Below are 115,343 nucleotides of genomic sequence, written 5' to 3' on the forward strand. Positions count from 1 at the left end.
TCCGTAACAGACCTCGGAGCTCCTTCTAAAATTATGATGGATGCAGCAGGAAATGTTTATCCAGAGTGGAAAGAGGCGCTAGATAATGAATACAACCACTTATTAAGCCGTCTGACTCGAGAAGTAAATGTAGCCGATTTTGGTGCAATCGGAGATGGGCGAACGGATAGCACCGCTGCCTTTAAAAAAGCGATTGGGACTGGCCGGGTTAAGGTTCGTGTGCCAGAAGGTATTTTTATAACAAAAGGAATCCTTTTGCCCTCCTGGACCTGCATAGTTGGAGCAGGAAAAGGGAAAACAATCATCAAACTCCACCGTGACGCCCCAAAAGGAACAAGGCTTGTGACAAACACCAATCATTGGCGCGGTAATCACCATCTCTTTGTGCAAGGCATGACGTTAGACTGGAATGTCGAAAGACTTGGTCATGTTCCAAAAACGGCCACTTGGGGTAATCATTCCAGCTGTTTAACGTATGCGAATGTTACCTATGGCTGGGTTCGAGATGTCGAAGCGATTAATCCTGGTCTCCATTGCTTTGATATTTCCTCTACCCTGTACAATTATGCCGGGGATGGCTATCGTGCCAAGGGCGGAAGCAGCTATATATGGCTGGATAACCTGAATGGCTACGGGTTTGGCGACGATGGAATTACCACCCATCACAGCGAAAAGGTCTTTATTTCGAATTCCCATATGTGCGACCCAAGCGGGCGTGCTCATAAAAAAGGCTTTTCAAATTCTAATGGTATTGAAATTGATGACGGCTCTAGAGACGTTATGCTCGTCAATAATTCCACAGCTAGATGCTTTGGCGGAGTTGAATGTAAGGCACATGAAAATTCCTCTGCAGCTGCAAATGTGCAAATCATCGGCCATCTTTCCGTGAACGATAACCGTTCTTTTAATTTTCGCCATATCGGCCATCACAAAAACACTGATAATAAGTCAAAAACGGCCTATAATCTAATGGCAACGAATCTAGCTTCCATTGCGCCGATTTACTCGGATTTATACGCTGACTCGACACCAAGGGGGTTGGTTGTTTCTGCTTATGAGAATGTTGTCATCAACCATTTTACTCTTGTGGGTGATCCTGACTATGAATACAAAGGAAACCCCGTAATCGCGATTCAATACCGTGCAAGAAAGGTCATTTTAAACCACATAAGCCTTTGCGATTTTAAAAAAGCAGGAGCCGGTATAAAGGTTTACGGCGGTGCCAATCAGGCTGATTCCGTTCGAATTGAAAATGTGGTTTCTAAAAATTCTTCGTCTAAAGCGGTTGAGATTGGGCAAGGGATACAAGATGTGTTGGTCACAAATGTGAAGGAGTATACAGATCTAGCTATAAAACAATAAGCGCCATTTAGATTAATCATCTATGGCGCTTTCCTTCTTTTTCAACCGTAATCCCATCCACGAGCTTCTCAGCCACTCGTCGATAAAGATTACTCATATGGACTAATGAAGAAATCATTAAAACTTCCTCTATATACTGAGACTTTTCCTCCTGCAATCCCTTTACCTCTTCTTTTACTGCTTTAATCCGCTCCTCAATATCCGCATCAAAATCCTCTACATTTTGGGTAGAAAGATTCAAATAGCTTGAATAAAAAGAGTCTAAGTCAGTGTCATCCATAGTAATTTTTTTATTCATCTCATCGAGCGTGACCTTAATATCATTGATGGAGAGGCCTCCTTTAAGTTGATAAATCAAACTGATTAAAATGAGATGTTCTTTCGAATATTTTTTATTTTGTATTGGAAAAATAAGTTTTCCTTTTGCATAGTTATTAATCATGGTTTTCGTCAAAACCTTATCGTCAACTTTCCGTTTTGACTCGCCAAATTTATTTTCAAATAATTGAATAACCTGATCCATATACAAATCAATCTTCGGAATTTCCTCTAAAGTCAGGCTTGTATTTAATTCAAGCTGATCCATAATATCTTTAATTTTTTCCATCCCAAAACCCCGTTCTCAACAATTTCTAATTTGATTATACCTAAACGAATAAACATTGACTAGCTAATGTTTTATCGATATGATTATATGTAGTTATCAATACTACGTGTTACGTTAGGAGGATTTAATATGTATCAGTATGTTCGTGAACCCATCAATGGATTTACCCATTTGGCCGGAGCCCTTTTATCGTTTATCGGCCTGCTTGCAATGGTCATCAAAGTATCGATGAACACTCCATCACCACTTTCAATTACCGCCGTTATTATTTTTGGAGTCAGCATGATTTTGCTGTATTCGGCATCAGCCACCTATCACATGGTCATCGCACGTGATAAAGTGATTGCTTTCTTAAGACGACTCGATCATTCGATGATTTTTGTGTTAATCGCAGGGACGTACACTCCTTTTTGCTTTATTAGTTTAAATGGAAAAATTGGCTGGATTCTCTTTTCGATTATTGGTGCTGTTGCGATTTGCGGGGTTGTTTTTAAAATGGTTTGGTTTCAATGTCCGCGGTGGATTTCGACCTCACTCTATATCGCGATGGGCTGGATGATTATTTTTGTGTTCTCTCCCCTTGCAGGTAGTTTGAACCCGTTCGGTTTGTTTTTATTAATTTTAGGCGGTGTTTTTTATACCATTGGCGGTGTAATTTACGGAGCAAAACCTAAATTTTTGGAATTTAAAAATATGGGATTCCACGAGATTTTTCATATTTTTATCTTACTAGGAAGCTTAGCTCATTTTCTCTGTGTTTATCTTTATGTAATATAAAAAATCGGCTTCCAAAGCCGATTTTTTTATAGCCTTCGTTTTAATTCTTCTAGTAAAACAATGGCATGATTAAAGATTGGATCCTTTGCACCATAAAGAAGTGTTACTCGGCCATTGGAGGTTAAATCGAAGATATGGTTAATCCCTTGTACCTTTTCTTCATCGTTCCGAAGTTCTTCCACATATCTCAACTTGAACTCCTCAAAAAGCTCCGGTTTATGGCAAAACCATTTCCTGAGTTCGCTGCTAGGAGCCACATCTTTCAGCCACTCATCTAGTTTTGCAGATTCCTTTGAGATTCCGCGAGGCCAAAGGCGATCAATTAAAATTCGATAACCATCCATTTCATCATAAGGGTCATAGATTCTTTTTAAAAATATATCAGCCATAGTTTTTACCCCTTTTAAATATTCTGATCCGTCCATTTAATTATATAATTTACATACGCTAGAAGGGAAATTCTCCTATGAATCTCTTCTATTGCTTCCAGAAATACATAAAAAGCTTATTAACTAAAAGCAAGCTCCCCAGGATCCAGGCCATTTCTGGCTTCCCGACTGTAACGAGTAATAGGACTGGCAAACCAAACACAATGATTTCTAAAATTAAATGAACTGGTTCTGATAATTGAATAGCTGCCTTTGGAGCACCCATTAGTCCCCAAATAACCGCGACCACCAAAGGAGTACCAATCGCTAGTAACCATTGAAGTAACGGACTATTTCCCGTTTTATAACCCCAATATCCCCACACATAAAGTGAAGTCAGTTCCAATAAAAATCTCAGTAGCAGATTTAAAGACTGTAATCCGGCAAGCAAACTCATTTAGTTGTCTCCTCCTTATGAATTATTTATAAGCATCTTCATTACAACCTCACACTAATTATATTAATAATATAACTAATAATATTAGTTAAAACAAGCAATAAAACCATTTTTTTCTAAAAGGTTTTTATAAGTAAACTAAAATTAAAATAAAAAGGTACCAGCAATTTATTTTGCTGGTACCTTTTTTATTACGATCATAGAAAAATATAAATCAGTAAGATTCACTTAAAGGTTATGGTTTGTTTATTTGTCAGCTTGGGCAGCCAATTTTGAATTTTTTGTTTCCTTTCGAACGACTGGAGCTACCTTCGTTGCCAACAACTCAATGTTTTCAGCTACTTTTTTAAACGGCATTCCACCTATATCCATTTGTGCAATAAAGCGTTGATGTCCAAAAAGTTCATATTGGGTTAGAATTTTTTCAATGATTTGTTGAGGACTTCCGACAAATAATGCTGTATCCGGTCCGGCGAGCTGTTCGAATTCTTCTCGGCTCATGTGATTTCTTCCTTGCTCTTTACTGAAAAAATCCCGGTAATGTGCATAATAAGGATAATATTCGTCTTTCGCCTGCTGGGTCGTTTCCCCAATAAACGCGTGTCCCGTTACAGCCACCTTCAAATCTTCCGGCGCATGACCGGACTCCCTCGATGTCAGGCGGTATACATCCACAAGCGGTTTAAATCGTTTCGGATCTCCGCCAAGAATGGCCATGGTTAAACCCGTACCGAATTTACCCGCACGTTCTGCGCTTTCAAGAGAACCTCCCGCCCCTACCCAAAAGGGAATGCCTTTTTGCACAGGACGAGGTGCAATTTCTGCATCAAACAACGGCGTCCGAAAATGGCCGTTCCAGGTCACTTTTTCATTAGAATTTAATTTTAAAAATAAATCAATATTCTCTTCAAATAAACCGTCATAATTGTCCAAATCATATCCGAACAATGAAAAGGATTCTACAAAAGCACCCCGCCCTGCTATAACTTCAGCACGACCGTTGGATAAAAGATCCAGTGTAGCAAAATCTTCAAATAACCGGACAGGGTCCACAGTTCCCAATACAGTTGTGGTACTTGCCAGTTTAATCCGCTTTGTAACCTGCGATATGGCAGACAATACAACTGGCGGCGATGAAATCGCATAGTCTAAACGATGATGTTCACCAACACCAAAAACATCCAGACCAGCTTCATCAGCCATTCTTGCTGCTTCAATAATTTCTTTCAATCTCTCACTTGCATGAATCGTTTTCCCTGATTGGGGATCTGGTACTAAATCCCCTAATGTATAAATTCCAATCTCCATACCATAATGTTCATCTGCCAAAATTATCTTCATTCCCCTCCATAATTCAGAAAAGAAAATTTGTTATTAGTATGCATTCCATGATAGCTTTCATTCATTGCTAGCCTGAAAGCTAATCCTCATCCTTCACATCAAGATCTTCCGGAATTGGCTCATTTAAGATTTCCTCGACTAGTTGTTTGTATTTTTCCATCTGCCTCAAATGCGTACTAAATTGGTCCTTATAAATTAAATATTCAGTTCCGTCATAGAGGGCACGAATTTTTCGCTTCTGCACGAGCTTTTCTACAGTTGAAACCGGGACAGATAAATACTCTGCTGTTTCTTTTATAGTTAAATACACTTTAAAGTTCATTCCTTTTTAAAATAAAGTTGGTTAACAACACGGCCATTACGCCCCTTTGTGGTCTCAGCCTGTGACAAGGAGTTAAGAATCGCCTCCTCGGCGGCCTCAGCAGCTCCCATAAAAAGCTGATTCATGATCGAATGGTCTTCGCGAAGTTGTGTGTGCATCTCCAAAGGGCCCTCAGAAAAATGAAGAATTTTATGTGCCGTTGAAAAAGCAATCACAATATCTCCGCTCCCATGGCTGAAATGGCTGCCTGTCCTTCCTAAGCCAATTCCGCAGCGCTTAGCCACACGCTTAAGCTGCCGGTCGCTTAACGGCGCATCTGTCGCAAGAACAATGATTATCGAGCCATCAGCCGGTTCCGAAAGAGCTTCTCCTTCACCAAAATAACGTGCCCATTGAAACTCTTCTTTTTTTCCAAAATTGCTTAGAACAAGGCAGCCAATCGTATACTCTTCAAATTTACGTGAAGACGTTCCAATCCCGCCTTTATAGCCAAAACACACCATCCCCTTTCCGGCACCAACAGCCCCTTCCCTAGCAGGCTCAGCGGTTGCTTTTCGAATGGCTTCCACAGCATGCTCTGGCTTTACCGGAAAAAGCCGAATTGAATTAAGATAGCTGTCATTGCATTCACCGACAACCACATTGATCGTTCCTGTTGTCTCTCCAATTTCGGGATTGTCCTCAAGCATATATTGAAGTGTCCCCTGCGTAACCGCCGGAACAGCAAAGGTATTCGTTAACAGAATGGGTGATTCAAGCACTCCTAGTTCATTGATTTGCACTAGACCCGTGGTTTTCCCAAATCCATTAAGGACGTGGCAGGAGGCCGTGACTTTTTCCCGAAACAAATTTCCGTTATGCGGCAATATGGCAGTAACTCCTGTACAGGCATACTCATTCCCCGATGCATCCAGAGGGTAATCCAACGTTACATGTCCTACCCTAACCCCTGCTACATCGGTAATACAGTTCTTTTCACCTGTTGGCAGTTTCCCGATTCTTAAACCAGCCCCCCTTATCTTCATCTTCCAATTCCCGGTCTCTTATCTAGGAAGTTTTGGCCGGCAAAGCCTCTAACCTCTGATTCGGAATAATGCTTTAATAATTCATTAATGAGGTTTTGGCTCTTCGATGCATCTTCCAAATCTATAATAAATTCAGAAATCCCATCAAAATCCGAACCCAATCCAATCTGTTTTACACCGCCAAGTGAACAAAAATGGTCAATATGTTTAATAAGATCTGCGATGGTTGCTTCTCCCTCTTCTTTTACAAAGGGAGGATTATAGACAACATGAATTAACCCGTCCTTTTTAAACATTTCCACAGCCATTTCATCCGTTAGATTCCGTCGATGGTTGCAAAGCGTTCTTGAGTTGGAATGACTGGCAATTGGATATTTTGCAATCTCCATTACATCCCAAAATGCCCGGTCGCAAAGATGGGAAACGTCTGTTAGGATTTTATGATTATTATGGAACTTGACGATTTTTTTCCCAAAATGGGTAAGTCCAGCACCGCGTGGTTCCCCCGCTCCATCTGCTGCAAGGTTGGCATTATTCCAAGTCAGGCCGACCGAACGAACTCCAAGCTGATAAAGAATATTCAGCTTCGCTAAATCATTGCCAATTGCATCAACACCTTCAAGCGTTAACATCGCGCCAATCTGACCAAGCTTAAGATTGTCAAAATCTGACCACTCCCGTATCTGAACCATATCTGGGTTCTTCCCAAGAACCTCCTTGTAAAAATAATCAATTTGCTGAAGGGCTTCTTGGAATTTTTGATCAGAAGGAATATCCGGTTCGATAAAAATCGCAAAGCACTGAACTTTCACTTTTCCTTTATGTAAACGTGCTTTATTCGTCTCTAATTCAGGGGCATCGGCAAAACGCAGTCTTCCCTTCCCCTCTGATAGCTTAAGTAATGCATCACAATGCAGGTCGATGATATTCATATTGAAAGCTCCTTTTAAAAAGAAATAAAAGATACACCCATTATACTTCTCTTCCACGTAAAAAACAGGTACTTGATTTAAGAGTAAAAATATTTGCTTTTATCCATACTAACTGTCAAGCTAAGAAGAAAAGAACTTTAAACAGGAGATTAATATGATTGAGATTAAGACTTCAACGATCAGTGCAGGAGAGTTTAATCGGGGCGTATTTGCCACTTGTGATATTGCGGAAGGGGAATTGATTCATGAAGCCCCGGTCATTTCTTATCCGAATGAAGAACATGAACACATCGAAAAGACACTTCTTGCGGATTATGCCTTTGAGTATGGGAAAAACCATACAGCCATTTTATTAGGATATGGGATGCTGTTTAACCATTCATACACACCCAATGCCAGGTATGAGATTAACTTTGATAATCACACCTTTGATTTCTATGCCTACAAAGATATTAAAGCAGGAGAAGAAATCTTCATTAATTATAATGGTGATGTCGATATCGATGATCCTCTCTGGTTTGATAAAGAATAACAAAATCCTCTCGGCGAAGAACGCGAGAGGATTTCGTTTTGTAATTTAGTTCAAATATATAGCAGGATTTTTTTTCTCCCGAAATACCACATGTTCTAATAGTAAACATAAAATTAGACCAACAAGTAGGCCATTGGCCATGATATTACGCAGCCATGGAGCAATCGTTTCAAACGCAGCGGTCGGGACAAACATCATTCCAATCCCAGCCATTAACGAAAGACCAATTACTAGTAAATTTCTCGACGATGGTTCCTGCCCCATGAGATCACGGATGCCAAAGCCCATCATTTGAGAAAATAGAATAAATAGGGATGTATAGGCAACCTCCATTGGCAAGTGAGAAAAAAACTCACCAATGTATGGAAAAAAGCTAGAAATCACAATTAAAACCGCCCCAACCACAATGGGACTTTTTTCTTTAATTCCTGTGGTTCCAATGAATCCTGCAGAAATGGATAATGGCACAACTCCTACTACAGAAAAGAGTCCTGAGAGAAATAAATTGACCCCATTGCCGAAAATCCCTTTTGAATACTCGCGTGGCTTTATCTCCTTATCTATAGCAGTCCCAACCACTAGTATACTTGCAATTACATTAGAAATTAAGATAATGGCAGTGATGACAGAAGTTAGGACAATCCCGAAATCAAACTGTGGTTCACCCCAGGTAAATACTTTCGGAGTAGCAAACCATCCTGCGGGCTCATACGTTTTTCCTGGTTGAATTAATCCTAAGAAATGAAATAATAACCAGCCGATCACAATTCCAATTAAAGGTCCCATGCTCCTCAGAATTCCTTTTGCCTTTAAGGAAAAAAATAAAATTACAACGATTTCTATTAAACATATACCAATAATTTTCCCATTTAGATGATTCGTTTCGGTAATTCCCAGCATGCTTTTTATAAAGGAACCGCTCATTTGGCTGACGAGCAAAATTAAATAGACTCCAGTTACAATAGGGGTAAACAAATTTGTAACTTTTTCGATTATTGGTGAAAAACCCAATATCACTAAAATAATTCCTGCAATGACTAGACCCAATTCTAATTGCTGCAATAAATGCTCTTTTTCAGACCCCATGGAACCAAGAACAATGAACAAAGCCCACCACATACCGGCAGCACCTTCTACCACTTGAAGACGGTGTCCAAAGAACAACTGGACTAAGGTAGCTGCCCCCGTTACAAATAGCATGCGTTGCATAAAAGTTGAGATTTCGGCGGGAGACATATGAAAAGCTGCCCCGACGACTATAGGGACGGCAATAATATTGGTGAGCATAAAGACTGACCACTGAATGCCTTGAATTCCAGTCAAAAATCCACTTCCCGTTTTTGTGAAATTACTCATTCATCTTTACTCCTTTTTAACAACTATACAGCAACAGATTTAGATTCTCGGTGTCCAATCTTTCTATCATAATATTTATTTAAAAAATGTCCATTTAATGATGCTAAAATTTGTTGGAATAGCATGCCGACCACGACAGGAACGGCTACTGCAGCAGGGAAATAAGAAACGGCAATAACAGCTCCTGCACTAATATTCCGCATTCCTCCGGTAAAAGTTAATGTAATCACAGTATCACGGTCACTTTTAATTAACCGTCCTAGGAAAAAGGAAAATAAATAACCAGTAAGGGCAATGAAAAATACCACCAAGGTAATAAGGACTAATTTTAGATGGGCATGCCGCAAATAGGGGGCAACAACAGAGCCGTTTAACATTACAACGACCCCCATGCAAATTTTTGAAAAAGGAGCAAGCTTTGAACCTAGTTGCTCCTTAATCCTTCCCTTCGTTAGCTGATTAAAGAACATACCGATTAACGAAGGAATGACCACCATTCCAAATAACCCCTTCATAATACTTATGAAATCCATGTCGATTTTTTGGCCCATGAAAAGAGAAATGGAGTAAGGAACAATGAGTGGGGAAAGTAATGTATCCACTAAAATAATCGATAAGGTCAACGGAATATTTCCTTTGTAAATTGATACCCAAATAAAACTTGTGACACCTGTTGGAATGACCATAGCTAGGATTAACCCTGTGATTGTAAAGTCATCACCGTAAAAGGCAACATGCCCCACCCCCCAGGCCCAAAGCGGCATGAACACATGTAAAATGCACATAGCTAAGAATACAGGGAATGGATGGGTAATTACCTCTGTTAGCGATTTAAAATTGGAACTTAGGCTCCCGGAAAAGGTCATAAATGAAAATAACCAAGGGATTAAATAGGAAAAGTCCTTTAGATAAACACTTAATATAACTCCTAGGATGACGCTGATGGGTGTTATCAAAGGCATAATTTTTTCTAGTTGCTTATTTAATCTTTGCAGCATGAAGATCTCTCCCCACTATTTTTCCAGCGATTTTTGATATTCCTTCCATGCCGAAAGGCCACCCTCTAAAACTTTGACTTTATAATCAAGGCTGCTTAGGATATTAGCACATTTCGCTGCAGAATTTCCTGTCGTACAGGTAACGATGATTTCCTCTTCCCTTGGAAGGGATAATTTCGCTTCCTCTTTTGTTTCCTCTACTCCAAAAATAATCGTTTTAGGAATATTGAGGTTTTCAATTTGAGGGGCTGCTATGTGTTCAGCCTGATATTTATCTTCAGCTCGGACATCAAGAAGCAAAACCTTTTCATTTCTTTCTAAACGTTCATGTAATTCTTTTGGCGTAATTTTTTCTGTTGTCAACTTAAACACCTCCAATACAAAGAATAGCACAAATTCCAGTAAATTAAAGTATTTCGTCTACCAAAATATATCCATTTTTACTTTGTGTGAAAGGTCCCCCGGCTCCATACGTCTTAAGTCTTAAAAAGAATTAAATCTCCAGTACATTGTGAGAAATACCTTTCCCCTATAAGATGTATTTAGAGATAAAAACTGGAAATAAGGTGGGGGAAAAGATGAAAAGAATTGTGATTATTTTATTAATCATTACGGGTTTATACTTTGTTTTTCAACAATCGCTGCGTTTTGATTGGTTTTCTGCCGGAAGTCGTGAAGGCAGTGCTGTGATTTCAGGGGATGTCCATGTCATTAAGGTTGATGTTTCCGCTGTTAATGCTAATATAATTCCAGCGGATCGCATGAATTTAAAAGCTGTGCTTCAGGGAAACGGGAAACTGACTGTGAACGAGAACGGGGATACGGTTGAAGTCACGGTGAAAAAGAAATGGTTTGACTGGTTTGATTGGACCCCATTTAAAAAGAAAACATTAAAAATCTATATTCCGGAAACTTATAAACAAGATATGGAAATTGATATGGGCTCTGGGAATCTTGAATTTTCGGGGAAGTCTATGAAATTAGATGAACTATCCCTCGATATTGGATCTGGAAATATGAAGCTCGACAACCTCACTGTGAATCATTTTAATCACGATGGTTCTTCAGGTAATGTTCAAATTGATTCATTAACGACCAAGACAGGATCGTTTGACCTCAGTTCAGGGAATCTTGATATTCAACATTATAAAGGCAAAATAAACGGGGAAGTTTCATCAGGAAGAGCAAAAATTCAGGTAGACAAATTAACCGATTCGATTAATCTTGATTTAAGTTCCGGGATTGTTAATCTTGACCTGCCGGATGATGCAGACTTTGATTTAGATGGAGAAGTAAGCAGCGGTAATATTTCCTGTGATTTCCCTTTAAAATCTAAGGAATTTAACCGTAAAAGCATAAGGGGAACATATGGCACCGGAGAGCATAAAATTAATCTTTCGGTTTCGAGCGGGAATATTGATATTCATTGAGAAATGCGCTTGGATTTCTAAAAATCCAAGCACTTTTTAATTTATCAGCGTATTTTTCACTGTTATCAGCGAATTGGAGCAGTTTATCAGCGAATCCTTATCAAAAACTACTTCGCCGCCCATGCTCTCCAACTTTTTGCGGATATTTAGGACCTGCTTTAACTGCCAAATTCCCCGCATAAACCCTTGCTTCCGTAACAAAAGCGAACAAAGCAGTAGCGATGGCCAGGTGGAAAACAGCCCATGGGAGATCAAGCTTTGTGACAATAACCATTACGCCAATCACAAGCTGCATAAGTACCGTAAAGGTACACAATAACATGCGTCTCCTTAAAACCTTGCCCCAACTTTTTGAAAAAGCATAATATGTTACGACTAGAAGATAAAGTGCCGTGACAACTGCTAACCCTCTATGAAAAGATTGCAGCACCTCTGGTGTTGTCCCTCTGAAAAATGATTGCCTGCAGCCCAACCAGCCACAGGCCAGTCCGTAAGTTTCATGCTTAATATAGGCCCCAAATCCCAAGGTTAATAGAATAAGGCCCAGTAAGATGTTTAAATGAAAGATAATTGATTTTTGACTTCGGTGTCGAACCTGATAGGACTGTTGCGCACCATCTAAATAAGGGTAACTCCATATCCATATTAAACAGCCCATAAAAAGCATCGCAATTAATAAATGGATGGTAATGATAATGGAAGGCAGGTCGCGTACCACGACTACTGCACCAAGAAGAACCTGAAACGTGAGGAGCCCGAGCATCGTAAAGGATACCATACGAGCAGTAAAACCCAGCTTTGAGCGAAGAATATGGAAAAATAACAGTAAAGACAGGATTCCAAGTAAAGCCCCAATCATCCGGTGCAGATACTCAATCAGAGTAGCTCCTTTTAAAGATGGAATAATTTCACCATTACACATCGGCCATTCAGGTCCGCACCCCATACCGGAATTAGAGGAAGCCACGTACCCTCCGAACACAATCAAAAAATAGGTAAGAAAAATAGTCAGCAATGCTAAATTTCGTTTGTTCAACCTTCATCCCCCTGTATTTAAATATTTTGACTCTAGGGACAATTTACCAGATAGAGACAAGTTATTCGGTGATATGTATCACGTTATCAAGGAATTCACCGATAAACCTTCCGACAAGGTTTTACATTCCTCTCCCGCCAAGGAATGAATTTTTACAAAGTAACCAAAGTATCCCATTCTTCATAAGGTATAATGCCTTATGTCTCTACAATGGAAGGAGAGTTACAAATGAACTATAACCCTTTTCATTACCCAAATTATCTTCCCTTAACCACCTACCCTGGTTATTATATAACCCCCCCCATACCAAGAACGTACCCGCCCGTTGATATAAAAATATTTTCAAATTCGGTGAAGTCCTTTCGCCTCCTAATGGAACAAGGAAGTATTTTATTAGACCGTTTAGGAGATCCTGGATTTGCTAGGAAAATGATGACAGTCGCCCAACAGGGAAAAAAGGCTGAGGTTGATCAATTAATACACTCTATTGGCTTAAAAGTCCCAGTGATTACAAAATTTACTCCTTCTGGCGTAATCTTTGAGCTGAGCACACAAGCTACTCAGCAAGCACCGATGAGCTGCTGCACCTTATCCGTTTCCATGAAATGGGGAACATAGATTTTAAATATGAATGACCTATCTAAAAAAACTCACCTATAACCGAAGAGCATAATAGGTTATAAAAAAAGCGATCTTCTCTTTGTCCAAGAGAAAATCGCTTTTTTTAGATTCTAACCCAGTCAACAGTTTGTCAAAACATTTCGAACAAACGGTGAACATAATCCTATCAATATGTTAAAAAGATGACCGGTGAATACATTGTAGTATAAAGAATCAATAAAAACATGAAAGGTGGAATGAGTTATGTTTAATCAATTTTTACGGGAAAATAAAAGCGCTGCCGTCCTTTTAACGATATTACGTTTATACTTGGGTTACTCTTGGTTCACAGCAGGGCTGCACAAATTAATGGGAGGATTCGATGCATCTGGTTATTTAAAAGGAGCGATTGCCAACCCGGTAAAAGGACCTGAAGGGGATGTTGTTTTCAGCTGGTTTGTAGGGTTTCTTAAAGGCTTTGCACTTCCAAATGTAGATTTATTCAATTTCCTTGTACCATGGGGAGAAACACTAGTCGGACTTGGTCTTATTCTAGGCTGCTTCACTACTGCTGCCATGTTCTTTGGCTTATTGATGAACTTTACCTTCTTCTTAGCAGGAACCGTATCTCATAACCCACGAGACATCTTCCTTGGCTTTATTATTTTAACTGCCGGATATAACGCGGGTAAAATTGGGTTAGACCGCTGGGTTATTCCTTTCCTTCGAAAAGCAAGGAAAAATCATATTGAAAAAGAAAAACCTAAAGCAATATCTTAATTGAAATTTAAAAAGCGGAGGTCAATATTCCCTCCGCTTTTTTCTATACCCGATAGACTCTTGTTTCATATGGCTTTAACGTAATTCGTTCAGATGGTTCATGTTTCTCGATCTCATAGTTCTTTAAAAGTAGATTTTTATAATCAAATACAATGCCAATTCCCTCGCCTATGCTAGCAGGCCGTTCAGATAGATTGGCCAATACTATCACCCGGTCCTGTGATAATGTTCTTGTATAGGCATAAATCTGCGGGTCTTCGGCTAATAACAAATTATACATCCCATAAGTAAAAACTTCATTCGCCTTTTTTAACCGAATCATTTTTTTATAAAAACTCAAGACGGAATCTGGATTCTTCTCTTGGTCCGCAACATTGATTTCCGAATAATTTGGATTGACCTTCATCCATGGCGCTCCGGTCGAAAAACCTGCGTTTTGTTCCGCTGACCATTGCATTGGTGTTCGCGAATTATCACGGCTTGATGCCCAAATGATTCTCATAACCTCTTCATGTGGAACCCCAGCTGCCGTTTTCAAGTGATAAAGATTTTTCGTAGCAACATCGTCGTAATCATCAATGGACTCAAATTTTACATTGGTCATCCCTATTTCTTGTCCCTGGTAAACAAATGGAGTTCCCTGCATCAAAAAGTACATAGCCGCAAATGCCTTTGCACTTTCTTGCCAATATTCCTGGTCATTTCCCCACGTGGAAACTACCCGAGCCTTATCATGATTTTCGATGAATAAGGCATTCCAGCCCATACATTCAAGTCCCTTTTGCCAGCGGGATAAAACATTTTTTAGTTCAATAATATTCAGGACTTTTTTCAGCTCCGCATCCCAAAGGTTGAGATGCTCGAATTGAAAGACCATATTGAATTTCCCCTGCTTCTCATCGACCCAAAGATCAATATCGTCCACTGAAACACCATTCGCTTCCCCAACAGTCATAATGTCATATTTTGCAAAGGTTTCTTCTTTTAACTCTTTTAAAAAAGTATGAATCCCTTTTACATTCATATGTTTATCAAAGGAAGGGACATATTTTAGACCATCCGGATTTGGCATATCCTTGAGTCCTGGTTCCTTTTTAATATGGCTGATGGCATCCACGCGGAAACCGTCAATTCCTTTATCAAGCCACCAATTGATCATTTCATAGAGAGAATTCCGCACCTCCGGATTCTCCCAATTCAAATCAGGCTGCTTACGCGAGAAAATATGAAGAAAATACTGGTTCGTTTTCTCGTCATACTCCCATGCCGAGCCGCCAAAAATACTTTCCCAATTATTCGGCTCTTCCCCATTCTTACCATCCCGCCAAATATACCAATCCCGTTTAGGATGATCCTTAGAAACACGAGATTCAATAAACCATGGATGTTCATCGCTCGTATGATTGATCACTAAATCAAGGATTAATTTCATACCACGGTCATGGACTTCTTGTAAAAGCTGATCAAAATCAGCCATCGTTCCAAATTCATCCATGATTTTTTGATAATCGCTAATATCATAGCCGTTGTCATCGTTAGGGGATTTGAACATGGGGCAGACCCAAATTACATCAATCCCTAACTCTTTTAAATAGTCCAGCTTTGCAATAATCCCCTGGATATCCCCAATCCCATCCCCATTTGAGTCCATAAAACTTCGGGGATATATCTGATAGGCAACCGCTTCTTTCCACCATAATTTATTCATATTAATTCCTTCCCAAATCGTACTTTTACCCCTGTTACTTGATCGGCTCTGCACATGAAAGACGTTCAACCAATTTGTGAGCGATAATAATCCGTTTTGTCGGTTCTTTGCTATTTTCAATCATTTGGATCAAGCTCTTTGATGCTTGATAGCCAAGGTCGAAGATATTGATATCAACAGAGGTTAACGGCGGCTTTGACATCTCCGCCAAAAGAACATTATTAAAGCTGACAATGGAGATGTCTTCGGGAACCTTAATCCCTAATTCATCAAGCATGTTCAAAACACCAAGTGCCATGAAATCATCCGCGACAACCAGTGCCGTCGGCCGTTCTTCAAGCGACATTAACTCCCTAACAGCCTCTTGCCCGCCTTCTCGCAGAAATTCCTCGTGAATAATATATTCATTTTTCAAAGGAATTTTAGCATTCCTAAGCGCCCGCTCAAAACCTAAAAGCCGCTCAACGGTTACAGTAAGTTCAAGACTCCCGCCGATAAAGGCAATTTGACTGTGCCCGTGCTGAATTAAATATTCAGTCGCCTCTTTCATCGCCCGGAAATTATCATTATCTACGTGGGTAATTTCCTCTACATCCTTATATGGCTTTCCAATCAGGACAAAGGGAAACTCTCTTCCTTTTAAATAGGAAATCACCTGGTCTTCTACCTTCGAATTAAGAAGAATGACACCATCTACGCTTTTCCCCTGAACCATCCGAGTCACTGCATCAAGGATTTCTTTATCTGTCTTCCCTGTTGTTATATGCATCGCATATTGTTTTTCATGAGCCCCTTCGCTGATTCCTTGTAAAACAGTAGGGAAAAACGGGTTTTGGAAAACCACATCCCCTGAACTCGGCATAACTAGCCCGATGGTTTGAGTGGACTGGCTGGCTAAATTTCGTGCATTTAAGTTCGGATGATACCCTAATTGCTCCATCGCCTTTTTTACTTTTTGCGCTGTTGCTTTACTAATCCGAGGATTATTGGCAATAACCCTCGATACAGTAGACGGGGCCACATTCGCAAGCTTTGCCACATCTTTTATCGTTATAGTCATTTATTTCACCCCACTTTATATTGAAATGCTCAAGCGCCTTGGTCAGCCCCGACCAGCACTCGACAGGCCGGCCGAAAGGTTGTTCTTTAACCTTTTGGACGGATTGGCTTGTGACCTCGAGGGGCTAGGCGCTGGAGCTAGACAATTCTCAAAGATTAAAATGAGTTTAACCTTTTGTACCTCCGGCCGTTAAACCAGAAACAAAGTAACGCTGGAAGGATAAGAAAAGAATCGCTATCGGTACGGCGATCAATACAGCACCAGCTGCAAAAGTTGTAAATTCAGCACCAAATTGTTTTGCAACAAGATCATATAATCCTACTGCTAATGTATAATTTTTTTCCGTTCTTAGCAAAATGCTGGCAATGATAAAATCGGCAAATGGTGCAATAAAAGCGAATAAGGCTACAACTGCAATCATTGGCCTTGCGAGCGGCATCACGATTTGGAAAAAGATTCGAAAATGACCTGCACCATCAATTTTAGCTGATTCATCCAGCTCTTTTGGAATCGTATCTAAGTAACCTTTCATCAGCCAAGTATTCATTGGAATTTGACCACCGACATACACACAGATAAGTCCTATATGCGTATCAATTAAACCGGTCAAGGTCGCTAAAATATAAATAGCGATAAGTGCCGCAAAGTTTGGAATCATTTGCAGGATCAGAAATGTCATTAAGCCGTTCTTTCTCCCCACAAATCGGTAGCGGGAAAAAGAATAAGCAGTCAAGCTGACAATCATAACGGTAAAAACCATTGTTAAAATACTTACCTTTAACGAATTGATATACCAGAATACATAGTTGCTTTTATCCAGGTCAAACAACTGCTTGTAATGGCTGAGTGTCGCATGCTTCGGAATAATGCTCGAGCCTGATAAACTTTGACCCGGATTAAAAGAGGAACCGATAATCCAAGCGAGTGGGTACAAAATCAGGACAAACATAATTAAGATCACCAAATAAGTTAACGTAAGCCGAATGAAATTTTGTCTTTTTGTATTCATATTACATCATATCCTCTTCTTGGAATGACTTAGTTCGCTTAAACTGCCAAAGTGCGACAGTAATGACAATCACGGATAACAGCAAGGTTAACGTGGCAGCCTTCGAGTATTGCGCCGACGTCATTGTCAAACGATAGATCCATGAAATGAGAATGTCAGTCCCGCCGGCGTTTTGACCGGTAACTGCCGGTCCGCCGCCATTAAATAAATAGATGATATTGAAGTTATTAAAGTTAAAAGTATATTGTGTAATGATGACGGGCGCAGTGGCAAATAACACTAACGGCAGGGTAATGTTTTTAAACTTTTGAAAGTTATTTGCTCCGTCAACTGTTGCCGCTTCATAAAGATCAGCAGGGATTGATTGAAGTACACCTGTTGTCATCGCAAAGATGAACGGAAAGCCGAGCCAAGTTTGAATGAAAATAAGGGCAATTCTGGTATAAACCTTTTCTGTCATCCATGGGAGACCGTCTATTCCGAAAAATCCGAGGATATCCCGGTTAATGGCACCGAAGGATTCGTTAAACATCCCGGCAAAAACTAGAATGGATACAAATGCCGGTACAGCCCAAGGCAAGATAAAGACAGTACGAATGATGGCTTTTCCCTTTACATCCTTTTGGTTTACGATGACCGCTAGGAAAATTCCTAAACCAACCTGAAGCGTAGTGGCAGCAAATGTCCACACCAATGTCCAAGCCAAAACAGAGAAGAAGGTTTGCCGCCAAATATCGATTTCAAAGATTTCCGCAAAGTTTCTGAACCCAACCCAGTCCACCAGTTTCGCAGGAGGTGTATGGTATAAGTCATAGTTAGTGAACGCTAGTAACACAACGAAAATAATCGGAAAAATAACCACGAAGACTAATAGCAAAAAACCAGGTGACATGATTAAGTATGGAAATCCATGATCAACAACATTACGATATTGTTCCTTGATGGTGCTAATTGGTTCTTCACTGTCACGTTTTTCCCCTACCTTATAGGCATCACGCAAATTAAATACGTAGAATCCAAGACCAAAAATAATGACGATGACAGATAAAATACCGTATACAAGCAAGAAAATAGAATGGTCTTCTGGTACAATTTCTCCTAGTGTCACTAATCCCCATAATCCAATATTAATTAGGTCTTTAAAAACATATACAAATGCTGCACTTAAGATAAGTAAGAAAAATCCTTTTAAAAATTGCTTGTTGTAAAGTTGACCGACCCCTGGAATTATGGAAAGAATTAGTGCCTTTTTTCGGTGACTGGTTGGATAGGATTCAGAAACAGCTTTTGGCATCCCCCGCACCCCTTTCTTCAAGTACTATTTTTTAAGCTCAGAGGCTTTGTCAGTAGAAAAGCGGAAGCGCCTTCGGAACAAGCACAGCTTGTTCCTGCGGTGATTATTCTAAGGAGTTTTCCTTAGTGGTCAGCCCCGATATAGGGAGACTTTGTCTTCTGGCGTAGCCAGAGACTTAGTCTTCCTTAATGCGTACAGAAAGCGTTAGCTTTCTGTAGCCAAGTGCTGGAGGAACTGGCGGTGAAGTCGTTCTTTGACTTCATCGGCAGGGCCGAAGCAACCTCGAGGGGCTTGGCGCTGTAGCTGGACATTCTCAAAGTCGTTTCTGCTCACAGAGCATCTGATGAGTTTCTCCTATTATTTAGTAGACAGCAGTACCTCAAGGGGGATGAGGTACTGCTGAGAAATCATTACTTAGAAGTTTCGATATTTGCTTTGATTTGTTTTACCGCATCGTCTAGTGCATTTTTAGGAGTTGCTTTACCGGTTACAACCGTTTGAAGCGAGTCGGCCATTGGCTTCCAAACTTGACCCATTTCAGGGATATTTGGCATTGGCACAGCGTATTGAGATTGCTCAGCAACCGCTTTAGCACCTTCGTTACCCTTAATAGCGGGATCGTCAAGTAATGCTTTATTTGTTGGAACTTCAGCTGTTTGTTCGAAACGGTATTTTGCATTTTCATCATTTGTGATGAATTCTAAGAATTTCGTAGCCCACTCTTGATTTTTAGAATAGGCTGAAACATGCCAACCTTTTACTCCCATGAACGTTTTAATATGTTCACCATTTGGCATAGTTGGAAGTGCACTCATACCAATTTTGATACCTGCATCCTGGTATGGTTTATACGCCCATGGTCCGTTCATAACAGATGCTACTTTTCCTTCAGTAAATAGACCGTCTAAAGCGGATCCGCCATTTTCACCGATGATTCCTTTTGGGAACAATCCTTCTTTATACCATTTTTGAATATACTCCGTACCTTTAACAGCGCCTTCATTGTTCAAACCAATATCATTTGGATCAAGGGTTCCATTGTTATTTTTGAATACATATCCACCCATTCCGCCGATAATTCCATGTGCGAAATAGAAGTTATCCCAAAGCGCTAAGAAACCGTATTTTCCGCCTTTTGTGAAATCTTTAGAGATTTTATATACCTCATCCATTGTTTTTGGCGGTTCTGGCATTAAATCTTTATTGTAAATAAAAACAGGTGTTTCAGAGGACTTTGGAAGTCCGTAAAGTTTTCCATTGTAAGTTTCCGCATCAATAGAAGATTGAGAGAATGTATCGGTAACACTTTTATCTACTTTTAGCTCAGCAATTAAACCCTCCGTTGCAACCTGGCCAATTTGATCATGTGGTAATGTAACGATATCCGGGCCTGTACCAGCAGGTCCATCAAGACGCAATTGGTCACGCATTTTTGTAGCCATTTCAACTTCTTTGTATTCAATTTTAATTCCGTTTTTCTTTTCAAAATCCGCTGCAACCTTTTTCAGCCAGCCTGATTTGTCTTTATCTTCCCAAACAACTAGTTTTTCCGGTTTTGCTGCAGCTTCTTCTTTTTTGCCATTATCTTTTGTGCTAGACGCGTCTCTTTTAGGACCGCATGCTGCAAGAACACCGAGCATTAAGACAATCATCATAAAAATCGAAAGTGCTTTTTTCATTCCTATCCCTCCTGTTTTATGTAGTATTAAAATTTTGTGGTGTGCTTAGTTTTCACCAGATTGAAGAAAATACTATAACGCTTACATTTTGCGAAAACGGTTGCACAACATAATTTCATTATAAGGGGATTATTAAATTTTACAACTATTTTTTAAAAAAATATTTTTATATTATTTGAAAATGGATAAACTAAATTCTACTAACATTAGTGATTATCTAGTAAAATTAACCTTATCTAACACTAAAATGAAAGAGTTGATTCGTATTGTTAAGAGAAGCGATTTATCACCGACCAAAAGATAATTATGCATACGTTTGCACAAACGGCGAATTACACATTCAACTAAGGACGAAAAAAAACGACGTAAAACAAGTAATTCTCCTTCATGGTGACCCATATGCTTGGGCTGACAACGGGTGGCAGCCGACAACTGCACCGATGAAAAAAAACGGTTCTGACCAACTGTTTGATTATTGGTTTATTGCCGTCGCTCCCCCTTTCAAAAGGCTGCGATACGGTTTTATCCTAACGAATGAGTCTGAATCAGCCTGCTTTACGGAAAAAGGATTTTACTCGGATCCTCCCTTGGACGATACTGCCTATTACTTTAGTTTTCCTTTTTTAAATAATATTGATATTTTCCGAGCTCCTGTTTGGGTAAAAAACACAGTATGGTATCAGATTTTTCCGGAGCGTTTTGCAAATGGGAACCCTGACAATGACCCGGAAGGAACCCTGCCTTGGGGCAGCACTGAGCCGACTCCTGTTAATTTTTTCGGCGGCGATTTAGATGGAGTTATCCAACATGTTAAATACTTAAAAGATTTAGGGATTAACGGTATTTACTTTACCCCCATCTTTAAAGCCTATTCCAACCATAAATACGATACGATTGACTATATGGAGATTGACCCGCAATTTGGCACAAAAGAAACCTTTAGGGAGTTAATTGATGTATGTCATCAAAATGATATTAAGGTGATGCTTGATGCAGTATTTAATCATAGCGGATTTTATTTTCCACAGTTTCAGGATGTTTTAAAGAATGGAGAAAACTCCCGCTATAAAGATTGGTTCTATGTCCGGGAGTTTCCTTTGGTGACGGAGCCGGAGCCAAATTATGATACGTTTGCCTTTACGCCGTTTATGCCAAAGTTAAATACGGAAAACCCGGAAGTGAAAGAATATTTGCTGGAGGTTGGCCGTTACTGGGTAAGAGAGTTTGGTATTGACGGCTGGCGTTTAGATGTAGCCAATGAAGTCGATCACGCATTTTGGCGCGATTTCCGAAGGGAGGTAAAAGCAATCAAGCCAGATGTGTATATTCTCGGTGAAATTTGGCATGATGCAATGCCGTGGCTTCGTGGCGACCAATTCGATGCGGTAATGAATTACCCATTTACCTCCAATATCTTGAATCTATTTGCGAAGCAAAAAATATCAGCAAAAGAGTTTGTAGAAAATATGACGGGTTTCATTCATATGTATCCTCGTAATATCAATGAGGTAGCTTTTAATTTGGTAGGAAGTCATGATACACCTAGAATATTAACGGAATGTGGAGAAGATATTGAAAGGGTGAAGCAGATCTATACCCTTTTATTGACTTTTATTGGTACGCCATGTATCTATTACGGGGATGAAATTGGCATGACAGGAGTGATGGACCCTGGCTGCCGCAAATGTATGGAGTGGGATAGTGCTGGGCAAAATCATGAGCTTTTTGCACATGTACAAAAATTGATTCGGCTCCGCAGAGAAAATCCCTTGCTCGCAAATGAAGGTCAGCTTTCGTTCATTCCGCCAGAATACCACGAAAGCTGCTTAGCTTATACAAAATCCAATGGCAACCGGGCCATTTTGGTGGTTTTAAATACGAGCAGCATAGAGACTCAGTATGTGGTTCCTTTTGAACTGCGTGGAAAAACGATCACGAACCTTTGGGAAAATGAAGAGCATGTTGTTTCTGGGGATGAATTTAGTGTTGTTCTGCCTGGGAACGGGTTTATGATATTGGAATTTTAAAGCTTATAGGTTTTTTAGGACATTTCTTGGCTTGTAAAGGCCGGAAATGTCCTTTATTTTGGTTTTTGGGACATTTCTTCGCTCTGAAACACCCAAAATATCCTTAATCCTATCCATCTAACCTCAAAATTCCTATTTACCTTTTAAAACAATCGCCTCGTAAGACCGCAGCTCTTTCGGATCCGCCTCATCATAGTTAGCAAGGATGATCTCATACTCAGGAAAACGGTTTAGCAAATCCTCATCCTCCATCACTATCGTTTTGTCACCAAAATTACAGAATACAAGCAGGCTTTCATCCTTCCAGTTGCGCTCATACGCGAATATCGACGGATGATCCTCTAAAAGCAATTGAAAATCTCCCTCAACGATAATGTCCATCTCTTTGCGAAGAGAAATTAATTTTTGATAAAAATAAAAAATAGAATTCGGATCCTCTAAAGCAGCTGTTACATTAATCTCTTTGTATCTTGGATTCACTTTAATCCAAGGAATTCCACTCGTAAACCCGCCGTGTTCGGAATCATCCCATTGCACTGGAGTTCTGGCATTATCCCTTCCTTTGACATAAATCGATTGCATGATTTCATCATGTGCATATCCTAATGCTTTTCTTTCTTCATACATATTAAGGGTTTCAATGTCACGATAATCCTCAAGCGACTCAAATTTCACATTGGTCATGCCAATTTCTTCCCCTTGGTAAATATAAGGAGTCCCCTGCATGAAATGGAGGCAGGCTGCAAGCATTTTAGCCGATTCCACCCGGTATTCCTGATCATTACCGAAACGGGAAACAATCCGCGGTTGGTCATGATTGTTCCAATATAAACTGTTCCAGCCTTTTTTGTGTAAGGCGGTCTGCCATTTTGCCAAGTTTTCCTTCAAATCGACAAGATTCAGCGGCTTTAAATTCCACTTTCCACCTGGCGCACTATCCAAATCCATATGTTCAAAGGTAAAAATCATATTTACCTCATTTCGATTGGGGTCCGTATATTGCGTCGCATCCTTAGGCGAGGCCCCAGGCATTTCCCCCACTGTCATCACCGGATAATCCGACAAAACCCGTTCGTTGATTTCTTGTAAAAACTCATGAATTCTAGGACCGTTCATAAAATAACGGCTGCCATCCCCATAGGTTTGTCCATCGTGAATTTCACCCTCGGGCAGCCCTGGCTCTTTCGAAATAAAATTAATGACGTCCATCCGGAAACCGTCAATCCCCTTATCCAGCCAAAATCTCATCATTTGATAAACCTCTTGCCGTAGCTTTGGATTTTCCCAGTTCAGGTCGGGCTGTTTTTTTGAAAAAATATGTAAATAATATTCATCAGTGATTTCATCATATTTCCAAGCAGATCCGCCAAAAACAGATCCCCAATTATTCGGTTCTCTTCCGTCTTTCCCTTTCCGCCAAAAATAATAGTCCCGATAAGGACTTTCCTTCGACTTTTTTGACTCCATAAACCAGTAATGTTCATCAGAAGTATGATTCACGACCAAGTCCATGACTAACTTCATACCACGTTGGTGAACTTGATCCAGTAATAGATTAAAATCTTCCATCGTTCCGAACTCCTGCATGATTTCCTGGTAATTACGAATATCATATCCATTATCATCATTAGGTGAGTCATAAACAGGACTTAACCATAGAACGTCCACACCTAAAAGCTTCAAATAATCCAATTTTTCAATAATCCCTTGAAGATCACCAACTCCATCCTGATTGGAATCATTGAAGCTTCGCGGATAAATTTGATAAACCACACTTTTTTTCCACCATTGATTATTTTCCAAATAAATCCCTCCTGTATTCTCCAATATAACATATTTATTTTTGTAGATTAGCTATCGTCTTTTACAATCCTTTAATTGGTCGAAATATCCACTTAAGGGAAAAAACTAACATTGTAGCCATTTTAATAAATTAATATAGTTAAATTACAAATATATAACACTATCAAAATAGATTATAAATATACATCAGGGGGAAAAAAATGAAGAAGTATTGCTCTGCCTTTCTAGTCCTGCTACTTTTTCTTTCTTCACTTAATTGTATAAATATTGCATCAGCAGAGGAAGTCAAGTTGATGACAGTTAAGCTAAAAAACTACATTGGCAATCAGAAGACACTGACTATTTCTGTGAAAGGTAAATACGACATTCCGGATACGGATGTTTCATTAGTAGAAGGAAAAACGTATAAAGTACAAGTTGAAAACAGTGCACTCTCTTTATATGAAAATAGTACTTTGATTTCAAAGTTTACTAGCTTTACTTCTGTACCGAAAGAATATGGAACAAACAATGTAATCTCCATCAATAATCTCCCGTACCTCGGAACAATGAAATTTACATTAGAAAACAATGCGTATGTCCGCCCTGTTAACACACTTCCATTAGAAGATTACTTAAAAGGCGTTGTTCCTTATGAAATGATGGCGTCTTGGAACAAGGAAGCATTGAAGGCCCAGGCAGTTGCTGCTAGAACCTATGCGGATCGTTACAAATCAATATCCGGATTTGACGATACTGTAAGTTTCCAAGCCTACGGCGGCTATTCCTGGAATTCAAATAGCACATCTGCAGTAGAAGAAACAAACGGACAAACCTTAACCTATAATGGCAAGCTGATTGATGCTTTTTACTCTGCCAGTAATGGGGGAATGACCGAATCCAATGCAAGTGTTTGGGGAGGCACTCCGCTCGCGTTTTATCCTATTAAAGAAGATCCATATGATAAAAAGGTTCCCTAGAGTTTTACCTTAAATAAAACACAAATTGACACTTCTTCATTAGATTTATCCCATCCACAAAACTGGTGGGCTTCGGTAAAAGAAACGGATTCCTCACTTGTTACGAGTATAACAAGCTGGATGATCCAAAATGGCTATTCTGACAAAGAGATTAAAATTATCTCAATCCCAAAATTATCTTTCTCCGACCAATTAACTGCTGGGGGCAGAGTAAAATTAGCAACGATTAAGCTGAACTTCTTTTTAAAAGATAAAACCACCGGTGATTTTGTACTGGATGACCAGAAGCAAATTAAAACAAATACACTTGAATTTAAAGATGTTACAGCGACAAGAATTCGTGGCATGATTGGCATTAATGTAATGAAAAGTTATTTATTGACCAGTTACCAAGAAAATGGCACTTCTTATATCGTTACAGGTCTGGGTAATGGCCATGGCGTGGGAATGAGCCAGTGGGGTGCGCAAGCGATGGCCGACCAAGGGCTGAGCTATCGTGAAATTTTAAATTTTTATTATCCCGGGACAACGTTAACAAACCCTGATTTTGCACCGGTAGTAAATATAGGTACTCCTAATAATACTAGTGGAACCGATAATCCCACTTCTAGCGTTGTAAATGAAGCTCCTGCTCCTGCGGGCTCCAGCAATGACAATGGGATTGAGCAGTCAACACCATCTGCTGATGCTCCCGAGAGTACGACGAAGCCACCGAGTATTTCAAATGTTAGCTCTGGTTACAATTCTAAAACCAGACAAATTACTGTTAACTATACCGTTTATGAAAATGTTACCTCAACTGTTTATGTAAAAAATGCTGCTGGAAAGATTATTTCCTATCCTATAAAAGAGGTTAAACAAAAACCCGGTAACCAGCATGTGACATTAGATGTTTCAAAGCTGCCAAATGGTGTATATACATTTGGGATTATTATTTCAAACTCACAAAAATCCTCAGCTATTACGAAGGTTACCATAAACAAAATTGTGGTTACTCCTAAGGTCGGTACAGTTTCCAACACGTCTTCATCCGTTTCCGGAACAGCTGAAGCAAAAGCGGCCATTTATGTAAAAGCCAGTTCAAAAGTGATTGGTAAAGGTGTTGCTGACACAAAGGGCAAATTTAAAGTAACGATTCCTAAACAAAAAGCGGGAACTAAACTTTCAATTTATGCTAAAGATGCCATAGGCAATACAAGCAAATCCTTTAATTTAGCCGTAAAGGATAAAATTGCTCCATCTAAACCAATGGTGAATCCTGTTACTTATCGGGACACAGTAGTAACAGGAACAACCGAGGCCAAAGCTGCGATCACGATTAAAACTCGTACAAAAACGCTGAAGTATGCGAAGGCAGACTCAAAAGGAAAGTTCAGAGCAACGATTTCAAGACAAAAAACCGGCACAACACTATATGTGACCGCCAAGGATCCTTCAGGAAATGTAAGCAGTGCAACGGCTGTGAAGGTGAAAACAAGAAGATAATGAGAACCAGGTTTTCTGGTTCTTTTTTTATTTTAATTAGAGAGAACCTCTTGTATGTTTTACTGCTGAATAGTAAAAAGAGCTGCACCGTTTTAGGTTCAGCTCTTTCTTTTGTTATGCATTTAATTCGCTGTTTTTTTGATATTGCTTAGGATAATTGCGACTGAATTGGAGGAGATGATTTGCACAAAGGCATACCTCCAAAATGAGCAGGCATGGAACTGCCCAAATTCCAATCGTAATAATTATTTTTTGAATGGCGGATAGTGCAGACAAGCCAGGAGCTATCATGTAGGTGAAAGTAAAAAACATACCAAATGTAAAAACCCTGCTCCACTGGCTTAAGTCATAAATAAAGATTGCCGTTTTTAATCCTAAAGATTTCATTCGCTTATACATTCGATAGATTTCGATCGACTCAACAATCACAAAAATAGTGGCTGCACATACCCATATCGCGATGATTACCTGTTCATTTACTGATTGGGATCGAATACAAGCCAGTCCTGTGATGGACAAGGCACCATGGAGAATACAATTGGTGTTATTCCAGTCCTTTTCAATCGACCAAGAGGACGATTTCATAAGATAACGCTTCACGATGATAAACGCACTAATTAAATAGAAGCACAACCCGAGCATGATAAAGAAATGGTCAACGGCGATAGGTACCTTTTTGTAAACGGAACTCATGACAAGCACCAAGGATTGTGTACTGACGGTCGTTAAGAGCAGGATGCCGTGAACTTTTTCACTGAGCCTTTTGCTGTTTAATTCGAAAAATGCTTGAATGCAAATGAGGACATAAAAAAACCACAGGCAAAAATTGAAATAGGATATGATTTTGGCAATCAGTGCCCATTCGGTAAACTGCTTTGCTATTAAAATCGTACAAATTGAGGTTCCCGCTACCCATGTCCCGATTCCAAACCGATTGATTGGATTGGAATAATGGATTTCCCTAAACTTTTTGTTAAAAAAAGTCATCAGGATAGAAAAGGAAAAGGAACTCCATAAAGCGAAATTGATGACACTGAGAATTTTTTCAAGGGAATGAATTCCGAAAAAGTTAGAAAGTACTCCCTGTGTGATAATTCCAAGCGACATAACAGCTGCCATTGTCGATGTAGGGACATATATTTTTTTCAAAAGAAAAAATGCAATAAGGCTTGCGCACAGAAGGATAAAAATAAAAAAATATAACACTATTATCACCTTAGAAAAATTTATAAGTTCACCTAATTGTAACATTTATAGATTGATTTTTTAATTGCTCAATGGGTTTTATTTAAATATGATGGAGCGCTGGGTTTGGAATTTAGTCAGCAAGAAAAATGTGGTAGGATAGTTTTAGGAATTGATTTTTTAAACGAATGGGAAGGGAGAGTTTTAAAATGTTGCAGCGACCAAATGAAAATGAATTTCCAGCTTATTATCAACCTTATATTCAGTTAGTTCCTGAAGGTGAACTTTTGCAGGTGCTAAAAGATGATCTAAAAGAAACAATTGCTCTTTTTGAAGGGATATCCGAGAAAGATAGTTATTTTCGATATGCTGAAAACAAATGGAGCATTAAAGAAGTACTTTGTCATATAACAGATACGGAGAGAATCATGAGCTACCGCCTGCTGCGAGTGGGCCGCGGTGACGAGACTTCTTTAGCCGGATTTGATGAGAATGATTATATAAAAGGCGCACAAATTGAGAGGCTGCCATTAAAAAATATTCTGGACGATTTTATAGCAACACGAAATGCCACCATCAGTCTGATTCAAACCATGCCGGAAACAGCGTGGGAAAATAACGGATTCGCCAACAACATGCCCATCACCACCCGTGCCATCGCCTACATCATCGCCGGCCACGCCATCCACCACAAAAAAATCGTAAAAGAAAGATACGGTGCCTGACACCGTTCGTGGACAAATAGGCAAATTTGTCCGCGTATGGTGGACACTCACAACCTCACCATAACTTGATATTTTTTATTTTTGTGTTGCGAACAGATGTTCTTGGTTATATAATTTGTTTATGGGTAATAATAGGATTTGTGTTTCTTCATTGTTTTTTTGTAAAATCGATGAACTAGGTTTTAATCTTTACCCATATAAAAAAAATATAAATGAACCGGGAGATGATGATCAATGTCAGTACGTTTAATTCCTTATTTAGTAATGGACGGAAATGCGAAAGAAGCGATTCAGTTTTACCAAAATGCCTTGGATGCCCAAGTCCTGTTTTCTCAATCCTTTGGTGAAATGCCAGAAAACCCGGACTTCCCTCTTCCAGCTGATGCAAAGGATCGTATTTCACATGCTACGATAAAAGTTGGTGAAACGGAACTAATGTTTTCTGATACGTTTCCTGGTCAGCCGCATCAAACTGGATCACAGGTTACAATCTGCGTAACAACTGATGATGCGGAACAAGCAAGAAAATTCTTTGATGCTTTATCAGACAACGGTCAGGTGACCATGCCGCTCCAAGAAACTTTTTTTAGTCCTGCATACGGCAATGTAATCGACAAGTTTGGTGTACACTTCCAAATCTTCACGGAAGGCAAACAACATTAAAAAAATCGCATCTAGTGATACATAAAAAACAAGAAAGTCCCCTGCCAAAAAAGGGACTTTCTTGTTTTTTAAAATACCTAACCCACTTACCCCATTTTCCTTTTGGCTGCAGCGGGCTGATATTTCCGCATTGGCCCGAATTCAAGGACTTCCTGTAAATAGAGATTCCCATTAGGACTTGTTTTCTTGAGCAGTTCCATCAAGTATGTAATATCGTCCATTGCTCTATGCGTTTGGTGATTCGTGATATTATGCGATTGTAAAAGAGTTAAAAGCTTTCCATTTGCGAAGCCATAGTTTTTCCAAGGGATATTCCGCATCGTGCAAAACCATTTCTGGTCATTCACCTCTGGGTACATATGAACCAAGAAGCTCCGGTCAAATGAAGCATTATGAGCAAATATAGAATCCGCGCGATGAAAATAGGCTTTAATTTTTACATCATAAAAGCTTTTCCCCCTAACCGATTCAAAAGGAATTCCATGAACTCTAAAAGCTCGATCATAATTGTTCAGGGCGGTGGTGGACAACGGCTCACGCAAAAAGGAATCTTCCTCAAGAACATCCAAAATCTCGCCTGTATCCTCCCGATAAGAAAACAATTTTAACGCAAGTTCAATCACTTCATCTGTAGTAGGCCCTAATCCAGTTGTTTCTACATCGACTAACAATCCTAATTTTTGGATACTGTGCAAATTTATCACCTTTTATCTGTAATCTTATCCCTATTATAACAAAGCTTATCTTACCTTCCTATTTCCAAATTAATCAAAGAATCAGACAGAGGGAACAAAGTGATTGCTAAAAACATACCTTATATAGTAAATACATGGTGAAAGTCCGTGGCACCCATATGCCACGGACAGATTGTAAATCCGGAATCATTTATTTATCCATCTTGTCTGTTTAACAGAAGATGGATTATTTTTTGCCGTTTTTCGTTCCACTAAGCAAAATGTTCTAAATCTCCTTTTCATTAAGGCAATTGAATCGTTTTAATATGCTCTAAGTTCCGATACACCGTTTCCCTTTCAGCTGTGACAATCGTCATTTTGTTATTTCGAACCTTTTGAAGCAGGCCGATTTTTTCCGGATGGTCACCGCCGTCTAAAATAACCATCTGGTTTTCCAATTTTTTCATCTGTTCTTCAAAGGTCCTGGCCAACGGAGCAGCTGCGGGTATTAGCGGAATACTTTCTTTACTTAAATTATAAGGCGTTGCATTTTCAGGGTATGGAATCAGCCACTTTACATGCTGCATCGAAATAAACATCGTTTTGTAAGCGGGTGAATGGAAGACAAAATAGTCATTTAAAATGCTGGTTAAATAGCCATGGATGGATTTGTTTCCTGTCACATAAACCTGGACAAACCGGCCTTTTGCATTGTTTAATATTTTACGAAAAGAGATGGATTGGGTTTCGAGCTCAATTGGTTTTTCTGATGGGGGGCCTTCAAAATAATACTCTTCGATCACGATTTCTTTTAATCTTTGAATATGAACAACTGGAATATAGAGAAAGGATTGAGTTCTGCCATCATAAATTACAATGATGTCCAGCCCGGAATCGACGAGAACCCCGATATGGAAACTACCTCCGGAAATTTCAACCTCAATAGTTTTTCCTAATAATTCATTAAAATCATTCATTATGATTCTCCTTTTTCCTATAGACAATTATGATTGAAGTGCTCCTCCAAAAATCCACGAAACCCAGTAATATAAGACTACTAATGTGAATATTACAGCAGGAGGAATAACGACACCTGTGATTTTTACATATTCCCACCAAGTAATGCGTACTTTTCCTTTTCTGACGATATGCATCCACATCAACGTTGCCAAGGTTCCCATTGGGAGCAGCAAGGATCCCATATCACTGCCAATGACATTCGCAAGATAGGAAACTTTCAAAGTAAGCGTGTCCAATCCCATATTGGTTAATGTTAAAGTTCCTACCATTAACGCCGGGTGGTTATTGAAGATATTGGAGAGGACTGATAAAAGCACGCCCATCATAACACTTGCATGGAGCAAGCTCCCAGAGACAATCGGGCGCATAAATCCAACCAGCCATTCGGTTAAGCCGATATTATGGAGACCGTAAATGATCACATACATGCTAAAAGCAAAAATGATGATATACCAAGGCGTTTTTTTCAACATATCAGTTGGAGGCACCTTTAAATACATCCACCTCCAGCCCAAGAGAACAAGTGAGCCAAAAACAGCCATTACAGATACGGGAATGGACAAGAACGAAGCAACAAATAGGCTGACTCGGACAGCAAACACGAATAAAAGAACGTTTCGCATAAAACGGGAGCGCTGCTTTTCCGTTTTATATAACGGCCCTGGTTTTAGTGGATGATAGGATGGAAATGACAGCCCTGAAACTTTTGTCGGGACAGTCTTTGGAAGGATTTTATAAAATCTTAGAAACAGCAGACCAACGAGAAAAAGCAGTCCAAGTGTGGCTGGGACAAACATCATCGCGGTATGCATATATAACGACATATCAACGATTTTTAACGCAATTAGATTCACAATATTACTTACTCCAATCGGTGCACTCGATGCAGTCGCAATCAAGCCTCCAGAAAGTAAATAAGGAATCTTTTGGTGATTTTTCAACCCCATATTATTGAGTAACATAACAAGAATAGGGGTGGTAATTAGGATACTTCCATCATTGTTGAAAAAAAGTGTCATAAGAAAACATAAAAGGTTGACGTACCAGAATAAACGAATTCCGGAACCCTTTGCTTTGGCAGCGAGCTTCTCCGCCACCCAGTGGAAAAATCCAAAGCTCTCGAGAACAATCGCCATGACGATCGTGGCCATAATAGTAATCGCGGCACCACTGATTGTTTCGGTGATGATTCCAAGGTCGGAAAGTGTTACACTTCCGCTTAATAACACAAGGATCGCGCCCATCGTGGCCGGAATCGCTTCGTTGATTCCTTTAGGCCTCCAGAGAATGAGAACCAGTGTAACTACAAATGTGAGTATGGTCATCCAAACCATCGGTTGAAGAAACATGTCTTTCCCCTTTCAAACTAGTTCGTAATTCATGATGTTTCATGAGACGACCTCCCTCCTCAGGTGGATACTCCGCTCTTGTTCCCCCCTTCCATCTATCCCTATTGCCAGGATGTACTCTATGTATATGTATCACACGAGAGACAAGCTTGGGTTTGTACCCGCTTTTTCAACAAATCCGCAAGACACTATAAACGTTTGTCCAATAGAAAATGACAGGCACCATGTGAAGAATTCACATGGTGCCTGTCACCGTTCGTGGACTTTTCGCCCTATTTGTCCGTTTATAGTGGACACTACAATGAAGGCTAATCCCCCATACCAGCGAGGAAGGCCCTTATTATAATGAGCAGGCTCTCATCAGCATCCAATGCCATTTTAAATCCGCCTCTTTGTTCTAATGAAGAAAAGCCATGGAGGATGCTGCGTAAGCCTCTTACGGCATGAATTGCTTGGTCCCCCTCTAAATCATAAGCCTGTAGTACTCGGAGAGTAAGCTCGACGATTTTCGCTCCTGCCTGGTGAACTTCCCCATCTTCCGGGTCTGGTGCCATTAATGTTGATTCATACACTCCCGGGTGTCTTCTCGCAAATTGAACATATGCCCTACTTAATGCAATGACAGCTTTATCCCCCGATACCCCAATCGCTGCCTGCGCTAATTCGCCATAAAGCTGATTTAACCCATAAATGGCGAGTTCCTTCCGTAGTCCCGGCAGCCCATTAAAATGGTTATACAGCGATGGCGGCCGAATATTTAATTTTTTTGCCAGATTGGCCAAGGTGACCTCAACTGATCCATAATGGTCAGCAATTTCCCCTGCCGCTTCAAGAATCGTTGGTAAATCAAGTCCTACTTTCGGTCTGGGTGACATTTGCTATGCTCCTTTTCTTACTTTTCTCTCAAAATTTTCAATCGCCTGTTCCATTGCTTCTACAGGATTCTCTATCAACTCGCCATGCCCGACAGCAAGCAGTGCTGGTCGGAACCCCGCTAATTTCTTTGCACTTGCTAATGCTGTTGGTTTACTCCACGTACCAAAGGCAGGGAAAGGAAACCAAGGGTTTATATCTCCCGCTACAGCGATGCCCCCTCTTGTTTGGAATGCATCCCCTGCAATTAACGCATTGGTTCTTTTATCTAAAAAGGACATCGACCCGGGCGTATGCCCTGGCGATGGGATTGCGGTCAAAGAACCAACCTGATCGCCATCGTTCAATAATACATTGGCCCGCGTTTGTAACCTTTTCGGAACGCCGCCTTTAATTGGGGTTGGGTCTTCATGTTGATCCAGCGAACGGTCGCCATTCATTAATCGGTGATCTCTTATTGAAATATACACCGGGACATCCGGAAATTCTGCTTTGATTAAATCAAGCGCTCCAACGTGATCCTCATGGGCATGGGTTAAAACAATTTTAGTGATCGGCTTGCCAATTCGATTCGCTGCTTGAAGAATCCCCTTTGCACTAAAGGAAAGAGCAGCATCGACTAGGGTTAATCCCTCTTCCTCCTCCACCAAATAGCAATTGACTGGAAAAACCTTGGCCATGAACGTTACTTGATACAAAAAACCGTTTTTGATCATTCTCATTATGATCATCCCCTTTTAACTAATGTTATTAGTTTTATAATAACTAATAACATTAGTTTTATCAAGCGTTTAATGGAAAAAATTATAAAAAAACCTCACTTTGGGAGTTCCTTCCAAAGTGAGGCATAAAATTTATAAACTATTATCTTCATTACCTTCTCCAACAGCGTTTCGATTTTGATACCAATTTGTCACTTGTGTCAGGATGGCAAATACAAAGAAGAAATTCATCGCCCAGACATTGATAAATGGAGTCATTCCACCGAATTCAATCGTTTGATACCCCTTTAAATACATGACAATCAATGATTCTAGAAACATTAAAATAAAACCGAGAACCCCAGCAACTGCTGCACGAATCAATAAATTCCCCTCCAAAATTTTCAAGGTATAAATTTCTGACAAAATTGTGACATCCCTAATGCAATTATATTCCAACAGCGTTTAAAAGCAATAGTCCGGAGGCTTATAAAATCAAAACATCCTGTTTGAAAATTTAATGAGGCAACAACTTTTAAATATAAATAGGAGCGCCACCCTAATAAGATAGCCCCCCTTCTTTTTTTTCCATATAAAGCTCTTATTTTAGTTTGCATTCCATTCCTTAACAGTGTAAATGGATTCATTTTCTTGATTCATAGGATCTTTGTTTACAAGACTTTTGGCTTCTTCTAAGGAAACCGCAGTAACAACATAAGCCCCACCGGTTTGGTCTTCGAATCCGCCAGCAATAATTAACACTTGCTGTTCTCGCAAACTCTGTAAAAATTCTCGGTGACCTTGAATGTAACTGCCTGTGAAAGAAGGTTTTCTCTCAATCAACACCAAATATTTCTTCATCTTTTCACCTCACCCGTTTTATCAAATTAGATAATACTGTTCCCTATTTATATAATGATTTAATAATATTGTCAATATTATTAATAGAAGGCACTTTCAGAAAATTTAACTTTTGTTTGCCTGTGGGATATCATTAGCCGCTATGCTAATATAAGAAATAGTAGAGCTCTGTAGGAGGATCATTATGGAAGTAACGAAAAAGGGAACGACAATTCAATCCTTACAGATTGGAATGGCTATTGTGGATTTAATCGCTAAACAAGGAAGGCCATTAAAATTTACTGATATCCAGGATCTAACACAAATTACAAAGAGTAATCTTTACAAATATTTAAATACCTTTACCCAATTAGGCATCCTTTATCGAAGCAAGGATACCGGAGAGTATGTGTTAGGGAGTAAGCTAATTGAATACGGAATGGCTGCTGCAGACCACGAAAATGTTGTTGATCGGGTTACACCCTTTCTGCAAGAAATTAATGAGAAAAGTTCGAGTACGGTTCTATATTCTAGCTGGACACACAATGGCCCGATGATTGTTAAAGATATCAACATTCATCGAGGCTATAATATTGGAGCTCAGATAGGAACCTTTCTCCCTATTCATTCCTCAACCGGGAAAATATTCATGGCTTTTATGGATGAGCAAATGATTCATGATTGGAAAACAAAGGAATTCATGCAGCTTACACCAGAAAAAGTTCGTCAGCTTGAAGAAGAACGTTACGTTATCCAAGAAAAAGAAATATCCTTTGCAAGGGAACCGTTGGTTTCATCCGTATCCTCTGTTAGTTTCCCTGTATTTAACTATAAGAAGAGACTGCTTGGAGCCGTGACGATTGTAGGCTTTTCTCAGTTCATTCCCAATCATGAAGAAGATGATTTAAGTCAATATTTAGTACAAATCAGCAAAGAAATATCCGGCAGTTTCGGATTTAATTCTGATGAGAAATAAAATAATAAGGGATAGATAAAAAGCGGGAAATCCCCGCTTTTTTGCGTTTTATTAAAATATGTTGGTTTCCCCAATTAACAGAAAATAATTAATATTAAAATTTCCTTATTGAAAATAGTTTAACAGTTGTTTATAATCCATAAATAGAGAACATTTTTCACTATGGGTACAGTGGAGGTGGTGTTTAATCGTTAACGAATAAATTTTTTATAGGAATTTCGTAAGCGTTGTCTTTTAACTATTTTGAAAAATAGGGGGAAAAAGTTTGGCAAAGATTAATTCAACAGAAGTTATCGCTGGCAGTAAATTTAACCGCTTTCATTTAATCCTACTATTATGGAGTTTCTTCATCATTTCGTTTGACGGATATGATCTTGTTGTATATGGAACCGTCGTGCCGACCCTAATTGAAAAATGGAACCTTACTCCTGTTGAAGCCGGAGCAATCGGAACCTATGGATTATTTGGTATGATGTTCGGTGCTATCCTGTTCGGAACACTTGCCGATCGGATTGGAAGGAAAAATGTTATTACGATTACCCTCCTTTTGTTTAGCTTATTTACATTTCTTTGCGGATTCGCCCAATCACCAACTGTTTTCTCTACCTTTCGCTTTTTAGCTGGATTAGGACTTGGCGGGATTATGCCGAATGTCATTGCTTTATTAACGGATTATGCACCTAAAAAAATGAGAAGTATGATTGTATCCATCGTATTATGCGGTTATTCAGTCGGGGGAATTCTTGCTCCTCTATTAGGAATCTTTTTAATGCCTAAATTCGGCTGGGAGGCCATTTTTTGGTTTGCTGGACTGCCTCTACTACTTTTACCCTTTATGCATAAACAATTGCCTGAAACGGCGAGTTACCTTATTCGCACTGGCAGAAAAGAAATATTAATCGCTACCCTTTCCAGGGTAAGTCCAGAATCCACGTTTAATCAAAATGATGAAATCGTAGAAGTACAGAAGACACAAGAAACAAAGGTACCGATTATTGGACTATTTAAAGAAAAACGAGCACTAAGTACTATTATGTTTTGGATTGCATTTTTCAGTTGTTTATTAATGGTTTACGGTTTAAATACTTGGCTTCCTAAATTAATGATCGAAGCAGGCTATGGACTAAATTCAAGTCTGGGTTTCCTGATTGCACTTCAAGGCGGTGCCATTATCGGAACACTTATTATTGGTCGACTTTGTGATCAATACGGTTCCAAAAAAATGCTTGTTCCGATGTACGCCTCTGGAGCAGTTGCTTTAACGTTACTTGGTTTTGGCGGAAGTTCATTTTTAATCTACTTATTAGTAGCCATTGCGGGTGCAGCGACCATTGGTTCCCAAAATATTGTCCAAGCCTATGTTTCTCAGTACTATCCACCGTATGTCAGGTCCACTGCTTTAGGAATGGCTTCTGGTATTGGCAGGATTGGCGGAATGGCTGGGCCACTTTTAGGTGGATTCCTTTTGTCGATTTCTTTACCGATTCATTTAAATTTCATAGCATTTGCTATCCCCGGATTAATTGCGGCCATTGCCCTTGCGGTTGTACCTGTTAAAAATGCGTATACCAATGAAATGGATAGCAATGTAGAATCGATTAAGACCCAGGTTGATGCAGGCTAACCTGCTAAAAAATAAGCGCCTTTATGTCCTAAGTTACTTTTGCTAAAATTGGCGCTTGTTCCTGCAATCATTTCTCGATGAAGGAATCTTCACAACTTCCACACAACTTCTCCCTAAGTTCTACACAAGTATGTTTTATGATAAAAGTAACTTAATCAAGGTTTTGGAACCTACAAGTCCAAAAACTTCCCATAATTTTGATTGGTGGATTACACCAATCTCTTTTTTTGCATAATAAAAACCTTGCTCACCGCTGGGCAAGGTTTTTGTTATTATTCCGTTTACAAAGTTTCATTTCCTTGTGAGTAAATCACTTTTGGCAGGATGCCATGTGCTGTATCATGGCTTGAAGAAACCTTTAATGCACCTGCAAGAAATGCCCCGATTATCACGGTCACCAAGATTAATTTTTTCAACATAAAAATTCCCCCTTAGTTAATATTTTTACGAGCGTTATTCGCTAATCGGTAGTATTCACTCGCCTTTTTATACTTTGTATTTTTAAAATAAAAGTTTGCCAGTTTTTCCGAGCATTCCGTAACATATTGATATAATTGTTCACGCTCAAAATAGGAGATTGCTTTCAAAAGTAACTCCTCATATTGGCTGTTTTCAACCTGCTCAATCTCAAGATCCAGCACGCGGATATGGTAGTAGTGTTCATCAATTGGTACAGTTTTAAGCTTCGAAAGTGCTTGATCACACCACCTCCTTGCCTCCTGCTTATTTCCAAGATTCATATATTCCTTTGCTATTAAGTAATACGTACTTAAAAGTTCATGGTCAAAAATACCATTGGAATCGAGGGCTGCTTGAAAATTTTGAAGAGCCTCCTCGGTTTGATTCATACTGGAATATAAATAACCCAAGTTGTGGTAAATGATTGAAGTCGAGTGATCATCCTTTAATTTTTGTGATAATTGCAAAGACCTTTTTAAAAATCGTTCCGATTCTCTGTAATTATGAACGCGTCGATGGTTAATCCCTAGTAAAATAAGCGATTTTAGACTGCTTTCATTATCAAATTCCCGGCGGAAAAATTCTAATGCCTTTTGGGTAAAAAGAATGGATTGAAAATATTGATAGATACTCGTACAGGCAAGGGCCTGGTTATAATAGATTCTTCCTTTTTCTCCCTCTGTTACTTCGGGAAGATTAAACAAAAGAATCATATTCTCATTGCAAACTATCGCCTGTTGAAATTGTTCTTGAAGATAATAATAGATGCTTAAAAAATAATAGTAGTCAAAACGAAGATGGGGCCTGTCTTGCAAAAGCTCTGGATATTTTTGAATTTTTTCGAGTAAGAATTGGGATTGCTCGGTTTTCCCTGAAAAAACATAAAGACCAAATAGATAGATATCATACTTCATATGAACCTGCTGTGATTGACTCTTTTGTATGGCTTCCTTTAAGGACTCATTCATTTTTTCAGCTTCCGAAAATTGTTTGTTCTTTACTGCCAATTTAAATGGATCCATTTTTTTCAACAAGTCCCCATCATAGCCTTCATCTAATGTTTCATCACTAAGTTCCAATCTTTCACAGAGCAAACGAATAACTTCTTCACTCGCAGCAGCTGTTCCACTCTCAATTTTCGAAAGATAAGAGATGGCACAAATGCCCTCTGCCAGCTGTTTTTGCGTGATATTTTTCATTTTTCGAAAATAGCGAATCCGTTCTCCGATCAATTTCCTCGCTCCCTGCACCTCCAATTGTATTAAGAATATTCTATTTTTTGCAAACTCATAAGTCAATAGGACTGGGAACCTATTCCCAGTCCTATCATTCCTATCATTCCTATCATTCCTATCTTTAGTAGACTCCAACCTGTGACCAAGCAGATGCTACTGCACTATATTGAGTGCTTCCAGATCCGTAAAGGTCTGCCGCAGCAGCAAGAAGGGAAGCCCGTGCATCACTAAAGTTACTCTTTGGTGATAAATATACTGTTAGGGCACGATAATAAATTTTTTGAGCTGTATCGAACCCGACCTTTTGAATCGTTAAATACGCAGCTTTGTTTGGAATACCGCTGTTGGTGTGAACCCCGCCATTGTCAGAGGTCGTGTTCACATAGCCGCTCATATTATCCGGCTGACCGTAAAGAGTTGGGTCCGATAAACTTCTTAGAGCATCTCCGGCTTTTTTCGGTGTGTAAACGTCCTCGCCAATTAAGTAATCCCCACGGTCCATAAATACCCCAAATGTATCGGAAATCGACTCATTGAGGGCTCCCGATTGATATTGGTACTCTAATCCAGCCGTTCTCTCCGTGACTGCATGGGTTAACTCATGGCCGACGACATCAACTGCACCGGATAAAGAGGTAAAGGTGTCCCATCTCCGTCCCCATAAACCATTTGCGAACCATTCCAGAAGGCATTGTTATAATTTCGGCTGTAGTGAACCGTTGAGCGGATGGTTGCACCATTGTTATCAAAGCTGTTGCGATTGAAATTATTTTTATAATAGTCATAGACAACACCTGCATAGTAGTGGGCATCAACATCTGCTCGCTGGGAGGTTGCATTAAAATTATTATCAGCGTCAACGGAATAGTTGCCCGGTAAGCGCTGGGTATTGGCCGCTGTCCTTGTTTCAATTACACCGGACATTGGTTTGGTTATATCATATAAATAATAGGTTCCGCTTGAATAATAGGTGTTAATGGTTTTTGTGTCGCCTAAAACCCCAACGCCCGTCCCCTCTGCGACTGCATTATAGGAATCTAGGATGTTACCATTATTGGCATCGACATAGACGACCCAGTTTGCCGGATACGGCAGAATAAATTGAAGATTGATTTTGTAGGCGTGATAGAAGTCATTCCCTTTTTTATAGATCACTTGCTTACTCTTTTCAACCAGCCCCCGTTCTTTTTCTCCCCTAGGGCCAGTTTCGGCATCAATAAGTGTTTCATCTTTTGTCAGATTGATTGATTTCCATGCATTGGCAAGCGCTGCATCCTTCGAAAGCTGTGCTTTTAGCTTTCCTTTAAAATAACTGGACGCTTCTGGGAAAACATCCCCGTTGACGGCAGTTACAATTCCGTCTTTATCGGTATGAACCTTAAAGGCAGCCCCGTCGACAGGTATTCCTTGCACCGATTGAACAAAATCATAATGTGTGCTGCCAATTTCATCGGTTTGAATATTTAATAATGTGAGATCTTTATCCGAATCTAATTGATAGATTTGTTTATTCTCTTTAATAAATTGTTTAATAGCTTCCTTGTCTTTATGACCTTTAGTTGATAGTTTTCCATGTACAAAGGTTGGAACGGCTTGTCCCTTTTTCCAGGTCACCTTTGCACCTTTATTGAACTGATCTTCCTTTGAAGCCATCACATTATACGGTGTTTTGGCTTGTGCGGCTGCCGTAAATGGCATGACTGCTCCTACTGTTAGACCAAGGGCAAGAACAAGTGAAGTACGTTTTTTCATCTACTTTAGACCTCCCGAAAGATAATTTATAATTTTCAAAATAATTATAGCATGGGAAAAAGCAGGGGAAGATTGGGAAAGAACACCCAAAATCTATCAATATTTTTGAAAAAATAGAGTAATTTTCCCAATATTTCATTTTTATATGTTAACTTTACATAAAATTAAGTTGACATATATTTCTGCCGCTTTTACAATAAAATTGAAAAAAGTACAAATCTATAGTTAAATATGAGGAGATGGAATATGAAACTTTTAGACATTACATATGTTGCTTTATTAGCTGCCTTTATGGGGGCTTTAGGCTTTGTCCCTCCAATCATGCTTTCATTTACACCGGTTCCGATTACACTACAAACATTAGGTGTTTTGCTTGCCGGCGGTTTATTAGGTCCAAAACGCGGTGCTTGGAGTATGATCATTTTCCTTTTGCTAGTAGCGGCTGGTGCACCATTGTTGTCCGGTGGACGAGGAGGATTTGCTGTTTTTGTAGGGCCAAGCGCGGGCTATTTAATTTCATGGCCAATAACTGCTTTCTGTCTTGGCTATCTCATCTCGCGTTTCAGTAAATTACGATTTGCGAGAATTCTATTAATCAACCTAACGGTAGGAATACTCATGATGTACATAATCGGCATTCCAGTCCAAGCCTTCATCATGCACATCAAAATCACCGACGCCATCATCACTAGCCTAGTCTATATCCCGGGAGACATCCTAAAAGCAACCCTAGCATCCTACCTCGTATACAGACTAGCCAAATCACCGGCTATAAAACGAAACCTGCACAAAAACGTTGAGACACTATAACGGTGTCTCTTTTTACTATCATTCGATAAAATTCGGGTGGTGCCTGTCACCACCCGAATTTTGTCGAACACAAACAGAGAGGAGATTATAGATGGCTTCAATTACTGACTCATATGCAAATCATGCAAAGAAGTTTCCAATGAAAACAGCGATTTTAACGGCCACAGAGAGGTTTACCTATCAGGAATGGTATGAGAGTGTTTGTCGAACGGCGAATTGGTTTAGGTCCTTCCACTCTTTTAATAGAACGGTTGCAATTTTGCTCCCAAATGGGATTCCATTTCTGCAATTGTTTACGGGGGCGGCAGCGGCTGGTTGGACGGCAGTCCCATTTGATATTAAATGGACCGAATTAGAGGTAGAAAAACGGCTCGCACTTTCCAAGGCTTCGCTTGTTATAACGACAAAAAACAGGATTTCTTCCGTAAAAAACCTCCATTCCCCTACTAAAGTTTTCATTTGGGATGAATGCCGGGAGGAAATTCAGCAGGGACCGGCGCCGGAAACCATGCCCTCAAACGGGGAACTTCCCTTTTACATGGGATTCACTTCCGGTACGACAGGTAATCCGAAAGCATTTATTCGCTCACACAACTCGTGGGTTGCAAGCTTTGCCTGCAACCGTGTTGATTTCAAGATGGATGAGAATGACCACGTTCTGATCCCTGGGGCGCTGATTCATTCCCACTTCCTCTACGGTGCAATCAGTACGCTATATCTGGGCGGAACCGTTTATTTGCTTGAAAAATACATCCCATCCCAGGCAATGAGGTGGATTGAGACGGCTCCGATTACCGTCCTCTATGTCGTCCCGACGATGATTTCCTCCCTTTTTCAGGCGGAACGTACCATCGAAAGGCCGCTAAAGATTCTTTCCTCCGGAGCCAAATGGGAGGATCATTCCAAACGCCAGGTCCGCAGCCAGTTTCCGAACCTGACCCTGTATGAGTTTTACGGGGCAAGCGAGCTAAGCTTTGTAACCGTATTATCCGATCGGGAAATGGAGCGAAAACCGGGTTCTGTCGGCAGGCCCTGCCATAATGTAAAAATCGAAATCCGCCTGCCGGATTCTAAGCTTGCAAAGCCGAATCAAACAGGAAAGATTTATGTGAAAAGTAAAATGATTTTCAGCGGATACCTGGAGCCCAATCAAAACACAGTTCAAGCAGAACATGATTGGCTTACCGTTCATGACATGGGCTATTTGGATGAAGAAGGATACCTATATATTGTCGGTCGGGAAAAGAACATGATTCTCTATGGCGGCATCAATATTTTCCCGGAAGAAATTGAAAAAGTACTTTCCTTACATCATGAAGTGGAGGAAGTAGCCGTTATTGGAGCAAATGACTCTTACTGGGGACAAATCGTAACCGCAGTAGTCAAAGGCACAGCCACAAAATTGGAACTTCAAAGATTATGCAAGGAAAAGCTTGCTTCTTTTAAAATCCCGCGAAAATGGGTATTCGTCGATGAAATGCCCTATACAAGCGGTGGAAAAATTGCCCGCAGGCAGGTAATCGAATTGGTCGAAAGCAGGGTGAACAACCATTAAAAAAGCAGTCATTGTCCAAGCAAAGCGAACCCCCATCGGAAAACAAAATGGAATATTTCAATCCCTACAGCCCCATGAGTTGGCTGCTCCCTTGCTTGAGTACTTAGCAAGTGGAATCGAGGATCAGCTTGACGATTGTCTTTTAGGAAATGTGACAGGACCGGGGGGAAACATTGCCCGGCTTTCCACCTTAACAGCAGGCCTTCCACTTCAGGTCCCCGGTGTAACCCTAGACCGCCAATGCAGTGCCGGTCTCGAAGCGATTCGCTTGGCTTCCTATTTTATCCAAGGTGGTGCAGGTCAGTGCTATCTAGCCGGTGGTGTCGAAAGTCCAAGCACCTCACCTTTTCCAAAAAGAGCCCGCTTCTCACCTGATCATATCGGTGATCCGGATATGGGGGTTGCGGCTGAATATGTTGCGGAAAAATTTGGAATCAGTAAGGAAACACAGGATGAATATGCCTTGTTAAGCTATTATCGGAGCTGGGAGGCTTATAAAGAAGGGCTTTTTACAGAAGAAATCGTCGCAGTTGAACGGCATAGCAGGGATGAGGAATTTAGTAAGGAGCGAAACATGAGCGCATTGCTAAAACGGGCAAAACCGACTTTTGTAAAAAATGGGACCGTGACCGCTGCAAACAGCTGTGGGATTCATGACGGTGCAGCTGCCGTGGTCGTAATGGAGGAGTCAACCGCACATCTTCTTGGATACAAACCGGTTCTTCGCTTCGTTGACAGCCAGGCTGCAGGAGTACATCCCTATTATCCCGGAGCAGCACCGATTCCGGCCATTCAAACTTTGCTAAAAAGAAATGGACTGACCATTGAAGAGATTGATCTTTTTGAAATCAACGAGGCATTCGCTTCAAAAATTGCCGCGTGCGCACAGGAACTTTCAATCCCGTACGAAAAACTAAATGTGTCCGGCGGCGCCTTAACCATCGGTCACCCGTATGGAGCATCGGGTGCCATTTTGGTTACGAGGCTGTTTTATGAAGTACAGCGAAGGAAAAATGCTCGTTTTGCTGTAGCCGCGATTGGCAGCGGCGGTGGTGTTGGAGTTGCCGTACTATTTGAAGTTGTGAAAAGATAAGTCAGGCAGCTGCCTGGCTTATTTTGTACTAACGACGCGTATAAAATAACGAACACTATGGGTAAATTATCTTAAAAAAGGAAAATTCCATGATTGGACTTATTATTGCCATTATAGGGTTTAACCTTATTGCCTTTAAAACAAATAAAATTCTTACTGCCAATCTGATTGCACATATCTGGGTTTTTACGGTTGCTTTACAAAGCTCTTTCGACATCATCATTGAATTCAAATTCCATGCCTATTGGTATTTTGGTAAAGAAGTCGATTGGTCTGGGCTAATTCCGCATTTATTTCTCCTCCCGCCTGTTAATATGATTTTTCTTAATCGGTTTCCCTATACGGCCAATCTCCTAAAGAAAGCTGTTTATATATTCTTTTTTGTTATTGCCATTTTATTATACGAACTAGTGACCCTTCTACCGGAACCCTGGGGATATTTTCATTATGGTTGGTGGACACTTTGGCATGCAGCCATTCTCGATCCCTTTTTGCTGCTCATTCTACTTGGTTATTATAGGTGGGTACGTCACTTGGAAAAGAAAGCTCTAGGGAAACCTAAATAAAACAGAGCTTGGGTTTCCAAGCTCTGTTTGTTACAGCCAATTACATTTCTTCCGTTCCTTTTAATACCGAAGAAGAGCGCTTAAATAAAGGCACTAAGGCCAGCACCCCTACAATAAATAACAGGGCTGAAGCTTCATACATGGTTAGAAGCGAAAATGTTTTTTTCAACCATCCGCTCGCACTCATGGAAATTACCATCGTTCCCATAAACATCGGGTTTAAGATCCCATTAACCCTTCCGATAAAAGCAGCCTCAGTATTTTGCAGAATCATCGTGTTAATCCCGATATGAATGCACGGCATGAACAGTCCGCTGATAAATTGGGCTGTCAAGGTCAGCCATAATTGATCTGATACCCCCATTACGAAGAATCCGATTGCACTTACGGACATTCCAAGCGCAAGCAGGATTTGCGGTGGGGTTTTTTTCGCAAGACCAATTGTCAGGCCTCCTCCTAAAATCATCCCTATTCCAAAAGCAGCCATCAGCCATTGCAGCTGTTCTTTTGGTAGCCCAAGACGTTCGGTAACAAGGAAAACAGCTAATGGTTGGGTAAGCCCTAACCCTAAGCCTGCAGCAGCAAAACATCCGCCAAGAAGTGTTAATGCACGACTGTTCCAAACATAACGGAATCCTGCCTTCATTTCATTTAGAAGCGTGGTCTTCTCTTGATTTTCCTCACTCTCTTTATCAGGAGGCAGCATGAATAAAATGGCTGCAGACAACAGAAATGCAATTCCCATGATGGCGATTGCAGCATTAATGCCGTAATGCTGAAACACAAAGGTTCCAATAATTGGACCGAGAATCATAAACAAAGCGAATACCGTTTGGTACATCGACATCCCCATTTGGATCAATTCTTCTTTGACATGAATCTTGAATAGCTTCATTCCAGATGGTTGTGAAAACTGCGATAGAATCGATGAAACAAGGGTCGCAAAGAAAATGACCTTCCAACTTCCGAAAAGAAGTGTCAATAAGACAACAAAAATCGACAGTGCGCTAAGAAAATCGCACCAAATCATGGTACGCTTTGGACGCCAGCGGTCTGCAAAGGTTCCGCCAATAAAGGAAAACAAAAAGATCGGGGCAAATTCCGCTACAGAAATAAGCGAAACGGCTACTGGATTTTCATGAGTTCGTTCAATGACATAAAGTAAAATTGAATAGTTACGTACCCAGATACCAATTTGCAGGAAAAATACGGATAAGAGAATGGTACGAATAACCTGGTTTCGAAACAACGCTCCGACAGTGATATCTGATTTTGTTTTTTCCATAAAAAAACCTCCATATTCCTAACCTGGACAGGAGGCAAAACATACACAAAATGGGCATAGTACATTAAATTTCCCTGTACTCCCCATAGGTTATGTAAAAAAGTCCGCACTAATCCTATCCAGAAATATTTTCGTTGATACGAATTTTTTCTTACAATAGGATTAGTAGATCATCGGCTTAATGGTCACCCTTTTCATAAATAGTAAGTTAATACTACTTTAATTTGAGTGAATAATCAAGAAAAATTTGTAATTAAATGGTAAGAGTAGACACCCTTTAAGGAAGGGTATTATTGACACCAAAACATACTAGGCATCAATAAAGAGTTTACCCAATCACAAAAAACTATCTGTATCTTCTATCCCCTCCACAGGTGAGTGATGTTTTCATTTTCATAAATTCATACATGAGATTTGCGTTTCTTCCTTTTTGTGTATGTGGATTTCTTTTATAGCGCAGACATTCCATGAATTCATAATCACATTGGCAAGGGGATATTCCATAATCGAGGCAGGTGTCATGTCTATAGCAGCAGTAATCAACATCATTTATCGGTGCACCAGGACCACTGCAACCCGGACCACACCATCTATATTCCGGGAAAATACAGATTGGAAAAAGACTTTTTCGTTTCTTTCTTCCTTGCACCATCATCACCCCCCAAATTATAATTTATATATATAAATATGTAGAAATTATAAAAATGAAATGGCAAATCCCCAACTTGTACATATTCCTCTTTTTTATAATAAAGAGCTGTTAAACTTGGTTGTTGATTTCCGCTCCAGGATGCTCGCTTTCCGCGGGGCTGGCGGTGAGCCTCCTCGGCGCTTAAGCGCCTGTGGGGTCTCACCTGTCCCGCTGCTCCCGCAGGAGTCTCGCACCTTCCGCTCCAATCAACGTTTTCAAAATCAACATTGTCCTATAACACGGACTATAATAAAAAGAAGGCTAGAAGCATTAACCAACATATTTTCTTCGCTGAAAAAGCAAACTAAAAACTGCTGCTCATAATACAAGGGAGTTGGTTTTAGTTGAAATGGCATATGAGACTTTTATCGATGATTCAAAAAAAAGAAGATAAAAAAATCGCTCTTGCAGTTGATACCTCATCCGTTGAAGTACAAACAATTCTAATTAATAACATTGTTAAGCTATTCGAAACCGTTAAGCCTGATACCCTTCTCGTCCAAGCCGATTTCAAAATACGTAGTATTACCCCGGTTAAATCAGACACCATCAAATATTATACACATGGAAAAGCCTCTTATACAGATGTATTAGAATGGGCCGAAAAGGAAAAGATTGATACCTTATTCTACATAACCGACGTAACCGGTTATATTTATGAAGAAATCACAAAGGTGGAATACGAGCTATACTGGCTGGTCCCAGATGAATTTTTGCCAAAAGTCCCTTTTGGGAAAGCCATAAAGATTGCTTAAAAGAAAAAAAGGTGCCCGAGGCACCTTTTTTATTTACGCCACTTGCTCTTCACCAGAGTCATCGAGCTTGTGACCTTCCCATTTTGTAATCACAATAGCAGCCAAGGAGTTTCCAACCACGTTCACGCATGTACGGGCCATGTCTAAAATCCGGTCGATACCTGCAATAAAGGCAAGACCTTCAACGGGAATGCCGACCGTTCCTAAAGTTGCTAGTAAAACAACAAACGATACACCCGGAACCCCGGCAATACCTTTTGATGTAATCATTAATACCAATACTAAGGTGATTTGATGGCCAATACTCATATGAATTCCATACATTTGTGCAAGAAACAATGCTGCAATCGCCTGGTAAAGTGTTGATCCATCAAGGTTAAAGGAATATCCTGTTGGAATAACAAACGATGTAATCGCTTTTGGACATCCGAGCTTCTCCATTTTTTCCATGATTTTTGGTAACACAGTTTCGGAGCTTGCGGTTGAATAACCTAAGAGCAATTCGTCCTTCAAATACTTTAGGAATTTAAAGATATTAACTCCAACGAGTTTTGCCACAAGTCCGAGCACAACCAGAATAAAGAAGAACATCGCACCATATACCACGATTACAAGTTTTCCAAGTGGTATTAAGGAGCTTAAACCAAATTTAGAGACTGTAACCCCAATTAAGGCAAATACACCAAGCGGCGCAACCTTCATAACTTGATTCGTCACGTAAAACATGGCCTCGGCTGTTCCTTTAAAGAAATTCACAATCGGGGTTCCTTTTTCTCCAATTGCCGCAACTCCAAGCCCGAACATAACGGAGAAGAAAATAATTGCAAGCATGTCGCCATTCGCAAGTGACTGCATGATATTAGTTGGGACAATATTGACAAATGTGTCAACCATAGAATGTGTTTCTGTGGTTTTTGCGGTTTCTACATACGTATTTATATCAGTTTTCGTTAAACGGGACATATCCACTCCGGAACCCGGATGAAATAAATTTGCTGCTAAAAGACCGATTACAATTGCTACGGTCGTAACAATTTCAAAATATAGTAGTGTTTTTCCCCCAAGCTTTCCTAACGATTTCATATCACCCGTACCAGCAACACCAACGATCAAGCTTGAGACAACAATCGGGATGACAATCATTTTAATTAAACGAATAAAAATATTCCCAATTGGCTGCAAATAAGTTTCAACATGTGGGTTTCCATAAAAAATGGCACCGACAATGATACCTAAGGCTAACCCAATGAAAATTTGCCATGCTAAGCTAATTTTCCTCATCTATATCTCCCCTTTTGTGAATGTAATCAAGCTGTTTTGAAATACAACTTGAGGATGTTAAAAAACCGGAGTAAAGAAAGATATTATTTCAATATAACGCTTTCAATATCTAGCATAAAGGATTTACAGCCTTATATCAATGAAAAACTCCTGGAAGTTGAATAAAAGTTCACGTTTCATTCGCTATCCCAATATAAAATTCAATTGATTTATTCTTTCCGTTTGTTGAATATTATTTTCTTAATTTGAATTAATATCCTCAAATTATAATAGGAAATACGTTCAATTTGGCCAAATTTTCCGAGTGGAATTTTTGAAAGTGTGCTAAAGATATTGGCAATCATACCTGATGGACTGGTCGTTCTAAAATAGTACGAATGAAGCAAAAGCTAAAAGCCTGTACCAAAAACAGGTGTTGCAGCACCTTCTTTATAAGATGAACAACCCACAACAAACAACAGAAGCTCAAATTCCGAGCTTCTTTTTTTATAAAAACAGAAAAATCACCCTATGAAAAATGGAGGATAATTTTTCGAATGACCATACCAATGAATAATCCAGGAATCATAAACAAGATCGGAAGCCATACAGGACCGAATAGAACCCCAAATAATATAAGGGTATTGGAATACATACAGCCAACCGTTACAAAATAGGCAGCAAACACAAAAGGTATAAATGAATATCGGTCCTTCCCACCTCCAGCATCCTTCCATGCATCCCACATGGCGAAAAAATATAAACATGGATAAAACATTAGCCATTGATAGTTCGTCTCTTGGATTGCTTTTACGATTTCTCCTTGAAAACTTAACATGATAATCGTATTAAAATGGGCTTTGACATTGATCAAAAATTCTAATCCGACAAATAATAGCCCTTTTAGATATTTACCATTTAGAAGCTGCCCAAATCCAGGGAGGGCAATACTCCAAAAAAGCATTTCAACTTTGCGGTCACTTTTTCCCATTGTCTTCCCAACTTTACCATTAAACTTTTTTTGAATGAGGTTTTATTACAGAAAAGTCCTTATTCTGTATTTTGAACCATTATACTTTTTCTATGAGTACAAAGCCTTTTTTTTAGGTATATATAAAATGAAAGAGCCTCAATGATGGAATTTAGTATGGTTGGACATTAAAAAAAGTCTGGGAATACTTTGTACGATGACGGGGGTTATATTTTGATTGAAAATGTCTGCTTGAAGAACCACTTTTGTCTGCTGACCGTGATAAATTTGCAAAAGAATAGATAAAAGACCCCAAGTCAACTTGGGGTTTTTTTACGATTTCTGTGCAAGATTAAATGCTGTGTCAGCTGCTGTTAAATCTACCTGAAGCTGGTCGCCCAATTCATGTGGATGATAATATCCCCTTGCCATCATAAAGTTGGTGATTTTTTCATGAGTTTCAACGGCATCCCGTAATTGCTCCCGAAGGGCTTCTCTTAATTCCAGAGTGGCTGCCTCTGTAATCGCCGCAGCATAATTTCGCACCCCCGATTTGACCGATATCAAGAAATCCGTTGCAATTACTTGGTCTGTCATTCCACCCATTCCCATTTATCAGTGAAAACCGGAATACGAAATTACAGTTTTGCGATTACCGAAACAACTAATCCCGAGCTAAGAAACGCACTGTACAAGCAAATGGATGCAGCTATTGACTTACATGGAGAAATTAAAGATTTGATGATAAAAAGAGGCTGGCTTCACCCCTTTGATTTCAACGAACAAATACCGATTGATTTAAAGGCAGTCCAAACCGCAGTACAAATTGCCCAGCTCAATCTTTTCCCAAATGACACTGACAGACGCGGCATGTTTGCTACACCAAATAAATAACAGGAAGGAGTGATTACAGTGAAAGCCGTAACGTATCAAGGCATCAAGAATGTGCAAGTGAAAGAGGTAAAAGATCCTTCCATTAAAAATGCCGATGATATTATTGTAAAAGTTACCTCCTCGGCCATTTGCGGTTCTGACTTACATCTAATTCATGCCATGATTCCCAATTTGCCGACCGATTATGTGATTGGGCACGAACCAATGGGCGTGGTTGAGGAGGTTGGTCCTGAGGTCACAAGTTTGAAAAAAGGCGACCGAGTTATCATTCCTTTTAATGTGAGCTGCGGCCACTGCTGGTATTGTACACATGATTTGACAAGTCAATGTGACAATGGAAACCCCCATGGCCAAGGTTCAGGTTTCTTTGGCTATTCAGAAACCACGGGTGGATATGCCGGTGGCAAGGCAGTATTCATGCGGGTCCCATTCTGAAACTTTACTCCCTTTAAAATTCCCGATAATTGTGAAGTCGAAGACGAAAAATTAGTGCTGCTTGCTGATGCAGCACCAACCGCCTACTGGAGTGTAGATCATGCAGGTGTAAAGGATGGCGATACCGTCATTGTCCTAGGCTGCGGCCCCGTTGGCTTGTTGGCACAAAAATTCTCTTGGTTAAAGGGTGCTAAACGTGTTATTGCTGTTGATTATGTTGGGTACCGTCTCGAGCATGCAAAACGGACGAACAAGGTTGAGATTGTTAATTTTGAAGATCATGAAAATGTCGGGGATTACCTCCTTGAGATTACCAAGGGCGGAGCCGACATCGTGATTGATGCGATTGGAATGGATGGAAAAATGACCCCGCTCGAGTTTCTTGCTTCCGGGTTAAAGCTGCATGGCGGTTCAATGGGTGCAATTGTAATTGCAAGTCAGGCCGTAAGAAAAGGCGGAACGATTCAGCTTACGGGAGTTTACGGCGGCAGGTACAACGCCTTCCCGCTTGGTTATATTTTCCAACGGAATGTTGATATTAAAACTGGGCAGGCCCCAGTCATTCCGTATATGCCGTTCCTTTACGATATGATTAATGGAGGAAAAATGGATCCAAGCGATATCATCACCCATGTCCTTCCATTGGATCAGGCAAAGCATGGGTATGAGGTGTTTGATACAAAAACTGAAGACTGTATTAAGGTGATTTTACGGCCATGATGGTGTTGGGGAAAAAATTTATTTATTCATCTGCTATTTTGTCCCCTATACTGCTTATTGGAAACCCTATTCTTGATTTGGGTGAATTTTTTGTCCCCTATAGCGCTTATTGGAGACACATTCCCCGGTTCTCCCATCACTTTTTTCCCTAATCACAGAACCTCGAAGTTTATAACACGTTGCCTTTTACCTATGAAGTAATTCCTTTTTTTCATAAGATTTCTTCACATCTTCCTGAAATAGGTATATGCCCTTCCATTATTTTCATCCATTACATATTTTGTTAGTACCTAAATCAGGAGGTGTAATACGATGTCTGATGGATACGCTGGAGGATTTGCATTGATTGTTGTATTGTTTATCCTCCTTATTATTGTAGGAGCTGCATATATTGGAGGCTGCTTCTATTAAGAAATAAATGTACTTAATCTTGAAAGGGGGATTATTATGTTTGGCTACGGTGGATTTGGATATGGTTATGGCGGATGCGGTTACGGCGGATTCGGTTATGGTGCTGGCGGTTTTGCCTTAATCGTAGTATTATTTATTCTTTTAATCATCGTTGGAGCAGTTTGCTTCTATTAATAGAAAAAGTTTGTTTTAAAAAAATACTTTAAAGCAATGCAAAAAAACTTGCATTGCTTTTTATATTTATTAAAACACAAAGAAATGAACCCGGATCATTTTTCAATTGGGCATTCCTCCAAGTGAATAGTTCTATAAGGAATAGAAACCCTATTTAGTGGAGGTGGAATCAGTGGAAAATGAAAATAAAAATCCTCCAAATACCGTTAAATATAGTATTTGGGAAACACGGACCGATGAAGAGCAGATGGAGAATAAGCATAAAATCACAGAAGCCATTCATGGTACAAGTCTCGAGTCAAAGATTTCAGAAAAACACGAATAACAAGTCAAGAGCAACCATTGGAGGTTGCTTTTGTCTTGTTATTTTTAAAATATACCTATATTATTTTTATAATCTATTGCATTTTCATATTATTTTATAAGGGACGGGAAGACTTATTTTAATCTATTCAAGAAAAACAATCACAGTTGGAATCCTTTGTCTTCTATTCATCGGTTTCTTTACATTTTATCTTCTCCATAATCCGGATCAAACAGAGCTACACAAGAATAAGCACACAGTTGTGAAAAAGAAAGAAGACATACCTATCGTGGAATATAACGGGGGAGGCCATCTAAAGGAAATTGGCCAAAAAGTCCGGCAAAAAAACTGGGGGACATTAACCCTAATAGATAAAGTAGAAGTAAACAAGACATTTACGATTTCCCCAATGGTGATTAAGTTAAATGACGTAAAAATAATTAGACTATCAAACCTAACCAAACAAACTAAAGAATACTTACGAGGATATACCGGTTTAAGTAATGAAGAGGCTTATCAATTATTTACAGAGAAAAATCTAAGCAATGAAGAAATACAAGACCGCGTAGAACTTTCACGGACAGAAATCGACAATAATACTACTTATATAGAAATTACTTATTCTGTTAAAAATACTGGGTCAAAAGAACTTCAATTTTTCAGCATGGAAAATGTTACATTAAACCATAAATGGTCTTATAAAGTTCCGGAAGAAAACTTTATCCTGTCAGATGATACCTTAATAGGTGCTAAAAGTGTCAGCAGAGTGGATTACAGACCTAGTGAATTACGAAAAGGAACAATTGGCTTGTTGAATGAGTCAGAAACCCCCATCCATAAAATAACCTCTTTTTCGTTTACAACGGATGACCTACTTGACGGAGATTCCCACCATCTTTTAGCCAAACCAAAGACATTCACGATAAATTTTTAGCTAAAATAATTAGGGCCAGATTGATCATCTGGCCCTTTCTCAATTCCAGGATGCCGTAGCAGTCCGCCTTTGTTAGTTTTTTTATTATCCTTGCTCTTTACAATAATATTATATGGCTCACTTTCTATATTGACGAGACGATGGTTGAAATAAGAATGTCGCCAATTGACGGTCAAAATTGTTGATATATTGTAAAAAGTGTTGATATATCTTTAAAAGTGTTGATATCCTTCTAAAAAATGTTGATATATCTAAAAAAGTGTCGATATCCTGCTAAAAAGTGTTGATATCCATTCCATCTTCTTAAAAATTCCTACTCTTAAGATCTATTGATATTCGATTACCAATCTGGAAACCCATTCCTAAAATAAAAAGGAGATGATTACAGCATTAAAAACGGCTGTAACCCGTGTCCATTTCACTAAGCTATTCCGAAAGCCATAATGAAATACTTACCTTAAACAAATCACCATCTGTTTCGATTTCAAGGCTGCCTTCGTGGAGGTCAACGATGGATTTCGCTATCGCAAGGCCCAATCCTGAGCCATCTGTATGGCGTGAAGTGTCACCACGCTTAAACCGCTCAAACAGCTCATCACTATTATCATTTAATTCATATCTAGAAACATTTTTAAAAGTAATCATCGCTCGATCATTCAATTTGGAAATCGTTATATACACGCGGGAATTCTCCATTGAATATTTCAGGATATTGCCTATTAAGTTATCAAACACTCGCCAAAGCTTCTGTCCATCTACAATCGCGTTAATGGGCTTCTCCGTGTTCGTAACCCGAAATTGCAGGCTCGATTCATTGATCATATCATCGTATTCTCCGAGTGCCTGCTGCAATAACTGGACGAGATCCACCTTTTCCTTTTTCAATTCCATATTGCCGCTCGCCATTTTCGATACTTCAAACAAATCATCAATTAACACCTTTAATCGCTTTGACTTCCGATCAATAATTTCAAGATAAGCAGTCCGTTCCTCTGTTGATACCTCATCTGATTTTAACAACTGAGTATAGGTAATGATAGAAGTCAGCGGCGTTCTTAGGTCATGGCTGACATTGGTAATTAACTCGGTTTTCAGGCGTTCACTCTTGGCCTGTGCATTCTGTGAGGTTTTTACCCCCTGCTTTAACACATTAAGATTAGCGGCCAGCGTTGCTAGGACTGATTTCCCCGCTACCTCCAAATCCTGCCCCATCTTTCCGGCAGCGAGCTCATTTGTTTTTTCAACAATCTGGTTCAAATATGCCATCCTGTTAACAAGCATTACGACGATGGGAATTGCCATGCAGCCCACTAAAATAAGATAAAAAGGAAGGAACACAGGTTGGATGACAACCAAAACAGCAGCTAATCCCAACCCAAACGCCGCCGCCATAAGAATAAACACCTGCGTGGCCGCCGTTTGATTTAAAAAGGCTTCTTTTAATTTGGTAACTGCTTTCTCAAAAAAAACTTTACTATTTTTTCCTGATTTATAAATCAAAGCTTTTTCCCACTGGGTTTTAATCGTTTTCCACTCTTTTACGACTGCAGTTAGATAGTTCCATTGGACAAAAGTAAGTGCTCCCAAAATCAGCCCAATGAAAAGAAGAATCACGAAGTCTTTTCCAGCATTTATTGGATTTTCATAAAAATAAATGACCTGATTGTTTGTTACAAACAAACTGAAGATGAATCCGATTCCCAATAGTATGAATAGGAACACCCTTACATCAACGGGTAACTTGTTATAATATGGCCTCCATTTTTCGATTTCTGCCTGAATCCCTTTTGAATTTTTTCGGATTAAGAAACCGAGAAGAAGGGTTACAATACCCGATATAACATAAACCCATATGATATTTCGCTGTTTATTGTAATTTTCTGCTTCGACCATTAACCAATTTTCAGAGGAGAGAGACTTAGGTACCCCTATTTGTAATCCAATTGATTTTGGAATCATGGCATTAATAACATCATGATCACCTGGGCCAAAATACATGAAATCCTCTTGCTGAAGATAATGATTTGTATAAAACAGCATATCTTTAGGGTTCATTACATCTTTTGCTGTTTTTCCATCCGACAGTTGAAGGTTTGTGTAGACTTTTCCCGTGGACTTGTCCTGATAATAGTAAATAAATGCATCCTTAAAGCGCTGAAAATCTTCGCGATAATTCTCTCTTTCTTTAAAGTACTTTTCGATCTTCTTTTCTTTTTCCTTCACAATCTTTTGTTCGACATACTTGTCACTATTAAAAGTATTGGTGATATCCTTAATCTTATGGTCTCTTTCCGCAGTCAATGAATCCACTGTCACTTGATCCTCTTTAGCCTTTGCTTCATAGATTCGTTGCTCGTATTGCTCTTTAATGTTATTTTCCTGCTCAGACAGACTTCCGTACCGATAGCGATACTCATTGATGTCATCCTTTGTAACCTTAATCGTCTTTTTCGCTTCCTCCAAGGGGATATTCGTTAGCTCAAACATAATAAAATACCCTGGGAATTGTTCCATATAGCTTTGAAAATCGTCCGTATGGAAATAGTCACGAGTAAAAAGACGTTCTCCCGCAGTAATAACAGTTAATATACCGCTCAGTCCATACGTGATCAGCAACGCCCAAATTCCAATAAGAACTTTATTTTTCCATTTTATACCCAATCCCCCACACCACCTTCAAATATCTTGGATTTTTCGGATCAATTTCAATCTTTTCACGAATTTTTCGGATGTGAACTGCAACCGTATTTTCCGAGTTATAGCCCGGTTCCTTCCAAACCCGTTCATAGATTTCATCGATAGAAAACACCCGGCCGGCATTTGTCATTAGAAGCTCCACGATTTTATATTCGATTGGGGTCAGCTTCACAGGTTCCCCATGGACCGTTACTTCTTTTGCCGCTTGATCTAAAATTAGCCCATTTAGATCAATTACCTTTTTGATTCCCTCATATGTACCTAAGGTTACAAACCGTCTCAGCTGTGATTTTACGCGGGCCACAAGCTCCATCGGATTGAACGGCTTTGTGACATAGTCATCCGCCCCCACCTGTAAACCCAAGATTTTATCGGTATCCTCGCTTTTTGCACTCAAAATAATAATCGGGATGTTTTTCGATTCGCGAATTTTATAGGTGGCAGCAATCCCATCGAGCTTCGGCATCATTACATCAAGAATAATTAGATGAACTTGATGTTCATTGAGGATTTCCAATGCTTCAAGCCCATCCTTCGCTTTTAATACCGTAACCCCTTCATTTTTCAAATAGATCTCGATGACATCCCGGATTTCTTTTTCGTCATCAACCACTAGAACATAATATGGATCCATGTTTCCCCTTCTTTCTATCTACCAATTTTTTCATTATTTATATAATAAACGGAAAATCTTAACATTCATTTTGGATAATTCTTAAGAATTTCTTAAGATTATTTTATACTAGAAGTTTGATAGGAGGGGGAATTTGGGAAAATTTGAGCGAAGATTAAACTATCTTTGTAAAAATAAAAAGCCTCTTTTGCTGTGAAACTTAAAATAAACGATGGAGGTGCTACGATTGGATAAAATCTTACATATTCTATTCCAGGTGAAAGGTCCAGTGTGGGTACTGATTGAGCGGTTATTTTAGGAAAAGGAGTTGCAAAACACAGCAACTCCTTTTTTTATTCGAAGATTATTGGGAGATTTATTGTCCATCTGGCCATTTGTGGTACCTCGGCGCACATGATTATCTTCAAAGTTATTTTCACGAAGTTTTTCGACCTTGTGGTTCAATAACTGCTTTTGATCCACTTCCGGTGAGGGCGTAAACTTTTTCTTTGACACCTTGAATTCCTCCTTTATTTTTGCCTCCCTTATTTTTGATTATTTTTCAAAAAAAATAATCCATTTACAGTCTAGAATATTTCCGTTATTGAAATGGGAAATTAATGATAGGTGATGAGTATGAAAAAAGCATTCATTGTATATCTTTTGATAATGTGGCTGGCGCCTATTTCAATAATGGCAAAGTCCCCGGACGCAACGCAGACCGTCCTCCAAGATTTTGTAATAGCGATTATGAAAAAGGATGAAAGATTGGCCAGGAAACTGATTAATCCGTCGGTTAAAATCCCTGAAATTCGTGAAAACACACCGATTCAAGGAATTGAAACACTTCCTTCTCCCCATAAAAATGCTAGAATTCTTTTAGCACGTTTTGAACGGGAATACTTTGATAACCATTCATTCACTGAAAGAATTGCTTTTATATGGGAGGTTTATGTCAAAAATAACAAAATTTCTAGGATCAAAGTGCTTTCTGACCATTCAAACCCATTTATGAATGAACCAATCAAGGAATACCAAGAGAAATATAATAAGCAGCTGCTCGTGCCCACTTATTTCCCTTTTAAGGTAACCCATGTACGAGGTAATGTAGTCTATAATGAGGCCATTTGGTTTTATCGAGATAAAACTGGTAAATTGTCCATTCAAGCAACGCCTCATTTAGGAAAGTTTAGTGTTTTAAAGGATTATCGCGCTCTAATACTGAAGAATGGTCAAGAGGCATTTATTAAGGAGATTCCAGCTGGATATCAGGTTATTTTTCTGTATGATGATATTCAATATACTGTGAAGCTAGAGAGTGAAAAGAAGCTTTATCAACCGACGGAAAAAGAGCTGATTGATGTAGTGGAATCAATGTTTCCGAATCGATAGCAAAGGGGTAGATGAAGGAAATTATCACGGGGGACTACCTCATTTTGTCCTTCATCTCACCCAATGGTGCTTTAATCAGCATTTTCTGAGTTAAATTCCTGTACACCATGAATATATTTTTTATACCAGATTTTCCATTCCTCAGCTCGTGATTCGATCGTTCTACCATTTAACAATGCGAGGATTACCTCGAGACACATATGCCAGCCAGCAAGATCCTTGGGTGTATGGTCTGTGATTTCTTGCAAAGTCTCCGTTAACACCAACATACATCCACCCGATTCTGGGCTTAATTCAAAGCGCATCTTGTTCTCCCACCAGGTAAACTCTAAAACAGAATACATTTTTAGTTCGGTTATCGTTAGTTTATCGGAAGTACCATCGGGCATATGGAAAATAATTGCCCCGCCTTCACGGAGTTCCTCCACTTCGAGCTCTGAAAACCAGTTAGAAAGTTTATCGTTCTCTGTTAACCACGCCCAAACTTCTTGTACAGAATACTTCCAGTGCCGTTCGTACCGTGCAATTGCTCCACTTTCTGTTTTTATCAATTCCGCGATCATTTCATCATCCTCCTTACTAATTGGGCAAGACCTTAACTATTTTAAAAATACCATTTCCTCAAAAGATTAAAAACTCATCTATTAGATTTTACGGCTAAATTTTCATATTTTCCATTTTTATAGGGAATATTATCATCAACAGGAATGTGTAGGAGGTTGTCAAGTGGAAGATAAAACGAAAATTCCTTTAACGGCTGCAGAAATGTCCGGGTTATGGAATGTCGATTCTAGCTATGCAAGCGAGTGGTGGGGTTTTGGGGTTGGCCACACGCTCAGATGTAACCTCTTTTCATAAAAGAGTTTTAAATGCAGGAGTAACGTTGCAGGATTTAACTCGTGATTTAATGCTGAAACAAGAAAACTATGTAAAACCTCCCTACATTGAAACTCCAGAAAAAGCAGAGTATGTGAAAAAGCAGCACTTTCTTGCAGGTTTTTTTGGACATGATCGACACAATCCCCAGACCGCGATAAATTAATTAAGGACTAGGTTAAGGTGATTACTTTGAATTCACTAACTAGAAATTTAGATTTACATGCTCAAGGAAATTGGCTGCCAATTGTTTTATCTCTGCTATTGTTTTTGTATGCTCTCTTTATGCCTAAAAAAGAGATTGGCTGGAGAGAGTTTTATGTTACATTTGGATTAATTGGTTATATTGCTTGGATTTCTGATTCTGTTTTAGGAAAGATGTTCGACCTTGTTGATTTCGGTAACCCAAAAGTCACGGGAATAGGTGAATTTTTAAGCTACAGCTTAATCCCATCCTCCCTTTCAGTTATTTATTTAAACTATTTAAAGAAGACAAATAGATGGATGCTAGCCATTATCTTTATTTTAATTTCTACTTTAATTGAATGGGGAATGAGGAAAGTAGGTTATATGAAAACTAATGGCTGGAGCTTTATTATTTCAGTTCCATTGTATTTTGTGGTATTTAGTTTTTTACTTCCTCTACACAAAAAATTAATCAGATGCAAATCGTAATGTAAAAAGGAAAAGTCACTGTTGGCCGTTGCAGCCTCAGTTACTTTTCTTTTTTTCAATCTTTTTTAATCTAATATTCGGACTAAATATACCACATTTTACCAATCCGCCCTTTAGTATAAAAAGGACATGCTCTTTTTTAAAATCAGAACGTAATATGTAAAAAAATAAGTTGGTGGTAACATGCATACGATTATTACTGGGTCAGGTGCGCCTATTTATTTAGGATATTCTGCCCCAATGTTTGGACCTTGGAATCAAGTTATACACCATCATAGTATTCAGCTTGGTCATAACACTATTCACATCCTTTCAGCCCTTCATGGTTATCCACCTATGTTTCCCTATTTCGGACCGTTCGTACCTTTCCGCAAAATCGTTTAAAAATCAATACTTACACTTTGAAAGAAAAAGATGGCTGCAATAATAATGATTAAGGCAGATAATGGAATCCCTAATAAAGGAAAAACGATACCGGATGTTTTCAGGTATCGCCTTAAAGATTAAAGAATGTAAATTATAAGCTTCTAACAATTAAAATAACAATCGCCAAAATTAATACTGCCATAATGATAAAAGGAGTTAGCCCGGAACTAAAAACAACGTAGACCGTAATATGGCGGAAAGCATTTACAACCATATAAATGAATAAGACGATACCCAAAAATACGATTAGAGCCGCATTATTTTCTCTTTTCACTTCAACGAGCTCCTTTCAAAGCAAAACCATTCATCCAGACAGTTAGTCCTTTATATAACACTTTATTAACTATAATTTTTATTATTCTTGGTGCCCCAAATTTCCCATAAATAAAGCGATCCTCCACAATCGAAGAATCGCCTACTTTTTTCATGAGCTCAGTCCGTTAATTTCGTTCACAAGAGTCTGCAATGCATCCCCCATTTTTGACTGTTCCATATTCCTGCGGATTTCTCCACTTTTTTTCTGCAAAGTCTCCAACTGATCAACGAAAGTTTCCATCGTTAAGTTTTCTTCCTTTAACGTTATAGAGTACCCTTCTCCTTCGAAGGCTTTGGCATTTAAAATTTGATCCCCGCGGCTTTGTTCTAGACCTAAAGGGATAATAAGCATCGGGATTTTTAAAGCTAGAAATTCAAAAATGGAATTGGAACCGCCTCTAGTTATAACTAAATCCGTAGCAGCTAGAATATCAGGCAGCTCATCATGTATATATTCAAATTGCTTATACCCTGGCACAGATGAATAACTCGAATCCATATTATTTTTTCCACATAAATGCACAATTTGGTACTCAGCGGCAAGCTTTTTTAGAGCCCCTCTTACAGCCTCATTAATTTTTTTCGCCCCCAAACTTCCACCCATAATTGTCAAAATCGGCCGGTTATCATGAAATCCGAGAAACCTTCTGCCCTTTTCCTCTGAACCTTTAAAAATTTCTCTTCGAATCGGCGACCCGATCACGGAAGTCTTTTGTGCCGGAAAATACTTTTTAGTTTCTTCAAATGAAGTAAAGATTTTGGTTGCAAACCTTTGTGAAATTTTATTGGCCAAGCCTGGGGTAATATCACTTTCATGGATAAAAATTGGAATTTTTAATGACCTAGCAGCGATGATAACCGGCACGGATACAAACCCGCCTTTAGAAAAAACAAGATTCGGTTTTATCTTTTTCAAAGCCTTCCTCGCATCGAGACAGCCTTTTAATACACGAAAAACATCCATTACATTTTCAACATCTATGTATCTTCTTAGCTTCCCGCTGCTTATTCCGTGATAAGGGATATTGATTTTTGAAATTAACTCTTTTTCAATCCCATTTTTCGAACCAATATATTGAATATTCCAGTCATTACCGATCTCCTTAATGATAGCAATATTAGGTGTTACGTGGCCGGCTGAGCCTCCACCAGTAAACACAATCGTCTTTTTTGACATAAATCCTCCTGATAACAAAGCATTTTTAGTATTGATTATATGGGAACATAAGCCTACAATGCCACTGTCTGAATTGAATAGTTTATCATAAATGGAGAACAAAGTTTATAGATTACTCGATTTCAACCATTATTCACAGTTATTCTCCCTTCTATCAATAAAAAACATTTCATATTCCATTTTATTTTGGGAAAAATAATCCCGACTGACTAAATGTTGGGGGAAATTTGAAATATGAAAACAAAACTTACCACCTTTGCGTTAATTCTTTTATTCCTTATCTCAATCGCTTTAGAGACAGAGGCGCTGAGCTTCAATAAATTACCAATCAAACATTCATCGATGCAATGGTCCGTGGAAGTAGCAGTTCCCGGGCATGGCAAGGGACTGGCTAAATCCAAAAAGGGAAAGTTTAATACTTATTCTTTAGAGGTCCATAACATTGGTAAAAAGGTAAATTCAGTGGAAGTGTTTATGTATCGGAATGAACCAAATTCCACGACAAAGTTCTCTCTTTTTGGATGCCCTGATGGGGAAGAGTGCACCGAAGGCCGCTTTGAACAGGCAATCTCTTTAGCCAAACAATTGAATAAGGGTAAACCTTTTCGTTTTGAAAATTTTCCTTTGACTGATAAAGCTACAGAATTAGAGGTAGAAGTGATTTGGACACAAAAGGGCCAAGAAGGCAGGCCATTAAAAGAAACCTTTACCTTCGCTGTGGAGTAAAAAAGGCATCGCATTGCACGATGCCTTTTAATACACCTTTCCTTTTGGTTTTATTCTCTATCTAAATCCTTTAATTTTCAATCTTTAAAACTTCTCTATTTTTTCTCAAATTCCCTCATCCAGTACCTAATTGAGGAGCTAAATTCCCCTGCTTCCGGCGTTTCTCGTTTCGTGATGACATAGGTAAAAGAATCAGGAAGATTGATTTTATCCGGTTTTATCTCAACCATTTTTCCATTTTTTAATTCTTCCTGAACAATCGATAACGGTAAATAGGAAATACCCAGTCCCGTTTCGATAAACCGCTTGGTAATTTCCATTTGAGTAACAGGGATTGTCCGAATTCTTGGATAGTATCTTTTAATCTCTGACAGTAGCGTGTCCCAATAGGCTGGATGGTTATCGGTTAATAACCTGAATTGCTGAAGAACGTTCTCCTCATTTATATGCGTCTGTTCCTGTTCTTTTCCCTCCAGATTTGGAGCCACCATAATTACTGGATCACGATGAATAATTTCATAAAACAGATCTGTTTGAATCGGTTTCATCCTTGATAACCCAATGTCAGCTTTGCCAAGGCTTATATCTTCACCAATCTCAAAAGAACGAACAACATTGATGATCACCTCAATATCCGGGTGTTGTTCGATAAAAGTCCGCAAAAATATTGGGAGAACAGATGCAGCGATTTGAGGGGCCACCGCAATCGTCAGTTTACGATTGTATCCTTGTTTCCATCCTTCGAATTCCTCCATCTCATCGTCATATCTATTCAAAATTTTGAGGGCAGACGAGAGGAACCTAGAACCTGCCGAAGTAAGAGTGACATTTTTCCCTGTCCGTACAAATAAAGAAATGTGCAAATACTCCTCCAACCTCTTTATGTGCTTGGTAACAGCTGGTTGTGTCAAAAATAATTCCTCCGCTGCTTTCCGGAAATTTTCATATTTAGCCGCTAGGATAAATGTTTTTAACCACTTTATATCCATTTCACTTACAGTCCTTTATTTAATAACGAAGGGTTATTGATTTTATTGAAATTTGTTAATTTTCATTATATAGGAACTCTTTTATAATTCATATTAAGTTACATTCAAAAGGGGCTGATTAGATTGAACGAGACAACAAATAGGATTAAAAGAAAATTTGACGAAAATGCACTGAATTATGATCATCAAAGAAGAAAGTTAATTCCATGTTTTGATGACTTCTACTCCATTCCCGTTTCAATCATTCAGACTAAAACTGAAGCCCCATCCGTTCTGGACATTGGTGCAGGAACAGGACTATTTTCTTTTTTTCTAAAAGAAAAATATCCAAATGCCCGTATGACATTGATTGATTTATCAGAAAAAATGATGGATGTTTCAAGGGAGCGTTTTAGCTGCCACCAGGATATCCGCTACATTGTTGCAGATTATACTAACTATAGGTTTGAAGAGAAGTTTGATGTCGTAATCTCATCCCTTTCCATCCACCATCTTTCAGATGAAGAGAAACAAAAATTATATGATAGAATTTTCTTTTTGTTAAAAGAGGGCGGGATTTTCATAAACGCGGATCAAGTGCTGGGGAATACACCATTTATTGAGTCGCTATACAAAAATGACTGGAAAAACAAAATCGAAAAAAGCGGTTTAACGAAGCAAGAAATTGAGGCTGCTTATGACCGAACAAAGCTTGATAAAATGGCTGCGCTTGGGGAACAAATCAAATGGTTGAAAGCTAGCGGTTTTCAAGATGTTGATTGCATCTATAAATACTATAATTTTGTCGTTTTATTTGGCAGAAAGCTTTAAATATTTTACTTGATATGGCTTTTAGATTAAAGTTCCACCTTATTACAATGCAACAGGGGCACCAAGCCATTATCACTTGGTGCCCTTTACGTTTTAGTTTAATCATCATACGGCCAAATATAAAAGATAGCAGAGACACCCTCGCTAGCTGCTTCATCATAACACTCAAGTGCATCCTCATTTTCAGAATCATCTTCATACTGTTCACGAGTAGCAATAAACTGTTCCTCTACCGTAATTACTTCCCAGCCTTCATTGGTTATGTAGTTTTTTGCTTTTGCTAATGCGAAGTTAACATCAATTGAATCCACCCAGCAACAGACAACTGCACCGGCACATTCCTTTTTTTCGGGATTTTCTGCTAAGGGTATGGCGTCAAAAGTAAAATAATAAATCGGCATTGTATACTCCCTTAAATAATCTCTGTCTCTTATTTATTTTCTTTAGTAAGCCAATGGGCTGGGCGGGTAAGTGTTTGCGGTAATTTTGTGTTTACATCGCCCTTTGCTGCGTTGATTTGAGCCTGCGTGAGAAATATCGTTCCGATTAAGTTAGCTCCACTAATATCTGCGTCGCGGAAGTCCGCACCAATCAGATCCGACCCTCTTAAATCGGCATCCTTAAGATTTGCTGCAATGAGACATGCTCCTCTTAAATTCGCACCTTGGAGATTAACCTTTCGAAGATTTGCTCCAAACAAATCAGCTCCCCGACCGTAGGTTTTTCGAGAGCTTTTCGATCCGTTCTTCTTGCCCCCTGACTCAGTACGTACTAGTTCACTAGTCTTAAGGAGCAACACATTTACCTCTGCCCGATGTGCAGGCAAATCTAGTTCCATTAGAGATTCGGGATCAAGAAAGGTAAGCTCCTCTGTTTTCTGAAGCATGGATTTGAGCTCTTTGTGGATGGAATGAGTTTCCTTTAACATTAGCGCTTCGTTTAAATACAAGAGCATCTCATGAAGCTGCTGCATCACTGGAAACACATCAAACATTTGTTTCGCAGATTGAGGATTCTCGCGCCAGTCGTTCCCTTCAAAAGTAATTTGAGAAACCTTTTGACCAGCACCAAAGCATTCATATACCGTGCAGCCTTTAAAGCCCATTTTCCTTAAATCTTTATGGATACCGCAGCGAAAATCCGCTTGAAGATTCGAGCAAGGACAGCCGCCTTCTTTTCCTACTGCAAAGTCTGCTGAGGCTGCGAACGGTAAGGCAACGCAGCACAAACCAAAACAATTGCTGCAGTCAGAACGGAGAATCTCTGGACTAATGCTGTGATTACTTGAATGGAGTTGATTTTTAGACAAAATGTGCACTTCCTTTAGAGGATTGTTCTATTTATTTTTGGATTAAGCCTGTTTTAAATTCCATTCCTAGAAGGACGAACAAGATTCCAATGGCAAAATGAATTTTCTTTTCGGCTATTTTTGTTTTTTCTAAAATCCAAAAGATAGCTAGGTATAATAATAAATTAAATAAAAATCTAACCCAGATCGGGGAACCTTCAAAAAACAGATCAGGAAACCGATCCCTAAGACCACCCAAAATCCCAATGACAAGAAACAATAAAGGTATTCTTAATTTCCAATACATCCCCATCCACCTAATCATACTATTTATTTCAAAAGTTTGTCCTACAATTTTTAACGCCTTGATCTTTTTGAAAAATACGAAAACAATATAACTAATATGCCGGTTAATTGAACACTAAAACCTATTAAGGTGATGACAATTGAACGCGACATATAATCATAATAATAAAAAGTTCCATCCTCTGGATATTTAATATAATCAGTCCATTCCTCTGCAATGTTTGGACTATACAACATAAAAGCTAACCCGATAATGATAAAACAGGCTCCTAATGAGTATTTACTACCCATTTGATCTAGCTCCCTTCCTAATTAAACACGAATCAAAAATTATTCTAGTAAACTTATATTCGACACTATTCCATTTTTATCCTCCATTTTAACAAAAAATGGGTTTATAAAAAGAACCCCTTTGAAATGGTCCTTTATAATGAATGATTTATCTCATTTTTTTCTTTTCTTCTCATGATAAAAAATTAATGAATTGAGACAAAAATACCATTTCTTATTTTTCCAGTAAAAACCACCTGACAAATGGAACCGCTTCCATTAAAATAAAAATATAAATAGGAGAGGGGATAGAAACAATGGAACTTTTATTTGAACTACGTGTATACAATCAGTCTGAAGAACCTTGTGAAGAAAACATCCCAAATAAAGAAATTGAAGAGAATTTCGATATCCCCGATTATGATTATAATAAAAGATTGTGGTTTTAATATAAAATAGGGTTGTAATAAGAGCTTGAGGTAATCCTCAGGCTCTTTATTATTTCTCATCCATTCCATTATAAAAATCAAGCTCATTTTAAAATATGGTCTAAATTGAATCTTTCTAAAATATTTTATATGAAGAATACCCAAAATCATATGAAATAGGAGAGAGTAAAATGTTTGTTGTTTATTTTTTTGAAAACAAAAATCTTTTATTAACGCAGCTTCTTCAACGTGTTCCATCGGTTGGCGAGGATTTAAAAATTAAAGGCCGTAAAGGAAAGGTTTCGAGTGTTACTAGCGTGGATGAGCAAAAGTTCCAGGTGCAAATTGTTTTGGAAACCGTTAATAAAAACAAGCTTGCGGCAGTTGTAGATAATTCTAAAAAGAAAAAAAGATAACAAAAAACCTTTAGAGCACACATTTTTGTGTGCTCTTTCAATTTGCCGCAGCAATATACTATTTAAGCACTATGAGTCAAAACTCTATACTAAATCGCTGAGATTTACATAAGTTTTTACTTCATATGGAAAAATAACATTAAAAACAAAAGAGGGAAAATCCTTGAAAAAGCTACTTATTAGTTTGGCCTTGTCAGTTGTTTTTTGCTCAGAAATCATTGTTCCAAGAAATTTATTGAATACAGCATACGCACAACGGAAGCCTATTCCTCCCTATGCGAAGTGGGGAGTTTTTGCGATGAAGAAGACAAAAGAAAAGTATCCGAAGGCACAAATTATTGACTACCTTCATATTGGCAGAATCAGTGGCCCCACAACTTCTACGGAAAAATTCAAGCTTTGGTTAAAAGAAAATGGAAAGGAATTTGGGGTTTTTATCGATATTGAGTTTAACAACCAAACAGAGCAAGTAAAGAAGGTTACTTTAAAAGAGACACCTAAATAATGGGGGATTTTAATAACTCGACTATCTCAGTCGAGTTCTGGTAAGTTAAACTATTTTTGTTCCGTTATTTGATCCAATTAACTTTCAATCTTTTTACTTGTTCATTTTTGGAAGAACGGCTTCCTCATCAGGCAATGAAACAGTCTTTCTTTTCCCTTTTTCCTGTTTGTTGACCCTAATCGGGCAATGAAACAGTCTTTCTTTTCCCTTTTTCATGTTTGTTGACCCTCATCGGGCAATGAAACAGCTTTTCTTTTCCCTTTCTTATGTGTGTTGACCCTTATAGGGCAATATACTGGCCTCGTATACATACTCAATTAATTATGGTAATCTATTTAGTTATAATAAGAATATTTAGATAAATTATAAAAATCAGCTCATTATTAGGGGGGAAGAATTATGCCGATGAAAATTGGAACGGAAGCTTTTAATCATCGGGTAGATGCCGGAATTAACAACGCGTTTATGAGAGGTGCAGTATCCAGTGCTCAGGATAACTTAAGTTCAAGGAAGCTAATGGCGGCGGAAGAGCTTGGCAACTGGGAGGAATGGCGTTCACACGGTGAAGAAATCCGTAAACACGTGCTAGAAAACCTGGATTTTTATTTATATCAATTAAGTGAAAATGTCGCAAGCAGAGGCGGCCATGTCTATTTTGCAAAAACAGCGGATGACGCAAATCAATATATTCGTAGAATAGTTGAAACGAAACAAGGTAAAAAGGTTGTTAAGTCCAAATCAATGGTTACAGAAGAAATTAATTTGAATGCCTGCTTAGAAAGTGCAGGCTGTGAGGTCATTGAAACCGATTTAGGAGAATATATACTGCAATTGGATGACCATGATCTTCCCTCCCATATCGTCGGCCCTGCCATGCATAAAAATAAAGAGCAAATCAGGGAAGTTTTTGTGAAAAAATTAAACTATCAAAAGTCAGACAAGCCTGAAGAGATGGCCTTGCATGCCCGTGAAACACTCCGCAACGAATATTTAACCGCTGATATCGGCATTACTGGCTGTAATTTTGCCATTGCAGAAACAGGTTCCATCTGCTTAGTAACAAATGAAGGAAATGCGGATTTGGTAACAGCTCTACCAAAAACCCAAATTACAGTGATGGGAATGGAAAGGCTTGTACCAACTCATGAAGAGTTGGATGTCCTTGTTAGCCTGCTAACAAGAAGCGCCGTCGGCCAAAAGCTGACAAGCTATGTTACCGTGTTATCGGGACCAAGAGATGAAGGCGATGCCGATGGACCGGACGAGTTTCATTTAGTGATTGTTGATAATGGCCGGGCAGATATTCTTGGCGGTGAGTTCCATTCAATTCTCCAATGCATCCGCTGTGCAGCTTGTGTGAATGTTTGTCCTGTATACCGTCATGTCGGGGGGCATTCTTACGGTTCTATTTACTCCGGACCAATCGGAGCGGTTTTATCACCATTACTAGGCGGTTACGATGACTACAAAGAGCTTCCCTATGCATCGACATTATGCGGGGCTTGTACGGAAGCCTGCCCGGTAAAAATACCGTTACACGAATTGCTTCATAAACATCGGCAAATCATCGTCGAAAAAGAAGGAAGAGCACCCATTTCAGAAAAACTCGTAATGAAAGCATTCGGACTTGGTGCCGCTTCCCCCTCTCTTTATAAATTAGGATCAAAACTTGCACCGTCTATGATGAATCCCTTTACTGTCGGAGATAAAATCTCAAAAGGCCCGGGCCCATTAAAGGCATGGACAGAAATTCGGGAATTTCCTGCGCCTAATAAAGAGCGCTTTCGTGATTGGTTTAAAAACCGTTCGAAAGGAGAGGACAGATCATGAAGGGTTCCATACAAAATAGGGATGAATTTCTTAGTAATATTGCTGGGCGTCTAGGAAGAGATTTAGTAACCGTGGGGGTAGAAAGGCCAAAGTGGAAATACTCCCCTCAGGATGCGGTATTAAAAGATGCAAGTTCAGATGAGTTATTGGACGTTTTGAAACGACAATGTGGGAACATCCTTACAGACATTGTTATAACTAATAAAATCAAATTAGCTGGAACCATAAATAAAATGGTCGCCAATTATGGCGGCGGGCCGATCTTGTCGTGGAAAGATCCCCGCTTTGAGGAATATGGATTATCTCCCTTGTTTAATGAGAGATGGCCTGAGGAAGGGATTGAATTTCAAGAGTGGGATTCTTCGATCGGAGAAGAAAATATTAAGCGGGCGGAACGGGCTAATATAGGAATTACGATAAGTGATATTACGCTTGCTGAATCCGGCACAGCTGTTCTTTTCAGCGGCAATGATAGGGGCCGGACTGTTAGCTTCTTACCTACCACTTCGATTATCCTGATTCCCAAAAGTACAATTGTTCCAAGAATGACCCAAGCAGCAAGAATGATACGGGAAAAAGTAGAACGTGGAGAGCATATTGCTTCCTGTATTAATTTTATTACAGGGCCAAGTAATTCCGCAGACATCGAGTCAAAGCTTGTGGTTGGTGTGCATGGGCCGGTTAAAGCGGGTTATATTGTTATTGAAGATTTATAGGATTTTTGTCCTAAATCAAAAGAAAGGGCGCCCGGACTTTCCTGGCACCCTACTTTTTTAAAACGGTTTCAATATCATTAGCGAAATAATGATGATAAAAATGATATTTTCAAGATATTCAGTCCGAAAAAGACTTTTGGCTAAACGTTTATATTCTTCAGGGATTTCCTCGCCTTTATGTGTTTCCAATAGGGCTTTTATCGGTTTCGATCTTGGTGATAGCGCTAGTGGGCCCATCGCCAAGGAAATTAAAAAGAGAATAAGGCTTGTTACATACCACCCCATCCGAAATAGCGCCGGATTAAGAAATCCCATGGTCAATCCGGTAATTAACAATAACGTGCCGCCCACCATCACAAAAATATGTAATTTATGTCTAATTTTATAGGAATGCCTTAACTCCGTCATGGTATTCCCCATTCTGACCACGGTTGTTAAAATAAAACCTGGTCCCATTCCGATTATGGCAGAAAATATATGTATGAAAACGATGATTTTGTAGAAAGTAATCACATTATGCCCCCTCCATTCCCATCTCTAATTTTACCATATTCTTAGGAAAAAACATTTGATAGAAATGGCAGACAGATCGTAAATTAGTGGTGAATGCTCAATTAGCTTCCCATTCATTATACTATTTTAGCATATATATCCATTGCATTTTTGATTGTTTTGCAAGAGGGAAAATAAAAAGAAAAGGCCTCGGTCATTTTCCCCGATGCCTCTTCCTTTCAACCACCCACCTCTTTCTTTTTCCGAAGAACATAACAGGTTCCATCCTCCGCAAAATACAAGTATTCCCCCTGGTCGATATTAAAATGAACATTCTCTTTGTCGTACAGGAGTTTTGCAACTTTTACAAATTGCTCCACTAGATCACTTGTTGGATTAAAGATGATTTCTCCACTTTTCTGGGTTGTCACAAATCCTTTCGGGTTACATTTTCGTTCCGGTTTTAATTCAGTGGTCCAGGTTCCATTGAGAAGAACAGAACTTGCGGTAACCCTAGATTTTCTGTTTTGAACGGACCAAATTTTCCGGCAATTACAACGATGGATTTTGCTCTTCATCACCAAATACCTTCTTTCAATAAGAAGATGAAAAAACGTATCATGGTAATTATATTCAGCAAGAGTTTGGCCTATTTTATCAAAAATAAAAAAGCCTGGATATCTCCAAGCCTGTGTAATCATAATTTAAATTTCATTATTTTTACTTATAGCCTTTAGTAGTTCATCAAGCTTTTCATTTCTTTCCCGATCTAACTTTGTTTTTTCATTCATAAACTTAATAACTTTAATGACGAAAAGAATTCCTAGTACAATCAGCACTAAATAAACAATAATCGGCAAAAAGCTAAATAAGACAAATAGGCCCTGTGATGCAAAAAAGGAATGACCGCTAGACACCAAAATCCCCCCTAATTTCTATATATGCATATTATACCTTAGTTTCCATTTTTGGTAATTATGATCATTGAAAAGGAAATTAATTTCTAGCTTTAGATTAAAATGGCAGAATAAGATTGGATAAACAATGTTATATATATAAATAAAGATTTATGGGGGATTTAGAATGTCACCTTCCAAAGTTCTTAAATGGGTAACGGGCGGTTTAGAGGCATTACTGGGAATTCCGATTCTAGGAGGAACGATTGTCTTAAGTCTTGCTTGGACACCACTAGGGATCATGCTTGTTTTACATATTATTACTCTTGTTTTAGCCAAAAAGGATGGCGGTGCTGCTTCGGGGAGCATCCTCGGGATTGTGACTTCCTGTATTGCTTGGATTCCAATTGTCGGAATGATCATGCATATTGTTACGGCTATTGTACTAATGGTCGACGCTGCAAAATCGTATCGACAAGCATAATTGCACATCAAAAGCAGTTCTAATAAGGTAGAACTGCTTTTTTAATTTAGTCTGTGTTAAAGGATAATATTGATTTTGAAAAGCGTCGATTGGAGCGAAAGGCACGAAGACTCCTGTGGGAGTACGGGACAGGAGAGACCCCGCAGAAGCGAAGCGACGAGGAGGCTCGCCGAACCGCCCACGGAAAGCGAAGTGCCTGTAGCGGAAATCAACAACCAAGTTTAACACAGCCTTAATTTAAGATAGATTCACTTTTTCGAAATGTTCAACCGTAGGGAACGGATCATAAAAATGATGTAAAAGCTTTTTCCATTCCTGATATTCATTTGATTGCCGAAATCCAACAGTATGGTCTTCTAATGCCTCCCATTTCACCGTTAGCAAATATTTTCCGTCAACCTCCAGACAGCGCTGTAACTCATGGGATATATAACCACCCATAGAGGATATTATTTTGGAGGCTTGGCGAAAAGTCTCCTCGAATTCCTGCTGTTTACCTTGTTTAACTTGAAGCATAGCCGCTTCTAAAATCATAAAATCTTCCCCTTTTCACTTTAGCAATGTCTAAAACGATGAATGCAACATCCTCTTTTGGGAATTATAGGATAAAACGACTTTGAGGAGTTCTTCATGATTGCAATTGCCTACTCGATTATCTGGATTGTCGCTGCCTTTAAGTTAGCAGACCGCAATTGGAAGCCCTATTATCCCACACTACTGTATGCTTCGTTTGGAAATGCTTTATACGAACTCATATGCTATAAATATCAACTATGGCAAATGGAGCCAAATGGGCTGCCTTTTGCGATGATACCGATGTTGTTACTTATTTTACTAGGGATGCCACTATCGACCTGGATTTACCTTTCAAAATATCCTTTTAGAAAAGGGCTCTCCTCCCAAGTGCTTTACATTTCTTTATTTGTCGTCCTTTTTGTTATATTGGAATTTTTATCGATAAAATGGGGTGCCATTACCTATCACCATAACTGGAACTTATTGTGGTCACTATTATTCGTAATTGTTATGTTCATAATGCTCCGGATTCATTATCAAAGACCGTTGCTGGCACTTATCCTATCTGTCATTTTTTCTGTTTTTCTATGCTTGATGTTTGATGTTTCCCTGGATAAAATGAAATAATTGTTAATGCCGGAGGTTTCGCTCTTGCTTTTTCACAAATTTGAAGCATCGAAAAACGAGTTATCTGCGAAAAAATCGATTTTATCTGCGGTAATTACCTTTTTATCTGCGATTCTCAACCATTTATCTGCTTTCGGAGGAATTTTATCTGCGATACGATTTTTTTAAAATGAAAGCCTGTACGCTTTGACGATGATTCCGTCATTTGCAGGCTCAAAATCGAATTCCGGCAGCCTTTCAAAACCAAGATTTTCATAAAGCTGCATCGCACTTTCCATAAATTCTCCGGTATGGAGCCCAATTGCACTATGTCCAAGCGTCTTTGCACGTGATATACATTCTAAAATCAACGACTTCGCCACACCTTTACCACGGGCTTCCGGCGTGACAGCGAGCATTCGAATTTCGGGATAATCCAGCTCCACCAACAGCCCTTCGTAAGCATCCGTTTTTGCTGGGAATAACACCACACTGCCTACAATTGCACCATCCCTTTCGGCAACAATCCGAACCGCCCCTGGATGCAAATCCCCTTCTGAGGAAATTCCATGTTTCAACGCATTCCAATGGCCTTCAGGAATACGGGCAGCATGCTCCTGGTAAGCAAGGACTCTCTGTTCACGAATAAAAGACAATTCCTCCAATCGTGCCTCACGTATAATCAATAGCCCATCATCCCCTTAAAAATTTTTCTTCCTTCCTGCTTAATTCATGGCGGTTATGCTCGGAATATAGACCTGACAGATCTGGACCTTTAGGCAAAATGCCTTTATGGCCTTTTTGGTCATCACTCGCGATATGGTTTGATAAATGATAATGCCTCTTAATTGCATCAAAATCTGTTGTATCGCCAAAGCCAGGTGTCTGATATAAATCACGTAAGTAGCCCCATAAATTTGGAAAATCCACAATCCGATTTCGATTACATTTGAAAGCTGAATAATAGGCACAATCAAATCGGACCAGCGTTGCATAAAGTCTAACATCTGAGTCCGTAATATAATCGCCAAATAAAAACCGCTGCTTCGCAAGTCGTTGCTCTAGGACATCTAGTCGGGCGAAAAGAACATCATATGACTCTTCATAGGCTTCCTGCGATTGGGCAAAGCCGCATTTATACACCCCATTGTTCACTTCATGGAAGATGACGTCGTTTAGAGCATCAATCTCTTCACGTAAGTGTTCCGGATACAAATTCGGTGCATTTTCCTTATGAAACGGTGCCCAAGAAGTTTCAAGATAGTTTGTTAGTTTAAAATAATCATTGTTAACGACCTTTTGTTCCTTTACATCAACAAATACAGGAACCGTTGGCCGTCCCGTATAATCGGGGTCAGTTTTTTTATAGATTTCACTTAGGTAGAGGATTCCTAAAACTGGGTCTACACCGTTCTCATCCAAAGAAAATTCCCAGTCCACATGCGCAAGCTTTGGACGCATTGGACTTGCAGTTCCCAAACTAATAACTTCCTCTAATCCTAGTACTCTTCGAACAATCACCGATCGATGGGCCCAAGGGCAGACAGCCGACCATAATAGCCGGTATCGTCCTGCTTCTACTGGAAGTTCACCCTCGCTTGTACCAAAGGGTGTAATAAATCTATTTTTTTGACGTTTAAAAGAACCATCGGAGCTTATTTCAGTAACAGTTCCTGAAGTGTTTTCGCTTTTTGACATGTCAGGCACCTCTCAACTATTGAATAAAATTGCTTTTGCCTTGGCTACTAATTTTTCTTGATCATCGTAGATGGAACATTCCGCATGGGTAAGCGTGCGGCCTTGCTTAAATACATGAGCATGAGCAATAAGGTATTCTCCCTTTGCTCCTTTTAAAAAAGTAACATTTAAATCGGTTGTCACGACCCTTTGTGTACCATCTTCGTTGGCAGCAATAACATTGCACATAGCTACATCCGCGAGGGAGGAAATAATCCCTCCGTGTATAACGCCAACACTGTTTACATATAACGGTTGAATGGGCAAAGTTACTTTTATCCTGTTTTCGTCGACTCTTTCATATTGGAATCCTAAAAATTCATCCAACGGTTGTTTTATAAACAAAGTGCACACCTCTGTTTTGATTCAAGTAATTTCAAGTTTTTCAATAGGTTTAATTTATTTTAGACTTTTCTTTATTTTTAAGTCAATCAATACAGGTCGAATATTCTGAAATTACAGAGGTTTGATTAATTGACTTCTTTACTTGAGATACTTACCATAGTACCTAAATTCGTTAGGGAGATGAGCACCTTGCAAGTGAAGGAAATAGGGGATTATTTAGTGAACTTTAGACGAAATCTTCATTTGGAACCAGAATTGTCAAATGAAGAATTTGAAACGACGAGAAAAATTAAAGAAGCGCTGCTATCTCAAGATATTAGCATTCTTAACCTCCCGCTAAAAACAGGTGTGGTAGCTGAAATTAAAGGAAGTCAACCCGGTCCAACTATTGCGCTTCGCTGCGATATTGATGCATTGCCAATTTTGGAACAATCCGAGGTAAGCTTCACCTCGAAACGTCAAGGCGTAATGCACGCCTGCGGGCATGATTTTCATACCTCCGTCATTTTAGGAACTGCCTTTTTATTGAAAAAAGAAGAAAATAACTTAGCCGGAACGATTCGACTGATTTTTCAACCGGCGGAGGAAACAGGCCATGGTGCTAGAGCAATCCTCGATACCCATGCATTAGATGATGTGGACGTTATTTTCGGACTCCATAATGATCCGACACTTAAAATTGGTGAATTGGGGACAAAGCATGGCGCTCTGACTGCCGGAGTCGACCGCTTTGAAATTCATGTTACCTCAACTGGGGCTCATGCAGCCAAACCGGAAGAAGGAAATGATCCGATTATCATCACCGGGCATATCATTTCCAGTCTGCAAACCATTATCAGCCGAAATGTACCACCAAGGGAAACGGCCGTTGTAAGCATTACCCAAATTCACAGCGGATCCACATGGAATGTAATTCCGGATACTGCCTATCTGGAAGGAACAGTCCGGACATTTAGTAAGACCCAGAGAGCTTTTATTCAGAAGCGCATGGAACAAATTTCACACGGAATTGGTGTGACGTTTAATGCAAAGGTAGAGCTTGTTTGGCATCCGGGGCCACCATCCGTGGATAATGCGCCTGAATGGGCAGATTTTGCGCTTGAGGTTGGGGCTAAAGCCGGCTACAAGACAAGAGTAGTTGAGGCCAGTTCCATTGGCGAGGATTTTGCCTTTTACCAGGAAAAGCTTCCAGGTGCATTTGTGATGATTGGGTCAGGCGGTCCTTTCGATTTACACCATCCGAAGTTTGTTGTGGATGAGGCAGCCCTTCTACCAGCATCTGAATATTTTCAGCTTTTGGCTGTAGAGGCTTTGGGGAAATTAAAGCAAGGTTAAACTTTTTTATGGTTGAGGTTGGCTTGAACCATTTGTTGCTTGAATACGGGAACTATACACAGCTTATAGGTCCCGTACCTATTCTTTTTCTTTGATCGCGGGCATTATGGGAACCTGATAGTTCCCAAGCTTTTTTGTTTTTCTTCCCTACGGGCACTATGAAGTCCTGATGCTTCCCGCACTTCCTAGTTCTTCTTCCCTACGGGTACTATGAAATCCTGATGCTTCCCACACTTCTTAGTTTTTCTTCCCCACACACCCTCTCTTTTTCTATAATCATCGAAACTATCAACTCTTATTGGAGACACTTTTCCTTTTTCTTATCTGATTTCCGCCCTCAATAACCTCGACCGTTTTATTGCATAGATGTTACATTGAAAAAAGGTAATTTATTTAGTGATGCCGAATATTATGTACAATGGTAATCCAATATTTTGATAGAGAAAGGGGTATATAAATTGGACAAGACCGCCTTAATTCTAGTTGATATCCAAAATGATTATTTTCCTGGAGGAAAAATGCCACTCCACGAAACAGAAAAAGCTGCGAAAAATGCGAGGACTATCTTAGATTATTTTCGTGAAAACAATCTCCCTCTTTTTCACATTCAACACATTTTCAAAGATACACAAGCACCATTTTTTGCACCGGACACAGAAGGAGCTCAGATTCATCAAAGTGTTACACCATTAGAAAGTGAAACTGTGATTCAAAAGCATTTCCCTAACAGTTTTCTACATACTTCATTAGAAGCAGAATTAAAAAATCTAGGTATCGAACATGTAATCATTGTTGGCATGATGAGCCATATGTGCATCGATGCAACAAGCCGTGCGGCTGTAGACCTTGGCTTTAGTTGTACTGTCCTTGAAGATGCATGTACATGCCCTGATCTTACCTTTAACAATAAAACCATTAAGGCTGTAGATGTCCATGCTGCGTTTATGGCAGCACTTGGAAGCCTGTATGCTACAATCAAGACAACCGATGATTTTCTTGTTAAAACAACAAACTGATAACTATTTTTAAATAAGCAAAAGGAGAAACGTTTCGTCGATTGCGGCCACGAAGAACTGTTTCATGGCCGTAATCTTTTTTGATGAAGCATAAGACACCTTTAATTAATGATTCCAGAATTCAACAGCTCCAATTGAAGGTCTACCTTTATTGGGATCTCTTTAATCGCAACATTTTTATATTTTCCCTCCCAAAGTCGATGATGGTGGACCTTGATTTCTTCTTCAATTCCAAACCCATCACAATTCGCTTTTTGTAATTTCGATATCGTTCTTTTAGCAGTATTCGTTAATCCAACTTTTATTTCATTATTAAGCTGCTCTAAATGAAGCGGACTTGTTAAATGATTTTTAGGATATTCCCTAATCCGATATTGGAGCTTTAGGGCTAAATTTGCGGTAACTGCACCATTTTTCACATTTAGTTTTGTCTTTGGCCGGGAATTGAGAATTTCAACAATGACATAATTCAATTGGTTTTGTTGATAACGGTGATTCGTTTTCACCAAGAAGGAAACATTCTGTTTTATAGCTCCACTAAGAAGTATAAACATCTTTGATTCTGGAATGGTTAGTTTTCCAGTCATTTTTTCATTATTAAACAACGCCATCCCCACTGATTCTGCCCGATTACCTTTACTATGAATTTTGATCAGCGGTAATAACGGATCCTTTGTATGTTTAAGTAATAAAGGACAGACCGACTGAACATTATAATCTGTATAAAAACCTGTTGCTACCCCGCTTTTTAAAAACTCATCATAATATCGTCCATTTAAATCAGCCTCTACCTGTTTTAAACGAATCGCATCCATTGCCCTTCCTTGAACAATAGCCACTTTTGCACCAAGAGCACCTTTTGGATTCCGATAAATATTATCAAGTTCTTGATAGAGTCCTTTTGCTGCAATCCTCTCTCCGAAAAGTATCACTTGAGTTTTTGAAGTGTCAATTTTTTCAGAAATCTTCAAATCCTCCTGTAACAGCGAATCTCCAGCTGTTTCCCCACGTGAGGTAAGAATGGTACTTTTCGAAGAAGTTGTTGAGCTAGAAGTTAAATTTCCTGAACTCCCCAAACCGATTGGATACGAGGTACTAGCAACTACTTCCCCTTTAGAGCCAACATCATATCCAATTAGTTCAATTATTTTTTGCTCTTTTAAAAGCCGCTGGTCCCAACAGCCTGTTAAGAAAAACGGAATATAAACTACCATAAACCATCTAATTATCTTTTGCATTGGATTCACCCTTCTGCTGCTTTTTAAATAAAAGGGAAATGATTAAAAGAGATATAGGAATAACCATTAAAAAGATGAAACCAACATAGGTAGTGAACTGCGTTAATTTTTCTATCGCTTTTTGATGATTAAAAAATAGAGCAACACCAAAACAAATGATGGCTGATAAATAAACGAAAGACCTTCTATTCCATTTCTTTATTAAAAAAGTACCAGCTAACGATGCACCGTAAAGGTAGCTTATAAAGGATGTCCCCACCAAAATAATCCACAGAGAAATAAGGACTAAATCAGGTCTTTCGATAATTTTGAAAGTAAAAGACTTTAAAAGATAAAGGACAGGCTCTGGGAACAGAATCATTTCGTCATTACTAAAGTAAATTAAGCAGACAAAGGTTAGGAATGAATATAATAGGGTGACAAATAAATTAGCCAATGTAACAGCTTTAACCCGTTCCTTTCCTGTTGAAATAACAAAAGGTGATACGATCAGAAACATTTCCATCCCCTGCCATGCTAAGGTGGCATGTGAAGCTCCTTTTATCATGTTCAAAATTCCTGAATGACCAATCGGCATGATATAGTGAAAATTTCCATCTCTAAAAGCAATTGAAGCAGTAAATATAAAAACGAATAATACAAAAGTAGCAAGAAAATAAAACCTGGCAATTACCTTAAGGTTTTCGACCGCCATGTATATTCCGATGGAGCACATCAAAATAAGGATCACCCAATAAGGAGTGTAAAGGAGCATCCATTTTTTTATAATATAGACAAATAAAATTAGAATGGTGGAGCCAGTCAGTAAGAAATAGAATGCATAAAAAACGGTTAAGCATTTTCCCAAAACCCTTCCCAAAATTGATTGCAGGATTTGAAATAAATGCTGCTTAGGGAACCGATTACATAAAATCAGATAGACAATAGCAAGAACCTCCATAAGAAGCCCTGTAAGGAGAAGGGATATCCAGCTATCTCCTTTTGCAAATTTGTGAATGTCGTATGGTAACGAAAGAAAAGCCACCCCTATTTGAGTCTGTATTAAAAAGGTAATAAGCTGAAGCTTCGTAATTTGGTTTTCATTTTTCATTTTTTTCCCATCTTCTTGGTCGATATAGTCGTTTTTTATTTTGAACTAATAACTCTCTAGGTCGGAACTTTAAAAGCCAAAGTGGGAATCGAATAAATGCATCCTTCATCCCTTGTACATTAAACGGAGCAACAGGTGTAAAATACGGTGTTCCAAGGGACTCAATTTTACAAAGGTGACCAACGATAAACATTAAAGAAAAGATGATTCCGACAAAACCAAAGGTAGCAGCAGAAAGCATAATTGGAAAGGTTAGCAGCCGAACAGTGTTACTCATTTCATAGGATGAAATCGTATAGGATGATATCGAAGTAAGGGCAATCACGATAACCATAATATTTGATACTAATCCTGCCGAAACAATTGCATCCCCGATGATCAGACCACCGACAATTCCTATTGTTTGTCCAATTGGTGATGGCAGTCGAATTCCTGCTTCTCTAATTAATTCAATCGTGAACGCCATAATCATTGCCTCGATTAAAGGTGGAAATGGAATGTTCTCTACCGAGTTTTTTACAAGAAATAAAATTTCATTTGGGATAATTTCAAAATGGAAACCGATCACTGCAATATATAAAGCTGGTAATAAAAGTGAGAGGAAAAAGCTCGTTACTCTTAAAAGCCGAAAAGTAGAGCTTGTTAAAATCCTACTGTTGTAATCATCCGTCGTTTGAAAGAAAGAAAAAAATGATACGGGAAGAACAAGAACATCACAACTGCCTTCGGACATTAAGACAATTCTTCCCTCCATTAATTGAGCAATTGCCCGGTCTGGTCTTTCCGTAAAAAGTATATGCGGAAAAGGAGATAATGGCTGATCCTCAATTAACTCTTCTAAGTACCCGGGGCTAAAAGTCATGTCTGTAGATAGTGTTTGAAGTCTTTCTTCAAGTCTCTTTACCAACGTAAGGTTTGTTATACCATCCATATAGACAACGGCTATTTGGGTGTTCGTATATTGACCGGTACGGTGATAATTAACTCTAAGATGTTTACTCTGAATCGCTTGCCTGATAAAGCCTAAATTTGTCGATAAACTTTCAACAAATCCAGCATGTGATCCTCTTACTGCTTTTTCATTATCGGGCTCCTTGGGGCTTCGTGATAGGTCTTTCTTTGTATTAAATGAAAAGAGATCATCCTCTCCATGAACGATCAAAATTGTATTTCCTTGTAACAATGCATTTATGGTATCTTCAAGCATAATCTTACTTTTTGTTTCAGCAGTATATGGAATCTCACCAAAATCTAATTCTGGATTTTTACATAAAGGAACTAAGATACTTTCCTGGATTTTCTCCGAATCGGATATCGTTTCTAAATAGAAAAGAATTCCTTTCTCCTCATGATATAGAATAGGAAGCATTAACAAATCCTCGGTGTTACCAAAAGCATCCTTAATAAACTGTACACGGCACTCGAATGCAGACTTTCCAATATCTGAAGGCAGTTTATTTGGTTCACGATTAAATAAAGGTCGTTTCATAAATGAACTCCTATGTTTAAAATGTTCATTTTATGTTCTGCAAAATTTTCCAAACTTATCCCTAGAAATGAAAAAGAACCCTGAAGTAGGTTATTCTGGGTTCTATCGACTGTTATTTATGTTTAGTAAAATAATAAAGAAACCACACCGCATGGTTTTGCTCGTCTGCTGCAGCTCTTCGAAATACTTCTTTTATATGCTCTGTTGTAGCTGCATCAGCAATTTCCATATAAAAATCAACCGTTTTTTGTTCATCTTTTAGCGCAAATTCTAACCCGTCTAAATAAGCAGCCGGACACTCCTCCACAATTTTCGGCTGCGGTTGTCTCCCCGTGAGACTCACATATATCTGTTGGAATTGTTGAAAATGCTTGACTTCATCTTGACGAATTTCAAGGATTCTCTGCCGTTCTTCCTCATTTTTAGCCATATTTGCTAATTTGGAATAACAATTGATTGCACTATACTCCCCATTTACAGCCTTTTCAACATCACTGACCAAGTTATTCGGTTGTCTAAAAAGAGCATCATGATAATTTGTATATGGATACATCCCTTACCCTCCCCATCTTACTGTTACTATCCTATGGGAAGATGAAGAAATGGGTGCTAAAAACTCTTACTCTTGCCACTTAGACTAATAAGGTTTATACCTCATCATAAAATCCTCTACTCTTTTCATAACTTCTTTTAATGCTTCTATTGAGGCAAAAATATCGCCCCCAATTTCCAAACTATGATCAGCATCTGGCACAATAAATGTATAGACAAGAGGATTATTTTTTAAAGTTGAAACTTTTTCCTCATTAAAATGATGGTCCATGTCCCCAATCACACAAAGTGAGGGGTGGTCAGCATTTAATAATGCTTCATAAGCATTATCAATTTTAACAAGGGGAGTCAGCCAGATACCAACTGCATTTTGAACAAAACCTTTTTCTGACCATTCCTTGGCCATTGGAATCGATCCAATCGATTTACCAAAAATAAAAAACTGTTCATAATTTGTATTTTTTAAAACTTCAACAACGACAACCTTCACATCATCGTACATCCACTGTGTTTGATCCGCATCAGGAAGCTCTTTAAACCGCTCATTCTTTGTAAACTGATAATTAATCTGTAAAACATCAACTTGATGATTTAAAAATAACCCCGTTGCATAATCAAAAAGCGGCCGCTGCGTTGTATAGCCTAGGCCTGGCAGCATGATACATATGCTTTTATTCGGTTTGTCACTGCGAATCCATGTATATGGAATTATTGAAAATTCATTTCTGATCACTTGAGCTTCAGATATTTGATACACACTAGCTCCTCCCGTTCTATTGAACATACAGCCTCTTTATTCCCAACCGTTTTTCGGCATACCGACAAATATCTTTTTTAATAAAAACTCATCTTTGTCCTTCATTAACTACAACTAGTTTCTATTTTAATTCTTGATAAAAGCATAATATACCTTTTTTGGGATGCGAGACTAATTGGCCGACTAGCCGCTCCATAATATCGTATCGATTTAATTAAACGATTGATTAGTATATGAATATCCCTTAAAAAGCTCTATTTTAAATAAAGAATTTCGAAACGGGAATACTAAATTTACCTATTTGGCTTTGGGAGGTATAAACTTGAGTACCCGTGAAAATACATTGTCAATTTTCGCTTTAGGCGGTATTAATGAAATCGGTAAAAATATGTATGTGGTTCAATATTCAGAGGAAATTGTGATAATCGATTGTGGAGGAAAGTTCCCCGATGAAAGTTTATTAGGAATTGACCTAATTATCCCTGACATCACTTACCTTGAGGAAAATCAAGAAAAAATTCGCGGGATGATTGTGACCCATGGACATGAGGACCATATCGGCGGAATTCCATACTTTTTACGAAAATTAAATGTACCCATTTATGCAACCCGCTTTACACTTGGCCTGATTGAATTAAAGTTAGAGGAACATCGGCTCAAAGGCGACACCAAACTTGTTCAAATTGATTCGGAATCGATATTGGAACTTGGCAAGATGAAGGTTTCCTTTTTCAAAACAAGCCATAGTATTCCTGATTGTCTGGGGATTGTTTTTCACACACCTGAAGGGAATGTCGTCCATACAGGGGACTTTAAATTTGATTTAACTCCTGCCAATAATGCATCATCTGATATTCATAAAATGGCCAAAATCGGCAGCGATGGAGTTCTGGCTTTAATCTCTGAAAGCACCAATGCCGAGCGTAAAGGACTGTCGCCATCAGAGCAGATGGTCGGTAACCATATGGATGAGGCCTTTATGAAAGCACATGGGAAAATTATCGTGTCTACATTTGCATCGAATGTGAACCGGATTCAACAGGTTGTCAATGCTGCTATGCTGACCAATCGAAAGCTGGCACTGCTTGGCCGAAGTATGGTAAATGTCGTAGGTGTTGCAATCGAACGCGGGTATTTAACCGTGCCTGAAGGGATGTTGATTGAGGCACGTGATGTAGATCCATTGCCGCCAGAAAGAGTAGCGATACTTTGTACCGGAAGTCAGGGAGAACCAATGGCGGCCCTCGCCCGCCTTGCTAGCGGAAGCTATCGGGATGTCGCAATTTATCCAGACGACACCGTTATTTTAGCAGCATCTCCTATACCTGGAAATGAAAAAGACGTATCGCGGATTATTGATAACCTCTTTAAACTTGGCGCAAGAGTCATTTATGGCTCCGGAAGTTCAACCGGAATGCATGTTTCCGGGCATGGGTATCAGGAAGATCTAAAGCTTATGCTTACCTTGATGAAACCAACCTATTTTATTCCGATACATGGTGAATACAGAATGCTCCATCATCACCAGTTGCTGGCGGAATCTGTTGGAGTAGAAAAAGGTAACACCTTCATTATTAAAAATGGTGATGTTGTCGATATTGAAAACTCGGTCGCCCGCCAGACGCGAAGTGTTCCATCCGGGGATACATATGTTGACGGTATGGGTGTGGGGGATATCGGGGAAATTGTGCTTCGCGACCGCAAGCAGCTTTCGGAAGATGGAATGTTGGTGATTGTGATTACTATTAGTAAATCCGACAGAAAGATTATTTCCGGTCCGGACACGATTACACGTGGTTTCGTCTTTGTAAAAAATTCAGATGATCTTCTTAAAGAGGTGAATCGTCTTACCAAAAAGACCGTCACTGACCTTCAAGGAGAAAACATCCGGCAATGGAATGTTATTAAACAAAATATTAAAAAATCAGTCGGTCAATACCTTTTCACCCAAACAAAGAGAAAGCCAATGATCCTTCCGATCATTATTGAAATCTAAATTCACAAAAATGGCTCAGTTCCTGCACTGAGCCATTTTTCGTATTTTCAGTAACGTTTCTAAACCTTAAAACGACATTCATTCTTTTTTAATAATTTTTTCAGAGACCCTTCATTTTGTCTCTGTAAATATATGTTACGTTTTATAGGTATTAAAATTCGAGAGGAGAAATCTTACCTATGAAAAAGAGAATGGGATTTTTATTTGCAGCAGTAGCTTTAATGGTAATGATGTTAAGCGCATGTGGAAGCACTAGTAATAATTCTTCAAGCGCGACAACATCTTCTAGTAAAAAGTCAGATACCACAACACAGACAGCTAAAACTGGGAATACACAAAAGGTTGCCGCAAAAAGTGCTTCAACAGGAAAAGTAGTTACTATCAAGGTTATGGCAAAGGATTTTGAATACGATAAAAAAGTAATCCATGTTAAAAAGGGTGATAAAGTAAGAATCACTCTACAAAGTAATGATGGAGGTCATGGCTTTGCACTTCCAGCATTCAATGTAAACATTCAGGGGAATAAAAGTGCTGAGTTTACTGCTAATAAAACTGGGACATTTGAATACCACTGTTCTGTAGTATGCGGAGCAGGACATTCTAAAATGACGGGAAAATTAATAGTAGATTAGTATTTTGCTATAAAAGGGACTTTCTAATAAAGATCCTAAAAAGAAAAGAGTTGGCGAAAAACAATACTAGTTTTCCCAACTCTTTTTTCTCCAAAGTTAAAAATTTGTTGATTATTTCTTTTTTAAAAGTTTAGGCAATTCCTGCGCAATAATTTTGAGAGGGCTGCTTACTTTTTGTGTTAAACAAAGCATAATCCCCTATTTCACATAAAATGGAAAATGGGTCTTCTGCGTGGATAATCTCTCCCCATGGACGAGCATATTATTCATGAGTGGAAGGCGACTGAATTTAAGCCTATTCCTCAAAAGTTGGTTAGCCAACTCGAAGATGAATGTGATTTTTAAATTTAATATGATATGAATATAAAAAACAAGGAGGAGCAGGATTTTATGAACATATTATGGGATTTTGACGGAACGCTTTTTGATACGTACCCGGCACTTTTAGAAGGATTTATGCAATTAACCCCCAAAAACTAGATCGGGGTGAAGTCTTAAAATGGCTGAAAAAGGACTCAAAAACAGCGTTTAAACATTATGGGATTAGTGAAGACCAACGAGGAAAATACGAAGAATTATACAACTACTATTCAAAACTAAATAGTAAACCGTTTGATTACATCGAAAATGTGTTATCAACTGTTAACAGCAATGTCATCGTCACTCACCGAGATAAGGAATCTACCATCTATCTCTTGGAAAAGTTCAATTTAAAAAAGTATTTCAAAGACATTGTTTCTGTTGAGGAAGATGGTTTTATTCGAAAACCCCATCATCCTTCTTATGAACACGTTCTTAAAAATCACAAAATAGATTTGGTGGTCGGGGACCGGGAACTAGATTTAATTCCTGCGAGAGAATTAAAGATTAACACGGTTGCTTTTCAAAACAAAGGTATTGAAGCAAATTTTCATATTGAGAGTTATGCGGATTTTATTCCTGTGGTTCTTCAGCGATGATATGGAACAAAATCTCCCTAGATTACTGATGGATTTGGAATTCATCGGGGTCTTGAACACAAACTCCTTAGATGACTAACGGATTTGGTCTTCATTGTAGCCTATAATTTTATATTGATTCCAGTCCATATTGCGTAAGCCGGCCCGATTGGAAGAATCTTTAATGAGAGGGAAGGAAAATAAAAGCTGAAACTTCCAAAAACAAGACATGCTACGGTAGGAAGAAATTTTTTAAATCCTTCTCCACGTTTTAGGCTTATTACACTTCCATTTTCAGCAAATCCGGCTAGAGGGAGTAACAGCCTTGCCATCTACTCATCACCTAACCTTGGACAAATTATCGTACTTCTTGTTGACCATCATTTGACTCGAGTTTTTATCCGATTATGCCAAAAATCATTAAAATGACAAAAAATATTTTTAACAGATTATAGACTCTCCCCAAAAAATCGCCCCAACAGCTTTTGTTCCAACCGTACCCAAACCCGTAAAAATGGGCATACCCTGTTCCCACGAGTATTATACGTAAAGCTTTGGACAATAAAAAAGCTGAAAATAATAACCCCAAAAAGTAGATTCAGTAGGCTGTTCTAAATCGGCAATTCCAGTAAGCAAGTAGTAAATACCGTGCCATTCTTTATCAATTTGAAATTATTTTTTTGCATCTTACGATACAGAGTCATTCTAGATATACCAGCTTTTTCTGCAGCATTAGTATGATTCATCCCTTGATTCAGAAGATATAAGGCATAATTAACTTTTTCCTCATCAGTTTTCGGTCTTCCAGGATTTTCCCCCCCTCGTTTCCTTGCAGCCTGGATACCTTCCTTTGTCCGTTCAGAAATTAAATCTCTTTCAAATTGAGTAATACCAGCGAAAATGATAAACTACTTTTTTCCATGTGTTGTGGTTGTATTCAGCCTTGATTCCTTTAGACCTTCCAAGTGTACTCCCTTTTTAGAGATAAGTTCCGTAATCTCAATCAGATCCTTTGTAGAACGTGACAATCGAGTAAAGACTACTTTACAAAAATAGCGATAAACATTTGACATTAACTTGAAATGCTTTATTGCGGGTGAGAAAGCTTTGATGGTACTACCCCGCTAGTCGGGTTGATAATAGAACCTCTGTAGAAATTACTTTCTACTTGTTACATGTAACAGGAGTTTTTGGAAATAATTGAATAATTTTTAAAAAGGAGTGAGACACTTTAACGATGGAATATTGTGTTTTTTTTAAGTTAGATTTTATAAATCATATATTGGGGGGAATATGATGGTAAAAATTCGTAAGATGAGGCCTTTAAAAAAAGCCATTCAGGAACTGGAGAGTACCGGCGTATTGCCCCTAAATGTTCAAGATGAGGTACTCGCAGCGGATATATCCGTGAATGAACAGATTTTGAAACAAGTGTTTGAAAATTGTTCTGATATTGTCTTCCGCCCCATTTGCGCCAATAGGCAGACCAAAATGCTTCTGATTTATATAGATGGATTAGTGGATAAGAAAATAGTGGAACAGGTTGTTTTGAAACCAATGATGTTTGAAGGTATGCCTGATGGATTAAAGCAAGTGAACTCAATAGGCGAAATTATCCAAGACCAGCTTGTCGCTATTACTCAAGTAAAGGCGGTTTCTAAGGTTCGTGAGGTCAGTGATGCAGTATTGAAATCTAATCTTGCTGTTCTGACAGACGGGGAGAGTCAAGCGCTGCTTGCCGATATAAAAGGGTTTGAGAAACGTAGTATCGAAGAGCCTAGTGCAGAGCTTTCTGTTCGCGGCCCGCGAGACGGGTTTACGGAAACTCTCAGGGTAAATACGAGCCTTGTACGCCGGAGAATTCGGAGCCCTAGACTAAAAATGGAACCTTATTCGATTGGAGATTTATCGCAGACAGATATCGCGATTTCCTACATTGAGGGGATTGCTTCAAATTCGGTTTTAGAGGAAGTTCGCCAAAGGGTTCGGCGAATTCAAATTGATGGGATTTTAGAGTCTGCTTTTATTGAAGAGTTTATCGAAGATCTTCCTTTTTCTCCCTTTCCACAAATTCAAAATACCGAACGACCGGATGTTGTGTGTGCAAGCCTATTAGAAGGGAAGGTTGCCATTTTCGTGGATAACACACCTTTCGTTCTGATCGTTCCAATGACATTTTGGACAGGAGTGCAAGCAGCGGAGGATTATTATGAACGATCGATCTTTACATCCTTCATTCGATTTGTACGTTTTACACTTATAAATATTTCTTTATTCCTCCCTTCTCTTTACGTTGCGGTGACAACCTATCATCCACAATTGATCCCGACAAATTTGCTTATCAGTATTGCAGCGGCACGGGAAGGAATTCCTTTCCCGACTGTCGTGGAAGCACTGATGATGGAATTTTTGTTTGAAGGTCTGCGGGAAGCGGGTGTTCGTTTACCAAAAGCCGTTGGATCCGCTGTCAGTATCGTGGGAGCGCTTGTAATCGGACAAGCTGCCGTGCAAGCAGGCATAATATCAGCACCCATGGTCATAATTGTGGCTACCACCGGTATCTCGTCGTTTTCTTTTCCTCGCTACAACTTGGGAACAGCCTATCGTGTGCTGCGCTTCCCGATGCTACTATTGTCGGGAATATTGGGGCTGTATGGGGTTGCCTTTGGAGCCCTTGCTATAATCATACATTTAACTAATATTCGCTCTTTTGGTGTTCCTTATCTAAGCCCTGTTGCTCCCCAGATTCCTCGTAATTTGAAGGACGTATTGATGCGAGCACACCGGTGGAACATGACAAACCGTCCCGTGATGATTTCTGGTGAGGAAAAAATGCGGATTCCGAAAGGCCAACAACCCGGTCCGAAACAAGGGGACCAGACAGAATGAGCCCGCTAAAGGCACTTTGTCTTATTCTGGTTATTTCTTTATTTTTCTTGACGGGCTGCTGGGACCGAACGGAGTTAAATGATCTGGCCATAGAGTTGGGCTGGGGACTCGATCAGGCAGAAAATAACAAAATTGAAATCAGCGCTCAATTTATCATCCCTTCAAAAATTGGAATGGGGCAGAGTGGAAGAAGCGAAGCAGGAAAAACTGTTTTTATTGAATCGGGAACTGGAAAGGACACGCTTGAAGCTGTACAAAATATGCAGACGAAATTGTCAAGAGAAATCTTTCGAGGGCACCGTCGTGTTATTGTGATTGGAGAACAATTGGCTAGGCGGGGTCTCGATCCATTTTTAGATACCTATAGCCGCGATCCCGATATTCGCTTACGAGCTGATGCACTTATAGTAAAGGGGAGTACAGCGAAGCAGTTTCTGGAAGCATCCTATCCTTTAGAAAATATCCCTGCACTTGGGGCACTGAAAGAACACTCTCAAGTGGGTGGAATGGGAGATACGTCTTTATTAAATTTTTTTATCGCCATCATGAGTGACGGGATCACCCCAACCCTACCCGTTATTGAACTGAACCAGGGCTCCAAAAAACAAGATCAAACAAGTGTCAAAGGATTTCAAATTGTAGGCATGGCAGTTTTCAACAAAGACCTTAAATTAAAGGGGTTCTTAAATTTACAGGAAGATAAAATCTATCTTTGGCTAATCAACCGTTTAACTAAACAAACGATTACAGTAACTGTCCCTGAGGGAAAGGGAACTGCTAGTTTATATATAATCAAAATGAACAGCAAAATTATACCCATTATTCAAGGTCACACCATCAAGTATGACATTATCCTTTCAGGTGAGGGAATCATCCGAGAGAACAATACGAATTTAGATCTTACGCAATCGAAAAATCTTGATCTTCTAGAACATGTATTGGAAAAAGAGGCCGAAAAGGAAGCTCTTCAAACCATTGAAAAGGTTCAAAAACAATATGGAACCGATATCTTTGGCTTTGGTGAAGCCATTCATCAAAAATATCCATCCCAATGGAAAGTATTGAAGAAAAGTTGGGCCAATCAGTTCCGCAAGGTAGAGGTCTCAGTCCATGCAAATCTGACCATTCGACGAGTGGGTCTGACTGGACCATCGTTGCAGTTAAAGAATAATGAAATAAAAAAATAAGGAGACATACAGCTTGTGGCAAAATCAATGAAAATCTCTGGCTCGCAAATTTTTTGGATGATGTTCACATTTGAAGTGGGAAATTCACTTCTTCTGACCATATCATCTACGATCCGTAGTGTAAAACAAGATGCATGGATCTCGATGATGATTGCAGGACTTGTTGGCATTGCCATTACTTTTCTGGCAACTACACTCAGTTCGCTGTATCCGAACCAAACCATGATTGAATTTAGTCAAACCATTCTCGGTAAATGGCTTGGTAAGCTGATGATGATTCCCTTTTTCCTTCTATGGTACTCGGCGATTGGGGTAATCGTCCGTGAATTTGGTGATTTCATGATTACCGCGTTGTTTCATAAGACACCTTTGTGGGTTATTATACTTACCACCATGTTACTGCTCATTTTTATCATGTATCAAGGTGGTATAGAAGGGATTGGACGCTTAAGTGAAATCGTTGGTCCAATCGTTATTTTGATGATTACTGTTTTGATCATTTTAGACCTTGGCAATATGCATTGGCATTATATACTTCCCATTTATCATGATTCTGGATTGCTTCCAATCCTTAAGGGTTCCTATACCCCCATGGCCTCCTTTTTTGGAGAGTCTGTCATGATGACAATGTTCGTCTTCTTTATGGAAAAACCGGACCAAGCGTCAACACGGGCGATGTGGGGAATAGGGCTGGCCGTTTTCATGGTGAGCGTCGGCACATTGGCTGTGATTTTCACGTTCGGGCCAAATTTACCTTCAAGGCTTTTGTATCCGTTTTACGATATGAGTCGGTTCATATCCGTAATGGAATTTATTCAAAACGTGGATATTTTGATTGTCATTATATGGTTTTTTAGTATTTTTGTTAAGCTGGCGTTATATATGTTTATTGCAAGTTATGGAACGGCACAATTGTTTCACCTGAAGGATTGGCGAAAAGTGGTTTGGCTTCTTGCTCCAATTTCGTTTGTTATGGCTCTGTCGATTAAAAATATTCAGATATTCGCCCAGTATTATGATAAGTTTTTCGTGCTTCCATTTGTATTTCCCATCAACATGATCGGGATTCCCTTGCTTTTGTTGGTTGTTGGCTGGATTCGAAGAAAATATGCGTAAGTCCAGTAGCATCATGTGGTGTTTATTGTACTTGTTAATGGGAATAAGCCTCACAAACACCCATTCGGGTTGTTAAAGAAGGGATTTCCAAGCTTAAAACGAAAATAGCGGACGTTAAGACCTAATAACCTTTATATATAAGGAAAGGTAAAGTTTACACAACTCTGTTAGAATACTTTTGAAATAAGCCAAAAGCTTGTTAAAGCAAGGTTCAAAACCTATTACCAAAAATAAAATTCCATTAGTTTTAAAGGATATTATATGTCAACTAGCCCTATGACGGGGCTGGTTTTTCGTATTTTGAAAATCAAAGGTAACAAAACCCTATCAGATAAATACTATAAATGGGTCCTCCAGTCAATCTTTTTTAAAACGGTTCAATCTTGTTCTAAACGGTACAACTTTGTTTTAAATCCACACATGGTCGAAATTTAACTAAACATTGAAAATCAATTATGACTCCATTCCTAAATGGTTTAGTGACAGGTAATGTTCTGCCTTGCTAATAATCTTTAACTAAACGTTTGATTAGTTTAGACTGTTTCAGCCAAAACCCCAATTTACCAAGGCTTACGCCGTTCAATTAAACGTTTAATTAGTATACGCTTTTCCGACACAAGGCTTTTAGTGAAATAACAATTCCACTTCATTACGTAATTCTTCTAACAAAGCAAAGGTCCCTTGGGCCCCCAAGCTTTCCACGACATTCGTGTAATACCACTTTTGCTTCTCCTTGCCCCGTTTAAACCTCTTCCAAACCTCTTCGCCAACTTGTTCGTAGTCATTTCGGATTGATCGAATATTATGTAGTTTATCCGCACAAGCAACAGCACGGATTTCCTTTGAAGCAGTTTTTAAAAATTCAATCGTATGTTCCTTCCGCTTCTCCCAAGAGAGCGATTTATCTGGTTCGGAACAGCCCGCAACGATTTCAGCAGTTTTTTCTCCGAAATTAAGTTTAATATCTTCCAAGGTTAAAGAGGTATCTTCAACTGTATCATGCAGGATTCCTGCTGCCACCACATTATCAGGGTAACCTGCTTTCATTAACAGCATCCCCACTGCTACCGGATGGGTAATATAAGGTATTTCCGTCAGTTTTCGGTACTGACCTTCGTGTGCTTTGCTAGCTATATGAAGTGCTTTTTCAACCATTTCCATCGTGAATCACTCCTCTTATTTTTATTCTATCATTCCTTATTGTTTACTCTAGTAAATTTCCCCAAAAAAGAGCTCGGAAACGAGCCCTGTATAAAAGGTTATCCAACCTGTTGATTATGTTTTAATTGCGCAGCAATTTTCTGATATACACTAGCTTCCTTGACCATCCCCTTTTGCTGATACATTTTACTAATTCTTAAGACGGGAATTGGGTTTTGTGGCTGTAATTCCATCTCCCAAAAGAAGCAATCGATGGCCTTATCATATTGCTGAAACTCTGCATAATATTCCCCCAGTTCCATCATCCGTTCTGGGTCCTCTTCCAACCCGGCCATTTTATTGATTTTTTCAAACACCTTTAAATGGGGAATTGTCTCATTAACAGGGATTAGTTTATTGCGAACCGTTTGGAGGTCATGTTCTTCTAAAAGGAGAATAGCCAGTTGGGACATTTTTTGTTCCATCTGGATTGTTTTCTTATCATCGGGAAGATGTTTCAGCAAGGCAAGGAAATCGTCCAAGTGTATGAACACAAACTTAGGGTCGGAATTTCCCCAAATGTTGGTTAGAATCGTTTCGTAGGAATGTGGCAGGTCATCTAAAAAGGTGAATAAATATAAGGCGGCCTTCTCAGTGTTCCCTTTCGCAACCATTTTTTCAATCAGTTGTTTTGCTTCAGGAATCTCATTAAACGGGTTAATGTTTGCCTCACTTAAAACGAGCATCCATTGTTCTAACGTTAGAAATCTTAGTGCAAGTGAAGTAGATTTTTCAAGGGCCTCCACTCTTTGTAGTTTTTCAACTCGTTCCAGCCACAGCAGTAACACTTCAACATTACAATCCTGCTGCGTAGATATTTGTTCTAAAAATTTTTGTTCCTTTGGATTTAAGCGGTTTTGGAAGCAGTGCAGCTCTACATAAAGTGGGTCCTTTTTAAGGATTTCAGACAAACTGGAGGTATTGTAAAAATCGTGGTAAGAAAAGTATTCGTGTGATTCTAATCGTTCCTTTGCAGATTTTAAGGAAGGAGCAAAGTCACGTAAAATTTGAATCACCTGGAAGGATTTCGTAAATTTTCCACTTCTTCTTTGATGATAATAAATTTTGTCAATCATTTCGATTAGCTGATTTTTTTCAAAAAAGGAGTCAAGTGTTGTGGCAATATAGGCAACTTCTTGCAGTGAAAAATGCTGTTGGAGTTCTGTGAAGAGTTTATTTTTACTCGGAATTGAAACGTTTAAATTGGGGATAAATGTGGGTAACATTGGATTGGGAGCCTTAAGTATAATTCCTTCTCGAAAAGCTTTATCGATAAAAGTATCTTCAGTGGTTTTAGAGAGTTTGTCACCATAAATAAAAGAGTTTTTATAGTAAACAAGATAATATTTATCGTGTTCTTCTGTCATAACTTCGACTACCTTGCTTCTTGCAAAAAGAGCGGCACGAAGAATATTCCCTTTTATTATTCTCTTTTTATCCTTTATTGACATTTCAGTTGGTATCATCAGTTCTTTATCCATTTAGCCCTGCCCCCAATCATCAATTTGACTCTTACCTTCGACTTTATTATATCACACGTCTAAAAAAAGAGTGCATCAGGCTATTTTTTCTAAAAAGGAAAGGATCTGGCGCAAAGTGCTTCATTTTCGCCAGATCCTTTTTCGTCCTAACCAGATACATTTTTATAATTATTTTCTTCCGTTACTTCCTTCTTATCAAGATTCATAAATAGAACCATCAGAAAAGATATTAACAGCAAAGCACTTAAAAAAAGCAGTCCGGATTTGGTATCCCCTGTCATCCCCTTTATAATACCTATCGCATAAGGACCCACAAAACCACCTAAATTACCAATCGAATTGATTGATGCGATCGCAACAGCTGCTGTTGACTGGGTTAAGAACAAGGATGGTAAAACCCAGAATGGAGCTTTAAAACTGTACATTCCTGTCAGAGAAACCGTTATTACATGGATGGTTTATCATAAGAGTGCTGAGGAACTTAATGTTGTGAAAGCGTTTGTTGAATTTATTAAAGATTTAGTAGCATCTTCGTCCATATAAAGAGTTGGGCCAGATTGAGATGGCCCAACTACCAATTAAGATAACATTTTGTCAAGATAGGCAATGATTTCTTCTTTATTGTTTGATACCTTTTCTGCTCTTTTAATGTCTTTCTCTAATTTTACTTGTGACTTTTTCAGGATTTCCTCTTCTCTTTCTCGGGGCACTACTACAACACCATCAGCATCTCCTATTACAAGATCACCAGAAGAAATGGTTACACCGCCGCATGAAATCGGTCCATTAATGCTTCCATTTCCCGTTTTATTGCTTGCAGCTATTGTAGTCCCTTTACAAAACACAGGATAATTTAATTCCTTTGCTCCTATAATGTCACGAATAACACCATCCGCAATAATCCCTTTAATGCCAAGGGTTTGGGCCATCCCGAGAATAAAATCACCTGCAATGGCTCTGCTCGTATCCCCTTTTGCGTCTATAACAATGACATCGCCTGGCTTTGCTTCGCGTATGGCTTTTAGTACAACAAGATTATCCCCTGCTTGCATGTTCACAGTAAATGCACGTCCTGCAACCCGGTATTCTTCTTTTAAAGGTTTGATTGATGCATCTAAGTTTGTCATTCCATCTAATGCATCGGAAATACAAGTTGTTGGTATGTCTTGAAATTGATCAACAATATTCATTTTTTCTCCCCCTGATTTTAATTTTCACACCAGATTAATAGCATCAACTGATGTTTTTGCTCGTATCTTTACCATACCAATCTTTCACCTAGTTCATAAAATCGAAATATTTCATATTGGTTTATTCTATATTTGAATGAACTTAAACGTGGTTGGTTAAGACTTTAATAATCAAACGGTCGAAAAAAGAGTACTAGGTGCCACACGACCTTTTAACGAAAGACAAATTTAATTAAACGTTTGATTAGTGTATGCTATTTAAGAAACAACCTGATTATTCGTGGAATCAAATTTTAATTAAACGTTTGATTAGTATACGCTAATCATCAGAATCTTTAGTGGAAAGTGAGATGGCTTGAGGATGAAAAACATTACAAAATTTAAAATAGCAAAACCTGCTCATGAAGTATTTGAAGCATTTGTTGATCCAGCGAAAATCGGTAATTTTTGGTTTTCAACAAGCTCAGATAGATGGGAATCTGGAAAGACGGTTGCATTAACATATAAAGAATACAATGCGGAACTTGAAATAAAAGTCATAAATGTTGTTGCAGATCAGAAAATCGTGTTTAAATGGGGCCCGGTTGAAGATGAGCATCAGGTGACAATCTCACTAAATGATGTAGATTCGTCCTCTACGATTATTGAAGTTACAGAAGATGGTTTTGACGAAAATGACCCTGAGTTCGTACATAATCTAGTCGACAATAAAGAAGGCTGGGTATATATGTTGACCTGTTTAAAAGGGTATCTAGAAAACGAAGTCAATACGTTGAGGGGCGCTTTAGTTAAAGAGTAGTAGTCAATAACCCCATTGAACAAGGGAGTCCAATGGGGTTAAACTTTTTAATGAAATCACTTACCTTTTTTAATCATTTCAAAAATGTTTTTCGCCTGACCTGTATTGTTTATTTTTCCTGTAAAAAGGTCGCTTCCGGGTCCGTAGGCATAAATGTTCACATCATCCCCCGTATGCCCGCTGGTTGTCCAGCCAGTTAAGGATCGGTTATCGAAAATCTTTTCAATTGCATTATCAATTTCAGTTACGTTTTTCGATTCTGTCGCTTTTTTTACCAATCGGATTTCTTCGGGTTTCAGTGACAACTCAATATTACTTTTTAACGTTTGTTCTACATCTGCACCTTTTGCAATTTGTTCAGCCATAAAGTCAGGAGTATGCTTTGCAGCTAGTATTGGCGCTGCAAACCAGTTATAATTCCCCTTTGCCCCGACTGAAAAACCGCCTGTTGAATGATCTGCAGTTGCAACCACCAATGTATGCTTTTCTTTTTTAGCAAAATCAATTGCCGCTTCAAACGCATTTTCGAAGTCTTGCATCTCGCTCATCGCAGCAACGATGTCGTTATCATGACCTGCCCAGTCGATCTGGCTTCCCTCAACCATTAGGAAAAAACCCTTTTTATTTTTACTTAATTTACTTAAAGCAGTTTCTGTCATCTCTTTTAAGGATGGTGTAGAAGCCTCTCGATCCAGCATTTTAGGCAATCCTTCAGGGGCAAACAATCCAAGCACCTTAGTTTGTTTACTTTTTAACATTTCGTCCTTATTCGTTACATAATCATAACCATCTTTTTGGAATTCCTTTGTTAAATCACGGTCAGAACGGACCAGGTTGGTTACTCCACCGCCAAGCATTACATCGATTTTGTGATGACCATTAATTTTCTCGTCAAAATAATCATCCGCTATCGCATCCATATTTTTGCGGTTTTTTTCATGGGCACCAAAGGCTGCAGGTGTGGCATGCGCAATCTGGCAAGTCACAACGAATCCAGTCGATTTACCTTTTTCTTTAGCCGCTTCCAGAACGGATTTTACCGGTGTGCCATTGCGGTCGACCCCAATCGCCGAATTGTAGGTTTTGACCCCTGTTGCCATGGCTGTACCTGCAGCAGCGGAATCCGTTACATTATGCTTCGGGTCATCCGAGTAAGTCATTTGCTGTCCAACTAGGTATGGATCAAACGCTGTGGGCTCAAACCTTTTTGTGTTCGGATTATCCTTAAAATAGCGATATGCAGTCGTATAGGAAACCCCCATTCCGTCTCCGATTAAAAAAATAATGTTGTTAATTTCTTTTTGGCCGTGATTAGCTTTGACCCCCTGATACATAGTTCCGAGTATCGTTCCGACAATTGCTATAAAAAGTGTAGCGACTATTAGTATTGTTTTCCGCAAAATTTGCTCCTCCTAAATTTAACTATATAGGTTCAGTGTCCCCTTTTAATTTATAATCATAAGGAGTTTGCCTTTTTGGGTAATCTAACATTAAAAAGGGTATGTAATAAAAGAAATTTCTTTTGCAATATACACATACAATCAATTATTAATGAGAAATGTTAAATACATTTACTGGAGGGAAACCTGTGTTTTTATCCTATCCTATTTTAGCCGCCCTTTTAGGGATGTTGATTGCTCAATTCGTAAAGATCCCCATTCATTTTTTAACTACCGGGGAATTAAGATGGAATCTAATGTTCAGTACTGGCGGTATGCCGAGCTCTCATACCGCAACGATTATCTCCTTAACGACAGCGATTGGGCTCACCTCTGGGTTTAAATCAAATGAGTTCGCAATTTGTGTAGTGATGTCTGCCATTGTCATGCATGATGCTACGGGGGTCCGCCGGCATGCCGGGTACCATGCGGAGGTTTTAAATAAATTGTTAGTTGATTTCAACGCTTTGGTCGAAACTCTAAAAGACCCTAATCTTAAAAAAACAGAATCCCGAGCAAAGCTCAAGGAACTTTTAGGACACCAGCCGGCAGAGGTATTTTTTGGTGCCGTCACCGGGATTATAATCGGTTTCTTAACCTATTTGGTTTATCCATTTTCTTCCTAACTAAAACCTTTATTGAATATCTTTTTAAGGTATGATATTCTCTAATCAATAAGAAGGAAAATGCAGTGACTGACGACAACCGTGGAATTGACCACATGGGAGCTGCATTTTATACGGTCGGGTCGTCTGGGCAGAGATAGGTATTTTTTTCCTATCTCTTTTATTATTTAGGAGGGTTTTTTTCAATGGAAAAAGTCATTTTAGATGGACAACTCGTAGCAACAAATATTAAAGATGCTTTAAAAGATAAAGTGAACGTACTAAAGGAAAAAGGAGTTACTCCTTGCCTTGCTACTATTTTAGTCGGAGATGATCCTTCATCAGCGACATATGTAAAAATGAAGGGAAATGCTTGTGAGAAGGTTGGAATTAAATCATTACGAATTCATCTTCCTAAGGAAACACAAACAGATGATTTATTAAAAACGATTGATGAATTAAACCAAGATGATTCTGTTCATGGAATTCTTCTTCAACATCCAGTGCCGGCACAGATTGATGAACGTAAAGCGTTTGAGTCCATTGATATTCGTAAGGATGTTGACGGGGTAACAAGCAGAGGCTATGGTGAAACAGCTTTAGGATTCGGAAAATATCCATCATGTACTCCGGCTGCGATAATGGAAATCATTAACTTTTACAATATCCCTGTTGAGGGTAAACATGCGGTTGTTGTTGGTAGAAGCCCAATCTTAGGGAAGCCGGTATCAGCTTTACTTTTAAATGCAGATGCTACCGTAACAACTTGTCATTCACGTACCACGAATTTACCAGAAATCGTTAAACAAGCGGATATTGTGGTAGCCGCTGTGGGTAAACCTAATTTTATTCAAGGGGACTGGATCAAAGAAGGTGCAGTAATCCTGGATGCTGGATATAATAAAGGCAATATCGGTGATGTGGATTACGATGCGTGTTATGAAAAAGCTAGCGCGATTACCCCTGTTCCAGGTGGAGTTGGTCCTGTGACAATTTCGATGCTGTTAAAGCATACTGTAAAGTCTGCTGAGGAAACTCTTCAAAACTAATATGATTTGAGTTGAGCTGTTTTGGCTCAACTCTTTTTTTTGCAATTTCATTAGCCTTAAGTATGCATTTATCATCTTCACCGGTAATGCAACGCCTTCCCTTTTACCTCGAGATCACTTTTTTCCTCTTCAGGGATAATGCAACGCCTTTCCTTTTACCTCGAGATCACTTTTTTCCTCTTCACGGGGAATGCAACGCCTTTCCTTTTACCTCGAGATCACTTTTTTCCTCTTCACGGGGAATGCAACGCCTTTCCTTTTACCTCGAGATTACTTTTTTCCTCTTCACCGGTAATGCAACGCCTTCCCTTTTACCTCGGGATCACTCTTTTCATTTTCACGGGTAATGCAGATACATTCTTTTTCAAGAGATTTACTGTTTCCCAGTCTCTCGACGCACAACAGGTGCTACCTCGGTTGCCAACCTTTCAATATTCTCCGCAACCTTCTCAAAAGGCATTCCGCCAATATCCATTTGAGCAATAAACCGCTGGTGCCCAAAAAGCTCATATTGATAGAGAATTTTTTCAATAATCTGCTGCGAACTTCCCACAAATAATGCCGTTTCCGGAGCAGCCATAATCTCAAAATCAGCTCTCGACATATGGGTACTCATGCCACGCTGGCGATTGAGATATCCCCAATAATTGGAGTGAAACGCATAATACTCATCTTTTGCCTGCTCCGTGGTTTTAGATATATAAGCATGTCCTGTGACTCCCACTTTCAAAGATTCCGGAGCATGCCCAGCTTGACTAGCCGCCTGCCGGTATATATCAACAAGAAGCTTAAATCGGATGGGCGGACCTCCTAGGATGGCCAAGGCTAAACCAGTACCTAATCTGCCTGCTCGTGCCGCGCTCTCCGGAGTGCCGCCAACTCCAACCCAAATCGGTATTTCTTTTTGTAACGGCCTCGGAGCTATTTCAGCAGCCTGCAATGGCGACCTAAATCTGCCACTCCATGTAACCCTCTCTTCCGCATTTAGCTTCAAAAAGAGCTCAATATGTTCTTCAAACAATTCATCATATTGGTTCACGTCATACCCGAACAGCGGAAACGATTCGATAAATGCTCCACGTCCGGCAATGATTTCCGCCCGCCCATTTGATAGTAAATCAAGTGTAGCAAAATCCTCAAAAAGACGGACAGGATCTATCGTATTTAAAACAGTAGTAGTAGTGGTTAGTTTGATTCGTTTCGTCACTTGTGACACTGCAGACAACACAATCGCTGGAGCTGATACTGCATAATCCAGACGGTGGTGCTCCCCTACTCCAAATACATCCAGCCCTAATTCATCCGCCATTTTTGCCGCTTGGATAATTTCTTTAAGTCGCTGATGCGCACTAATCGTCTTCCCTGTATGCGGATTCGGGCCTAAATCCGCTAACGTATAAATCCCAATTTCCATTTCTTTCTCATCCCTTCTTTCTTTATAACTAGTATTCAATAGTTGACAAAAATAATTACATGTAATATTATTATCTTGAATTAAATATATTTTAATTTGAGATTCATGATTTGTAAATATATTTCACAAAAACTACAAGGGGTGTCAAAAATGAGCTTTTTCAGTAATTTATTTGGCAGTGCATCTAAGGAGGAAGAAAAAATGACCAATCCAAAATTAAAAATCGGGATTATTTTAGGAAGTACACGTCAAGGACGTGTTAGTCCACAAGTAGGAGAATGGGTGAAAGGTATTGCTGACAAACGTCAGGATGCAGATTATGAAATCGTTGATATCGCCGACTTCAAATTACCATTCTTAGGAGAAGGTACTGGCCAAGAACCAGGACTTCAAGCATGGAATGAAAAACTTGCTAGCCTTGATGGCTTTGTATTCATTGTGCAGGAATACAACCACAGCATCACAGGCGCATTGAAAAATGCATTGGATTCAGCTCGCGAAGCTTGGAACGATAAAGCAGCAGGTATTGTAAGCTATGGATCAACTGGCGGAGCCCGTGCTGCTGAACACTTACGCGGCATCTTAGGGGAATTAAAAGTTGCAGATGTTCGCACACATCCGACTCTTTCATTATTTACTGATTTTGAAAACGGATCAGTATTCAAACCAGCTGAATTGCATCTTACAAATGTGAATGCAATGCTTGATGAAGTAATCAGTTGGAGCGGGGCATTAAAAACTGTTAGATAATTGATTCTCCTTTTAAAAAATAGAGCTTGGATTCCAAGCTCTATTTTTTTATATTCGATTTGTATTGGTTAAACTAGATTTAATTAAACCATTCTCCCCAATTAAAACTTCATTTCCCTCGTCCCCATCCCATATATCTTTCGAGTCAAATTGAGATACTTGCTTATCATTACTTAATTTGATATGATAACTAACGAACGTTCGTTAGTTGAGGTGATTTTATTGAAAAGCAATGAAATTAAGGAAGCGGCTCTAAAATATTTCACAATACATGGTTATGAAGGAGCGTCTCTTTCGCAAATAGCTGAAGAGGTCGGCATGAAAAAGCAATCCATTTACGCTCATTTTAAAGGGAAGGATGACCTTTTTCTGCAAGTTTTGCGTGATGCCAAAGAGACTGAGCTATCTTCAAAGCTCCAATATTTTGAAAAAGTTGATTCACAAAATCCCGAAAAAGATTTATACGGATTCTTACAATTGGTTATCGATCTATTTCAAAAAAATGAGCATATAAAGTTTTGGCTACGCATGTCCTTTTTTCCGCCAGCCCATCTCGCAAAGGCAATTGAAAAGGAAGTAATCGATATCGAAGAGAAAGTACAGGCGATACTAGAAGGTAAATTTCAGGATTGGATTGATGCTAAGTTAATCATCATAGATGCTGCAAAAACACCAACCTTCGCTTTCTTAGGAGTAGTCGATTCCATTTTGCTGGAACTTGTATACGGCAATGATGAACATCGGCTGAAAGACAAATTAGATGCCTCATGGACTGTATTTTGGAGAGGGATTTCACATTAATGATTCATACAGAAAAGAGGTGTTGATTCATGAAGAAAACGATAAAAAAACAAAAAGCTGTATTAATTATTCTTTTAAGCAATATTTTTATTGCCTTTCTGGGAGTTGGTCTCATCATCCCTGTTATGCCAACTTTTATGAATATTATGCATTTATCTGGGAAAACGATGGGCTATCTTGTTGCGGTTTTTGCGGTGTCACAACTGCTAGTGTCACCACTCGCAGGACAATGGGTTGACCGTTATGGCAGAAAGAAAATCATTATCATCGGTTTATTCCTATTTGGTGTATCAGAACTGATTTTTGGGATAGGCAAAAATGTATCAGTGCTTTATCTATCAAGGATTCTAGGTGGATTTAGTGCCGCCTTTATTATGCCGGGAGTTACTGCATATCTTGCAGATATTACATCGCTTCAGGAAAGGCCAAAAGCAATGGGCTATATGTCTGCCGCTATAAGCACTGGCTTTATTATAGGGCCCGGCATCGGCGGCTTTATTGCAGAATACGGTGTACGTATGCCCTTCTTCTTTGCTGCAGCCATAGCCTTTTTAGCCTGCTTTATTTCCATATTTATTTTAAAAGAGCCGATAACTAAGGAACAGCTTGCAGAAATTTCGGCTAAAACCAAGCAAACAAACTTGATTAGCGATTTGAAAAAATCACTTAATCCGCTTTATTTCATTGCATTTATTATTGTATTTGTGCTCGCATTCGGTTTATCAGCTTATGAAACAGTTTTTAGTCTATTTTCTGATCATAAATTCGGCTTTACACCAAAGGACATTGCATCGATTATTACAATAAGCTCCATCTTTGGCGTTATCGTGCAAGTATTTATGTTTGGGAGAATGGTAGATTTTCTTGGAGAAAAGAAACTGATCCAATTATGTTTGGTCATTGGTGCAATTTTGGCAGTGGCATCCACCGTGGTTTCTAGCTTTTTGACGGTGCTTGTGGTAACTAGCTTCATCTTTCTTGCATTTGACTTGCTTCGTCCGGCATTGACGACCTTTTTATCAAAAGCTGCCAAGAAGGAACAAGGATTTGTTGCTGGAATGAATTCTACTTATACGAGCTTAGGTAATATCGTTGGACCAGCGATGGGCGGGATACTGTTTGACATAAACATCCACTTTCCTTATCTTTTCGCTGCTGTCATTATGGTCATTGGGCTTGGGATTACAGTGATGTGGAAAGAAGGACATTTATCAGAAAGTGTTGCAAAATAATAAAAAGCTATTCTTTCTACAGTCTTACCTTACGAATAAAAGAGTGCTGAGGAAGCCAAAAGGCTTCCTCAGCACTATCTATTGGTTACTTATATAACAGCTTCTTTTAATTCTTTACCTGGTTTAAAAGCGGGAACTTTAGAAGCAGGAATCCGCATTTCCTCGCCTGTTTGTGGATTACGGCCTGTTCTGGCTGCGCGTTCACGTACTTCAAATGTTCCAAACCCAACATGGTGACATTTGCTTTTTCTAATCTCCTATATCCCCTTAGGGAATTGTGCTTCGCTTGCGCTTGGCTTACCTAGGCTAAGGACCCCAATTGGACTTAACAAGTTCAACATCTGTCCGATATGAGTAGGCTAGGTTCCTCCAATACACCGATAGGTCTGTGGGTTGCATTGAAAATATTCGGGGGATACTCTTGCTCCATTGGTTATTAGTTAGTCTCTTTGTTATGCTATTAAACATAGGAGCAATTAATCAGCGAAAACTTAAATAAACACAGAGGTAAAAAAATCTCTGTGTTTACTCTAAAAATACATTTATAGAAATCTAAAAAGGCTACGTTTTAATTTATTCTACTGTTAGAAATAGTTCTGTTTGAATTACTAACATATTTTCATACGAGTTTATTTTGTTACAATTATGTGATATTAAATATTTCCACCTATATTTTTCTATTTCTTGTTCAACCATGTGCTTGCGTTATTATTACTGTCCAGAAGTTATTTTAACGCCAACAGCCCCTATTATTATACAAAGAATTAAAAAGATTCTTTTACTATTTCTCGGTTCTTTAAAATATACCATTCCTACTAAGACACTTCCTACAGAGCCGATGCTAGTCCATATTGCGTAAGCTGGCCCGATTGGAAGAACCTTTAATGAAAGGGAAAGAAAATAAAAGCTGAAACTACCAAATACAAGACAGGATACGGTAGGAAGAAACTTTTTAAATCCTTCTGCGCGTTTTAGACTTATGACACTTCCAATCTCAGCAAATCCAGCAAGAAGGAGTAACAGCCATGCCATCTACTCATCACCTAACCTTGAACAAATCATCTACTTCTTGTTGACCCACATTTGACTCAATTTTTAATCCAATTATTCCAAAAATCATTAAAATGACAAAAAACATTTTTAGCAGATTGATAGACTCTCCCCAAAAAATCGCCCCAACAGCTATGGTTCCAACCGTACCCAAACCCGTAAAAATGGCATACCCTGTTCCTACGGATATTAAACGTAAAGCTTTTGACAATAAAAAAAAGCTGAAAATGATAATCCCCACTGTTAGGACACTAGGTATGAATTCAGTAAACCCGTGCGAATATTTAAGGCCTATAATCCAGACGATCTCTAAAAGACCTGCAATTAAAATATAAATCCAATCCATTTAAAGATTCTCCTTGTTAGCAGATACATTCCATTATGTGTAATTGCTAACCTGCTATTTTAATAGATGGTATTAGGTTGAATCACCAAGTTGTTAAAGTATCGGTAAATGGCATGGGCCACACCATCTTCATCATTTTTAAGAGTGGCCATTGTACAAATTTCTTTAATCTCACGTTTTGCATTCCCCATCGCCACGCTATATTTCACTTTTTGGAACATAGATCGATCATTGTCGCTGTCTCCGATTGCCATTGCATGTTCTAAACTGCAATTTGTCAAAGAACAAAGTTTTTCAAGGGCAATTCCTTTTGAAGCATATTTGCTCGTAATTTCAATATTATGATGAGCGGATGAAACAACTGTTAACGAACCATATTCTTGAAAGTGTTTCCGGCTTTCCTCTAACTTCTTTTCATCAAAAGAACACACTACAATATTATAAAAATCTTCCTTTTGTTTTAGGATATCATCATAATTTTCAACAAAAACATAGCCATACTGATCAAGTTGTCTTTCTGCTTCCTCCACTAATTCATTCCGATTGCCATCTCCCCCGGCTCTTTTCATCATTTGAATCTCATGATCGAAATTTTCCCTGTCTTTTCTAATCGTATAAATGGCTTTGTTTGTAAACACCTCATAGTAAAAATTCCATTCGTCTAACCATTGAAGAATAGATTGGACTTCATTTTTCTCTATGGCAGCAGCAGACAAAAGCATCTCATCTTTGGAATGAATGGTGGCACCGTTTGTACCAATTACAACGGTAGAAAGCCCGGCCTTTTCACAAATTCTTCGCACATCAAAATAAGCCCGGCCTGTTGAAATGACTACTTCAATGCCATTTTCTTGGGCAAATTGAATCGCTTTTATATTTTCTTCACTTATTTCAATCTGATGGTTTAATAACGTTCCATCTAAGTCTATTGCAATTAAACTCATGTTCTTTGTCTCCTATTCGATATCTATGCTTTGATCCAATCGATTTCGTTTAGTCTCAAATCAGTTTCCCAAGATTCCGGGAGATGTTGGTCACACACAATGATATCTAATTTCTCTAAGGGGCATATTTTACAAAATGTATCCACGCCGAATTTTGAATAATCGGCTAACAAAATAATTTGTTTTGATACCCTAACCATGGTTTGAGAAACCAAAGTTTCGTTTAAATGAAAATTGCTAACACCGTTTTCAATAGAGACACCGCCTGCTGAAATAAAGGCCTTATTAATATTGAATTGATTTAATACCTGCTCAGTAATACCGCCACTGACCGATTGCTGTTTCGGATCAATTTGACCGCCTAACAGTAAAATCTGCCCTGTGAACTTTTGTTGATTAAGAGATTCCGTTAATACAGCTGATACAGGAATGGAATTTGTTAAGATCGTTATATTTTCTTTGTTTTGGATAGAATGGGCAAACTCCAGTGTAGTTGTCCCGACATCAATAACAATAACATCTCCATCGGAAATCAGTTCCGCTGCTTTTTTACCAATTTGTATTTTTTCTTCTTGCTTCACTGTCGTACGCTGGGTAAACGGAGGTTCCCCAGATTGAAAGGTTGTTTTAATTGCCCCGCCATAAACCTTTTTTAATAACCCATTTTCCTCTAATTGTGTTAAATCCCGACGGATGGTTTCCTCTGAGACATTGAATTGTTTGGCCAAATCAATAACTTTTACCTTTCCTATTCTTTTTAACTCATTTAAAATTTCATTTTTTCTTTCCTCTGGTAAGATTAACATTTGATTACCCCATTACTAATTTATAAAACAATACATTCTTTCTTTGGTATAAGGATCCGAATAGGTGAGCCCTGATCCAGTTTTCCTCCTTGATGATGAAGAGAATCCACATGAAGGATGGAACCATCTGTTTCAACTTCGTATCTTAAAACATTCCCAGTCATCGAAATATCCCGAATCACACCTTTAACCGTCCAATTATCTTGTAAAGGTATGGTTTCTTGTTCAACTGGAGTTAATTGTAATACTTCAGGGCGGATCGCCACTTCATTGCCTGTTAATTCCGGACTTCTAATCAATTTATTAAATACCTCAACATTTAAAACATTATAATTCCCGATAAACTTTGCAACAAAGGTGTTAACTGGAGAAGTATAAATTTCTGATGGAGAACCTGATTGAACAATATTGCCTTCATTCATAATAAAGATCTTATCTGACAAGGTCATTGCCTCTTCTTGATCATGCGTAACAAAGATCGTGGTGATCTCCAATTCCCTTTGGATTCTTTTTAATTCCCTTTGTAAATTTTTCCTGATTTTTGCATCCAATGCACTTAAAGGCTCGTCCAACAGCAGCACTTTCGGTTCCATTACAAGCGCCCGTGCCAGTGCAACCCGCTGCTGCTGGCCGCCGGACAGCTGATGCGGATAAGATCCTTCTTTTCCGGTTAAATCAACCATATCAATCATGTTTTGCACCCTGGATTTGATATTTCTTTGTTTTTTCATTTTAAGCCCATATGCAATGTTATCGAAAACGGTCATATTCGGAAAAAGGGCATAAGATTGGAAGACCATCCCGACTTCACGGTGCCGAGGTGATAAATGAGTAATATCCCTTTGATCCACCAAGATCCTTCCCCTATCCACTTCTTCAAGTCCAGCGATGGACCTGAGTAATGTACTTTTTCCGCATCCGCTTTGTCCAAGAAGTGTAGCAAATTCCCCTTTTTGCAGTGTTAAGGATATATGATTTAAAACTACCTGATTTTCATACCGTTTTGTCACTTGATCAATGGTTATATAGCTCATTAATTTTCACCTTCCAAAAAAGTAATGTTTTTAGGAGACTGTTTCTTAAAACTTGAAAAAGTCCTCTTCTTTTTTAACCTATATGGACTTTTTTGGTTTCGGAACGTGGCTTTTAAAACGGCCCATGTTAACAGCATAATCACTGAATAATACGTAATAACAATTGCACTTGTTAAGTGACCGCTTGTATTTAACTTGTTTGCAAGATAAATTTGAAGGGTTTCAAACTGTCCTCCAACCAGCAGATTGGCAAAAGAAAACTCACTAAATAAAAGAGCAACGGATAACAGTGTAGATACTAGGATACCGGATAGAATATTAGGAAACACGACGGTTCTAAAAGCTTGAAACTTTGATGCCCCCAACAACTCAGCGGCATCAACAAGTTCCACCGCATTAATGGTCCGCAGACTGTTCCGAATCCCTTGATACATAAATGGCAAAATGGTAACAAAATAAGCACCAATTAGAATCCAAGGTGTCCCGGATATTTGAATCGGTCCATTCGAATATAACTTGATTAATCCAACAGCCCCGACAATGGGAGGAATTCCATAAGGAAGCATCGCCACCGCTTGAAGCAGCCCTTCCAACTTGCGGAAATAGATCGTAATAATAAAAATAGTCGGAAGCATAATCAGGATACTAAGCCCCACAGACATAACAATCAGAAACAGAGTGTGTTGAAAAGCAGTAAAAAATCTAGCATCTTGAAATAATTCCACATACCATTTTACGGTAAAAGATTCAGGTAGAATGGTACGGTCCCACTTGCCGGCAATCGAAAATAAAAATGTCCCGATTAGCGGAATTAACAAATAAATAATGAGTAACCAAACCGCTGCTTTATGAAAACGCAATGAAGATTTCATTATAAATCCCTCCTGAAACGACGCATCATGCGCTGATTAAACCACATCGCCATAATCATCGTCGAAGCTAAAAGAACACCTAATGCACTGCCCAGTTGCGGCTTTAAGGCAACATCACTAGCAACAAGAGAGGCAATTTGCAAAGATAGTAAATTATAATTACTGCCAACTAATGCATAAGCTGTAGCATATGCGCCCATGGCGTTCGCAAACAAAATACTGAATATACCGGCAATACTAGGTAAAAGAACAGGCAGGCCAATATGAAGCCAAAATTGCCGCTTTGAAGCCCCTAATAATGCTGCAGCTTCTTTCCATTGCTGTTTAATCCCTTGATAAGACGGATATAGAAGCATAATAGCCATGGGAATTTGGAAATAAACGTAGACAAGAATTAACCCCGTCCAAGAGTATAAATTAAAATTCCCTAACACATCCCAGCCAAACTTGGCAAAAAGTAAAGTAAACAGACCATTGTTACCAAGCAATATAATGTAGGAAAAAGAAAGTGGAATTCCTTCAAAATGGGAAGTCATATTGGCAATCATGAGTAAACGATTTTGTGCTTTCTTCGAAAATTTTGTAAACGAATAGGCGAGACCAATCGCCACTATAATCGAAGTGATTGCGGAAAAAAATGAAATAAGAACGCTGTTTTGAATGGCTTGTAAGTAAAATTTACTTTTAAAAATGGTTATATATTGCTCAAATGTCACCTTGGTTCCATCGTCAGCATAAAAGCTATTTTTCAACATCGTAACTAATGGTCCAATTTCAAAACCAACAATCAGAATAATAAATGGCAGTAAAAGAGCTAATAAATAAAGTTTTTGTTTTTTTATTTTTTGCAAGATTTTTCGCTCCTCTAAAAATGGCTAAACAATCCTTTGAATCGATTTAGCAATAATGCCAGATCGATTCAAATTTTCAAAGAATGCTTGATTTATAGACTATAAAGCTGTCCAAATTAAAGAGTGACCGCTTCTTTCAGTCCAGGAAATTTATAAGAAATCATTTTGTCAGACGGTTCAATACTTAACAGTTCACAAACCAGTGGTGCAAACGCCAATTGAGGAATGGTTTCCCCATGTATTCCTGTTTCTATTCTTGGACTAATGACAAAAAGCGGTACATCACGTTCACCATCAGTTATGCCCCCATGGTTCCCGTATTCACTCATCCCATGGTCGGAGGTAATCAAAATATGGTAACCAGATTTCATCCAAATCGGGAGAAGTTGCGCTAACAAGCTGCCCATTTTTAAAATTTGTTCCCGATATTCTTTCGATTCGGAACCATAATTCTCTCCTTTTACATCCACTCCCATAGGATGAATATATAAAAAGTGAGGATCATGCTTTCTGCGTAAAGCCTCCGCATCCATCAACAAATGGCTATCCGGATAATCATCTTCCCAATAGAACAATCCGGATTGGATAGGCTTAGACATATCTTCTTGGATACGGTCTTCTATAAAGTTGAATGGCGCCCGGTTATATAGTTCGCTTACCCAGTAATAAGCTGCAGAAGCATTTCTTAATCCGTTCTCTTTCGTAAGATGAAAAATACTTTTCTCATTAGATAAACGAACCGTTTGATTGGAGGTAATTCCATTCATGGATGCCGGAGTGCCGGTTAGTAATACTTCATACAGCGGACGGGAAAGACTTGGAAGCTCCGATTTCACTTTGTATAGTGCCGCCTGATTCGTTTCAACTAAATGCTGAACATATCCTAGTGCATCAAACGCCTTATCATATCTCATACCATCAACAACAACGACAATCACTTTATTTAACATTGACTAACACCTCTTCTTGCCACAGCTGCGGTAAAGTTTTTGCTGTTCCTTCCCAAGCTTTGTAATCTTTAATTGGTTGGGCATTTTTGTATTCTTCGTTTGGAACCAGTTTGGCTGCTACCTCTTTTGGAAGTTGTACATCACGAATCGGACGTGCGAATCCTTTAGCTAAATTAATTTGACCTTCATCACTTAAGATATATTCTCTAGTCGCCATCGCAGCATATGGATGCTTAGCATATTTGTTAATGATGGTGGAATAAGCACTGACAACTGAACCTTCTTTTGGAATGCTTATATCAAATTGCTTGCGGTTGATTTGCTCCGCATATCCAATGGCATTGAAATCCCAAACAATGGCTACCTCTACTTCCCCTTTTTCAATGTTAGCCGGCTTTGCATCCGTCAGACTAAGACGGCCCTGCTTGGCAAGCTTGGCAAAATATTTAAGACCCGGTTCGATATTTGACTCACTACCGCCGTTAGCAATCGCAGCAGCAAGAACAGCCATTTGATTCTGTGCGCCGCGCTGAACATCCCCAACGGTTACTTTGAAGTTTCCTTTTAATAGATCAGCCCATGATTTTGGCGGGTTCTTTACCAATTCTTTATTTGTTAAGAAAGCAATCGTTCCCTGATATCCTGCAACCCAGTCTCCATCGTCATCTTTTGCCCATTTCGGTACTTCATTCCAATAGGAGGTCTTATATGGTATAGTGAGCTTTTTTTGTTCCGCTATAGGAGCAAAAGAAATCCCTACGTCACCAATATCAGCCGAAGCATTCTCCTTTTCAGATTCAAACTTTGCAATTTCTTCAGCGCTTGATAAATCTGTATCATTATGGGTCAATTTGTATTTTTTTGTCACGTCTCCCCAAGTTTCCCCCCAGTTTGCCCAAGTATCTGGCATACCGACGCTATTTATGGCTCCTTCTTTCTTTGCTTTTGACTCAATTTCCCCAACTTTTAGTGAATTAGGATTTTTCACAACGGGAGCAACAGTTTTTTCATTTGTACTGCAAGCTGCCAAACTTAGTAAACTTACACCTAATACCCCAGCTTGTATTGACTTCAGTGTCTTACTCCATTTACGTTTCATTAAGAAATCCTCCAGTTTGGTTTCTTTAATATTGTTGTTGATTGTTTACGGTTTTAGAATAATTCATGAATGTGAATCCCACATTAAGCCAATGTTAAGGTTTTGTAATGTCTACCCGCTAAAAATCTCCTATAAAAACAAAGATCTTTTCACAAAAAAACCTACTGCACCGGACAACATTTTGTTGAGTGAGTAGGAAGTAAAACTTACAAATGTTTTTGTCATAAAGTTCTTTGTATAGAACTAATTATAGAAAGGGAATTATGTTTCATTTTTTTAAAGGAGGCAGGAAGATGTCTTTAAAGAAGTTTGTGGACGCATTACCCCTTCCACCTATCTTGGAACCCAAAGATAGATGTGATGACATCCCATTCTATGAAGTAATCATGAAACAAGTAAAGCAAAAGTTACATCGCGATTTGCCCCCAACTACTGTTTGGGGTTACAACGGTATGTATCCTGGCCCTACATTCGAGGTACGAAGAAATGAACCTATTTTAGTAAAATGGAAAAATAAATTGCCATTTGAACACCTGCTGCCCGTGGATAGAACGCTTCATGGTGCAGAACCAGATAAACCTTCTGTAAGAACGGTCGTACATTTACATGAAGGTCGTGTTCGTCCAGAAAATGACGGATATCCAGAGGCTTGGTTTACACGAGATTTTGAAAATGTTGGACCGAAATTTGCCCATGAAGTATATTTTTATCCCAACTGTCAACGCCCTGCAACACTATGGTACCATGATCACGCACTTGGAATTACTCGTTTGAACGTATATGCAGGGCTTGCAGGATTCTATATCCTAAGAGATGATGAAGAGGATGAATTGGACCTTCCAAGAGGAAAATTTGAAATTCCACTGGTCATCCAAGATCGTTCGTTCTATCCTGATGGTGAATTGTTCTATCCAACCCAGCCTGGCCACGAGCCTCCTCCAGCACCACAACCGCCTCCACCAATCGATCCAACAGTACCAAACCCATCCGTTGTCCCTGAGTTTTTTGGCAACACAATCTTAGTCAATGGAAAAGTATGGCCTTTCCTGGAGGTTGAGCCACGGAAATATCGCTTCCGCATACTTAATGGTTCCAATGCTCGACTTTACCGTATTCGTTTGAGCTCTGGTCAAGATTTTGTCCAAATTGGCACGGAAGGAGGACTTTTGGAAAATCCAGTCACCGTTGCCGAAATCATCCTTGCACCTGCAGAACGGGTCGATGTTATTATCGATTTTTCAAACCACAATGGTCAAAGTATTATTTTAACTAATGACGCACCAGCACCATTCCCCGGTGGCGATCCACCTTCTCCTAACCTAACGCAGATTATGGAATTTCGAGTAGTCAAGCAAAGACACACTTTGTCTGACAGCAGCAAAATACCCGCGAAGCTAAGCTGCTTGGAAAGACTTGATTCTGCTGATGCTGTAACGGTAAGAAAAAACGTCTTAGTGGAAACTACAGATGAGTTCGGGCGTTTAAAACTTCTTTTAAATAATCTCGATTGGGATCAGTTACCTTTAACAGAAACCCCATATAATGGAACTATCGAGATTTGGGAGCTTTACAATACTACACCGGACACTCACCCAATTCACTTGCACCTTGTTACTTTTCAAATTTTGAATCGTGCTGTGTTTACCGGTGATCCAAATGGTACTGACCTTGTAGTCGGACCGCCACAACCACCCGACCCAAATGAAATGGGATGGAAAGATACTGTTCGTGCCAATCCCGGGGAGGTCACCCGAATCATTGCACGGTTTGGGCCATTTACAGGAATCTACCCATGGCATTGTCATATCCTTGAACATGAAGACCACGACATGATGCGACCGTATGAAGTACTCCAAAATCATAATTTTAACCCATGCGTTCCAATTCCAGGCGTGTGTCCGGATGACTCGTTTACCCAATGTTGTCATGAGGATCATGAACATTGTGGATGTAAAGAGGATCATGACCAAGATGAGTCAAGTTCTAATGACCATCACCATCACCATCCTCATCACCGCCACCCAAAAAAATAAAGGTAAAGATATACAAAGACTAGTTTTTTCATGATTGAGCTAGTCTTTTTTTATATGAAATACTGAAATAAGATTTATTTATCATTAGGGTTAAAAAGCAGGCGGGGTAACTGAAAATAATACAACCGCATTTTGGTTGAAATCATTTTCCCATTTATGTTTCATATATGCAGGTATTTTCACACTATCACCAGCCTCTAATATATGTTCCTCCTCATTTAAATACACCTTAATTTTCCCCTCTAAAATAAAAGCAACTTCCTCTCCTTTATGTTCCAAGAGTTTCTCAGACGACGAAGTGTTTGGCGGAACCTTCATAATAGCTGACGCGAGATTTCCAGTAAAATCGGGTGATAACAATTCATAAGACAAATTGTCAATCACCATTTTTCTACGTTGATTTGTCCTAACAACTAAATCCGCCGTGTTTTTTTCTTCAAGGAAAAAACTAAAGGTTGGAACATCAAGGGCCTTTGCTAAAACTTTAAGGGTTTGAATAGAAGGATTTGCTAATCCGCGTTCAATTTGGCTTAACATCGAAGGCGTTATTTCAGCTAACTTAGCTAATTCTCTTATACTTAACACTTTAGCTTTTCTATATTGTTCAACCCTTTTTCCAATATCTATATTTTCCATCCCTATACACTCCTTAACACTGAATGTTAATTTATATTTAACATAATTAAACAGCACTTAACATTTAAAATAATTTGTGTTAAATTTTATTTAACGTATATTAACTTATATTTTATTTCAGTTTGATAACTGTTTACAAGTCAATTAGGAGGATTCGTCGAATGAAGGAAATTGAAAGCAAAGAAATACAAAAATGGAAAGACCAATATCCTTTACTAAGCAAACTCATTTCAATGGAGGAAATATTCTGGTTCAATCCAAATATCGAAAAATTCCAAACAGGAATTAAAAAATCCCCCCTAATTCAAGAAGATGTAAGGGATGCAGAGGAAAGGTTGAAACGTTTTGCACCATATATCGCTAAGGTTTTCCCAGAAACAAAAAAGATGAATGGTATTATCGAATCACCTTTAGTGGATATCCCCTCCATGAAACAATCCCTAGAACGGAATTATCAACAACCTATATTAGGTGAATTATTTCTAAAATGTGATAGTCATCTTCCTATATCAGGATCTATAAAAGCAAGAGGCGGGATTTATGAAGTTCTCAAACATGCAGAAGAATTAGCTCTTCAACATCAATTGTTAACAGTTCACGATGACTATTCAATTTTAGATAGTGATAGGTTTCGAACCTTCTTCTCTCAATATTCAATCGCTGTTGGGTCGACTGGAAATTTAGGACTTAGTATAGGCATCATGAGTGCAAAATTAGGTTTTAATGTGACTGTTCATATGTCGGCTGATGCAAAACAATGGAAAAAAGAGTTGCTTCGAAGCAAAAATGTTAATGTCATTGAGTATGAAGCAGATTATAGTAAAGCAGTAGAGGAAGGTCGAATTCAAGCAGATATGGACCCTACATGTTATTTCGTGGATGATGAAAATTCTCATGATCTATTTTTAGGATACGCAGTGGCAGCAGTTCGATTAAAAAAACAATTAGAAGAGTTAAAGATAACAATAGATGAAAATAATCCTTTGTTTGTATACCTTCCATGTGGGGTAGGCGGTGGTCCTGGAGGTATAGCGTTTGGGTTAAAGGTATTGTATAAAGATTACGTTCACTGTTTCTTTGCAGAACCTACTCATTCTCCATGTATGTTACTTGGAT

124 protein-coding genes, 5 pseudogenes and 1 riboswitch (2 of these 130 cut by a window edge) are annotated in these 115,343 nt (G+C 38.9%); of the genes and pseudogenes, 54 read left to right on the forward strand and 75 right to left on the reverse strand.

Features of this window, described 5'->3' with window-relative positions:
* On the forward strand, positions 1-1,362 hold the 3' portion of the coding sequence (locus tag E2K98_RS17670; protein WP_208025381.1) for a glycosyl hydrolase family 28-related protein. The gene continues 213 nt to the left of window position 1, outside the view; the window shows 1,362 of its 1,575 coding nt (coding positions 214-1,575); the start codon falls outside the window, past its left edge; its stop codon occupies positions 1,360-1,362.
* Between the two features lie 16 nt (positions 1,363-1,378).
* Here the strand turns inward: E2K98_RS17670 and E2K98_RS17675 are convergent, their stop codons facing one another.
* The gene (locus tag E2K98_RS17675) at positions 1,379-1,969 is read right to left on the reverse strand and encodes a DUF1836 domain-containing protein (protein WP_133336400.1); all 591 of its coding nucleotides are present in this window, start codon (positions 1,967-1,969) and stop codon (positions 1,379-1,381) included.
* A gap of 129 nt (positions 1,970-2,098) precedes the next feature.
* Between E2K98_RS17675 and trhA the strand changes: the two genes are divergently transcribed.
* Complete coding sequence (gene trhA / locus E2K98_RS17680) at positions 2,099-2,746, forward strand: PAQR family membrane homeostasis protein TrhA (RefSeq protein WP_133336402.1); 648 nt, start codon at positions 2,099-2,101, stop codon at positions 2,744-2,746.
* 26 nt (positions 2,747-2,772) lie between these two features.
* Here the strand turns inward: trhA and E2K98_RS17685 are convergent, their stop codons facing one another.
* From E2K98_RS17685 to E2K98_RS17710, 6 genes are all read right to left on the reverse strand, one after another.
* Positions 2,773-3,135 (reverse strand): DUF488 domain-containing protein, encoded by a 363-nt coding sequence (locus E2K98_RS17685; protein WP_133336404.1) that lies wholly within the window; start codon positions 3,133-3,135, stop codon positions 2,773-2,775.
* Between the two features lie 88 nt (positions 3,136-3,223).
* Positions 3,224-3,571: a YrdB family protein gene (locus E2K98_RS17690; RefSeq protein WP_133336406.1), complete on the reverse strand. Its 348-nt coding sequence runs from the start codon at positions 3,569-3,571 to the stop codon at positions 3,224-3,226.
* A 246-nt stretch (positions 3,572-3,817) separates the two neighbouring features.
* Complete coding sequence (locus E2K98_RS17695) at positions 3,818-4,912, reverse strand: LLM class flavin-dependent oxidoreductase (protein ID WP_208025382.1); 1,095 nt, start codon at positions 4,910-4,912, stop codon at positions 3,818-3,820.
* A 79-nt stretch (positions 4,913-4,991) separates the two neighbouring features.
* Positions 4,992-5,222, reverse strand: coding sequence for an excisionase family DNA-binding protein (locus tag E2K98_RS17700; protein WP_133336408.1), 231 nt, complete (start codon positions 5,220-5,222; stop codon positions 4,992-4,994).
* An 8-nt stretch (positions 5,223-5,230) separates the two neighbouring features.
* On the reverse strand, positions 5,231-6,259 hold the full coding sequence (locus tag E2K98_RS17705; protein WP_133336410.1) for a P1 family peptidase: 1,029 nt from the start codon (positions 6,257-6,259) through the stop codon (positions 5,231-5,233).
* Entirely contained in the window at positions 6,256-7,191 is a 936-nt protein-coding gene (locus tag E2K98_RS17710) for a dipeptidase (protein ID WP_133336412.1), read from the reverse strand. Before E2K98_RS17710 ends, E2K98_RS17705 begins: the two co-directional genes overlap by 4 nt.
* A gap of 154 nt (positions 7,192-7,345) precedes the next feature.
* Here E2K98_RS17710 and E2K98_RS17715 point away from each other — a divergent pair, with 154 nt between their 5' ends.
* Entirely contained in the window at positions 7,346-7,723 is a 378-nt protein-coding gene (locus E2K98_RS17715; protein ID WP_133336414.1) for an SET domain-containing protein, read from the forward strand.
* Positions 7,724-7,768: 45 nt separating this feature from the next.
* Here E2K98_RS17715 and E2K98_RS17720 read toward each other — a convergent pair whose 3' ends face one another.
* The 3 genes from E2K98_RS17720 to E2K98_RS17730 are packed head-to-tail and all read right to left on the reverse strand — an operon-like array spanning position 7,769 to position 10,449.
* The gene (locus E2K98_RS17720) at positions 7,769-9,079 is read right to left on the reverse strand and encodes a purine/pyrimidine permease (protein WP_133336416.1); all 1,311 of its coding nucleotides are present in this window, start codon (positions 9,077-9,079) and stop codon (positions 7,769-7,771) included.
* A gap of 23 nt (positions 9,080-9,102) precedes the next feature.
* Entirely contained in the window at positions 9,103-10,077 is a 975-nt protein-coding gene (locus E2K98_RS17725; RefSeq protein ID WP_133336418.1) for a bile acid:sodium symporter family protein, read from the reverse strand.
* 15 nt (positions 10,078-10,092) lie between these two features.
* Positions 10,093-10,449 (reverse strand): rhodanese-like domain-containing protein, encoded by a 357-nt coding sequence (locus E2K98_RS17730; RefSeq protein ID WP_407921218.1) that lies wholly within the window; start codon positions 10,447-10,449, stop codon positions 10,093-10,095.
* A gap of 206 nt (positions 10,450-10,655) precedes the next feature.
* Between E2K98_RS17730 and liaG the strand changes: the two genes are divergently transcribed.
* Positions 10,656-11,507, forward strand: coding sequence for a LiaG family protein (liaG, locus tag E2K98_RS17735; protein ID WP_133336422.1), 852 nt, complete (start codon positions 10,656-10,658; stop codon positions 11,505-11,507).
* A 100-nt stretch (positions 11,508-11,607) separates the two neighbouring features.
* On the opposite strand, the gene E2K98_RS17740 is transcribed toward liaG, so the two are convergent.
* Positions 11,608-12,543, reverse strand: coding sequence for a COX15/CtaA family protein (locus E2K98_RS17740; RefSeq protein ID WP_133336424.1), 936 nt, complete (start codon positions 12,541-12,543; stop codon positions 11,608-11,610).
* A gap of 228 nt (positions 12,544-12,771) precedes the next feature.
* On the opposite strand from E2K98_RS17740, the gene E2K98_RS17745 reads away from it, so the two are divergent.
* Positions 12,772-13,161, forward strand: a complete 390-nt coding sequence (locus E2K98_RS17745) for a hypothetical protein (protein WP_133336426.1) — start codon at positions 12,772-12,774, stop codon at positions 13,159-13,161.
* Positions 13,162-13,407: 246 nt separating this feature from the next.
* Positions 13,408-13,923, forward strand: a complete 516-nt coding sequence (locus E2K98_RS17750; protein WP_133336428.1) for a DoxX family protein — start codon at positions 13,408-13,410, stop codon at positions 13,921-13,923.
* A gap of 43 nt (positions 13,924-13,966) precedes the next feature.
* Here the strand turns inward: E2K98_RS17750 and E2K98_RS17755 are convergent, their stop codons facing one another.
* From E2K98_RS17755 to E2K98_RS17775, 5 genes are all read right to left on the reverse strand, one after another.
* On the reverse strand, positions 13,967-15,631 hold the full coding sequence (locus tag E2K98_RS17755) for a glycoside hydrolase family 13 protein (protein WP_133336430.1): 1,665 nt from the start codon (positions 15,629-15,631) through the stop codon (positions 13,967-13,969).
* A gap of 34 nt (positions 15,632-15,665) precedes the next feature.
* Positions 15,666-16,691: a LacI family DNA-binding transcriptional regulator gene (locus E2K98_RS17760; protein WP_133336432.1), complete on the reverse strand. Its 1,026-nt coding sequence runs from the start codon at positions 16,689-16,691 to the stop codon at positions 15,666-15,668.
* Positions 16,692-16,857: 166 nt separating this feature from the next.
* Positions 16,858-17,700 carry a sugar ABC transporter permease gene (locus tag E2K98_RS17765; RefSeq protein WP_133336434.1) on the reverse strand — a complete coding sequence of 281 codons (843 nt, stop codon included), beginning with the start codon at positions 17,698-17,700 and terminating at the stop codon, positions 16,858-16,860.
* A gap of 1 nt (position 17,701) precedes the next feature.
* Positions 17,702-18,994, reverse strand: a complete 1,293-nt coding sequence (locus E2K98_RS17770; RefSeq protein WP_133336436.1) for a carbohydrate ABC transporter permease — start codon at positions 18,992-18,994, stop codon at positions 17,702-17,704.
* Between the two features lie 410 nt (positions 18,995-19,404).
* Positions 19,405-20,673, reverse strand: coding sequence for an extracellular solute-binding protein (locus E2K98_RS17775; protein ID WP_133336438.1), 1,269 nt, complete (start codon positions 20,671-20,673; stop codon positions 19,405-19,407).
* Positions 20,674-20,939: 266 nt separating this feature from the next.
* Here E2K98_RS17775 and E2K98_RS17780 point away from each other — a divergent pair, with 266 nt between their 5' ends.
* Positions 20,940-22,700 carry an alpha-glycosidase gene (locus E2K98_RS17780; protein WP_133336440.1) on the forward strand — a complete coding sequence of 587 codons (1,761 nt, stop codon included), beginning with the start codon at positions 20,940-20,942 and terminating at the stop codon, positions 22,698-22,700.
* 132 nt (positions 22,701-22,832) lie between these two features.
* Here E2K98_RS17780 and E2K98_RS17785 read toward each other — a convergent pair whose 3' ends face one another.
* Positions 22,833-24,503, reverse strand: a complete 1,671-nt coding sequence (locus E2K98_RS17785) for a glycoside hydrolase family 13 protein (protein WP_133336442.1) — start codon at positions 24,501-24,503, stop codon at positions 22,833-22,835.
* 548 nt (positions 24,504-25,051) lie between these two features.
* Between E2K98_RS17785 and E2K98_RS32075 the strand changes: the two are divergent.
* Together E2K98_RS32075 and E2K98_RS32080 are read left to right on the forward strand one after the other, a co-directional pair.
* Positions 25,052-25,987: pseudogene (locus E2K98_RS32075) on the forward strand (SpoIID/LytB domain-containing protein); the annotation flags it as partial.
* Positions 25,988-26,449: 462 nt separating this feature from the next.
* Positions 26,450-26,947: an Ig-like domain-containing protein gene (locus E2K98_RS32080; RefSeq protein WP_268884113.1), complete on the forward strand. Its 498-nt coding sequence runs from the start codon at positions 26,450-26,452 to the stop codon at positions 26,945-26,947.
* A gap of 114 nt (positions 26,948-27,061) precedes the next feature.
* On the opposite strand, the gene E2K98_RS17800 is transcribed toward E2K98_RS32080, so the two are convergent.
* Entirely contained in the window at positions 27,062-28,096 is a 1,035-nt protein-coding gene (locus tag E2K98_RS17800; protein ID WP_165976311.1) for a TDT family transporter, read from the reverse strand.
* Positions 28,097-28,341: 245 nt separating this feature from the next.
* Between E2K98_RS17800 and E2K98_RS17805 the strand changes: the two genes are divergently transcribed.
* Both E2K98_RS17805 and E2K98_RS17810 read left to right on the forward strand, forming a co-directional pair.
* Positions 28,342-28,857, forward strand: coding sequence for a DinB family protein (locus tag E2K98_RS17805; protein WP_133336450.1), 516 nt, complete (start codon positions 28,342-28,344; stop codon positions 28,855-28,857).
* A gap of 234 nt (positions 28,858-29,091) precedes the next feature.
* Positions 29,092-29,520, forward strand: a complete 429-nt coding sequence (locus tag E2K98_RS17810; protein WP_133336452.1) for a VOC family protein — start codon at positions 29,092-29,094, stop codon at positions 29,518-29,520.
* An 86-nt stretch (positions 29,521-29,606) separates the two neighbouring features.
* Here the strand turns inward: E2K98_RS17810 and E2K98_RS17815 are convergent, their stop codons facing one another.
* From E2K98_RS17815 to E2K98_RS17845, 7 genes are all read right to left on the reverse strand, one after another.
* Positions 29,607-30,215, reverse strand: coding sequence for an exonuclease domain-containing protein (locus E2K98_RS17815; RefSeq protein ID WP_133336454.1), 609 nt, complete (start codon positions 30,213-30,215; stop codon positions 29,607-29,609).
* A 281-nt stretch (positions 30,216-30,496) separates the two neighbouring features.
* Complete coding sequence (locus tag E2K98_RS17820) at positions 30,497-31,171, reverse strand: DUF2642 domain-containing protein (RefSeq protein WP_133336456.1); 675 nt, start codon at positions 31,169-31,171, stop codon at positions 30,497-30,499.
* Positions 31,172-31,198: 27 nt separating this feature from the next.
* The gene (locus E2K98_RS17825; protein ID WP_133336458.1) at positions 31,199-32,563 is read right to left on the reverse strand and encodes an arsenic transporter; all 1,365 of its coding nucleotides are present in this window, start codon (positions 32,561-32,563) and stop codon (positions 31,199-31,201) included.
* Positions 32,564-32,871: 308 nt separating this feature from the next.
* On the reverse strand, positions 32,872-33,438 hold the full coding sequence (locus E2K98_RS17830) for a TetR-like C-terminal domain-containing protein (protein WP_133336460.1): 567 nt from the start codon (positions 33,436-33,438) through the stop codon (positions 32,872-32,874).
* A 3-nt stretch (positions 33,439-33,441) separates the two neighbouring features.
* Positions 33,442-34,158 carry an MBL fold metallo-hydrolase gene (locus E2K98_RS17835; protein ID WP_133336462.1) on the reverse strand — a complete coding sequence of 239 codons (717 nt, stop codon included), beginning with the start codon at positions 34,156-34,158 and terminating at the stop codon, positions 33,442-33,444.
* Between the two features lie 132 nt (positions 34,159-34,290).
* Positions 34,291-34,563 carry a hypothetical protein gene (locus E2K98_RS17840; RefSeq protein WP_235824844.1) on the reverse strand — a complete coding sequence of 91 codons (273 nt, stop codon included), beginning with the start codon at positions 34,561-34,563 and terminating at the stop codon, positions 34,291-34,293.
* A 180-nt stretch (positions 34,564-34,743) separates the two neighbouring features.
* Positions 34,744-34,998, reverse strand: a complete 255-nt coding sequence (locus E2K98_RS17845; RefSeq protein WP_133336466.1) for a YciI family protein — start codon at positions 34,996-34,998, stop codon at positions 34,744-34,746.
* A 184-nt stretch (positions 34,999-35,182) separates the two neighbouring features.
* Here E2K98_RS17845 and E2K98_RS17850 point away from each other — a divergent pair, with 184 nt between their 5' ends.
* Positions 35,183-35,953, forward strand: a complete 771-nt coding sequence (locus tag E2K98_RS17850) for an IclR family transcriptional regulator (protein WP_133336468.1) — start codon at positions 35,183-35,185, stop codon at positions 35,951-35,953.
* Positions 35,954-36,218: 265 nt separating this feature from the next.
* Complete coding sequence (locus tag E2K98_RS17855) at positions 36,219-37,577, forward strand: MFS transporter (RefSeq protein ID WP_133336470.1); 1,359 nt, start codon at positions 36,219-36,221, stop codon at positions 37,575-37,577.
* Between the two features lie 281 nt (positions 37,578-37,858).
* Here the strand turns inward: E2K98_RS17855 and E2K98_RS31050 are convergent, their stop codons facing one another.
* The 3 genes and pseudogenes from E2K98_RS31050 to E2K98_RS17865 all read right to left on the reverse strand — a co-directional run bounded on the left by E2K98_RS31050 (position 37,859) and on the right by E2K98_RS17865 (position 41,023).
* Positions 37,859-37,996 carry a hypothetical protein gene (locus E2K98_RS31050; protein ID WP_165976312.1) on the reverse strand — a complete coding sequence of 46 codons (138 nt, stop codon included), beginning with the start codon at positions 37,994-37,996 and terminating at the stop codon, positions 37,859-37,861.
* Between the two features lie 12 nt (positions 37,997-38,008).
* Positions 38,009-39,268, reverse strand: a complete 1,260-nt coding sequence (locus tag E2K98_RS17860) for a helix-turn-helix domain-containing protein (protein WP_133336472.1) — start codon at positions 39,266-39,268, stop codon at positions 38,009-38,011.
* Positions 39,269-39,392: 124 nt separating this feature from the next.
* Positions 39,393-41,023 (reverse strand): annotated as a pseudogene (locus E2K98_RS17865) (M4 family metallopeptidase).
* Positions 41,024-41,269: 246 nt separating this feature from the next.
* Here E2K98_RS17865 and E2K98_RS17870 point away from each other — a divergent pair.
* From E2K98_RS17870 to E2K98_RS17885, 4 genes are all read left to right on the forward strand, one after another.
* The gene (locus E2K98_RS17870) at positions 41,270-41,833 is read left to right on the forward strand and encodes a biotin transporter BioY (protein WP_133336474.1); all 564 of its coding nucleotides are present in this window, start codon (positions 41,270-41,272) and stop codon (positions 41,831-41,833) included.
* Positions 41,834-41,924: 91 nt separating this feature from the next.
* A complete protein-coding gene (locus E2K98_RS17875) occupies positions 41,925-43,388 on the forward strand; it encodes an AMP-binding protein (protein WP_133336476.1) in 1,464 nt (487 codons plus the stop codon).
* A complete protein-coding gene (locus tag E2K98_RS17880; protein ID WP_133336478.1) occupies positions 43,384-44,481 on the forward strand; it encodes an acetyl-CoA C-acyltransferase in 1,098 nt (365 codons plus the stop codon). Before E2K98_RS17875 ends, E2K98_RS17880 begins: the two co-directional genes overlap by 5 nt.
* An 89-nt stretch (positions 44,482-44,570) precedes the next feature.
* Entirely contained in the window at positions 44,571-45,047 is a 477-nt protein-coding gene (locus tag E2K98_RS17885; protein WP_133336481.1) for a hypothetical protein, read from the forward strand.
* Between the two features lie 40 nt (positions 45,048-45,087).
* Here the strand turns inward: E2K98_RS17885 and E2K98_RS17890 are convergent, their stop codons facing one another.
* Positions 45,088-46,332, reverse strand: coding sequence for an MFS transporter (locus tag E2K98_RS17890; RefSeq protein ID WP_133336483.1), 1,245 nt, complete (start codon positions 46,330-46,332; stop codon positions 45,088-45,090).
* 1,035 nt (positions 46,333-47,367) lie between these two features.
* Between E2K98_RS17890 and E2K98_RS17900 the strand changes: the two genes are divergently transcribed.
* Positions 47,368-47,778: a VWA-like domain-containing protein gene (locus E2K98_RS17900; RefSeq protein WP_133336487.1), complete on the forward strand. Its 411-nt coding sequence runs from the start codon at positions 47,368-47,370 to the stop codon at positions 47,776-47,778.
* Between the two features lie 33 nt (positions 47,779-47,811).
* Here E2K98_RS17900 and E2K98_RS17905 read toward each other — a convergent pair whose 3' ends face one another.
* The 3 genes from E2K98_RS17905 to E2K98_RS17915 all read right to left on the reverse strand — a co-directional run bounded on the left by E2K98_RS17905 (position 47,812) and on the right by E2K98_RS17915 (position 50,605).
* Positions 47,812-49,059 carry a cation:dicarboxylate symporter family transporter gene (locus tag E2K98_RS17905; RefSeq protein ID WP_026573040.1) on the reverse strand — a complete coding sequence of 416 codons (1,248 nt, stop codon included), beginning with the start codon at positions 49,057-49,059 and terminating at the stop codon, positions 47,812-47,814.
* A 508-nt stretch (positions 49,060-49,567) separates the two neighbouring features.
* The gene (locus tag E2K98_RS17910; protein ID WP_133336489.1) at positions 49,568-50,029 is read right to left on the reverse strand and encodes a hypothetical protein; all 462 of its coding nucleotides are present in this window, start codon (positions 50,027-50,029) and stop codon (positions 49,568-49,570) included.
* A gap of 312 nt (positions 50,030-50,341) precedes the next feature.
* Positions 50,342-50,605 carry a spore coat protein gene (locus E2K98_RS17915; RefSeq protein WP_235824845.1) on the reverse strand — a complete coding sequence of 88 codons (264 nt, stop codon included), beginning with the start codon at positions 50,603-50,605 and terminating at the stop codon, positions 50,342-50,344.
* Positions 50,606-50,626: 21 nt separating this feature from the next.
* Here E2K98_RS17915 and E2K98_RS32085 point away from each other — a divergent pair, with 21 nt between their 5' ends.
* From E2K98_RS32085 to E2K98_RS17940, 6 genes and pseudogenes are all read left to right on the forward strand, one after another.
* The gene (locus tag E2K98_RS32085) at positions 50,627-50,902 is read left to right on the forward strand and encodes a spore coat protein (RefSeq protein ID WP_268884114.1); all 276 of its coding nucleotides are present in this window, start codon (positions 50,627-50,629) and stop codon (positions 50,900-50,902) included.
* Positions 50,903-50,920: 18 nt separating this feature from the next.
* Positions 50,921-52,057: pseudogene (locus tag E2K98_RS17925) on the forward strand (zinc-dependent alcohol dehydrogenase).
* 312 nt (positions 52,058-52,369) lie between these two features.
* The gene (locus tag E2K98_RS17930) at positions 52,370-52,468 is read left to right on the forward strand and encodes a YjcZ family sporulation protein (RefSeq protein WP_133336495.1); all 99 of its coding nucleotides are present in this window, start codon (positions 52,370-52,372) and stop codon (positions 52,466-52,468) included.
* Positions 52,469-52,504: 36 nt separating this feature from the next.
* Entirely contained in the window at positions 52,505-52,642 is a 138-nt protein-coding gene (locus tag E2K98_RS17935) for a YjcZ family sporulation protein (RefSeq protein WP_133336497.1), read from the forward strand.
* 172 nt (positions 52,643-52,814) lie between these two features.
* Positions 52,815-52,967, forward strand: coding sequence for a hypothetical protein (locus E2K98_RS31055; protein WP_165976313.1), 153 nt, complete (start codon positions 52,815-52,817; stop codon positions 52,965-52,967).
* A 268-nt stretch (positions 52,968-53,235) separates the two neighbouring features.
* Positions 53,236-53,880, forward strand: coding sequence for a hypothetical protein (locus E2K98_RS17940; protein WP_165976314.1), 645 nt, complete (start codon positions 53,236-53,238; stop codon positions 53,878-53,880).
* A gap of 426 nt (positions 53,881-54,306) precedes the next feature.
* On the opposite strand, the gene E2K98_RS17945 is transcribed toward E2K98_RS17940, so the two are convergent.
* From E2K98_RS17945 to E2K98_RS17955, 3 genes are all read right to left on the reverse strand, one after another.
* Entirely contained in the window at positions 54,307-56,541 is a 2,235-nt protein-coding gene (locus E2K98_RS17945; RefSeq protein WP_133336501.1) for a sensor histidine kinase, read from the reverse strand.
* Positions 56,519-57,211: a response regulator transcription factor gene (locus E2K98_RS17950; protein WP_133336504.1), complete on the reverse strand. Its 693-nt coding sequence runs from the start codon at positions 57,209-57,211 to the stop codon at positions 56,519-56,521. The genes E2K98_RS17945 and E2K98_RS17950 overlap by 23 nt, the downstream gene beginning before the upstream one ends.
* 294 nt (positions 57,212-57,505) lie before the next feature.
* Positions 57,506-57,706 (reverse strand): hypothetical protein, encoded by a 201-nt coding sequence (locus E2K98_RS17955; protein ID WP_133336506.1) that lies wholly within the window; start codon positions 57,704-57,706, stop codon positions 57,506-57,508.
* Between the two features lie 120 nt (positions 57,707-57,826).
* Here E2K98_RS17955 and E2K98_RS17960 point away from each other — a divergent pair, with 120 nt between their 5' ends.
* Positions 57,827-58,582 (forward strand): hypothetical protein, encoded by a 756-nt coding sequence (locus tag E2K98_RS17960; protein WP_133336508.1) that lies wholly within the window; start codon positions 57,827-57,829, stop codon positions 58,580-58,582.
* Positions 58,583-58,653: 71 nt separating this feature from the next.
* Here the strand turns inward: E2K98_RS17960 and E2K98_RS17965 are convergent, their stop codons facing one another.
* Positions 58,654-59,145 carry an SRPBCC family protein gene (locus tag E2K98_RS17965; protein ID WP_133336510.1) on the reverse strand — a complete coding sequence of 164 codons (492 nt, stop codon included), beginning with the start codon at positions 59,143-59,145 and terminating at the stop codon, positions 58,654-58,656.
* 260 nt (positions 59,146-59,405) lie between these two features.
* Between E2K98_RS17965 and E2K98_RS17970 the strand changes: the two genes are divergently transcribed.
* From E2K98_RS17970 to E2K98_RS17980, 3 genes are all read left to right on the forward strand, one after another.
* Positions 59,406-59,624, forward strand: a complete 219-nt coding sequence (locus E2K98_RS17970; RefSeq protein ID WP_133336512.1) for a hypothetical protein — start codon at positions 59,406-59,408, stop codon at positions 59,622-59,624.
* Between the two features lie 26 nt (positions 59,625-59,650).
* A complete protein-coding gene (locus tag E2K98_RS17975) occupies positions 59,651-60,133 on the forward strand; it encodes a hypothetical protein (protein WP_133336514.1) in 483 nt (160 codons plus the stop codon).
* A 183-nt stretch (positions 60,134-60,316) separates the two neighbouring features.
* The gene (locus E2K98_RS17980; protein ID WP_133336516.1) at positions 60,317-60,517 is read left to right on the forward strand and encodes a hypothetical protein; all 201 of its coding nucleotides are present in this window, start codon (positions 60,317-60,319) and stop codon (positions 60,515-60,517) included.
* Between the two features lie 133 nt (positions 60,518-60,650).
* Here E2K98_RS17980 and E2K98_RS17985 read toward each other — a convergent pair whose 3' ends face one another.
* Together E2K98_RS17985 and E2K98_RS17990 are read right to left on the reverse strand one after the other, a co-directional pair.
* Positions 60,651-60,833, reverse strand: a complete 183-nt coding sequence (locus E2K98_RS17985; RefSeq protein WP_133336518.1) for a hypothetical protein — start codon at positions 60,831-60,833, stop codon at positions 60,651-60,653.
* 150 nt (positions 60,834-60,983) lie between these two features.
* A complete protein-coding gene (locus E2K98_RS17990) occupies positions 60,984-62,051 on the reverse strand; it encodes an undecaprenyldiphospho-muramoylpentapeptide beta-N-acetylglucosaminyltransferase (RefSeq protein ID WP_133336520.1) in 1,068 nt (355 codons plus the stop codon).
* 234 nt (positions 62,052-62,285) lie between these two features.
* On the opposite strand from E2K98_RS17990, the gene E2K98_RS17995 reads away from it, so the two are divergent.
* Positions 62,286-62,777 (forward strand): hypothetical protein, encoded by a 492-nt coding sequence (locus E2K98_RS17995; RefSeq protein WP_133336523.1) that lies wholly within the window; start codon positions 62,286-62,288, stop codon positions 62,775-62,777.
* A 95-nt stretch (positions 62,778-62,872) separates the two neighbouring features.
* Here E2K98_RS17995 and E2K98_RS18000 read toward each other — a convergent pair whose 3' ends face one another.
* Entirely contained in the window at positions 62,873-63,766 is an 894-nt protein-coding gene (locus tag E2K98_RS18000; protein ID WP_133336525.1) for a LysR family transcriptional regulator, read from the reverse strand.
* 123 nt (positions 63,767-63,889) lie between these two features.
* Between E2K98_RS18000 and E2K98_RS18005 the strand changes: the two genes are divergently transcribed.
* Entirely contained in the window at positions 63,890-64,576 is a 687-nt protein-coding gene (locus E2K98_RS18005) for a class I SAM-dependent methyltransferase (RefSeq protein ID WP_235824846.1), read from the forward strand.
* A 98-nt stretch (positions 64,577-64,674) separates the two neighbouring features.
* On the opposite strand, the gene E2K98_RS18010 is transcribed toward E2K98_RS18005, so the two are convergent.
* From E2K98_RS18010 to E2K98_RS18025, 4 genes are read right to left on the reverse strand one after another with little or no spacing between them, the layout of a single operon-like run.
* Positions 64,675-64,977, reverse strand: a complete 303-nt coding sequence (locus E2K98_RS18010) for a hypothetical protein (protein ID WP_133336529.1) — start codon at positions 64,975-64,977, stop codon at positions 64,675-64,677.
* A gap of 29 nt (positions 64,978-65,006) precedes the next feature.
* A complete protein-coding gene (locus E2K98_RS18015) occupies positions 65,007-65,888 on the reverse strand; it encodes a pentapeptide repeat-containing protein (RefSeq protein ID WP_372512746.1) in 882 nt (293 codons plus the stop codon).
* Positions 65,889-65,916: 28 nt separating this feature from the next.
* Entirely contained in the window at positions 65,917-66,171 is a 255-nt protein-coding gene (locus tag E2K98_RS18020) for a hypothetical protein (protein WP_133336533.1), read from the reverse strand.
* 50 nt (positions 66,172-66,221) lie between these two features.
* A complete protein-coding gene (locus E2K98_RS18025) occupies positions 66,222-66,461 on the reverse strand; it encodes a hypothetical protein (protein ID WP_133336535.1) in 240 nt (79 codons plus the stop codon).
* 296 nt (positions 66,462-66,757) lie between these two features.
* Here E2K98_RS18025 and E2K98_RS32090 point away from each other — a divergent pair, with 296 nt between their 5' ends.
* From E2K98_RS32090 to E2K98_RS18035, 3 genes are all read left to right on the forward strand, one after another.
* A complete protein-coding gene (locus E2K98_RS32090; protein ID WP_268884110.1) occupies positions 66,758-66,889 on the forward strand; it encodes a hypothetical protein in 132 nt (43 codons plus the stop codon).
* Positions 66,890-67,059: 170 nt separating this feature from the next.
* Positions 67,060-67,284, forward strand: a complete 225-nt coding sequence (locus tag E2K98_RS18030; protein ID WP_133336537.1) for a hypothetical protein — start codon at positions 67,060-67,062, stop codon at positions 67,282-67,284.
* A gap of 163 nt (positions 67,285-67,447) precedes the next feature.
* Positions 67,448-67,789, forward strand: coding sequence for a DUF3889 domain-containing protein (locus tag E2K98_RS18035; protein ID WP_133336539.1), 342 nt, complete (start codon positions 67,448-67,450; stop codon positions 67,787-67,789).
* 93 nt (positions 67,790-67,882) lie between these two features.
* Here the strand turns inward: E2K98_RS18035 and E2K98_RS32095 are convergent, their stop codons facing one another.
* On the reverse strand, positions 67,883-68,005 hold the full coding sequence (locus E2K98_RS32095) for a hypothetical protein (protein ID WP_268884111.1): 123 nt from the start codon (positions 68,003-68,005) through the stop codon (positions 67,883-67,885).
* Positions 68,006-68,188: 183 nt separating this feature from the next.
* Here E2K98_RS32095 and E2K98_RS18040 point away from each other — a divergent pair, with 183 nt between their 5' ends.
* Positions 68,189-69,619 (forward strand): LutB/LldF family L-lactate oxidation iron-sulfur protein, encoded by a 1,431-nt coding sequence (locus E2K98_RS18040; protein ID WP_133336541.1) that lies wholly within the window; start codon positions 68,189-68,191, stop codon positions 69,617-69,619.
* Positions 69,616-70,335: a LutC/YkgG family protein gene (locus tag E2K98_RS18045; protein WP_133336543.1), complete on the forward strand. Its 720-nt coding sequence runs from the start codon at positions 69,616-69,618 to the stop codon at positions 70,333-70,335. Before E2K98_RS18040 ends, E2K98_RS18045 begins: the two co-directional genes overlap by 4 nt.
* 57 nt (positions 70,336-70,392) lie before the next feature.
* On the opposite strand, the gene E2K98_RS18050 is transcribed toward E2K98_RS18045, so the two are convergent.
* The 3 genes from E2K98_RS18050 to E2K98_RS18060 form a co-directional block, all read right to left on the reverse strand.
* On the reverse strand, positions 70,393-70,848 hold the full coding sequence (locus tag E2K98_RS18050; RefSeq protein ID WP_133336545.1) for a DUF2269 family protein: 456 nt from the start codon (positions 70,846-70,848) through the stop codon (positions 70,393-70,395).
* Between the two features lie 218 nt (positions 70,849-71,066).
* Positions 71,067-71,405 (reverse strand): hypothetical protein, encoded by a 339-nt coding sequence (locus tag E2K98_RS18055; protein ID WP_133336547.1) that lies wholly within the window; start codon positions 71,403-71,405, stop codon positions 71,067-71,069.
* A 126-nt stretch (positions 71,406-71,531) separates the two neighbouring features.
* Positions 71,532-71,744, reverse strand: a complete 213-nt coding sequence (locus E2K98_RS18060) for a hypothetical protein (RefSeq protein WP_133336549.1) — start codon at positions 71,742-71,744, stop codon at positions 71,532-71,534.
* A 166-nt stretch (positions 71,745-71,910) separates the two neighbouring features.
* On the opposite strand from E2K98_RS18060, the gene E2K98_RS18065 reads away from it, so the two are divergent.
* On the forward strand, positions 71,911-72,207 hold the full coding sequence (locus E2K98_RS18065; protein ID WP_133336551.1) for a hypothetical protein: 297 nt from the start codon (positions 71,911-71,913) through the stop codon (positions 72,205-72,207).
* A gap of 237 nt (positions 72,208-72,444) precedes the next feature.
* On the opposite strand, the gene E2K98_RS18070 is transcribed toward E2K98_RS18065, so the two are convergent.
* Entirely contained in the window at positions 72,445-72,741 is a 297-nt protein-coding gene (locus tag E2K98_RS18070; RefSeq protein WP_133336553.1) for an antibiotic biosynthesis monooxygenase family protein, read from the reverse strand.
* A gap of 96 nt (positions 72,742-72,837) precedes the next feature.
* Between E2K98_RS18070 and E2K98_RS18075 the strand changes: the two genes are divergently transcribed.
* Together E2K98_RS18075 and E2K98_RS31060 are read left to right on the forward strand one after the other, a co-directional pair.
* Positions 72,838-73,350, forward strand: a complete 513-nt coding sequence (locus E2K98_RS18075) for a CBO0543 family protein (protein ID WP_133336555.1) — start codon at positions 72,838-72,840, stop codon at positions 73,348-73,350.
* 24 nt (positions 73,351-73,374) lie between these two features.
* Positions 73,375-73,518, forward strand: coding sequence for a hypothetical protein (locus E2K98_RS31060; RefSeq protein WP_165976315.1), 144 nt, complete (start codon positions 73,375-73,377; stop codon positions 73,516-73,518).
* Here the strand turns inward: E2K98_RS31060 and E2K98_RS18080 are convergent.
* Genes E2K98_RS18080 through E2K98_RS18090 form a run of 3 tightly spaced genes read right to left on the reverse strand, consistent with a single transcriptional unit; the run spans position 73,515 to position 75,420 of the window.
* A complete protein-coding gene (locus tag E2K98_RS18080; protein WP_133336557.1) occupies positions 73,515-74,015 on the reverse strand; it encodes a GNAT family N-acetyltransferase in 501 nt (166 codons plus the stop codon). The two genes, E2K98_RS31060 and E2K98_RS18080, sit on opposite strands and share 4 nt — an antisense overlap.
* A gap of 7 nt (positions 74,016-74,022) precedes the next feature.
* On the reverse strand, positions 74,023-75,027 hold the full coding sequence (locus tag E2K98_RS18085; RefSeq protein WP_133336559.1) for a glutathione S-transferase family protein: 1,005 nt from the start codon (positions 75,025-75,027) through the stop codon (positions 74,023-74,025).
* Between the two features lie 12 nt (positions 75,028-75,039).
* Positions 75,040-75,420, reverse strand: coding sequence for a PaaI family thioesterase (locus E2K98_RS18090; protein WP_372512577.1), 381 nt, complete (start codon positions 75,418-75,420; stop codon positions 75,040-75,042).
* A gap of 171 nt (positions 75,421-75,591) precedes the next feature.
* Here E2K98_RS18090 and E2K98_RS18095 point away from each other — a divergent pair, with 171 nt between their 5' ends.
* Both E2K98_RS18095 and E2K98_RS18100 read left to right on the forward strand, forming a co-directional pair.
* Positions 75,592-76,746, forward strand: a complete 1,155-nt coding sequence (locus E2K98_RS18095; RefSeq protein ID WP_133336784.1) for an amidohydrolase — start codon at positions 75,592-75,594, stop codon at positions 76,744-76,746.
* Between the two features lie 458 nt (positions 76,747-77,204).
* Positions 77,205-77,762: a cysteine hydrolase family protein gene (locus tag E2K98_RS18100; RefSeq protein ID WP_268884112.1), complete on the forward strand. Its 558-nt coding sequence runs from the start codon at positions 77,205-77,207 to the stop codon at positions 77,760-77,762.
* 101 nt (positions 77,763-77,863) lie between these two features.
* Here E2K98_RS18100 and E2K98_RS18105 read toward each other — a convergent pair whose 3' ends face one another.
* The 5 genes from E2K98_RS18105 to E2K98_RS18125 all read right to left on the reverse strand — a co-directional run bounded on the left by E2K98_RS18105 (position 77,864) and on the right by E2K98_RS18125 (position 82,888).
* Positions 77,864-79,000: a Ger(x)C family spore germination protein gene (locus E2K98_RS18105; RefSeq protein ID WP_133336565.1), complete on the reverse strand. Its 1,137-nt coding sequence runs from the start codon at positions 78,998-79,000 to the stop codon at positions 77,864-77,866.
* Positions 78,984-80,090: a GerAB/ArcD/ProY family transporter gene (locus E2K98_RS18110; protein ID WP_133336567.1), complete on the reverse strand. Its 1,107-nt coding sequence runs from the start codon at positions 80,088-80,090 to the stop codon at positions 78,984-78,986. The genes E2K98_RS18105 and E2K98_RS18110 overlap by 17 nt, the downstream gene beginning before the upstream one ends.
* Positions 80,080-81,579: a spore germination protein gene (locus tag E2K98_RS18115; RefSeq protein WP_133336569.1), complete on the reverse strand. Its 1,500-nt coding sequence runs from the start codon at positions 81,577-81,579 to the stop codon at positions 80,080-80,082. Before E2K98_RS18115 ends, E2K98_RS18110 begins: the two co-directional genes overlap by 11 nt.
* Positions 81,580-81,691: 112 nt before the next feature.
* Complete coding sequence (locus E2K98_RS18120; RefSeq protein ID WP_133336571.1) at positions 81,692-82,132, reverse strand: ferritin-like domain-containing protein; 441 nt, start codon at positions 82,130-82,132, stop codon at positions 81,692-81,694.
* A gap of 84 nt (positions 82,133-82,216) precedes the next feature.
* Entirely contained in the window at positions 82,217-82,888 is a 672-nt protein-coding gene (locus E2K98_RS18125) for an alpha/beta family hydrolase (protein WP_133336573.1), read from the reverse strand.
* A gap of 322 nt (positions 82,889-83,210) precedes the next feature.
* Between E2K98_RS18125 and E2K98_RS18130 the strand changes: the two genes are divergently transcribed.
* From E2K98_RS18130 to E2K98_RS18145, 3 genes are all read left to right on the forward strand, one after another.
* Positions 83,211-84,884 (forward strand): ribonuclease J, encoded by a 1,674-nt coding sequence (locus E2K98_RS18130; protein WP_133336575.1) that lies wholly within the window; start codon positions 83,211-83,213, stop codon positions 84,882-84,884.
* Positions 84,885-85,063: 179 nt separating this feature from the next.
* Positions 85,064-85,516, forward strand: coding sequence for a cupredoxin domain-containing protein (locus E2K98_RS18135; RefSeq protein ID WP_133336577.1), 453 nt, complete (start codon positions 85,064-85,066; stop codon positions 85,514-85,516).
* A gap of 503 nt (positions 85,517-86,019) precedes the next feature.
* Positions 86,020-86,475 carry an HAD hydrolase-like protein gene (locus E2K98_RS18145; protein ID WP_235824856.1) on the forward strand — a complete coding sequence of 152 codons (456 nt, stop codon included), beginning with the start codon at positions 86,020-86,022 and terminating at the stop codon, positions 86,473-86,475.
* A 101-nt stretch (positions 86,476-86,576) separates the two neighbouring features.
* On the opposite strand, the gene E2K98_RS18150 is transcribed toward E2K98_RS18145, so the two are convergent.
* A complete protein-coding gene (locus E2K98_RS18150) occupies positions 86,577-86,786 on the reverse strand; it encodes a DMT family transporter (protein ID WP_133336581.1) in 210 nt (69 codons plus the stop codon).
* Between the two features lie 279 nt (positions 86,787-87,065).
* Positions 87,066-87,488 (reverse strand): annotated as a pseudogene (locus tag E2K98_RS18155) (recombinase family protein); the annotation flags it as partial.
* A 259-nt stretch (positions 87,489-87,747) separates the two neighbouring features.
* Here E2K98_RS18155 and E2K98_RS18160 point away from each other — a divergent pair.
* The 3 genes from E2K98_RS18160 to E2K98_RS18170 are packed head-to-tail and all read left to right on the forward strand — an operon-like array spanning position 87,748 to position 91,646.
* Positions 87,748-89,343, forward strand: a complete 1,596-nt coding sequence (locus E2K98_RS18160) for a spore germination protein (RefSeq protein ID WP_133336583.1) — start codon at positions 87,748-87,750, stop codon at positions 89,341-89,343.
* A complete protein-coding gene (locus tag E2K98_RS18165; RefSeq protein ID WP_133336585.1) occupies positions 89,340-90,530 on the forward strand; it encodes a Ger(x)C family spore germination protein in 1,191 nt (396 codons plus the stop codon). Before E2K98_RS18160 ends, E2K98_RS18165 begins: the two co-directional genes overlap by 4 nt.
* Positions 90,531-90,557: 27 nt before the next feature.
* A complete protein-coding gene (locus tag E2K98_RS18170; protein ID WP_133336786.1) occupies positions 90,558-91,646 on the forward strand; it encodes a GerAB/ArcD/ProY family transporter in 1,089 nt (362 codons plus the stop codon).
* 624 nt (positions 91,647-92,270) lie between these two features.
* Here E2K98_RS18170 and E2K98_RS18175 read toward each other — a convergent pair.
* The 4 genes from E2K98_RS18175 to E2K98_RS18190 all read right to left on the reverse strand — a co-directional run bounded on the left by E2K98_RS18175 (position 92,271) and on the right by E2K98_RS18190 (position 95,517).
* Entirely contained in the window at positions 92,271-92,807 is a 537-nt protein-coding gene (locus E2K98_RS18175; protein WP_133336587.1) for an HD domain-containing protein, read from the reverse strand.
* A gap of 98 nt (positions 92,808-92,905) precedes the next feature.
* Positions 92,906-94,327 carry a tetratricopeptide repeat protein gene (locus tag E2K98_RS18180; protein ID WP_133336589.1) on the reverse strand — a complete coding sequence of 474 codons (1,422 nt, stop codon included), beginning with the start codon at positions 94,325-94,327 and terminating at the stop codon, positions 92,906-92,908.
* Positions 94,328-94,473: 146 nt separating this feature from the next.
* A complete protein-coding gene (locus E2K98_RS18185) occupies positions 94,474-94,752 on the reverse strand; it encodes an MFS transporter (protein WP_235824848.1) in 279 nt (92 codons plus the stop codon).
* Positions 94,753-94,905: 153 nt separating this feature from the next.
* Complete coding sequence (locus E2K98_RS18190; protein WP_133336591.1) at positions 94,906-95,517, reverse strand: RraA family protein; 612 nt, start codon at positions 95,515-95,517, stop codon at positions 94,906-94,908.
* A gap of 361 nt (positions 95,518-95,878) precedes the next feature.
* Between E2K98_RS18190 and E2K98_RS18195 the strand changes: the two genes are divergently transcribed.
* Positions 95,879-96,316, forward strand: coding sequence for an SRPBCC family protein (locus tag E2K98_RS18195; protein WP_133336593.1), 438 nt, complete (start codon positions 95,879-95,881; stop codon positions 96,314-96,316).
* Between the two features lie 56 nt (positions 96,317-96,372).
* On the opposite strand, the gene E2K98_RS18200 is transcribed toward E2K98_RS18195, so the two are convergent.
* The gene (locus tag E2K98_RS18200) at positions 96,373-97,662 is read right to left on the reverse strand and encodes an alkaline phosphatase (protein ID WP_372512745.1); all 1,290 of its coding nucleotides are present in this window, start codon (positions 97,660-97,662) and stop codon (positions 96,373-96,375) included.
* Between the two features lie 242 nt (positions 97,663-97,904).
* Between E2K98_RS18200 and E2K98_RS18205 the strand changes: the two genes are divergently transcribed.
* Together E2K98_RS18205 and E2K98_RS18210 are read left to right on the forward strand one after the other, a co-directional pair.
* Positions 97,905-98,381 (forward strand): divergent PAP2 family protein, encoded by a 477-nt coding sequence (locus E2K98_RS18205; RefSeq protein ID WP_133336595.1) that lies wholly within the window; start codon positions 97,905-97,907, stop codon positions 98,379-98,381.
* A gap of 55 nt (positions 98,382-98,436) precedes the next feature.
* Positions 98,437-98,520, forward strand: a riboswitch (ZMP/ZTP riboswitch).
* Positions 98,521-98,566: 46 nt separating this feature from the next.
* Positions 98,567-99,409 carry a bifunctional 5,10-methylenetetrahydrofolate dehydrogenase/5,10-methenyltetrahydrofolate cyclohydrolase gene (locus tag E2K98_RS18210; protein WP_133336597.1) on the forward strand — a complete coding sequence of 281 codons (843 nt, stop codon included), beginning with the start codon at positions 98,567-98,569 and terminating at the stop codon, positions 99,407-99,409.
* Positions 99,410-99,782: 373 nt separating this feature from the next.
* Here E2K98_RS18210 and E2K98_RS18215 read toward each other — a convergent pair whose 3' ends face one another.
* Positions 99,783-100,823 carry an LLM class flavin-dependent oxidoreductase gene (locus E2K98_RS18215; RefSeq protein ID WP_133336599.1) on the reverse strand — a complete coding sequence of 347 codons (1,041 nt, stop codon included), beginning with the start codon at positions 100,821-100,823 and terminating at the stop codon, positions 99,783-99,785.
* Between the two features lie 150 nt (positions 100,824-100,973).
* Here E2K98_RS18215 and E2K98_RS18220 point away from each other — a divergent pair, with 150 nt between their 5' ends.
* The 3 genes from E2K98_RS18220 to E2K98_RS18230 all read left to right on the forward strand — a co-directional run bounded on the left by E2K98_RS18220 (position 100,974) and on the right by E2K98_RS18230 (position 103,606).
* Positions 100,974-101,573 carry an NADPH-dependent FMN reductase gene (locus tag E2K98_RS18220; RefSeq protein ID WP_026573674.1) on the forward strand — a complete coding sequence of 200 codons (600 nt, stop codon included), beginning with the start codon at positions 100,974-100,976 and terminating at the stop codon, positions 101,571-101,573.
* Between the two features lie 222 nt (positions 101,574-101,795).
* Positions 101,796-102,374 (forward strand): TetR/AcrR family transcriptional regulator, encoded by a 579-nt coding sequence (locus E2K98_RS18225; protein ID WP_133336601.1) that lies wholly within the window; start codon positions 101,796-101,798, stop codon positions 102,372-102,374.
* Between the two features lie 29 nt (positions 102,375-102,403).
* Positions 102,404-103,606 carry an MFS transporter gene (locus E2K98_RS18230; protein ID WP_133336603.1) on the forward strand — a complete coding sequence of 401 codons (1,203 nt, stop codon included), beginning with the start codon at positions 102,404-102,406 and terminating at the stop codon, positions 103,604-103,606.
* Between the two features lie 89 nt (positions 103,607-103,695).
* Here the strand turns inward: E2K98_RS18230 and E2K98_RS31735 are convergent.
* The 10 genes and pseudogenes from E2K98_RS31735 to E2K98_RS18280 all read right to left on the reverse strand — a co-directional run.
* A pseudogene (locus E2K98_RS31735) lies at positions 103,696-103,848 on the reverse strand (HU family DNA-binding protein); the annotation flags it as partial.
* 469 nt (positions 103,849-104,317) lie between these two features.
* Entirely contained in the window at positions 104,318-104,638 is a 321-nt protein-coding gene (locus tag E2K98_RS18240; protein ID WP_133336605.1) for a DMT family transporter, read from the reverse strand.
* Positions 104,639-104,645: 7 nt separating this feature from the next.
* The gene (locus E2K98_RS18245; RefSeq protein WP_133336607.1) at positions 104,646-105,002 is read right to left on the reverse strand and encodes a DMT family transporter; all 357 of its coding nucleotides are present in this window, start codon (positions 105,000-105,002) and stop codon (positions 104,646-104,648) included.
* Between the two features lie 59 nt (positions 105,003-105,061).
* Positions 105,062-105,946, reverse strand: a complete 885-nt coding sequence (locus E2K98_RS18250) for a Cof-type HAD-IIB family hydrolase (RefSeq protein ID WP_133336609.1) — start codon at positions 105,944-105,946, stop codon at positions 105,062-105,064.
* Between the two features lie 23 nt (positions 105,947-105,969).
* Positions 105,970-106,752 carry a DeoR/GlpR family DNA-binding transcription regulator gene (locus E2K98_RS18255; protein WP_133336611.1) on the reverse strand — a complete coding sequence of 261 codons (783 nt, stop codon included), beginning with the start codon at positions 106,750-106,752 and terminating at the stop codon, positions 105,970-105,972.
* A gap of 20 nt (positions 106,753-106,772) precedes the next feature.
* Positions 106,773-107,786, reverse strand: a complete 1,014-nt coding sequence (locus E2K98_RS18260; protein WP_133336613.1) for an ABC transporter ATP-binding protein — start codon at positions 107,784-107,786, stop codon at positions 106,773-106,775.
* Complete coding sequence (locus E2K98_RS18265; RefSeq protein WP_133336615.1) at positions 107,786-108,658, reverse strand: ABC transporter permease; 873 nt, start codon at positions 108,656-108,658, stop codon at positions 107,786-107,788. Before E2K98_RS18265 ends, E2K98_RS18260 begins: the two co-directional genes overlap by 1 nt.
* Positions 108,658-109,509 carry an ABC transporter permease gene (locus E2K98_RS18270; protein WP_133336617.1) on the reverse strand — a complete coding sequence of 284 codons (852 nt, stop codon included), beginning with the start codon at positions 109,507-109,509 and terminating at the stop codon, positions 108,658-108,660. The genes E2K98_RS18265 and E2K98_RS18270 overlap by 1 nt, the downstream gene beginning before the upstream one ends.
* Before the next feature lie 116 nt (positions 109,510-109,625).
* The gene (locus E2K98_RS18275; protein ID WP_133336619.1) at positions 109,626-110,459 is read right to left on the reverse strand and encodes an alkaline phosphatase family protein; all 834 of its coding nucleotides are present in this window, start codon (positions 110,457-110,459) and stop codon (positions 109,626-109,628) included.
* On the reverse strand, positions 110,449-111,558 hold the full coding sequence (locus E2K98_RS18280; RefSeq protein WP_133336621.1) for an ABC transporter substrate-binding protein: 1,110 nt from the start codon (positions 111,556-111,558) through the stop codon (positions 110,449-110,451). The genes E2K98_RS18275 and E2K98_RS18280 overlap by 11 nt, the downstream gene beginning before the upstream one ends.
* A 293-nt stretch (positions 111,559-111,851) precedes the next feature.
* On the opposite strand from E2K98_RS18280, the gene E2K98_RS18285 reads away from it, so the two are divergent.
* The gene (locus E2K98_RS18285; protein WP_133336623.1) at positions 111,852-113,591 is read left to right on the forward strand and encodes a multicopper oxidase family protein; all 1,740 of its coding nucleotides are present in this window, start codon (positions 111,852-111,854) and stop codon (positions 113,589-113,591) included.
* A gap of 90 nt (positions 113,592-113,681) precedes the next feature.
* On the opposite strand, the gene E2K98_RS18290 is transcribed toward E2K98_RS18285, so the two are convergent.
* On the reverse strand, positions 113,682-114,227 hold the full coding sequence (locus E2K98_RS18290) for a cupin domain-containing protein (protein ID WP_133336625.1): 546 nt from the start codon (positions 114,225-114,227) through the stop codon (positions 113,682-113,684).
* Positions 114,228-114,388: 161 nt separating this feature from the next.
* Here E2K98_RS18290 and E2K98_RS18295 point away from each other — a divergent pair, with 161 nt between their 5' ends.
* Positions 114,389-115,343, forward strand: the 5' portion of a protein-coding gene (locus tag E2K98_RS18295; protein ID WP_133336627.1) for a D-serine ammonia-lyase. Its footprint extends 404 nt past the window's final position; only the first 955 of its 1,359 coding nucleotides appear in the window; its start codon is at positions 114,389-114,391; its stop codon lies off the right edge, out of view.

This window comes from Bacillus salipaludis (assembly GCF_004358205.1).

Coding starts and splice junctions, on each gene's coding strand:
- E2K98_RS17850 (WP_133336468.1), top strand. CDS start 35,183: ATGGAAGTAACGAAAAAGGGAACGACAATTCAATCCTTACAGATTGGA.
- trhA (WP_133336402.1), top strand. CDS start 2,099: ATGTATCAGTATGTTCGTGAACCCATCAATGGATTTACCCATTTGGCC.
- E2K98_RS17820 (WP_133336456.1), bottom strand. CDS start 31,171: ATGAATGATTTTAATGAATTATTAGGAAAAACTATTGAGGTTGAAATT.
- E2K98_RS18165 (WP_133336585.1), top strand. CDS start 89,340: ATGAGCCCGCTAAAGGCACTTTGTCTTATTCTGGTTATTTCTTTATTT.
- E2K98_RS18250 (WP_133336609.1), bottom strand. CDS start 105,946: ATGAGTTTAATTGCAATAGACTTAGATGGAACGTTATTAAACCATCAG.
- E2K98_RS18010 (WP_133336529.1), bottom strand. CDS start 64,977: ATGCCGATTTATTATTTTACTTTTGACGCCATACCCTTAGCAGAAAAT.
- E2K98_RS31050 (WP_165976312.1), bottom strand. CDS start 37,996: ATGTTGAAAAAATTAATCTTGGTGACCGTGATAATCGGGGCATTTCTT.
- E2K98_RS17885 (WP_133336481.1), top strand. CDS start 44,571: ATGATTGGACTTATTATTGCCATTATAGGGTTTAACCTTATTGCCTTT.
- E2K98_RS18285 (WP_133336623.1), top strand. CDS start 111,852: ATGTCTTTAAAGAAGTTTGTGGACGCATTACCCCTTCCACCTATCTTG.
- E2K98_RS17825 (WP_133336458.1), bottom strand. CDS start 32,563: ATGTTTCTTCAACCGATGGTTTGGATGACCATACTCACATTTGTAGTT.
- E2K98_RS17805 (WP_133336450.1), top strand. CDS start 28,342: ATGTTGCAGCGACCAAATGAAAATGAATTTCCAGCTTATTATCAACCT.
- E2K98_RS18120 (WP_133336571.1), bottom strand. CDS start 82,132: ATGTATCCATATACAAATTATCATGATGCTCTTTTTAGACAACCGAAT.
- E2K98_RS17675 (WP_133336400.1), bottom strand. CDS start 1,969: ATGGAAAAAATTAAAGATATTATGGATCAGCTTGAATTAAATACAAGC.
- E2K98_RS18095 (WP_133336784.1), top strand. CDS start 75,592: ATGAGCACCTTGCAAGTGAAGGAAATAGGGGATTATTTAGTGAACTTT.
- E2K98_RS17915 (WP_235824845.1), bottom strand. CDS start 50,605: ATGACAGACCAAGTAATTGCAACGGATTTCTTGATATCGGTCAAATCG.
- E2K98_RS18240 (WP_133336605.1), bottom strand. CDS start 104,638: ATGGCATGGCTGTTACTCCTTCTTGCTGGATTTGCTGAGATTGGAAGT.
- E2K98_RS18280 (WP_133336621.1), bottom strand. CDS start 111,558: ATGAAACGTAAATGGAGTAAGACACTGAAGTCAATACAAGCTGGGGTA.
- E2K98_RS17890 (WP_133336483.1), bottom strand. CDS start 46,332: ATGGAAAAAACAAAATCAGATATCACTGTCGGAGCGTTGTTTCGAAAC.
- E2K98_RS17845 (WP_133336466.1), bottom strand. CDS start 34,998: ATGAAGAAATATTTGGTGTTGATTGAGAGAAAACCTTCTTTCACAGGC.
- E2K98_RS17830 (WP_133336460.1), bottom strand. CDS start 33,438: ATGTCACCCAGACCGAAAGTAGGACTTGATTTACCAACGATTCTTGAA.
- E2K98_RS18045 (WP_133336543.1), top strand. CDS start 69,616: ATGAAGGGTTCCATACAAAATAGGGATGAATTTCTTAGTAATATTGCT.
- liaG (WP_133336422.1), top strand. CDS start 10,656: ATGAAAAGAATTGTGATTATTTTATTAATCATTACGGGTTTATACTTT.
- E2K98_RS17690 (WP_133336406.1), bottom strand. CDS start 3,571: ATGAGTTTGCTTGCCGGATTACAGTCTTTAAATCTGCTACTGAGATTT.
- E2K98_RS17980 (WP_133336516.1), top strand. CDS start 60,317: ATGCATACGATTATTACTGGGTCAGGTGCGCCTATTTATTTAGGATAT.
- E2K98_RS17725 (WP_133336418.1), bottom strand. CDS start 10,077: ATGCTGCAAAGATTAAATAAGCAACTAGAAAAAATTATGCCTTTGATA.
- E2K98_RS18255 (WP_133336611.1), bottom strand. CDS start 106,752: ATGTTAATCTTACCAGAGGAAAGAAAAAATGAAATTTTAAATGAGTTA.
- E2K98_RS18210 (WP_133336597.1), top strand. CDS start 98,567: ATGGAAAAAGTCATTTTAGATGGACAACTCGTAGCAACAAATATTAAA.
- E2K98_RS32090 (WP_268884110.1), top strand. CDS start 66,758: ATGGAACTTTTATTTGAACTACGTGTATACAATCAGTCTGAAGAACCT.
- E2K98_RS18085 (WP_133336559.1), bottom strand. CDS start 75,027: ATGTCAAAAAGCGAAAACACTTCAGGAACTGTTACTGAAATAAGCTCC.
- E2K98_RS18065 (WP_133336551.1), top strand. CDS start 71,911: ATGTCACCTTCCAAAGTTCTTAAATGGGTAACGGGCGGTTTAGAGGCA.
- E2K98_RS18025 (WP_133336535.1), bottom strand. CDS start 66,461: ATGGGTAGTAAATACTCATTAGGAGCCTGTTTTATCATTATCGGGTTA.
- E2K98_RS18070 (WP_133336553.1), bottom strand. CDS start 72,741: ATGATTTTAGAAGCGGCTATGCTTCAAGTTAAACAAGGTAAACAGCAG.
- E2K98_RS17765 (WP_133336434.1), bottom strand. CDS start 17,700: ATGAATACAAAAAGACAAAATTTCATTCGGCTTACGTTAACTTATTTG.
- E2K98_RS18190 (WP_133336591.1), bottom strand. CDS start 95,517: ATGAATATTGTTGATCAATTTCAAGACATACCAACAACTTGTATTTCC.
- E2K98_RS17755 (WP_133336430.1), bottom strand. CDS start 15,631: ATGAATAAATTATGGTGGAAAGAAGCGGTTGCCTATCAGATATATCCC.
- E2K98_RS18265 (WP_133336615.1), bottom strand. CDS start 108,658: ATGAAATCTTCATTGCGTTTTCATAAAGCAGCGGTTTGGTTACTCATT.
- E2K98_RS17720 (WP_133336416.1), bottom strand. CDS start 9,079: ATGAGTAATTTCACAAAAACGGGAAGTGGATTTTTGACTGGAATTCAA.
- E2K98_RS18245 (WP_133336607.1), bottom strand. CDS start 105,002: ATGGATTGGATTTATATTTTAATTGCAGGTCTTTTAGAGATCGTCTGG.
- E2K98_RS17935 (WP_133336497.1), top strand. CDS start 52,505: ATGTTTGGCTACGGTGGATTTGGATATGGTTATGGCGGATGCGGTTAC.
- E2K98_RS17950 (WP_133336504.1), bottom strand. CDS start 57,211: ATGGATCCATATTATGTTCTAGTGGTTGATGACGAAAAAGAAATCCGG.
- E2K98_RS17750 (WP_133336428.1), top strand. CDS start 13,408: ATGTTTAATCAATTTTTACGGGAAAATAAAAGCGCTGCCGTCCTTTTA.
- E2K98_RS32095 (WP_268884111.1), bottom strand. CDS start 68,005: ATGAAAAAGGGAAAAGAAAGACTGTTTCATTGCCCGATTAGGGTCAAC.
- E2K98_RS18160 (WP_133336583.1), top strand. CDS start 87,748: ATGATGGTAAAAATTCGTAAGATGAGGCCTTTAAAAAAAGCCATTCAG.
- E2K98_RS17835 (WP_133336462.1), bottom strand. CDS start 34,158: ATGAGAATGATCAAAAACGGTTTTTTGTATCAAGTAACGTTCATGGCC.
- E2K98_RS17910 (WP_133336489.1), bottom strand. CDS start 50,029: ATGGGAAAAAGTGACCGCAAAGTTGAAATGCTTTTTTGGAGTATTGCC.
- E2K98_RS17760 (WP_133336432.1), bottom strand. CDS start 16,691: ATGACTATAACGATAAAAGATGTGGCAAAGCTTGCGAATGTGGCCCCG.
- E2K98_RS17905 (WP_026573040.1), bottom strand. CDS start 49,059: ATGAGGAAAATTAGCTTAGCATGGCAAATTTTCATTGGGTTAGCCTTA.
- E2K98_RS17695 (WP_208025382.1), bottom strand. CDS start 4,912: ATGAAGATAATTTTGGCAGATGAACATTATGGTATGGAGATTGGAATT.
- E2K98_RS18170 (WP_133336786.1), top strand. CDS start 90,558: ATGAAAATCTCTGGCTCGCAAATTTTTTGGATGATGTTCACATTTGAA.
- E2K98_RS18230 (WP_133336603.1), top strand. CDS start 102,404: ATGAAGAAAACGATAAAAAAACAAAAAGCTGTATTAATTATTCTTTTA.
- E2K98_RS18290 (WP_133336625.1), bottom strand. CDS start 114,227: ATGGAAAATATAGATATTGGAAAAAGGGTTGAACAATATAGAAAAGCT.
- E2K98_RS18150 (WP_133336581.1), bottom strand. CDS start 86,786: ATGGCAAGGCTGTTACTCCCTCTAGCCGGATTTGCTGAAAATGGAAGT.
- E2K98_RS18110 (WP_133336567.1), bottom strand. CDS start 80,090: ATGAAAAATGAAAACCAAATTACGAAGCTTCAGCTTATTACCTTTTTA.
- E2K98_RS17710 (WP_133336412.1), bottom strand. CDS start 7,191: ATGAATATCATCGACCTGCATTGTGATGCATTACTTAAGCTATCAGAG.
- E2K98_RS18040 (WP_133336541.1), top strand. CDS start 68,189: ATGCCGATGAAAATTGGAACGGAAGCTTTTAATCATCGGGTAGATGCC.
- E2K98_RS17705 (WP_133336410.1), bottom strand. CDS start 6,259: ATGAAGATAAGGGGGGCTGGTTTAAGAATCGGGAAACTGCCAACAGGT.
- E2K98_RS18195 (WP_133336593.1), top strand. CDS start 95,879: ATGAAAAACATTACAAAATTTAAAATAGCAAAACCTGCTCATGAAGTA.
- E2K98_RS18215 (WP_133336599.1), bottom strand. CDS start 100,823: ATGGAAATTGGGATTTATACGTTAGCGGATTTAGGCCCGAATCCGCAT.
- E2K98_RS18000 (WP_133336525.1), bottom strand. CDS start 63,766: ATGGATATAAAGTGGTTAAAAACATTTATCCTAGCGGCTAAATATGAA.
- E2K98_RS18175 (WP_133336587.1), bottom strand. CDS start 92,807: ATGGAAATGGTTGAAAAAGCACTTCATATAGCTAGCAAAGCACACGAA.
- E2K98_RS17990 (WP_133336520.1), bottom strand. CDS start 62,051: ATGTCAAAAAAGACGATTGTGTTTACTGGTGGAGGCTCAGCCGGCCAC.
- E2K98_RS18105 (WP_133336565.1), bottom strand. CDS start 79,000: ATGCAAAAGATAATTAGATGGTTTATGGTAGTTTATATTCCGTTTTTC.
- E2K98_RS18275 (WP_133336619.1), bottom strand. CDS start 110,459: ATGTTAAATAAAGTGATTGTCGTTGTTGTTGATGGTATGAGATATGAT.
- E2K98_RS18055 (WP_133336547.1), bottom strand. CDS start 71,405: ATGAAGAGCAAAATCCATCGTTGTAATTGCCGGAAAATTTGGTCCGTT.
- E2K98_RS17965 (WP_133336510.1), bottom strand. CDS start 59,145: ATGATCGCGGAATTGATAAAAACAGAAAGTGGAGCAATTGCACGGTAC.
- E2K98_RS18185 (WP_235824848.1), bottom strand. CDS start 94,752: ATGTACAGTTTTAAAGCTCCATTCTGGGTTTTACCATCCTTGTTCTTA.
- E2K98_RS17745 (WP_133336426.1), top strand. CDS start 12,772: ATGAACTATAACCCTTTTCATTACCCAAATTATCTTCCCTTAACCACC.
- E2K98_RS18030 (WP_133336537.1), top strand. CDS start 67,060: ATGTTTGTTGTTTATTTTTTTGAAAACAAAAATCTTTTATTAACGCAG.
- E2K98_RS17685 (WP_133336404.1), bottom strand. CDS start 3,135: ATGGCTGATATATTTTTAAAAAGAATCTATGACCCTTATGATGAAATG.
- E2K98_RS18180 (WP_133336589.1), bottom strand. CDS start 94,327: ATGGATAAAGAACTGATGATACCAACTGAAATGTCAATAAAGGATAAA.
- E2K98_RS18020 (WP_133336533.1), bottom strand. CDS start 66,171: ATGTATTGGAAATTAAGAATACCTTTATTGTTTCTTGTCATTGGGATT.
- E2K98_RS17960 (WP_133336508.1), top strand. CDS start 57,827: ATGAAAAAAGCATTCATTGTATATCTTTTGATAATGTGGCTGGCGCCT.
- E2K98_RS17930 (WP_133336495.1), top strand. CDS start 52,370: ATGTCTGATGGATACGCTGGAGGATTTGCATTGATTGTTGTATTGTTT.
- E2K98_RS18075 (WP_133336555.1), top strand. CDS start 72,838: ATGATTGCAATTGCCTACTCGATTATCTGGATTGTCGCTGCCTTTAAG.
- E2K98_RS17715 (WP_133336414.1), top strand. CDS start 7,346: ATGATTGAGATTAAGACTTCAACGATCAGTGCAGGAGAGTTTAATCGG.
- E2K98_RS18220 (WP_026573674.1), top strand. CDS start 100,974: ATGAGCTTTTTCAGTAATTTATTTGGCAGTGCATCTAAGGAGGAAGAA.
- E2K98_RS17770 (WP_133336436.1), bottom strand. CDS start 18,994: ATGCCAAAAGCTGTTTCTGAATCCTATCCAACCAGTCACCGAAAAAAG.
- E2K98_RS18135 (WP_133336577.1), top strand. CDS start 85,064: ATGAAAAAGAGAATGGGATTTTTATTTGCAGCAGTAGCTTTAATGGTA.
- E2K98_RS17810 (WP_133336452.1), top strand. CDS start 29,092: ATGTCAGTACGTTTAATTCCTTATTTAGTAATGGACGGAAATGCGAAA.
- E2K98_RS17995 (WP_133336523.1), top strand. CDS start 62,286: ATGAAAACAAAACTTACCACCTTTGCGTTAATTCTTTTATTCCTTATC.
- E2K98_RS17875 (WP_133336476.1), top strand. CDS start 41,925: ATGGCTTCAATTACTGACTCATATGCAAATCATGCAAAGAAGTTTCCA.
- E2K98_RS17775 (WP_133336438.1), bottom strand. CDS start 20,673: ATGAAAAAAGCACTTTCGATTTTTATGATGATTGTCTTAATGCTCGGT.
- E2K98_RS18115 (WP_133336569.1), bottom strand. CDS start 81,579: ATGAAACGACCTTTATTTAATCGTGAACCAAATAAACTGCCTTCAGAT.
- E2K98_RS17870 (WP_133336474.1), top strand. CDS start 41,270: ATGAAACTTTTAGACATTACATATGTTGCTTTATTAGCTGCCTTTATG.
- E2K98_RS18260 (WP_133336613.1), bottom strand. CDS start 107,786: ATGAGCTATATAACCATTGATCAAGTGACAAAACGGTATGAAAATCAG.